The following is a 113,154-nucleotide window of genomic DNA, read 5'->3' on the forward strand; positions in this document are numbered from 1 at the left end:
GAGTGCGGTCACGAGGGTGGTCAAGTTCGTCGTCACAAACGGATCTTGAGCACCCTCGCCTCATGCCCGCAGGCATTCGGAAAGACTCGTCTAGGCACAATGCCGTTGCGATACGGGTCGGCTGGTGGTGGCCGGCCGGTAGAGCCGGCGTTTATGCCGTGTTGATCGGCCCTCGCCACAGTGCACGCAGTCAACCGGCCGACAAGCGGCCGGCCTTGCGGACCAAGGAGCTTGTTATGCGTGCACGGACGATCAGGCGCGGCGCCGGTATGGCCCTCGCCGCGGCGGCGCTGACCACCACGATGGCCGTGGCGGGCACCGGTACCGCCTCCGCTTCCACCGGAGGTGGCTGCGCCGGCCCCACCTACAAGAACGTGTGCATCTCCGACCACAACAACGGCCGCATCGGCGCCGACGCCTACCTCAACTTCGGCAACATCGACTCCCGTTGCTATATGGACTTCGGGGTCTTCGACAAGACCAGCTGGTCCTTCGCCACGTCCCAGGCGGTTTCCTGCCAGAACGGCTACCAGCACCTCGGCATCGAGCTGACCAATCCCGCCCAGGGCCACGACTATGTGGGCTTCGTTCATGTGCACTGGACGGGCGACTCCAACTCGGACGGCACGGACAGCGCCGTCCTGCACTACTGAGGGAAGCCTGGGCGTGCCCATTGAGGGCGCGCCCGCGTGGTGGCGGAGTCGTCCGCTGAGCTGAACGTAGCTCGGACCGGTGCCGCTGCTACACGGCCCAGCAGGCGGGCGCCGGTTGAGTGGGCGAGGTTGTCGACCCGGCGCCCGGGCAGCTCACCGCGCGTCCAGGTGGGGCAGGCCGGCCAGGACCCCGGCGGCGGCGACCGGCGGTCAGCCGGAGTGGGCCACGGACGGCGCCTGCCTGTCCACCAAGGTGCACATCACCGCGCTCTGCAGCGCCTTGGCGGCTTGTCTCCGTCAACTCTCCGGCCCGCCGTGGGGGTTGACCGCCGCCCCGGCGGTCAACTGCCGCAGGCCCGCCCGCACTGCCCAGAAGAAGATGCCCAGCGCCACACAGGCGACCAAGAGGGAGTCATAGGGGGCGGGCAGCCGGCCCGAGCCCTTGAAGGAGCCGAGCCAGGAGAGGGCCGTCAGAGCCGCGAGATAGACGATCAGCCAGGCGCCGGTGCGGAGTTCGGCGGCGAGCGGGGAGCCGTCCGGGTAGGAGCGCCGCATCACCAGGAAGATCAGCAGGCCGGCCAGCACCAGCGGCAGGGCCAGCCGCAGATCGTGCCAGCCCGACCAGTACACAAACTCGCTTGCCACCACAAAGCTGACCGGCGCGATCCAGCGCAGGCCGGGTACCCAGCCGGCCATGCGTGCGCCGGGTTCCCGCCGGAAGACGGCCACCGCCACCGCCGAGGCGGCGTAGATCAGCAGGTACATATCGCCCATGATGCTGACGATGCGCTGCCAGCCGCCGACCGGCAGCAGAAAGACGATGATCACGGCGAGGTTCAGCACAAGCGCCGGGTGCGGGATGCCATTGCGCTGGCTGACATGCATAAAGATGCGGGGCAGGGTGCGGTTCTTGGCAAGGGCATAGGTGTGCCGGGCGTCGATCGCCACGCCGACATACGCCGATCCGCCCGGCGAGACAACGGCGTCCGCATAGAGCAGGGTGGACAGCCAGTGCAGATTGAAGATCAGCGCCAGCTCACCGAAGGGCGACTCGAAGTTGACGCCCTGCCAGCCATGGCCGAGCAGGCTCTCCGGGACGGCGAACAGAAAGGCCAGTTGCAGGGCCAGATACATCAGCAGGGCCAGCCCGATGCCGGTGAGCACCGAGGCGGGGATGGTTCTACGGGGATGGCGGGCCTCGCCGGAGAAGTCCAGCGGGGCCTGGAAGCCGTTGACCGAGTAGACGACCCCGCCGCCGGCGAGTGCGGACAGACAGGCCGCATAACCGTAAGGCGCAAATCCGCCGTGGTCGGTCAGGCGTCCGGAGTGCCATCCGGAGGCGAGCAGCGCGGCCACCGTGACGATCGGCATGATGATTTTAAAGGCGGACACCAGGTTGTTCAGCCGTGCGAACGTCCGTACCGCGAACCAGTTCAGCGCCGTCAGTACCGTACTCAGCGCGACCGCGACGCCCAGGCCCTTGGCGCTGAGCGTATGGCCGTTGTACAGGCCGGGCAGATAGTGGTTGGCGTACTGCATGATCGCGCTGATCTCGGCCGCCGTGCCGCCCACGGACAGCAGGACCGACCAGCCGACGAGGGTGCCGACCACCCGGCCGGAGGCGTACAGCGGCCAGCGGACCGTCCCGCCGCCCTCCGGCCGTGAGGCACCCAGTTCGATCATGACCAAGGCCACCAGCCCGCACAGCACCCCCGCGCCCACCCAGGTCAGCAGGGAGGCGGGTCCGGCCGCCTGAGCCGCGTACATGGCGGCGAACAGCCAACCGGAGCCGACGATATTGGAGAAGCCGATCGCCGTCAGCGCCCAGAAGCCGAGGTCCCGGCGCAACCGCCGCTCCTGTACGGCCTCCTGGGGCAGGCCGTCCTGCGTCGGCGTCGGATGATCCGGCATGTCACCGTCCTCCTGGCTCGGCGGTCGCCCGGGGCTGCCCCGGGTTGAGCGCCACCCTAAGGGCGGGGAGCGCGCGGCGGCCGTATCCGGAGTCGGCTCAATTTTGACCTGTGCATGTCTTTGGGTTGGCGGTGGCATGGACCGCGCGGAATCCACCCGCGAAGCGGTAGGAGGAATCCCCATGTTGAGATCAATGGTGATCGGCAGTGCGGCCGTGGCGCTTATGACCGCCATGGCCTCGCCCTCATCGGCCACCGCCAAGGCCGGTCCGCCGCCGCCGGACCGGGTCGTGATCGATGTGGTGTCCGTCAATGGCTCGGGCTGCCCCGCCGGAACGGCCGCGGTGGCGGTCGCGCCGGACAACACCGGCTTCACCATCTCGTACAGCAACTACCTGGCCCAGGTGGGGTTCGGTGCCAAGCCGACCGACTTCCGCAAGAACTGCCAGCTCGGCCTGAACATCCATGTCCCGCAGGGCTTCACCTATGCCATCGCCGAGGCCGACTACCGGGGCTTCGGCTCCCTGGCGAGCGGGGCCACCGGCCTGGAGAAGGCCAGCTACTACTTCCAGGGCATGTCGCGGACGACCTCCGTGACCCACAACTTCGCCGGCCCGCTCTCCGAGGACTGGCAGACCACCGATGTCACGGACTCCGCCTCCCTGGTCTACGCCCCGTGCGGCGCGGAGCGGATCCTCAATGTCAACACCGAGCTGCGAGTGAACGCGGGCACCTCGGATCCGTCGACGACCAACAGCTTTATGACGATGGACTCCACGGACGGCAGCATCAACACCCTCTACCACTTCTCCTGGAAGGAATGCCCCTGAGGTGGTGAACAGGGCGTCGCTGACGACGCCTTGGTGATGGCCGACGGGGGCCTGGCCGAGGGAAAGGGATCTCCATGCTCAGACCGGTGATGGTCGCCAGCGCGGGAGCGGCGCTGCTGGCGGCTTCGATTTCGCCGACCATGGCCGCTCCTGTGACCGGGGCGCCGCCGCCGGACAAAATCGTGATCGATGTGGTGTCCGTCAATGGTTCGGGCTGCCCCGCGGGGACGGCGAATGTGCTGGTCTCCCCGGACAACACCGCCTTCACCGTGTCCTACAGCGAATACACCGCTCAAGTGGGCGTCGGCACCAAGCCGACGGACTTCCGCAAGAACTGCCAGCTCAGCTTGAATATGCATGTTCCGCAGGGCTTCACCTACGCGGTGGCCGGCGCCGACTACCGGGGCTTCGCCCATCTGGAAAAGGGAGCCAAGGGCCTGGAAAGGGCCAACTACTACTTCCAGGGCATGCCGCAGACCACTTACACCGAGCACCACTTCACCGGTCCGGCGAGCGACGACTGGCAGGCGTCCGACACCACGGATATCAATTCCCTGGTCTACGCGCCCTGCGGAGCCATGCGCTACTTCAACATCAACACCGAGTTACGGGTGGACGCCGGAACGTCGGATCCGACCACGACGACCAGCCTGCTGTCGATGGACTCCACGGACGGCAGCGTCAACACCCTTTACCACTTCTCCTGGAAGCAGTGCCCCGGGGAATAGCCGCCCAGGCCTCAGCCGGCCGGTGGGCCGTCCAGGCCGCCGACCAGCAGGCCGCCCAAGGCGGTTATCCGGTGCCGCACCCCCCGCCCGGCACGGACCGTGGTGATCAGTCCCGCGCCACGCAGGGCCGCGGTGTGGGCCGAGGCCGTGGCATCGCTGACGCCCAGGCGACGGGCCAGCTCGCCGGTGGAGTGTTCCTCGGTGAGCAGGAGCAGCAGCCGCAGGCGGGTCCGGCCCAGGACGGCGGCCAGGGCGCCCTCGGGGTTCCCGCCGCCGTCCGGAGTGAGCGGCAGTCCGGGGCCCGCGGGATAGGTCAGCGCCAGGGGCCGGCCGGGCAGGTCGGCGAGCAGCGGATGGCCGGTCCAGTGAAAGGTGGGCTGAGGCAGCAGGCCCCGGCCGTGGAGGTGGATATCACGGTCGAAGGGGGCCGCCAGCTCCCAGCGGCCGTCGTGGAGTCGGGAGCCGGGTAGCAGGGTGCCGAGCGCCGTGCCGATGCCATGTTCGGCGACGGTCATGGCGTGCCGAGTGAACTCCGCCCGGTGCAGGTCCTGGACAAGGGGCCAGACGGGGCCGAGCACCGTGTCGAAGGCGGCGCGCTGGGCATGGCCCACGGTGCGCCAGGCGGTGGCCTCGCCTTGGTGCAGGCCGCGGATCCAGGGCGGGGCCGGGGAGTTGGCGTAGACCCGCTCGAGCTCGGCGCGGACGAACTCCGGGCTGAGGGACCGCAGGGCGTCCAGCCCCTGTGGCAGGGTGGGGGCGAGGACATCGAGGAAGGCGGGCGCCCGGCCGCCGGGCACCAGGTCGGCCAGTGGTTCGGCGGCCGGCGGCAGGGTGCGCAGCAGGCGTTGCCGCCAGCGGCCGTAGAGCAGTTGGTGTTCCCGGCCGGACAGCATCAGCAGGGCGCTGTGCAGTTCGTGGAGTTGAGCGGGGCGGGGTGCGAACCGTACGGCGGCGAAGTCGGCGGCCGTGAGGTGGATCCGGATCACTACGCTCCTTGGCGGCGCCGCACCATCGTTTAGGGCAGGGTCCAAAGCATCGCCCGGCCGGCCCGCCGGGCGGCAGCCTTTGGGCCATGGCCCTTTCCTCACGCACTGTAGACCGACGGACCCTCCTCCGTTCCACCGCCCTGGCCGCCGCCGGCCCGCTGCTGCCGGGCACCGCGCGGGCCCGGACCGCGGAGGGCCGCACCCTGCGGCTGCCGCCGCCCACCGGCCCCTGCCCGCTGGGAGTCACCACCCTGTATCTGGTGGACCGGCGCCGGCGGGATCCCTGGGACGGCAGTCCGATGCGGGAGGTGATGGTCAGCGTTTTCTATCCCGCGCTGAGCACCCATGGCCATCCGGTCACCCGGCAGTTGACGCCACAGGCCGTGCCGCACTTTCAGGACATCGATGTACCGGTACACGGCCTGCCCGTGTCGGGGGTGGACTGGGCGGCCACCCGGACCCACGCCCACCTCGGCGCGCCCGCGCGGCCGGAGCGCCGGCCGGTGCTGCTCTACAGCCCGGGCGGCGGTGACCCGCGCACTCTGGGCACCTCGCTGGCCGAGGAACTGGCCGGCCATGGACGGGTGGTGGTGACCGTGGATCACCCCGGGGACGGCAGCGAGGTCGAGTTCCCGGTGCCCCGGAAGGGCCGGAAGCTGGTCCGGGACACCATTCTCCGGGCCGACCCACGCGATGACCCCAGGCTGTTCCGCGCTCTGATCGACATCCGGATCGCCGATCTGCGCTTTGTGCTGGACCAGTTGGCCGAGCTGGCGGCCGGACGGAACCCGGATGCCGCCGGGCGGCCCCTGCCCAAGCACCTCGGCCGGGCATTGGACTTGCGCCGGGTGGGGGTCTACGGCCACTCCGCGGGCGGTACCGCGGTGGCGGAGGTGATGCACCGGGACCGCCGCGTCGCGGCCGCGGTCAACCTGGAGGGCTATCTGGACCAGCCGTCGGGGGAACTGTTCCCGGTGGCCCGGGACGGGGCCGACCGCCCGCTGCTTCTGCTGGGCACCGACGGCTTCCAGGGCCGGCCCTATGAATCCTCCTGGGCGGCCACGCTGGCGCACTCCCATGGTCACGCCGGCCGGGACCGGCTCGGCCATGCCCGGCACTGGGTGTTCACCGACTACGCGGCCCTGGCACCGCAGTTGCAGGCGGCCGGACTGATGAGCCCGGAGAGCCGGGACCGGCTGGTGGGCACCGTCGACCCGGCCCGCTCGGTGCCCGCGGTGCGCGACCGGCTGGGGGCGTTCTTCGCCCGGCACCTGGGCTGATCTCATCGTGCCCGGTCGCGGCCGAGGCACAGATGGCTCCAGCGGATGCCGTCCCGGCCCAGGCTGTCCCCGTCCTCGGCATGGTGCAGGACGGCCAGGCCGTGCTCCCGGGCCGACTCCATGACCTCCTGGGCCGGCACCTCGAACATCCGCCGCCCGGCGGGCACCGGGCCATGACGCAGGGAGAGCACCAACCGGCCGCCGGGCGCCAGCAGTCCGGTGACCCGGGCCATGGCCGTGCGGCGCCGGGCCGGGTCCAGGTGCATCCATACCGCGCTGGCCAGGATGAGGTCGAAGCGCTCGTCCCGGGCGGTGAGCAGCGGCAGTTCGGGCAGCGCGTCGTCCAGCCACTCGATGTCCTGGTCGGCGTGCAGGCGTTGGCCGTGTGCCCGCAGCTCGGCGGTGGGCTCGGCGGCCACCACCCGGTGGCCCCGTGCGGCGAGGGCGGCCGCGTCCCGGCCGGTGCCCGCCCCGATGTCCAGGACGCGGCCGGGCGGGTCGGGGAACAGATGCAGGGTGTGCCGGTGGACGTGGGCGAAGCTCACGCTCTCGTACTGAACGGCGAGCCGGTCGGCCTCGGCCGCGTAGCCCGCGTTGCTTGCCATGGTCATCCGAACTCGGCCAGCAGGGCGGGCAGTTTGCGCATATCGTCGAAGACCACGGTGTCCGGACCGGCCAGCCAGTCGGCGGGGGTGAGTCCGCCCGCGTAGCCGAAGGAGCGCATTCCGGCGGCGCGGGCCGCCTGGACTCCGTACTTGCTGTCCTCGACCACCGCACAGGCGGCCGGCGCCACACCCATGGTGGCGGCGGCGTGCAGGAACAGATCGGGGGCCGGCTTGCCATGGGCCACCTCGGTGGCGCTGAAGATACGGCCCTCGAAGTGCGGGTAGAGGCCGGTGACGCCCAGGGTGTGGCGCATCTTGTGGTGGGTGCCGCTGGAGGCGACACAGGTGGGGAGGGTGATGGCGGCCAGCGCCTCGCTGATGCCCGCCACCTCGGTCAACTCGGCGTCCACCGCGGTGCGGTGCAGTTCCTCGAACCGGGCGGCCCAGACGGCGGCCGCCTCCTCGTCCAGCCGGGAGGCGATCTCGGCTTCCACGGAGACGGCGGACCGGCCGACGAACAGGTTCAGCACATCCTGTTCGGTCAGCGGCCAGCCCAGTTCGGCGCCGATGCGCACATTGGCCCGGACCGCCAGGGGTTCGCTGTCCACCAGCACCCCGTCGCAGTCGAAGATGACCAGTTCAATGGGGTGGATCACGCGGAACCTGCCGGGGTGAGGAGCGAGTTGCGGAGCTGCTCGGCCAACTGCTCGTCCACGCCGAGGACTTCGGTGGTGTAGCCGCGTACCGATCCATGGGCGGCGGCGAGGTCGGCCAGGAAGAGCCGTATCACCTGTTCCGGGGCCCGGCCATAGCCGGGCCAGCGCATGGTCCGGTCCGGGTGGGCGGCCTGCCAGTCGGCCAGCAGCCGGGCGGTGGCCAGTTCGGTGACGGCGAAGTCGGCGGCGATGTCGTCCTCGGAGACGCCCAGCAGGGACAGCACCAGCGCGGCGATCAGGCCGGTGCGGTCCTTGCCGGAGGCGCAGTGGAAGACCAGCGGTCCGCCGTCCCCGTCGGCGATGACCTCCAGCGCAGTCCGGATCTCCTTGGCGCCGTCCATGGCCACCTCGGCATAGCGGTCGGCGAGGTAGCGCCAGGGGTCCAGGGCCGGGTCGATCTCGGCCTGGTCATAAGGGCGGTGTTCGATGCTGAGGTTGTGGTAACTCAGCCCGTCGCGGCCGGGGACCGCTCCCCTGGCCTCGATCTCCCAGGGGTAGCGCAGGTCGATCACGGTGCGGATGCCAAGTGCGCGGAAGCGGTCGAGGTCCTGGCCCTGGAGCTTGCCCAGCGAGTCCGAGCGGTAGAGGCGCCGCCAGCGCAGGGAGCGGCCCTCGTCGGTGCGATAGCCGCCCAGGTCACGGAAGTTGTGAAGGCGATCGAACGCGATGTGTCTCGTCACCCGGAAAATTTAACCCGGTTGGGCCCGCATCGAAAGGATCAAGCGGGTTCGGGATCCGATTCCGGGCAGGGGCTGCGGGGTTCGGGCCGTGCGCCTTGAGGTGCGGGCCGTCCGTGGCTGGTCGCGCCGACGCGGCGGAGCCGCATGAGGTATCCGCCCCGCGCCCCTGACGGGGCGCCCCCCTCAGTCCGTGAAGACCTCGCCCTTCTCCGCCTTGGCCAGCAACAGCCCCGGCGGGGTGAAGCGTTCGCCATAGGTGGCCGCCAACTCCTGTGCCCGGCCGATGAATCCGGGCAGGCCGCCCGGGTAGCCGTTGATGTACTGCAGCGCGCCGCCCGTCCAGCCGGGGAAGCCGATGCCCAGGATGGAGCCGATGTTGGCGTCCGCGACCGAGGTGAGGACGTTCTCCTCCAGGCAGCGCACGGTGTCCAGCGCCTCGGCGAAGAGCATCCGCTCCTTGATGTCCTCGAAGGGGACGGCCGCCTGCTCCTTGCCGAAGTGTTCGGCCAGTCCGGGCCACAGGCCGCCGCGCTTGCCCTCCGCGTCATAGTCGTAGAAGCCCGCGCCGCCGCTGCGGCCGGTGCGGCCGAACTCCTCCACCATGCGGGAGATGACGGTGTCGGCGGGGTGCGGGGTCCAGGTGCCGCCCGCCGCCTCCACCGCCCGCCGGGTCTCCTCACGGATCCTGCGCGGCAGGGTGAGGGTCAGCTCGTCCATCAGGGAGAGCACCTTGGCCGGGTAGCCGGCCTGGGCGGCGGCCTGTTCCACGGAGGCGGCGGGCACGCCCTCGCCCACCATGGCCACGCCCTCGTTGATGAACTGGCCGATGACCCGGGAGGTGAAGAAGCCCCGCGAGTCATTGACCACGATGGGGGTCTTGCGGATCAGGCGCACCAGGTCGAAGGCGCGGGCCAGTGCCTCCTCGCCGGTCCGCTCCCCCTTGATGATCTCCACCAGCGGCATCTTGTCGACGGGCGAGAAGAAGTGCAGGCCGATGAAGTCGGCGGGGCGCTCCACCCCTTCGGCGAGCACGGTGATGGGCAGGGTGGAGGTGTTGGAGCACAGCAGGGCGTCGGGGGCCACAATGTGCTGGATCTCCTGGAAGACCCGGTGTTTGAGGGCCGGATCCTCGAAGACCGCCTCGATCACCGTGTCACAGCCGGCCAGGTCGGCCGGGTCGGCGGTGGGGGTGATCCGGCTCAGCAGTTCATCACGCCTGGCCTCGGTGGTACGGCCCTTGGCCAGTGCCTTGGCGAGCAGGCCTTCCGCATACGCCTTGCCCTTGCGGGCGTTGTCCAGGGACACATCCTTGAGGATGACCTCAAGGCCGGCCTTGGCGCAGGAGTAGGCGATGCCGGCGCCCATCATCCCGGCGCCCAGCACCGCCACCTTGCGCACCGGGCGCTGCTCGATGCCGGCCGGGCGGCTGCGGCCGGCGTTGACGGCCTGGAGGTCGAAGAAGAAGGCCTGGATCATGTTCTTGGCGGTCTGGCCGGTGGCCAGGTCCACAAAGTAGCGGGACTCGATCAGCTGGGCGGTCTCGAAGTCGACCAGTGAGCCCTCCACGGCGGCGGCCAGGATGTTGCGCGGGGCCGGGTAGGGCGCGCCGCCCGTCTGCTTCCGCAAGTTGGCCGGGAAGGCCGGGAGGTTGGCGGCGAACTTGGGGTGCGCGGGCGTACCGCCGGGGATCTTGTAGCCCTTGGCGTCCCAGGGCTGGCGGGACTTGGGGTGGGCGGTGATGAAGGCCCGGGCCTGGGCCAGCATCTCGTCCACGCTGCCGGCGACTTCATGGACCAGTCCGGCTTCCAGGGCGCGCCGGGGGTCGTACTGGGTGCCCTGGAGCAGCACCTTGAGCAGGGCGTCGGTGATGCCCAGCAGGCGTACGGTGCGGGTGACGCCACCGCCGCCGGGCAGCAGGCCCAGGGTGACCTCGGGCAGGCCGATCTTCGATCCGGGGGCGTCCAGGGCGATCCGGTGGTGACAGGCCAGCGCGATCTCGTAACCGCCGCCCAGCGCGGCGCCGTTGAGGGCGGCGACCACCGGCACGCCCAGGGTCTCGATACGGCGCAGGTCGCGCTTGACCTGCTGGCAGGCGTCCAGGGCCTGCTGGGCCCGGTCGGGGGTGATGGCGATCAGTTCGCGCAGGTCGCCGCCGGCGAAGAAGGTCTTCTTGGCGGAGGTGACGATGATGCCGCGGACCGAGTCCCGTTCGGCTTCCAGGCGGTCGGCGACCTCGGTCAGCGATGCCTGGAAGTCGCGGTTCATGGTGTTTGCGGACTGGTTGGGGTCGTCCAGGACGAGGGTGACGACGCCTTCGCCGTCCCGCTCCCAGCGGATGGTCTTGCTGTTCTGACTGCTCTGGCTCATGTCGGGGATCTCCGTGAGGGGGTGGTGGCCGGGACCTGTCTGACGGCTCGGACTCTTCGCTAGAGGCGTTCGACGACGGTGGCGATGCCCATGCCGCCGCCCACACACAGGGTGATCAGGCCATAGCGCTTGTCCTGCCGCTCCAGTTCGTCCACCACGGTGCCCAGCAGCATGGCCCCGGTGGCGCCCAGCGGGTGGCCCAGGGCGATGGCGCCGCCATTGACGTTGATCTTCTCCAGGCCGATGCCCATGTCCTGGGCGAACCTCAGCACCACCGCGGCGAAGGCCTCATTGATCTCGATCAGATCGATGTCCTCGATGGTGAGCCCGGCCTTGGCCAGTGCCTTGCGGGTGGCGGGGGCGGGGCCGGTGAGCATGATGGTGGGCTCGGAGCCGGAGACCGCGGCGGAGACGATCCGGGCCCGGGGGGTGAGGCCATAACGTTCGCCCACCGCGCGGCTGCCGATGGCCACCAGGGCGGCGCCGTCCACGATGCCGGAGGAGTTGCCGGCGTGGTGGACATGGTCGATCTTCTCGATCCAGTGGTACTTCTGCAGTGCCACCGCGTCAAAGCCGCCGGCCTCGCCGATGCCGGCGAAGGACGGCTTGAGGGCGGCCAGGCTCTCGGCGGTGGTGCCGGGGCGCGGGTGCTCGTCCCGGTCCAGCACGACCAGGCCGGCGCGGTCGCGTACCGGCACCACGGAGCGGTCGAAGCGGCCGTCCTTCCAGGCGGCCGCGGCCAGTTCCTGGGAGCGGGCCGCGAAGGAGTCCACATCGTGCCGGGTGAAGCCGCCGATGGTGGCGATCAGGTCGGCGCCCACGCCCTGCGGGATGAAGCCGGTGTCCAGGTTGGTCATCGGGTCGCCGAACCAGGCGCCGCCGTCGGAGGCCATCGGCACCCGGGACATCGACTCCACGCCGCCCGCCAGCACCAGGTCCTCCCAGCCGGAACGGACCTTGGCCGCGGCCAGGTTGACGGCCTCCAGGCCGGAGGCACAGAAGCGGTTCTCCTGGACGCCGGCCACGGTGTCCGGCAGCCCGGCGGCGATGGCGGCGATCCGGGCGATATCGGAGCCCTGTTCGCCGACCGGGCTGACCACGCCCAGCACAATGTCGTCGATGGCGGCCGGGTCCAGGCCCGGGAAGCGGTCGCGGAGTTCCCGGATCAGTCCGGTCACCAGGTCGATGGGCTTGGTGGCATGCAGGGCGCCATTGGCCTTGCCGCGCCCGCGCGGGGTGCGGATGGCCTCGTAGACATAGGCTTCGGTACTCAACTGGGGTGCCTTTCCGGGTGGTTGGGGGTGATCAGCGGAGCAGGGAACGGCCGATGATCTCCTTCATGATCTCGGTGGTGCCGCCGTAAATCGTCTGGACACGGCCGTCGGTGAAGGCCCTGGCGACCCGGTACTCGGTCATATAGCCATAGCCGCCGTGCAGTTGCAGACAGCGGTCGGCCACCCGCTTCTGCAGCTCGGTCGCCCACCACTTGGCCATCGAGGCATGCACCGTGTCCAGCTCGCCCCGGCTGTGGTCGGCGATGCAACGGTCCAGGAAGGTACGGGTGACGGCGCACTCGGTGGCCATCTCCGCGATCTCGAAGCGGATGTGCTGGAGCTTGGCCAGCGGACGGCCGAAGGCCTCGCGCTGTTTGACATAGCCGGTGGTGATCTCCAGCAGGTGCTCGGCGGCCGCGATGGCGGCCACCGCGATGGACAGCCGCTCCTGGGGCAGGTGGTGCATCAGGTGCACGAAGGCGCCATTGCGCTCGCCGAGCAGGTTCTCCTTGGGCACCCGGACATCGGTGAAGAACAACTCGGCGGTGTCCTGGGACTTCTGGCCGATCTTGTCCAGATTTCGGCCGCGTTCAAAGCCGGGCATGCCCCGCTCCACCACCAGCAGGCTCAGGCCCTTGGCGCCGCCCTCGGGGGTGGTTCTGGCCACCACGATCACCAGGTCGGCCAGGATTCCATTGGAGATAAAGGTCTTGGCACCGTTGAGCACCCAGTGGTCGCCGTCCTCGGTGGCGGTGGTGCGGATGCCCTGGATGTCGGAGCCGGCGCCCGGTTCGCTCATGGCGATGGCGGTGATGAGCTCCCCGGAGCAGAAGCCGGGCAGCCAGCGCTGCTTCTGCTCCTCGGTGGCCAGCGAGGTGAGGTACGGGCCGATGATGTCGTTGTGCAGGCCGATGGCGAAGCCGGGCGCCCCGGCCCGGGTGAACTCCTCGGTGAGCACGGCGCTGTAGCGGAAGTCGGCGGTGCCTCCGCCGCCGTACTCCTCGGGCACGGCCAAGCCCAGCAGCCCCTGCCGGCCGGCCGCGCGCCAGGCGTCGCGGGAGACGATGCCGTCCCGCTCCCACTGCTCGTAGTGCGGGGTGACCTCCTTGGCCAGGAAGGTCCGGACGGTCTCCCGGAAGGCATGGTGCTCGGCCTCGAAGAGCTGGCGCTTCATGGCTGTTGTCCCTTCTGGCCGGGGAGGGCGACACCCCAGTCCCGTGCGACTTCGGTGGTGTGGGCGCCCGGTTGAGCGGGGGGACGGCGCAGCGCGCCGGGGGTGGCGGAGAAGCGCGGGGCGGGTGCGGGCTGGGTGATGCCCTGGTGCTCGGTGAAGGTGCCGCGCTCGGCGAGGTGCGGATGGTGCGGGGCCTCGCGCAGCGAGAGGACGGGGGCCACACAGGCGTCGGAGCCGGCGAAGACCTCGCTCCAGTGGGCGCGGGTGTGCTGCCGGAAGCGCTCGGCGATGGCGGTGCGCAGCTCCGGCCAGCGGGCCGGGTCGGTGCGGGCGCCGGTGAGGTGCCCGATGCCCAGCCGCCGGGTGAACTCGGCCCAGAACCGCTCTTCCAGCGCGCCCACCGCCATGTACTGGTCGTCGGCGGTGCGATAGGTGCCGTAGAAGGGGGCGCCGCCGTCCAGCAGATTGGCCCGGCGGCGGTCCTGCCAGCCGCCGGCCGCCAGCATGCCGTGCAGCATGGCGGTCAGATGGGCGGTGCCGTCCACGATGGCGGCGTCCACCACCTGGCCGGTGCCGGTGGTACGGGCGTGCTGGAGGGCGGCCAGCACCCCGATGACCAGGTAGAGGGAGCCTCCGGCGTAGTCGCCCAGCAGATTGGCCGGGGCGCAGGGGGGTTCACCGGGCTCGCCGGTGAGGGCGAGGGCGCCGGTGACGGCGATATAGCCGAGGTCATGGCCGGCGGTATGGGCGAGCGGGCCGTGCTGGCCCCAGCCGGTCATCCTTCCGTACACCAGGCGGGGGTTGCGTTCCAGGCACTGCTCGGGGCCGACGCCCAGCCGTTCGGCGACCCCGGGGCGGTAGCCCTCCAGCAGGATGTCGGCCCGTTCCGCCAGGGCCAGCACGGTGGGCGGCCCCTGCTCGCTCTTGAGGTCGAGCAGCACCGAACGCTTGTTGCGGTTGGTGATGTCGAAGCGGGGGTCGATGTGCAGGCCGGGGCCGCCGGGGCGGTCCACCCGCACCACATCGGCGCCGAGGTCGGCCAGCAGCATGGCGGCGAAGGGGCCGGGGCCGATGCCGGCCAGTTCCAGCACCCGCACTCCGGCGAGCGGGCCGTCTTCCGTTCCGGCCGGTGGGCCGCTTTCCGTCGCCGCCATACAGCCCCCAGGTGGTGATGACCCCGCTATGACACAACTGCTGTAACACTCGTGATGCTACGGATGCTAGGAACGTGTTCCAGTTTTCACAAGCCCCCGCGTGGCGGCGCAAGTCGGCGCCGGGCGGGCCCTTTTGACGGTCAGCCGTCGAGCCGGGCGATCAGCCGCTTGGGGGCGACCACCCGGTAGCTCTCCTCGACCCAGTCGCACAGCAGCTCCGCCGGGGCGCTCTCGCCGGTCAGCGGGACGGTCACCCAGCCGGCCCGGCCCAGGCCGTACGCGGTGGGGGTGGCACCCGGGACGGCGAGGGCATGGCCGTGCGCCTCCTCGTTCTTGAGCTTGACGCTGATGCGGGCGGTCCCGGTGTCCCCGTCCGCGCCCAGGAAGACAAAGATCTTCTTGTTGACCTTGGCCACGGCATGGTCCGACCAGGGGAACTCCTCCACGGCCCCGGGCAGGGACAGGGCGAACTCACGGACTCGGGCGCGGGTCTTCAGGGGGTCGGCCATGGCGGCGGTGCCTCCGGGGGTCTGGTGCTGGGTACCGCTCACGCTAGCCCCCACCACTGTCAGCGCAGTCCGGCCCCGGCCAGCAGGGCGCGGACGGTGCGCACGGCGGGCTCCGGCAGCAGATACCCGGCGGCGGTGGCCGGGTGGCCGATGACGCCCAGCAGGTGCAGGGCGGTCTTGAAGCCGGCCAGGGCGGAGGCCGAGCCGCTCATTCCGGGCGGTGTTCCGGCGCCCGCGTCCACCAGCGCGAACAGGGCGGCCAGCCGGTCCTGTTCGGCGGCGGCCGCCGGCCAGCGGCCGGCCCGGGCATGCTCGTACAGGCGCACATAGCCGGCCGGATCGACGTTGCCGAGCCCCGGGACCACCCCCTGGGCACCGCCCAACAGGGCTCCGTCCACGGTGAGTTCCGACCCGGTGAGTACCGAGAAGACATCCTCCAGGCCACGTTCGCGCAGGGCCACCAGCAGGCGGCGCAGGCTGCCCAGGTCGCCGCTGCTGTCCTTGAGCCCGGCCAGGGTGCGGTCCTCGGCGAGGGCCAGCAGGGTCGCCGCCGGGAGCTTGCCGTGTACGGCGGGCGGGATGTCATAGGCGATCAGCGGCAGGTCCACGGCGGCGCGGATGCGGCGGTAGTGGTCGGCGGTCTCGGCGGGATGGGTGCCGGTGTAGTACGGGGCGGTGGCCACCAGCGCGGTGGCCCCGGCCGCGGCGGCGGTACGGGCGTGGGCCAGCACCCGGGGGGTCGTCATATCGATGACGCCCGCCAGCACCGGGACCCGGCCCGCGGCCGCCTCGGCCACCGTCTCCAGGACGGTGCGGCGCTGGGGGTCGGTGAGGAAGGCCGCCTCGCCGCTGGTGCCGAGGGCGAAGAGGGCGCTTGCCCCGGCGTCCAGAGTGCGGTTGACGAGGCTGGTGAGGGATGCGGTGTCCACCTCGCCCCGTGGGGTGAACGGGGTGCACAACGGGGGTACGACACCGGTCAGTTGGGATCTCATTTTCGGCCGCCTCCGGGGGTGGGATGCACGCGCCTTCGGCGCGTAGGCTGCCCAGCCGCCCACCCGTTACTCGGCGCCGGTCTCCGCCGCCAGCGCCCGGCGGCACAGGGAGTCGGCGGCGCGGGTGGTCTCCGGGAGGCGGAAGCCACGGGTCAGGGCCAGCACCTGGGCACAGGCGGCGTCCAGGCTCACCCGGTGGCCCACCGAGACAAACACCGGCTTGACGCCGGTCCGGGTGCGCAGCGCCCGGCCCACCTCCTCGCCGCCGTCCAGCAGGGGCGAGCTGTCCCCGCGCCGGGGGCCGGGATCCTGGTACCGGAAGGTGAAGGGGTTCTTGGCCACGCCCACGGCCGGCAGCCCGGTCAGCACCCCCAGATGGCTGGCCAGCCCGAAGCGGCGCGGGTGGGCCAGACCGTAGCCATCGCAGACCAGCAGGCCGGGGGTGACCGTCAGCCGCTCCAGCGCGGCCAGCACGGTGGGAATCTCCCGGAAGGCCAGCAGGCCGGGAACATAGGGGAAGGCGACCCGGCCGACGGCGGTGGCCTCCTCGACCACCTCCAGGGTGTGCGCGTCCAGCGCCACGGCCGCCGCCGCGACCACATCCCGCTCGTCGTCGTAGGCGACGTCCAGCCCGACGGCCAGCAGCGGCGCGCCCGGTGCCGGACCGGGCTCGTCCAGGATGACGCGGCCGCGCAGTTCGTCCTGGACGGCGCGGGCCCCGGCCTCGGTGGTGGGCCAGTCGGGCGGCAGATGGTCGGACTTGTCGTTCATAACGCGGCACGTTACGGGACCCGCCCCTGCGCGTCGTAGCCTGTCGATCATGTTCGTGATGGAGCTGACGTATATCGCGCCCCTGGACCGGGTGGAAGCCGCACACCCCGAGCATCTGGCCTGGCTGGACGCGCACTACGCATCCGGAGTCTTTATCGCCTCCGGCCGCAAGGAGCCCCGGGACGGCGGGGTGATCCTGGCGGTGGGCGAGGACCGGGCCAAGATCGAGGAGATCGCCAGGAGCGATCCCTTCTCGGTGGCGGGGGTGTGCGAGTACGAGATCACCGAGTTCTATGCCACCAAGACCGCGCCGGCCCTGGAACAGTACCGGCAGCCCAAACCGAATCGTCAGTAACTCGACCCCGCGCTTCCGGCCGGGGACCGGTGGCCGGTCCCCGGTCCGCGCGTGTCCGCAGGGCCATGACCGGTCCCAACGGGTTTGCCACGCTTGTGAGTTTGCTTGGGAATCCTCATAGAAAACCACAATTGCCTTGGTTTCCAAGGGCAGTGACGTATATCACTCTTGAATCAAGCACTACGGATGTCGTTCCGCCGTCTCACCCTGCGAAGGCCCAAGGACACCACCACCCGGACGTCACCCGCAAGCCAACCATCCGCAAGGGAGCAGGCGTTGTCCACTGTCATCGACCAGGCCGTTCAGGCTCGGCTCATCGCTTCGGCCGCCCGGCCCCGCGCGGTTCCCGCCCATCTGCGCTATGCGCGTACCGATCCTTATGCGGTGCACATCTCCTTTCCCCCGGCCGTCTCGCTGGACGGCGCGGAGGTCCAGTGGGCCTTTGCCCGCGAGCTGTTGGCCAGTGGTCTGCTGACCCCGGCGGGCCGGGGTGATGTCCGGGTGTGGCCGTGCGGGCCGCGCCGCACGGTGCTGGAGTTCCATGCGCGGGAGGGGGTGGCCATGGTGCAGATCGACACCGAGGAGCTGCGCGGCTTTCTGACCGCCTCCTACGCCCTGGTGCCGGCGGGCGGTGAGGCCGGGCTGCTGGATGTGGACTCCGGGGTGGCCGCGCTGCTGCGGCAGGCCTGAGCACGGTCAGCGGAGGTACACGCTCCAGTTGGTGCCCGGCAGCGGGTGCCGGTGCCAGTGGCGGGCGTACGGCGGCAGATAGCCGTCGGCCGGGTCGAAAAGCACGGCCAGGGGTTCGGCGGCCGCGGCGCGCAGCAGGCCGGCGGTGGTGGTCGAGCGGTTGTTGCCCATGGTCTGGGCCGAGGCACAGCCCGCCTCATAGCCGATGGGCTGGGCGCGTGGCCCGGTGACCAGGCAGGGCGCCCGCACGCCCAGCCGGCCCAGCTCCTGGGCGGCGCGCCGGTAACGCACCGCGGTGTCCCGGGCGTCGGCGGTGTTGTACCGCAACTCCCCCAGCTGGACGGCGAGATGGCCGGCGAGCACCACGCACAGCAGGGCGGTGGCCGGGGCCCGGACGGCCGGGGCGGGCAGTGCCCGTACCGTGCGGACCGCGAGGTCGGCGACGGGCAACGCCAGCAGGGCGTAGACCGGCAGCAGAAAGCGCGGGGCGGCGTAGTCGAGCAGCAGCAGATAGGGCACGGCCAGGGAGAGCGCACCGGCGACCGGGAGCAGGGTGACGGCGGGCTGTGGCCGGCGGACGGCCAGCGCACAGGCGGCCAGGGCGAGCGCGGGCAGCAGCAGCCACCACAGGGTGTGGGTCAGCGGCGGGGCGGCTATATGGCAGGGGCGGCACAGCTGGGGCCCGTCCAGGCTGCGGAAGGCGGCGCCCACCCCGGCGCCCGGCTTCTGGCCCATGCCGCCCTCGGTGTCGCTGGAGTCGGACAGCCGTTGCAGGATGCCGCCGAAGCGGATATATGCCTCGATGGCCCACTGCAGGCCGCCCAGCGCCAGTCCGCCCAGGACGGCGCCGGCCACCGCCGGGCGGCGCCAGGGCCGGGCCAGCGCACCGGCGGCGAGCAGGGGAAAGGCCAGCCAGACGCCGTCCGGGGCGCGCAGCAGGGTGGCGGCGGCCAGGGTGGCGGTGAGCCAGATCAGCGCCTTGCGGCGCTGTGGCGCGCCGTCGCGGGCCCGCAGGAACCAGCCGGTGGCGGCCACCGCGGCCAGCGCCAGCCAGAGGTTGGGCATCACCTCGGGGCCGCTGAGCACGGTGATCCACAAGGTGGCGAACAGCAGCGCCGCCAGGGCGGTCCGGCCCCTGGTGAGCAGGGGTTCCCACACCTTGAACGCGGCATAGAGCGCGGCCGCGGACAGCAGGGCCAGGGCGATGCGCAGGGTGAGTACGGAGGAGGTGACGGCGATCAGCGGAGCGGCGAGCAGGCTGATGCCGCGGGAGCGCGGGGCGCTGAAGTAGGCGGCGGGGGTACGGGGATCCAGCTGGGAGAGGTAGACGGTCTCGTCCCAGCCCAGGTCCATGTGTACGACGGCATAGCAGAGTTGCAGTACCGCGAAGCCGGCGGCTACTGCGAGAAGGGGGACGGCGGCGCGGTACTTGGCCATGGCTCGTTGTACCGCATCAAGCTGTGTGCCGGCCGGGCGGTCACCCTTCCGCGCGGGCCCGGGACGCGGTGATCTCCCGTTCCGCCGCCGCCCGGTCGCCCCAACAGGCCCCGTCCACCGACTTGCCCGGCTCCAGTTCCTTGTAGACCTCGAAGAAGTGCTGGATCTCCAGCCGGTCGAACTGCGGCAAGTGCCGCAGGTCACGCAGGTGTTCCTGGCGGGGGTCGGCGGCCGGGACGCACAACACCTTGATGTCCTCGCCCTGTTCGTCGCGCATCCGGAACATCCCGATCGCCCGGCAGCGGATCACCACGCCCGGGAAGGTGGGCTCGCCGCCCGCCAGCACCAGGGCGTCCAGCGGTTCACCGTCGGCGCCCAGGGTGCCCTCGACATAGCCGTAGTCGGCCGGGTAGCGGGTGGAGGTGAACAGCAGCCGGTCCAGCCGGATGCGGCCGCGCTGGTGGTCCATCTCATACTTGTTGCGGCTGCCTTGCGGGATCTCCACCACGACGTCGAAGTCCACGGGCTCTCCTCTTCCAGGGGGCGACGGCCCCATGGTGGCGCGGGGAGCCCGTCCGCACCACGGCCCGAACGGACTGGCCCTCAGGCCGACTTGGAACCACAGCGGGCCATGGTCCGCCGGCCGCGGGAACGGGCTCTGGGCACCAGGGTCTCCGGGGGCCGGCCGGGCAGCGCCGGCATCGGCGCCGGTGCCTCCAGGGCCGGGGACGGTGCGGTCGCGGGGGCGGTGAGGTCCGCCTCCCGGAAGGTCAGCACCACCACTCCGGCGGCGGTGACCGCGCCGGCCGCCACGGCCAGCAGGGCGCCGGCCGGTCCGTACCGGAAGGCCTCGCCCAGCACCACGATGCCCACGGCCGCGGCCACCACCGGGTTGACCACGGTCAGGGTGGCCAGCGGCGCCGCCAGCCCGGCGCCCCGGTAGGCGGACTGGGAGATCAGCATGCCCGCGGGGGCCAGCAGCGCTATGGCGCCCAGGCTCACCCCCAGGGCGGCCAGGTGGTGCGCGGTGAGATCCTCGGCGACGGCCTTGGTGAACACCGAGGCCATCCCGAAGGCGGCGCCGGCCGCGGTGGCCAGCACCACCCCGCGCACCACCGGGCGTCTGCTCCAGTGCGCGGCGAGCATCAGCCCGGCCATCGCACCGAGCACCCCCAGCGCGAGCGCGGGGCGCTCGGAGCCGGCGAGGTGCTCGGTGCGCGGCGGGCCGGTCAGGGTGAGCAGCCCGGCCAGCCCGGCGGTGGCCAGTAACGCCCCCCGCCAGCCGGCCGCCCCGACCGGGCGGCGGACGAACCAGGCGGCCATGGGCAGCGCGAAGACTATGGTCAGCGCCCCCAGTGGCTGCACCAGACTCAGCGGACCGTAGGCCAGGGCCAGCACATGCAGGCCCGCGCCGAGGCCGGTGAGTGCCACCGCGCCCCACCAGGCAGGGCGGGTGAGCACCTGCCGGGCGCCGCCGGGGAGGGCGGCGATGCGTTCCTGCACGATGGCGGCGGCCGCATAGGCGACGGCGGACACCAGGCAGAGCAGCACCGAGATCGTCAGTGCGCTCACGACTCGCCTCTGCGGTCCGTACCGTGGTCGTCCATACCTCCCACCATGCCTGGCCCCGCCCGTTCCGTCGTCGTCCCTGGGTACGGGGTTGTTCCTACTCCTGGGGGAGTACGGGTACCGGATTCCCTAGGGGACAGCATTCCGCGTATTTCGCCTACGCAGGGAGATATGTCCGGAAAGTAGGTTGCGTTCCACCAACCCGCCATGAAATCTCTTGAAGGTCCAAATCGGGCCATAGGCACGCATTTACGGGGGGACGCTTCGATGTCCGGCACATCCGGTCTCTACCCTGCACACACCCTTGAAGGAATCGAACAGAAGGGTCCTCGCGCACTCGTCCTGGGTGCGGGGATATCCGGTCTGGTCACCGCCTATGAGCTGGAACAACGCGGATACCGGGTGGAAGTCATCGAAGGCAACTCCCGTATCGGCGGCCGCATTCACACCCACCGATTCGGCAGCACCCCGGGCGCACCCTCGGTGGAACTGGGCGCCATGCGTATACCCACGCACCATCTGCACACCTTGGAATACATCGAGCGTTTGGGGCTGACCGGCACCTTGCGTCCCTTCACCACTCTGCTTTCCGATGAGAACGCCTTTTTGCAGAGCGCCGACGGTGCCTTCGTCCGGGTCCGGGACGCCTCCCGGCCGCTGCGCGAGAGCCTGTGCCGCGACCTGGACCGGCATTGCCCCGGGGTCCGGCACAACGACGCCACCATGTCCTTCGCCGCCTGGCTGACCGCCATAGTGGACGCCATCGCCCCGCCCGACCTGCGCGAGGCGCTCCGCGCGGACCTGCGGCGCCAGTTGCTGGGGATGGTGGCGCGCCTGGATCTCACCCCGCATCTGCGGGGCGAAGGGCTGGACCGGATCGACCTGCACGCGCTGTTCGCCGCGCACCCGGGCATCCGGGCCGGCTGCAGCGGCCGGCTCAACGGCTTCCTGGACGACATCCTCACCGAGACCAGCCCCGCGTTGCTGCGCCTGGAAGGCGGCATGGACCAGCTGCCCCGGCGGCTGGCCGCACGGCTGCGCGCCCCGGTCAGCTGCGGACGCCGGGTGACCGGCATCGAGGTACGCCACAACGAGGTGCTGGTCCGGGTGCGCGGCGGGGCCCGCAGCACCGTCCGGCGGGCCGAGGTGGTGGTGTGCACCCTGCCCTTCCCGGCGCTGCGCCGGCTGCGCAGGCTGACCGGGCTGGACGCCGACAAACGGGAGGTGCTCCGGGAGGTCGTCTACTGCCCGGCCACCAAGGTGGCCCTGCACTGCCGGGAGCCCTTCTGGCGGCGGGAGGGCATCCAGGGCGGGGCCTCCTGCACCGGCGGGCTGATCCGCCAGACCTACTACCCGCCGGTGGACAGCGCACCGGGCCGGGGCGCCGCGCTGCTGGCCAGCTACACCATCGGCGAGGAGGCCGAGTTGCTGGGCCGGCTGTCCCCGCGCCGGCGCAACCGCCTGGTCATCAGCCAGCTGGCCCGGATCCACCCGCGCCTGGCCGAGCCGGGCATGGTGCTGGACACGGCCGGCACCGCCTGGGGCCAGTCCCCGTTCCAGGCGGGCTGCACCACCCGCTGGGGCAAGTCCGCCGACGAGTGCGAGGAGGAACGGCGGCGCGCGGCCCGTCCGGTGGGGCGGCTGTTCTTCGCCGGCGAGCACTGCTCCACCACACCCGCCTGGATCGAGGGGGCCATTGAGTCGGCGCTCAACGCCGTGGCGGAAGTGGTGCGTTACCAGCCGGGCGGTCGGCGCACCGGCCGCCCGGGCGCGGCGGAGGTGCTGCGGTGAGCGTCTTCGACCTGCCCAGGCTGCACTTCACCGGAGTGGCGGTCAGCAAGCTGCCCACCGGGCCGCGCGGCGGCTTCACCGATCTGGCCGGGCAGCGGGCGCTGACCGACGACGGCCCCTTCCCGGTGGACCGCCCGGCCACCGAGTACCACGCCTGGCTGCGGCGGCGCGGCCCCCGCTTCGACGCCGCCGGACGCCCCTGCGCCGAGGGCGGGTTCAGCCTGGCCGAGGGCTGGAACTTCGAGGGCAATGGGCACTTCTGGCTGGACGCGGCCATCACCGCGGTGGAGGGGGCGGGCGGCCCCGAGGACCCGGTGATCGGCCGCAGCGTGGATGTCTGGGGCCACTACAACCCCTATCTGCGCACCACCGTCAACCGGGCCCGGATCTTCGACCTGGATCCCGCCTCCCGCTGGACCACCGCCCTGATGGTGGGCCGGTTCGGCTTCGGCCGGCTGGGCCGCTCCCATGACGAGGGCTATCTGTTCACCGGTGAGGTGGCCGGTCTCCAGCCGCCGCGCTGGACCCAGTTCGCCCGGATCGCCGAGGTCGGTGAACACCCGCTGGCCGGCCAACTGCGCTATGCCGCCCTGCACCAGTTCGTGGTCACCGCGGACGCGGCCGGCTGGCTGCCCGGCGCCGGACGCTCCCCCGCCGCCACCGCCCTGCGCCGGGCCGCCACCGACGGACTGGTGGTCCAGCTGGCCCTGGACGCCATGGCCTCCCCGGTGGCGCCCGGCGCCCCCAACCACTGGCGGGTGCGCGGCACCATCGCCCCCTGGCACCCGTCGGAATTGCGCAGTTACCCGGCGGGGCGGCTGCTGGTGCCCTGCCCCGGCTCGCCCCTGCGCCCGCTGACCGTCCAACTGGGGCGCGGCCGCGCCCACTTCAACCTGATCACCGCCGTGCCGCACACCCACCGCGCCCGGCACCCCGGCCCCGGCCCGCTGCACCGGCTGGGCCCACCGCTCGACCTGGGCGAACTCCAGCTGCGTACCGCCGGCTCGGACACCCTGGTGGCCCGGCTGCCCGCCACCGTCTACCGGTCCGAGGACACCTGCGGGATCGTCACCGTCCCCGCCGAACCCGGCTGGCACACCGCCGCCGGGGAGGCGCTCCGGCTGACCGATGGCCGGCGCGGGCTGCTGGCCGAGCGCGAGACCGTCATCCAGTCCGACGAGGCCCTGCTCACCCTCCACCACCGCGAGCCCTCCGACGACCACGCGGTCCGGGTGCCGCTGCGCTCCTTCGTCCGCGGCCGCCCGGCCCGGGCCCGGGTGCGGGTGCGCCAGTTCTTCAACCCCCGGGCGCTGCCCGCCGATCCGGTGGCGGGCGCGCCCACCGCCCCGGCCGGCGCCCGCACCCTGCTCGGCCTGCGGGCGGCCGACGGCCGCTATGCCGATGTCTGCACGGTGGACACCGATGAGCATGGCGCCGGCCTGCTCACCCTGCGCGGTGAACGGGCCGGCACCTGCCGGGTGTTGCTGACCGCCGAGGACGGCGACACACCGTGCGCCGACCCCGGACTGCCGGGTTCGGCCTGGACCGCCTATGACGACCCGGACGCGCTGGACTACTGGGCCGGCGCGGGCTGGCTGGCGGCACGGGTGCTGCCCGACGACTGGCATCTGGACCAAGTGCCCCGCGAGGAGGTGGACTTCGCGCTGCTGCACCGCGAGGTCTTCGCCTACTACGAGCACATCTCCTCCTTTATGCGGGCGGAGGTCTTCAGCCTGGCCGACCGGTGCAAGGTGGAGACCTATGCCGAGCTGATCTGGCAGATGTGCGACCCGGCCAACCGGGACCGGACCTACTACATGCCGCCCACCAGGGACCTGACCGGCCCCAAGGCCCGGCTGCTGCTGGCCTATCTGCGCAACCGGCGGCAGCGTCCCCTCCCGCCGCCGGCCGAGCCCGCCGCCACTGCGGCCGGGCCCGCCATCACCACCCGGGGGCGGCTGTGGGAGGTGCTCAAACAGGCGGCCGCCCTGGAGCTCGCGGTGATGCTCCAGTACCTCTACGCCGCCTTCTCGGTGCCCGCCCATGGCGCGGGGCTGGAGTATGTACGGCGCGGGCTGTGGACCCCCCGCCAGCTCCGACTGGCCTGCGGGCAGGGCGGCGAGACGGCGGACGACGGCATCCGCGGCGCACTGCTGAACGTGGCCCGCGAGGAGATGATCCACTTCCTGCTGGTGAACAACATCATCATGGCCATGGGCGAGCCCTTCCACATCCCCGACATCGACTTCGCCACCCTGGGTGCCCACCTGCCGGTGCCCCTGGACTTCGCCCTGGAGGGACTGAGCATCGGCAGCGTCCAGCGCTATACCGCCCTCGAACAGCCCGCCCCGCCGCCCGGGGACGGCCAGGCCCCGGGCTCCGGCTGGGGCTCGATCAGCGAGCTCTACGCGGCCGTCCGGCAGGGGCTGTGCCGAGTGCCCGGCCTGTTCCTGGTGGAGAAGGGGCGCGGCGGCGGCGAACACCACCTGTTCCTTCGCGAGTCGGTCAACGCCCGCCATCCTGACTACCAGTTGGAGGTGGACGACCTGTCCAGCGCCCTGTTCGCGGTGGACCTCATCACCGAGCAGGGCGAGGGCGGCGTACTGGACCGCTCCCCGGCCGCCGAACCCTCGCACCACCAGACCTTTCTGCGCATCGGCGAACTGCTGGCCGCCGAGCGGGTGCCCGGCCCGCACGGGCGGCTGCTGCCCTGGAGCCCGGCCTATCCGGTGCTGCGCAACCCCACCCTGGGCGCGGGGGACGCCGCCAAGGACCCGCTCACCGCGCCCCAGGCCCGCGCCGTGGCCCGGCTGTTCAACCGCTCTTACCAGCTGATGCTCCAGCTGATGGCGCAGCACTTCGGCGAGAGCCCGGACGCCAGCCTGCGCCGCTCCCGGCTGATGAACGCGGCCATCGATGTGATGACGGGAGTGATGCGGCCGCTGGCCGAGGTCCTGGTGACCATGGACTCCGGGCGGCGCGGACGCACCGCCGGCCCCACCTTCGAACTGGAGACGGTGCCCGCCCCCGTGCCACGCCCCGATGTGGCCCGCCGGGCACTGGCGCTGCGCTTCGCACACCTGGCGGCCGCGGCCCGCGACTGCCCGCCGGTGCCCGAGCAGGCCGCCGGCATGCTCGCCTTCTACGCCGACTACTTCCACGGGACGGGCTGCCAACGGACAGCGATCCAGCGGACGGAGGGACGCCCATGACCGAAGCCGAGACGGACGTACTGATCGTGGGCGCCGGGCCGGTCGGCCTGACGCTGGCCCTGGACCTGGCCCGGCGCCGGGTGCCCTGCATCGTGCTGGAGCAGTCGGACGGCCGGGTCACCCACCCCAAGGTCGGTACGGTGGGCCCCCGTTCGATGGAGTTCTTCCGCCGCTGGGGGCTGGCCCAGGCCATCCGCACCGCGGGCTGGCCCGGCGACCATCCGCTGGACGTGGTGTGGACCACCGCCCTGGGCGGCCATGAGATCCACCGGCTGCGCCTGGGCAGTTGTGACACCCGCCCGCCGCTGCCCTACACCCCCGAACCCGAACAGGTCTGCCCCCAGCACTGGTTGTCCCCGCTGCTGTCCCGCGCGGTGGGGCTGCACCCCGAGGGCCCGCTGCGCCGGCGCTGCCGGCTGGACTCCTTCACCCAGCACCCGGACGCGGTCACCGCCTCGGCCACCGACCTCACCGACGGCTCCCAGCTGAAGTTCCGCGCCCGCTACCTGGTGGGCTGCGACGGCGCCTCCTCGGCCGTGCGCAAGTCCTGCGGCATAGCGGCACCGGCCTTCCATCCCACCCGGGTGTTCCGCAACATCCTCTTCCGGGCGCCGCTGCTGCGGGCCCGGATGGGCGAGCGCGGCGCCCTGGTGTACTTCCTGACCCACCCGCCGGACCTGCGCTATCCGCTGCGCGCCATGGACGGCGTGGAGCTGTACCGGCTCACCGTGTCGGCGGCGGCCAGCCCGGACGAGGAGCCCCTGGCGCTGATCCGCCGGGCGGTCGGGCTGGACACCCCGCTGGAGTTCCTGGCCGAGCACCGCTGGCACCTCACCCACCGGGTGGCCGAGCGCTTCCGCGACGACCGGGTGCTGCTGGCCGGCGACGCGGCCCACACCCTCTCCCCCTCCGGGGGCTTCGGCATGAACACCGGCATCTGCGACGCCGCCGACCTCGGCTGGAAGCTCGCCGCCCAACTCGCCGGCTGGGCCGGTCCGGCGCTGCTGGACTCCTATGACACCGAGCGCCGCCCGGTCGCCGAACTCAGCCTGCTGGAGGCCAACACCCATCTGCGCCGCACCCTGCGCCGCGAGCTGCCCCCGGAGATCCTGCTGGACTCCCCCGAGGGGGCCGGGGCCCGGGCCCAGCTGGCCGAACGGCTGCAAGCCAGTGGCGTACGGCGCGAGTTCGAGGCGCCCGATGTGCACTTCGGCTTCCGCTACACCTCTCCGGTGGTCATCGGTGACGCTCAGGACAGCGAGGGCGACTGGCGCACCGCCGCGCTGCCGGGCGGCCGGGCCCCGCACGCCTGGCTGGGCGGTGGCACCTCGGTACTGGATCTGTTCGGCCCGGCCTTCCGGCTGCTGTGCTTCGCCGACTCGGGGCTGCTGGGCGGCCTGGAGTCGGCCTTCGCCCACCGTGGGGTGCCACTGCTGACCGCCAGATGCCATGACCCGATGGTGGCCGGGCTCTACGGCCGGCCCTTCGTCCTGGTAAGGCCGGACGGGCATGTGGCCTGGCGCGGCCGCCGGCTCCCGCCGGACCCGACCGTGCTGGCCGACACCGTAAGGGGTGCGCTGTGAACTCCCCCGCCCGCCCTGGTCCGTTCCGGACCTCCGAAGTCCCGCTCGCCGACCCCTATCCCCACTACCAGCGCTACCGGGAAGCCGATCCGGTGCACCGGGCGGAGGACGCCTGGTACCTGTTCCGGCACCGGGATGTGGCCCGGGTGCTCACCGGCCGCGACTTCGGCCGGGGCACGCTCCCGGCCCCCATCCCCCGCCAGTGCCCCCACCTCCTGAGGACCGTGCGCAACTGGATGGTCTTTATGGACCCCCCACGGCACACCGCGGTGCGCGCGCTGGCGGCCAGGGCGTTCACCCCGCGCACGGTGGAGACCCTGCGCCCGCGCATCCACCGGATCGTCACCGCCCTGGCCGACGAACTGGCCACCCGCCAACGCGCCGATCTGGTCGCCGACTTCGCCGCCCCGCTGCCCATCCTGGTCATCAGCGAACTGCTGGGGGTGCCGGCCTCCGACCGCCCCTGGTTCCGGGCCCGTGCGGTGGACCTCCAGCAGGCCACCAGCAGCCGGGCGGGCCGCCGGCCGGACGCCCTCGCGGTGGCCGAGGCCGCCGCCCGCGAGCTGGACGGCTACTTCCGCGCCCAACTCGCCCGGCGCGGCCCGGGCGAGGAGGACCTGATCGCCGCCATGCTGGCCGCCGCGGCCGGCGGACCGCTGGACGAGGACGTGCTGACCGGCACCTGTATCCATCTGCTCACCGCCGGCCATGAGACCACCACCAACCTGCTCTGCAAGGGCATGCTCGCGCTGCTCGCCCATCCCTTCCAGCTCCGGCTGCTGCGGGACCGTCCGGAGCTGTTGCCGGACGCGGTGGAAGAGCTGATCCGCTATGACTCACCGGTCCAGATGATCAGCCGGTGGGCGCACACCGACGCGGACCTCGGCGGACGGACCGTGGCGCGCGGCGAGAAGGTGGTCCTGGTGCTCGGCTCCGCCAACCGCGACCCCGCCCGCTTCCCGGACCCCGAGCGCCTGGACATCCGCCGGGACGCGCGCCGGCACTGCGGATTCGGCCTGGGCGCGCACTACTGCCTGGGCGCGCCACTGGCCCGGGTGGAGGCCGAGGCCGGGCTGCGGTCGCTGCTGCACGGGCTGCCGGGGCTGGCGCTGTGCCCGGACGATCCGGTGCGCTACGCCCAGGACCTGGTCTTCCACGGCCCGGAACGGATGCCGGTCCGGACCGGCGCCCACCCGGCCACCGGCACTCACCCGGCCATCACCCACCACCTGCGCAGGTAGCCCTCCAGGGCCCGGTGGTCCCCGGCCGCCGCCCGCAGCCCTATATGGCCGTCCGGCCGGACCAGGTACAGCGTGCCGCGGGGCAGCGCGTCGGCCCGTACCGCGTGCACCGCCACCGGTGCGCCGCACCGGCCGACGATCCGCCGCAGGGCCGCCTCCCGCGCCCCGGGGTCCACCAGCAGGGTCCACCCCCGGTAGGACAGCAACTCATGCAACCGGACCGGCCGTTGGCCTTGCTCTACCCGCAGGTCGGGCATGCGGTCCCCGGCCCGCAGCGCGCCCCGGCCGCCGGCGTCCACGGACAGCGCGCTGCCCCGGTGGTTCTTGGTGAAGTCGCTGAGCAGGGCGCGCCCTCGCGCACTGCGCGCGGCCAGTGGCACCAGCACCCGCAGCGCGGCCAGCATGGCCCGGCCGGGCGGCAGTTCCAGCACATTGCGCCGCATCTCGCGGATCATCTGCCGGGCGGTGCGGCGCTGTTCGGTGGAGTAGGTGTCCAACAGTGCTTCCGGGGCCCAGCCGTGGTGCACCGCGGCCAGCTTCCAGCCCAGGTTGTGGGCGCCGCGCAGGCCGGTGTTCAGCCCATGGCCGCCGATGGGCGCCCAGGCGTGCGCGCTGTCCCCGGCGAGCAGCGCGCTGCCCTGGCGCAGCCCGGCGGCCACCCGGTCCTGGAATCGCGCCCGGTTGGCCCAGAACGGCACGGTCGGCACCAGCCGGATCCCGTCCTCGCCCACCGCCTCGGCCACCAGCGCCCGCATCTCCGCCACGCTCGGCGGCGCGTCCAGCCGGGGCTCGGGATCGGGCAGGAACCCGAAGAAGCGGTAGCCACCGCCGGGCACCGGGCTGACGATCAGCGAGACCCGGTGGTTGACGAAGATCCGGGTGAGATCCGGGGCATAGGGGTAGCGCCACCCGGGCTCGGCGTTCATCTGCAGACACTGCAGATCCGTCCGGCGCCGCCCCTCGAAGGGGATGCCCAGCGACCTGCGGACGATGCTCCGGGTCCCGTCGCAGCCCACCACCCACCGGCAGCCCACCGCCCGGATCCGCCCGTCCGCCCCGCGCAGCCGCACCTCGGCCCCGTCCCGCCCGGCCCGTACCGCCACCACCTCGGTGGACCACCGGACATCCGGGCCGAGTTGGCGTATCCGCTCGCCCAACAGCCGCTCTATGGCGTCCTGTTCAATGGACAGCGGCCCGGGGAAGGCGGTGTCCGCCATCCCCATCCGCTGCCCGGCGACCAGCCGCCCCCGCAGATGGAACTCCGCCCGCGCCAGCGGCAGCCCCTCCGCCAGAAAGCTCTCCGCACACCCCAGGTCGCGCAGCCCCTCCAGGGCCCGCTGCCAGACCACACAGGCCCGGGCCTCCCGCTTGCCGCCCGGCTCACGGTCCACGACCAGGGTGTCCAGCCCATAGCCACGCAAGGCGATCCCCAGCAACAGCCCGGTGGGCCCACCGCCGACAATCACCACATCCCGCTCTTCCCCCGAGGCCGTCACGGTGTGCTCCCCCCTGTGGCACGGTTGCCGCCTTTCGCCCTGATTGTGGGGGCAGGGAGAGCCGTCCTCAATGGGGCCCGGGCGGTCAGGCGCGCGGCGAGAGCTCCGCCATCGCCGACCAACCCTGCTGCTCCAGCTCGACGTTGATGATCTCCGGCGTCTCGGCGATCACCTCCGGCATCCAGGCCATGGCCGTCCTGAAGTGTTCGGAGTTCACATGCTCGGCCCCCGCCTCGGCCGAGGCGAAGGCCTCCAGCAGGACGAACTGATGGGGGTTGTCCACGCTGCGGGACCAGTCGTAGAAGAGGTTGCCCGGCTCTTCGCGGGTGGCCCGGGTGAAGTCCTGGACCCGGTCCAGCCACTGGGCACTGTGCTCGGGCCGGATGGTGAACCGCACGGCGATGAAGATCATGAGTGCTGCTCCTGGATGAGTGGTGACCGCGGCTCGCCGGTCGAGCCGCGGCTCATCGTCGCCCGCACCGCGCGGCCGCGCGAACGCGGCCGCCGTCGATTCCGGGAGCGCCGGAAAGAACGCCGGTCCAGGGGCGGAAACAGCGGAACCCCGGCCCATCGGGCCGGGGTTCCGTCACGCTCTCGGGGCGGGCTCGCCTCAGTCCTGCGCCTCCGCCGACAGCGGCTTGGGGATCAGGAACGAGGCCGCGATGGCCAGCGCCAGGATGACCACACCGGCGATCATGCTGGCCGTGTACCCGGCCGAGGAGCTGGAATCGGCGGGCACCACCGCGGTGTTGACCGCGTAGAGCACCGCGAAGCTCAGCCCCGCGCCGAGGTTGAACGCACCGGCGTTGAGGCCGGGCAGGAAGCCCGGGTTCTCCTGGGGCGAGAGCACCACGCCCAGGCCGTTGAGCACGATGTTGGCCACACCGGCGTAGGTGATGCCCACCAGGATGGAGCCGGCCAGCAGCAGCAGCTCCGAGTGCGCGGGCAGCGTGACGACCATCAGCAGCACCGAGCCCACGGCGCCGACCAGGCCCACCCGCAGCACCCGGCCGTACCCGAAGGTGGCGGCCAGGCGGCCGGCCACCGGGCCCATGGCCAGTCCGGCCAGCGCGTAGGGGGTGAGCGTCCACCAGGCGGACTGCTCCGCGCTCATGCCCAGGCCCACCTTGGCGTCCTGTGCGAAGGCCGGGATCAGCCCGTTCATCACCGCGAACACACCGGTCATGGTGAGCACGGTGGTCAGCAGGATGGACCAGGTGGAGCGCTGCTTGAGGTGGTGGGTGGCGACCAGCGGGTGGCCGCTGCGGCCCTCGTTCCGCCAGAACAGGGCGAAGGCGAGCGCGGCGAGGACGGTCAGCCCGGCGACCAGACCCCAGTTGGCCGCCGCCAGCTTCCCGGCCTCGTTCAACGCGATCAGCAGCGAACCGACGGAGATCACCAGCAGGACCACGCCCGGCCAGTCCATCCGCCCGGCCCCGGTCACCTTGCTCTCCGGGGTCATGGTGGCGGCCATCACGGTGGCGGCGGCCGCCACGACGGCCATGGCCCAGAACACGGCCTGGAAGCCGTGCTTGTCGGCGAGGAAACCGCCGGCCAGGGAGTCCACACCGGCCACGCCGCCGTTGACGGCGGTGATCACGCCGAGCAGGGTGCCATACCGCTTGGGCTCGGTGACCTCGACCCGCAGCATGATCAGGCAGAGCGGAACGGTGGGCCCGGAGGCGCCCTGCAGCACCCGCCCGATGAACAGCACCGGCAGGCTGGTGGCCAGCGCGGCGACCGCACAGCCGACGGCCATCAGCACCAGCATTCCCACCAGCACCTTGCGGCGCCCGATGACATCACCGAGGCGCGGCAGGAACAGGGAGAACAGCGCCGCGGAAGTGAAGAACGCGGTCTGGGTGAGCCCCACCTCGGCGGCGCTCGCCCCCAGCTGGTCCTGGATGCTCTTCAGCGCCGGGCTGAGCATGCTCGCATTGAGCTGGAAGGCGATGCAGGCCGTGAGCAGTGCGGTGACCAGGACGCCGATGCGGGTGGTACGGCCGGCCCCGGACACACCGGTGGCGCGGTCAGTGATCATTTGGTTCAACAGAAGCCCTTGCGCAGCTGAACAGAGGTAACGCGGGTCGCCCCAGAGGGACGGACCTGGAGGGCTGGAAAGGACCGGACAAAACCGGCCACACCATCAGCCCTCACACAAAGGTACCGTTCTCGGGTCATACCCCTAGGGCCACTGGTCCCGCCACGACTGAGCGCTTGGTCACACCGGCCCCCAAAAACAAAAGGCCCCCAGCTGAGCTGGGGACCTCTTCAGTGTCCGAGGGGGGACTTGAACCCCCACGCCCGATAAAGGGCACTAGCACCTCAAGCTAGCGCGTCTGCCATTCCGCCACCCGGACCAGGTGTCTTTCCCCGCAGGGCGTTCCCCGCGGCGACATGGATAACTCTATCAAGGTTTCGGAGCGCCTTTCACCAGGGCTTTCGTCCCGCACATAGGGCCCGTTCACGGGCAATTCACGCCGCGGGCCGCGGCCCTTCCGCGCTGCTGCCGGACCGGCGGGGAATCGGCTCCGCAAACCATCCCCTCCGGTGGATCACGGCATCCGGTGCGGATCCGGCAGCAGGCGTAGGGGTCAGGGCATCAGGTGGTAGTCGGGGAAGTTCCCCGGCAGCCGTTCGTCCGCCGGCCCCCGGGTCACCGCCCGTACCAGCAGCTCACCGCCCACAAAAGCGCCACGCCAGGACGCCCCGAACCCGCCGAACAGCTCCTCCCGGTCGCCCCGGGAGCGCGGCGCGCCATGCCCCACCTTGAAGGCGCGGATCTGGGGCGCCAGCCGCCGGTAGGTCTCCGGGTCGTCACAGGAGAGGGTGGCCACCAGGGCCCCGTTGCTGGCGTTCATCGCGGCCAGCAGCTCCGCCTCGGTGTCCACCAGCACCATGGTGTCCACCGGGCCGAAGGGCTCGGCGTGGTGCAGCGGCGAGCTGGACGGCGGGTTCAGCAGGGTCACCGGCGCCATATAGGCCCCGGTGTCCTGGCCGGGCAGGAAGCGGCCCCCGTCCAGGGAACCCTGGTGCAGCGGAATGGCACCCCGGTCGATGGCCTCGGCCACCTGGTCGGTCAGCTCCTTGGCCTTGGCGGCGTTGATCAGCGGACCGAAGTCCAGGTCCGGGAGGTCGTCGGCGGGCCACTCGACGGCCAGCGGGTGACCGAAGCGCACCGCGCGCACGGCGGGCAGGTAGTGCGCCAGGAAGTCGGCGAAGGCGGCACGCTGCACCACAAAGCGGGGATAGGCGGTGCACCGCTGCTTGGCGTAGTCGAAGGTCTTGCGCAGGCGGGGGCCCAGCGTCTCCCAGTCGGTGAAGTTCCAGATGCCCCAGGTGTTGAGCCCCTCCTGTTCGAGGATGTGCCGCTTGCCCAGGTCGGCGACGGCGGTGGCCACCCGGGCGCCGGTGTCCCGGCCGCCGACAAAGGAGACACAGCCGATCTCCGGCGCCCGCACCAGCGCCTCGGACAGCTCCCCGCCACTGCCGCTGACCAGGGTGACCGGCAGGCCCTCCCGGGCCATCAGGGCACTGGCCAGGGTCAGGCAGGCCAGGCCGCCGTCGGTCGGGGTCTTGGCGATCACCGCATTGCCGGCCAGCGCCTGGACCAGCATGGCGTGCGCCAGCACACTCATCGGGTAGTTCCAGCTGGCGATGTTGGACACCGGCCCGGACAGCGGGGCCCGCCCGGCGATCATGCTCTCGATGCCGTCCACATACCAGCGCACCCCGTCGATGGCCCGGTCCACATCGGCCCGGGCCAGCTTCCAGGGCTTGCCTATCTCCCAGACCAGCAGCAGGGCCAGCAGCTCGCGGTGTTCGTCCAGCGCGTCCAGCGCGGCGCTCACCCGCGCCCTGCGGTCCGCGAGCGGCACCTCGCGCCAGGCCCGGTGCCGGTCCAGCGCGGCCCGTACCGCCTGCCGTGCGACACCCCGGTCCAGGCGCGGCGGACCGGGGATCGGGGTGCCGTCGACGGGGGTGACGGCGGGCAGCGGACGGCCGTCCGCCCGCCAGGCGCCGTTCCAGAGGTTGAGCACGCGGTCCTCGCGGAAGGCCTCCGGAGCGGCCTCCAGACAGCGCTGCCAGGCCGTGGCCCATTCGCCGCCGGGCCGCAGGACAAGGGTGGTGAGTGTGGGTGCCATGGTGTCTCCGCTCTCGGTGCACGATCGGGGCGGGGCAACAGCACGTACATACCGAACGGTAGCCACCGGGCGGCCCGCCGGAAGACCGCCTGCCCCGGATGAGGCCCACGTCACGCGGGAGCGGCGGCGGCGACCATGCCCGGCCCGGGAGAATGGGGCGTCCGCCGACCACACACCAGCGACCGGGACTGATCACCAATGGGACGGGTCACCGCACGACGCCGCGTCATCCGCGTCCGCGACGGGGAGGTGAACACCCGTCCGGACACCCTGGTGGCCGAGGAACCGCTGGAGATCCGGCTGAACGGCAAACCGCTGGCCATCACCATGCGCACCCCGGGCGACGACTTCGCGCTCGCGGCCGGCTTCCTGGTGAGCGAGGGCGTACTGGGCCGCGCCGAGGAACTGTCCAATATCGTCTACTGCGCGGGCGCCACCGAGGACGGCTCCAATACCTACAACGTGGTGGATGTACGCCTCGCCCCCGGCGTGCCGGTCCCCGAGGTCAGCCTGGAACGCAACGTCTACACCACCTCCTCCTGCGGGCTGTGCGGCAAGGCCAGCCTGGACGCGGTACGCACCACCGCCCGCTGGCCGCTGCGGGACGGCCCGGAGCCGCTGCGCCTGACGCCGTCCCTGCTGGCCGGCCTGCCGGACCAACTCCGCGCCGCCCAGCGGGTGTTCGACCGCACCGGTGGACTCCACGCGGCCGCGCTGTTCACCCGGGACGGCCAACTCCTGGACATTCGGGAGGACGTGGGCCGGCACAACGCGGTCGACAAGCTCATCGGCCGGGCCCTGCGGTCCGGTTCGCTGCCGCTGTCCGGCACGGTGCTGCTGGTGTCCGGGCGCGCCTCCTTCGAACTGGCGCAGAAGGCCGTGATGGCGGGCATCCCGGTGCTTGCGGCGGTATCGGCCCCGTCCTCGCTCGCCGTCGACCTGGCGGCGGAGACGGGGCTGACGCTGGTGGGGTTCCTGCGCGGGGCGTCGATGAATGTGTACGCGGGTGAGGAGCGCATTCTGCTGGGGTGAGGCTCCGTTCCGGGCCGGGGGGAGCGGCCGCCCGCCGGCTCCTGGGACGCGGCCGCGTACGGCCCGATCAGCCGTCACGGCCGGAGCTCCCGGCGACGGGCCCCCCGCCGAAGCCCCCGCCAACACCTCCGCCGGCACCCTCGCCAACGCCCCCGCCGGGGCCGCCGCCGGGCCAGGCGCGCCACCGCACCCGCCAACGGTCCAGCAGCCGCGGGCCGGTCCGGCTCCAGTCCCGATAGCGCACCGGCCAGGACCCGCCCCACTCACCCAGGCAGCGCTCCAGTTCCGCCAGGTCCTCCCGGGGCAGCCGGCGCACCGCCGGACGCAGCACGCCGTCGAGCAGTCCCTGGCGGATGCCGTCCCAGAGCGGATCGGCGCCGGGCAGGCTCTGCCAGGCGATGAAGCAGCGGGCGGCCAGGGCGGGTTCGCGGCGCAGCCTGAGCCCCATGGCGTCCGAACGCGCCCGCCGGTCGTAACCGGCCAGCAGGTCCGGGTCGCCGGAGCGCACCAGGGCCGGCAGTTCGTCCAGGGCGTCCTCGCCGAGCAGCAGCCGGCCGGCGAGGGTGGTGGCCAGCCGCCGGGCGATGCCCGCCTCCAGCGGCCGGGCCCGCACGGCCAGCCCGGTCAGCCGGCCGGCGAACCCCGGTTCCGCCCGGCCGGATTCCAGCCGGCCGGCCTCTGCCAGCAGCCGAAGCGCGGCTCCCTGGCGGGTGTCGGTCCACTCGGGGTGGTGCCGCAGCAGGGCGGCGGCCAGGCGGGGGGCCTTGTGGTCGTCGGGGGCACTGTCCAGGGCCGCCCGGAGGAACGTCTCGTCAAGGCCCGCGGCACCCTGGTCACGGCCCGGCAGTCGTTCCAGCAGCCGGAGCGCCTCCCCGGGCGTGACCGGAGTGCCGCCCCAGACCAGGCGGAACGCGGTACGCAGCACCTCGGGTTCGGCCGGCTGCTGCGAACCCACCGCTTCCAGCAGCGAGTTGAAGAGACCGGCCCGGTCGTCGGCGTGCCGCGCCCGGCCCGCCAGGACGGCGGCAGCCAGCCGCAGATGCGGATAGCCGCCCAGACCGGCCACGGACACGGAGGCGGGCAGTGCGCGGACCACGGCCGTGACATCCCCGGTGGCGGCTCGGCGATCCAGGGCCGTCAACAAGGCGGCCCGAAGCGCCGGATGGGCGTCGGTCGCGGCCCAGGCCACCGCACGGTCGGCCGTCGTGCCGCCGAGCACGGCCTCGGTCAGCCGGGTGGCGAGGGCGGGCGGGGCGAACCGCTCGTCCATGCCCAGCGCCCGGGCCAGCCGCAGCAGCCCGGACAGCCGGTCCACTGGAGTGCCGGGTTCGGTGCGGGCCAGTTCCTCGCGCAGGTCCCGGGCCAGCCGGATGCCCGGGGACCTGGTGCGCAACGGGCCGAAATGGCCGGCCAGTTGGCAGAGGGCGGTCCACTCCTGCGGCGTCCGGGCGGCGCCGGCAGCCGCCAGGGCGGCGGGGACGCGGGGCAGCGGGGAGCCGTCTCCCGGACGCTCACCCAGCCAACGGGCCGCCGCCGTACGCCCGGTGGAGTCCAGGGTGACGCCGTCCCGCAGCGCCAGGGCGGCCAGCCGCCCGGCGTCATGGCGGGCCTCCCGGTCGGCGGCGGTGCACAGCCGGGCCGCCTCGGTGAACAGGGCGGGCCGGCCGGCCAGCAGTACCCGGGCGGCGACCGCCGCCCAGGGGTCCCCGTCCCCACGGGCGGGACTGGACGGCCCGCCGGTGCAGTCATGGACGCGATAGCGGTGATCGGCGGCGACCTGGGCGTAGGTGAAGTCGGCGGCGGGGACGGTGCCCACGATCTGCTGCCGGGCCAGCAACGGGCGGCGGGTGCGGGTGGTGAAGGTCAGCCGGTGGGCCAGCTCACGCGGCAGTACGGCGCTGGCCACCGCGATCCAGTGCGCGATCTGCGCGCTGTCCTCCTCGATGACCAGCAGCTGGGGCGCGTCCGGGCTGCGGAAGAGGGTGCGTACGTCCGCCAGGAAGCCCTCCAGGCGTTCCGCGCGCTCCCCCACAAAGGCCACCAGCCCCGCCCTGTCGATGCGCCGGGCCGGGACCAGGGCGGACAGCGGCGCGGGAGCCGGGCCGGCCGGCGGGCGGTCGGCCCAGGAGGGCGACTCCCAGGCCTCGATGGGCAGCAGACCACCGGGCAGCGGGCCGTCCTCCGGCAGGTGCAGGGCGTGGGCGTGGAAGGTGGCCTGCCGGGCCTCGATGTCGGCGCCGGTGCCGGTCCCTGTGCCTGTGCCGGTTCCTGTGCAGACGGTCCGGCACAGCAGCCGGCTGCCGTCGGAGAGCCGGTTATGACTGAACGCGCCCGGAAATCCGGCGAGTTCGCTTCGCGGCATCTCATGGGCGATGAGCCGCTCCGCCTCCTTTCTCACCCCGAGGGGCAGTTCAGGACTCGCCACGGTGCGGCGGAAGGCGGGGCCGCCGCCGGCTTGGGGTCCCGCTGGGGCGGAGGTGCAGTGCAGTTGCCGGAGGTTCACACGATCCCCTTCCGCGGCTTGGGTACGGGCACCGGACGAGACGAGTCCGGGTAACGGACGGGCGCGTCAGCCCAAGCGCTGCACAGGCACCGCCGCCGGGGCGCACCACAAGGCGTAACTCCCGCTCCGCCGCGGGCAGTTGCCCCGCCCGGCAACGCGGCCCTTCCGGAACCGCTTCCCGCGAACAGCACCGCACCGCCGGATACAACCGCGCCCCACCCCGCGCTCACCGATGCCCGAAACACCTGACACGTCCGAGACAGGCATGTCACCCCTGACATGCCTGACATACGCCAAAGGACATGTCACCAGACCGGACCGCACGCCGCCGCGGTTTCGGCAAAGATCAGCTCCCCTTGCCCCCCTCGCCCTGGCCGCCCGCCTCGACAACCCGGGCCAGCAACTCCAGGAAGAGCTCGCGCTCGACCGGGGTGAGGGCGGACAGCAGGGACTCGTTGGCCTCGTCACCGAGCCGGGTGAGCCGGGCCAGCCGACGGCGACCCTCCTCGGTCAGGGTGATGGCGTTCTTGCGCCGGTCGGCCGGATCCGGCGCGCGGGTGACCAGTTGCTGCGCCTGGAGGTCATTGAGGATGCCCACCATGTCCTTGGGGTCGAAGCCCGTAGTGCGGCCCAACTCGGCCTGGGCGACCGGCCCCAGATCGGCGACCGCGGAGAGCACCGCGTGGTGGGACATCCGCATGCCGTCCTGTGCCAGCGCCTCGGTCACCAGGCGCCGCCCGCGCGCCGAGGCGCGGTTGAGCAACCAGCTCGGGAGCGCCTGGATACGGGAGAGGGCGGGCGCGCCCTCCGCTCCCTCACCCGGCGCGGGCGCGCCTTCCGCACCCTCACCCGGCACGGGCGCGCCTTCCGCTCCTTCACCGGGCGCGGGCGCGTCAGCCTGCGCACCCCTCCCGGCCGCCTTCACTGCCTTCGCCTTCACCTTCGCCGCCTCCGCCGCTTCTGCCATGGCCAAAGCCTAGCCCCAGATTCATTGGGATTCCCCATGGAAAACCATTGGACTTCCCAATGGACTCGGGTATGGTCGTAACCGTTGGGAGCCCCAATGAACGCCAGGCGGCAGGCGCCGGCGTGAAGCGATGGAGGTGTGCCATGCGTCGTGTCCGCTATCACCAGAACGGCGGCCCCGAGGTCCTCCGGATCGAGGAGACGGAGATCCCCCAGCCCGGCCCGGGCGAACTGCTGGTGCGCAACGAGGCCATCGGCGTCACCCTGCCCGTGGTCCGCAAAGTCCGGGAGGGCGGGCTTGAGCTGCCCGCCGGCATCGGCGGCGAAGTGGCCGGTGAAGTCGTCGCCATCGGACCGGAGGTGACGGGCTTCCGGCTCGGCGACCGGGTCACCGGCCTCTGCTTCGGCGACGGATACGCCGACTACTCCCTGCTGCACACCGCCATGGCCTCCCCCATCCCCGAGACGGCAAGCTCCGTCGACGCCGTGGCACTGGTGCGCTCGGGCCTGGTCGCCCTCGGCGCCTATCGGGCGGCCAGACCCGCCGAGGGCGAGTCGGTCCTGGTGACGGGCGCGGCCAGCGGTGTGGGACACCTCGCGGTGCAGTTCGCCAGGGCATATGGCGCCCGCCGCGTGGTGGCGGCCGTGGGCGACGCCGAGAAGGCGGAGTTCGTCAAGGCAGTGGGCGCCGACGAGGTGGTCAGCTACGCGGAGCCCTCCTGGGGCGAGCCGGTGGATATCGTGCTCGACGCGGTCGGCGGCAAGCTACTCTCCCCCGCCCTGGCCGCTCTGGCGCCCGGCGGACGGCTGGTCGCCTACAGCTCCGATGGCGGCACCATCGAAGCCTATGACCTGCTGGTAGGCGCCAAATCAGCCATTGGCTTCCAGATCGCGCTGATAGCGCGCAACCAGCCCGCAGTGCTGGAGCAGTGGCGGCAGGAGCTGTGGCAGCTCTTCACCGAGGGCCGGCTACGCCCCTGCGTCCATGCCGAGTTGCCGCTGGAGGACGCCGCAACAGCGCACCGGATCATCGAGTCGCGCGCCAACCGGGGCAAGGTGGTGCTGCGCCCCGTGTGATGCGCTTAACCCCCTTGGAGTGCTTTGGCCTTGTGGTCCTTGTGAGCGGAGAGGCCGCCCCGTACGTTGGCCCACCGGGCGCCGAACCTACGGTGCCCGACTCCACTCCCGTGTCACAACGTGTCACCCACGTGCCTAGACGCGCAAAGGACGGGCCATGGCGCCGCCCCCTCGCTCCGGCCACCGTCATGGTGCGCCCACCTCCCTCACCGCCACTCGCCGCACCACCCCCCTTATCGCCACCTCCCTCATCGCCACCGCACTCGCCGGCCTGCTGCTCGCCCTGACTCCCCAGCCAATGAGAGCCATGGCCGCCGGCACCGGGCAACCACCCGCCCCCCGCCCCGAGTTCGAGCAGCGTGTGCTGTTCAAGGCCGGGCAGGAACCGGGCTTCGACTACGCCTGCTACCGCATTCCGGCCATCGTCACCACCGGTAAAGGCACCCTGCTCGCCTTCGCCGAAGGCAGAAAGGACAACTGCGGTGATGCCACCGACATCGACCTGGTCGTCAAACGCTCCACCGACGGCGGACACACCTGGGGCCCCCTGCGGGTGGTCAACGCCGGGCATGGTGACACCCATGGCAATCCGGCACCCGTGGTGGACCGGCGCACCGGACGGATCATCCTGGCCAGCACCTATAACCAGGGCAGGGACGACGACCAGAGCTGCCCGGTGCCCTGCGACCGCACCCCGCATATCCAGTTCAGCGAGAACGACGGCATCAGCTGGTCCCGGCCGCATGAGGTGACCGCCCAACTGCGGCCCGCCGCCTGGAACTCCTGGTATGCCACGGGGCCCGGGCACGGTATCCAGCTCACCCGGGGTGCCCACCGGGGCAGGCTGGTGATCGGGGTCAACGCCGAGAGTCACGACGGCCGGCACACCTCCGCCAACCATGCCGCGCTGGCCCTCAGCGATGACGGTGGAGCGCACTGGCGGCTGGGCGCGGTGGACAGCTATCCGGTGGCGCCGGACGGCACCTACCGGCAGGCGCCCTCCGAACTCACCCTGGCCGAGCGGGACAACGGCACGGTCCTGGTCAGCGGCCGTGAACAGGGCGGCACCGACCTGGGCAACCGGGACCAGGCGGTGGCGCTCGACGGCGGAGGGCGGTTCGCGGCACCGTTCCTTGCCCTGCCCGACCTCTACGCCCCCATGGTGCAGGGCGCGGTGCTGCCGCTGCGCCCGGGCCGCTGGCTGCTGTCCCTGCCCGCCGACCCCGACCGCCGGCGCACCCTGACCATCCGCTCCTCCTATGACCAGGGGCGCGGCTGGGAGGCGGCCGAGCAGGGCAGACGGATCACCACCGACTGGTCCGGCTACTCCGATATGACGGTGGTCTCCCCCGGAACGGTGGGGCTGCTCTACGAGGGCGGGAAGGCGGATGCCCGCCAGGAGATCCGCTTCGCCCGTTTCACCGAGTCCTGGCTGGGGCCCCGGCCCGGCCCGGACCCGACCACTCCGGACCGGGCGCCGGGCGCCCCGGGGGCCCAGGTGCTCGGCGGTGTCCGCCGGGTGGACGGACGCTTCGGTTCCGCCCTGCGCTTCGACGGGGTGAGCGGCGCGGTGCGGCTGCCGTTCCGGCCCTCCTTGCCGCTGGGCGACGGGGAGTTCACCGCTTCGCTGTGGTTCCGTTACCGCGCCACGCGGGGCGAGCAGCCGCTGCTGTGGATGGGCGGGGTGGGCGGTGCCCCGCAGGTGGTGCTGCGGGCGGAGCCCGCGGCGGGGCGGGTCGGCGGGCAGCTGACCGCGGCCCTGGGCGCGTCCCCCGCCCGTACCGCCACCGTGGCCGCCGCCCCCGCGGCGGGCGCCGGAAACGACGGGCGCTGGCATCATCTGGCGCTGCGCCGCCGGGGCGGGCGGCTGGTGCTCACCCTGGACGGGGTCTCCACCTCGGTCCGCTATGTGCCCGGTTCGGTGAGCCGTACCTCGACCTTTGGAGTGCACCTGGGGCAGAAGCCGGACGGCCGTTCGTTCCTGGCCGGGGATCTGGATGATGTCCGGGTCTACCGAAGGGCCCTGAGCGATGCCGAGTTGACGGCGGTGCGGACCACCGGGGCGCCACCCTCCGGCCGGGAGACCGTGCTCTGGCTCCCGCTGGACCGGATCGACCCGCCGCGCCCCGGCATCGCCGTGCGCTGAACCGCCCTTAGGTGGCGGGCGAGTTGGCGGGCGTGGCGGCGGTGCGGACGCCCTCCCCGGGCGCGTCCTCCACCTCGCGGGCGTAGCGCTTGGCCAGCACCGCGCAGACCATCAGCTGGAGTTGGTGGAAGAGCATCAGCGGCAGCACCGCCAGGCTGGCCTCGGCCCCGAACAGCACCGTGGCCATGGGCAGTCCGGCGGCCAGGCTCTTCTTGGAGCCGGCGAAGGTGATGGCGATCCGGTCCTCCCGGCCGAAGCCCATCCGGCGCGCACCATGGCCGGTGAGTGCCAGCATCACGGCCAGCAGCACCGCCTCCACCGCCAGCAGCGCCAGCAGCCGCCAGATGTTCACCTGGTGCCAGATGCCGCGCACCATTCCGGCGCTGAAGGCCGTGTAGACCACCAGCAGCACCGAGCCCCGGTCCACCCGGCCCAGCACCTTGCGGTGGCGGGTGAGGAAGCCGCCCACCCAGGGGCGTGCCAACTGCCCGGCCAGGAAGGGCACCAGCAGCTGGAGCACGATCCCCAGCAGCGAGTCCAGCGAGAAGCCCCCGCCGCTGCCGCCCAGCAGCAGCGCGGCCAGCAGCGGGGTGACCACGATGCCCACCAGGCTGGAGAAGGAGCCCGCACAGATGGCCGCCGCCACATTGCCGCGGGCGATGGAGGTGAAGGCGATCGAGGACTGCACGGTGGAGGGCACCAGGCACAGGAAGAGCAGTCCGTGGTACAGCTGTGGGGTCAGCACCTGCGGCACCAGCCCCCGGGTGGCCAGACCCAGTACCGGGAACACCAGGAAGGTGCAGGCCAGGACGGTCAGATGCAGCCGCCAGTGCCGCATGCCCTCCAGCGCCTCCCGGGTGGACAGCCGGGCGCCGTAGAGGAAGAACAGCAGCGCGACCGCCCCCTTGGTCACCCCCTCCATGGCGTCGGCGGCCGAGCCGCGCACCGGAAGCAGTACCGCCACCAGCACGGTGCCGAGCAGGGCAGCTATGTAGGGGTCAAGGGGCAGGGCACGGAAAAGTCCTGGTCGGCGCATGCCGTCAAGCCTCCTCCGCACCAGGCTCATCGGGAACCCCGCTCAGCGAGCTGACTGTTATCACATCCAGCGATAACCTGGACGCATGTTCGATCCAGGGCAGCTGCGCACCTTTCTGACCGTCGCCCAGACATTGAGCTTCACCCAGGCCGCCCACCGCCTGGGCGTGCGCCAGTCCACGGTCAGCCAGCAGGTGCGCCGGCTGGAGGAAGCGGCCGGCCGGCCGCTGTTCTCCCGGGACACCCATAGCGTCCGGCTCACCGAGGACGGCGAGGCCATGCTGGGCTTCGCCCGCACCATCCTGGAGGCCAACGAGCGGGCGGCCCACTGGTTCACCGGCACCAGACTCCGCGGCCGGCTGCGCTTCGGCGCCTCCGAGGACTTTGTACTGACCCGGCTGCCGGAGGTGCTGGAGGACTTCCGGCGGGAGAACCCCGAGGTGGACCTGGAGCTGACCGTCGACCTCTCCGATCCCCTCCAGGAGCAGTTGGCGGCCGGCCGCTTCGACCTGGTCCTGGTCAAACGCCACCCGGGCCGGCCGCATGGCCGCCTGGTCTGGCGCGACCGCCTGGTGTGGATCGGCGCCGAACGGCTGCGCCTGGACGCCCACCGGCCACTGCCCCTGGTGGTCTTCCCACCGCCCGCGGTCACCCGGGCCCGCGCCCTGGAGGTGCTGGAACGGCACGGCCGGGACTGGCGGGTGGCCTGCACCAGCCACAGCCTCAGCGGCCTGGTGGCCGCGGCCCGCGCCGGGCTGGGCGTGATGCCCCACACCCACGGCATGATCCCGCCCGGTCTGCGGCGCGTCCCCGCCCGGGCCGGCCTGCCCGAGCTGGGGGCCATCGATGTGGTGCTGCTGCACGGCCCGGCCCGGGACGGCGCCGGGCACGGCAGCGCCGAGGCGCTCGCCCAGGCGATCCTGGCGGCCGGCGACCGCCTGCACGGCGCGGCCTGACCCGGCGCGCTCCTCCACTGGTTCACCCGGCCGCCCGGCCGGGTACGTCACGGGCGCTGTCCGGTCCGCCACGAGGAGCGAAGATTGCCGCACATCACCGTCCCGTCCCTGGCACCGTCGCCCCAACCCGGCCAGCTCGCGGACCTGGTGTTCCAGCACGCCGCCGAGCACCCGCAGCGCGTCCTCCTGGGCCGTGAGGCGGCCGGCCGGTGGCAGGAGGTGACCGCGGCCGCCTTCCGGGACCAGGTACTGGCCCTGGCCAAGGGCCTGGTGGCACAGGGCGTGGCCCCCGGCGACCGGGTGGCCCTGATGTCCCGCAACCGCTATGAGTGGACGCTCTTCGACTTCGCCCTGTGGTGCGTGGGCGCCCAGTCCGTACCGCTGTACCCCGACTGTCCCGCCGAGCAGGTCTACTGGACGCTGCACGACGCGGGCGTCACCGCCTGCCTGGTGGAGCACGAGGACCACGCCATGACCGTGGGATCCGTGATCGGCCGGCTGCCCCGCCTGACCCGGCTGTGGCAACTGGACGCGGGCGCGGTCCAGGAGCTGACCACGGCCGGCGCCGGCGTGCCGGACCAGGAGGTGCACCGCCGCCGGGCCGGGGTACGGCCCTGGACACCCGCCACCGTGGTCTACACCCCCGGCACCACCGGCCGCCCCAAGGGCTGCGTCCTCACCCACGCCAACTTCCTGGCCGCCACCGACAACCTCGTCCAGGGCTTCACCCCGGTCTTCGGCCGCCCCGGCCATCCGGCCGCCACCCTGCTCCTGCTGCCGCTCGCCCATATCCTCGGCCGGACCATGCAGATCGCCGCCATGCGCGCCGGGGTCCGGCTGGGACATCAGCAACTCCCCGCCGGCAGCGCGCTCTTCACCGAACTCCGGACCTTCGGCCCCACCTTCCTCTGCGCCACCCCCCACCTCTTCGAGCAGGTCTTCCAGACCATCCGCCGCGATTTCGAGCGCGGCGGCCGGGCAGAACTCTTCGACCGGGCCGTAGAAGTGGCGGTGCGTTGGGCCCAGGCGCGGGAGGAACGGTCCTTCGGCACCGGACCGGGCCCCGGCCCCACGCTGCGCGGCCGGCGTCGGCTGTTCGACAAGACCGTCTACAGCGCGGTCCGCCGGTCACTGGGCGGCCGGCTGCGCCATGCCATCTGCGGTGGCGCGGCCTTGGAGCGGCGCCTGGGACTGTTCTTCGCCGGAGCCGGGATCACCGTGATCGAGGGCTATGGCCTGACCGAGTCCACCGCCGCGGCGACCGCCAACCCGCCCGCCCGTCCCCGCTTCGGCACCGTGGGCCCGCCGGTGCCCGGCACCGCCGTGCGCATCGCCGCGGACGGCGAGGTCTGGCTGCGTGGCGAGCAGGTCTTCACCGGCTACCTGGACGACCCCCGGGCCACTGGCGCGGCGCTGGGCGACGGCTGGCTGGCCACCGGCGACCTGGGCGCCCTGGACGAGAACGGCTATCTGACCATCGCCGGGCGCAAGTCGGAGCTGCTGACCACCTCCGGCGGCACCCGTACCCTGCCCACCGCGCTGGAGGACCGGGTTCGGTCCCATCCGCTGGTCGACCGCTGCATGGTGGTCGGCAATGGCCGCCCTTACCTCGCCGCCCTGATCACCCTCGACCACCACGCGGTGGCGCACTGGCTGGCCATGCGCGGCAGAAGCCTGCCGCACGCGGCCGACCTGGTGCGCGACAGGGAACTGGAGGCGGAGATAGGGCAGGCGGTGGTGGCGGCCAACGCCCAGCTCCCCGGCGCCGAACCCATCCGTACCTTCCGCATCCTCACCGGCCGGTTCACCGAGCGGCACGGACTGCTGACCCCCACCATGAAACTACGGCGCAGAGCAGTGGAAAAGGCATATGCCACCGAAGTGGAGACGCTCTACCGCGGCGGCACCGGCTGAGGTCCGCGCGGACCTGCTTCAAGCCCGCGAAAATTCATCCCCGGACCCGGGAATGCCCCGGAGGCAAAGCCGGTTGACGCCTGAGCAAGCAGAGCAAACCCGCAAACCCCCGGACACAGCGAAGGATCGATTGCTTGTGAGCACGGCCCCTTCCCTCACCCTCAACAACGGCGTGCGGATGCCGCAGCTGGGCTTCGGCGTATGGCAGGTCCCGGACGAAGAGGCCCCGGCCGTCGTCACGGCCGCCCTCGAAGCCGGTTACCGCAGCATTGACACCGCCGCGGTCTACCGGAACGAGGAGGGCACCGGAAAGGCGCTGGCCGCGTCGGGTATCCCCCGTGACGAGCTGTTTGTCACCACCAAGCTGTGGAACTCCGCCTCCGAGACCTGGACGCGGGAGAACGTCCTGCGCGAGTTCGACGCCTCGCTGACCCGGCTCGGCCTGGACCACATCGACCTGTACCTGATCCACTGGCCGCGCGCCATGCGCGACGACTACCTGACCATCCTGCGCACCTTCGCGGAGATCGCCGAGAGCGGGCGGGCCAGGGCTATCGGAGTCTCCAACTTCCAGCCCGCGCACCTGGAGCGGCTGATCGCCGAGACCTCCGTGGTCCCGGCCGTCAACCAGATCGAGCTGCACCCCTACCTCCAGCAGTCCGAACTGCGCGCCCTGCACGCCCGCCACGGCATCGTCACCGAGGCCTGGTCGCCGCTCGGCCAGGGCCGGGAGCTGCTGGGCGACCCGGTGGTCAGCCGCCTGGCCGCCAAGCACGGCCGGACCCCGGCGCAGATCGTGCTGCGCTGGCACCTTCAGCTGGGCAATGCGGCCATCCCCAAGTCAGTGACCCCGTCCCGGATCCGCGAGAACCTGGATGTCTTCGGCTTCCAGCTGGACGAGGAGGACATGACGGCACTCGCCGCGCTGGACAGCGGCACCCGGCTGGGGCCCGACCCCGACGAGTTCGACCAGTCCTGATCCAAGTCCCCATCCAGGCCCCTGGAATCCAAGCCCCTGAAATCCAAGCCTCTGGACCGCCGCGCCGGCCGAACGTCATCGAACGTTCCACGGCGCCGGCCGGCCCCGTCCGTGTGCCGCGGGGGTAGCACACGGGCGGGGCCCTTGGCTCCGGTCCAGCGGGGGCTTCGCTCAGCGGGCTCCGTGGCCCGGCGCCACCGCCTCGATGCGACGGGCCAGTTCGACGTCCAGGCCGGTGACCTTGCCGCCCACACTATGCGTGTTGACCGCCAGCGCCACCGTGTTGTATCCCAGCGTCAGCTCGGCGTGGTGACCCAACTCCTCCTGGATCTGGGCGATATGAATCACCAGCGCCGCTGCGGCGAAGTGCCCGTCGAAGGAGTATTTGCGGCTGATCCGCACCCCGTCCGTACTCCAGCCGGGCAGCTCCTTCAGGCGCTCCTCCACGTCCTTCTGCGAGAGCGGTTCAACGCTCATGAGGCATCCCCTTCATCGCGGGTATCTCGCAGTATCTCGCGCTGTCCGGCGGATGTCGCGCGGACATCGGTATGGGCCATTGGCAAGGAAAGCCTGCCACGGGGCGCCTCGGTCCGCGCGCCGGAGGCAGGTTACGGTCGGCCCCATGACCACTGTTGCAGCCGCCCCAACCGTCGGTCCCATGCTGCGCGAATGGCGGGTCCGACGGCGCCTGAGCCAGCTGGACCTCGCCCTGCGCGCCGACTCCTCGGCCCGGCACATCAGTTTTATCGAGAACGGCCGCTCCCGGCCCAGCCAGGAGATGGTGCTCCGCCTGTCGGACCACCTGGACGTGCCGGTCCGGGAGCGCAACGCCCTGCTGATCGCCGCCGGTTACGCCCCGCATTACTCGGAGCGTCCCCTGAACGACCCCTCTATGCATGAACTGCGCGCGGCACTGGACCAACTGCTGCACGCCTACGAGCCGTTCCCGGCCCTGGTGGTGGACGGCACCTATCAGGTGGTGGCCGCCAACCAGGGCATCGCCATGCTGCTGGCGGGCGTCGACGAGGAACTGCTGGCCCCGCCGCTGAACGCGATGCGGGTGACCCTGCACCCCCGTGGCATGGCCCCACGCATCCGCAACTACGGCGAGTGGCGCGGCCATCTGCTGCACCAGATGGAACGCCAGCTGGCCGTGGTCCGCTCGCCCGAGCTGCGCGCCGTCTACGAAGAGGTCAGCGGCTATCCCCCGCCGGACCCCTGCGGCGAGGATCTCGCCGCCTCGGGCGGCCGTACGGCCCCCTTCGCACTGCCCCTGATGATCGAACACGACGGCCGGACCCTGTCCTTCATCTCGGCCATCGCCACCTTCAACACCCCCATGGACGTGACCGTCTCCGAACTGGCGCTGGAGACCTTCCTCCCCGCCGACCCGGAGACGGCCGCGTATCTGCATGCGGTCAGGCGCTAGGTGTTCTGTCCCGGGAGGTTGTGGACGGGTGATGCAGGTCTCGGCTGAGGGATCTTGAAACGGGTGAGGGCCTTCTGGCCTGGTGTGGATTGCGACATCTGCACCAGCGACAAGAAAGGCCCTCGTGCCTCACCGTAACGCACCCCTGACCCAGACCGGCCGTCTGCGCCTGGCCCGCTGCGTGGTCGAGGACGGATGGCCGCTGCGCAGAGCCGCCGAACGCTTCCAGGTCTCACCGACCACCGCCCAGCGGTGGGCCGACCGCTACCGCCGGCACGGCGAGGCGGGCATGGCCGACCGTTCCAGCCGCCCGCACCACAGCCCGCGCCGTACCCCGACCCGCACCGAACGACGGATCATCAAGGTCCGCGTCCTGCGCCGGTGGGGCCCGGCCCGCATCGCCCACCTGCTCGGCCTGGTCCCCTCGACCGTGCACCGCGTGCTGACCCGGTTCGGCCTGGCCCGCCTGACGCACCCGGACCGCGCCACTGGCCGCGTCATACGCCGCTACGAACGGGCACGGCCAGGGGAGTTGGTGCACGTGGACATCAAGAAACTCGGCAACATCCCCGACGGCGGCGGCCACAAGGCGCTCGGCCGGCAAGCAGGCCGCAAGACCCGCTCCGGCGCCGGGTACAGCCACATCCACACCGCCGTCGACGACCACTCCCGCCTCGCCTACAGCGAGATCCACACCGACGAGCGCAAGGAGACCGCCACCGCCTTCTGGACCCGTGCCCAGGAGTTCTTCGCCAAGGCAGGGATCACCGTCGAGCGGGTGCTGACCGACAACGGAGCCTGCTACACGTCACACCCCTGGCGCGATGTGCTGGCGGCGGCCGGGATCACACACAAGCGCACCCGGCCCTACCGGCCCCAGACCAACGGCAAGGTCGAACGCCTGAACCGCACCCTGCTCGACGAATGGGCCTACGCGAAGCCCTACCGCAACGAACAGGAACGACGCGACGCCTTCCCCCAGTGGCTGCACACCTACAATCACCACCGCGGACACACCGCGCTGGGAGGCAAACCACCCGCCAGCCGCGTCCCCAACCTCACAGGGCAATACAGCTAGGCAGCCGGTCCAGGAAGCCGAGGACGGAGCGGATGCGGCCGTCCTCGGCCAGGGTGATCACATCGGACCCGGCCACCGGCGCCGACCCGTCCACCACCGAGACCAGCTCCCAGGAGAAGCGCGCGGTGTCATGGTGGCCGTCCACGGCCCCGCTCAGCCGGAACTCAAAGCCCGGGAACTGCTGTTGGGCCCCCGCTATCACCGCCGCCAGCCCCTGGTGCCCGCTGACCTGGGCCAGCGGGTCGGTGTAGGACCCGTCCTCGGTCCAGGCCGCGGCCACCGCCTTGGCCCGGGCGGCCTCGTCACCGGCGTTCCACGCCTCGAAGTAGCGGGCGACGGCAACCTCGTACCGCGACATCTGCTGCGTCTGCGACATGGTGAACTCCCCTGTTCATAGGTCCGTTGGGGACCCCCGGGCCCGAGTGCGCGGGCCCGGCGGCCATGCCCCAACCTTGCCGCGAGCGCTCATGGTGCGCGATTACCGCCGAGGTAATGCGACGACCCGGGCGGTTGTTCACCACCCGGGTCGTCTGAGGAACCTTTTCGCTCGAGCTCAGCTGCTGACGGCCTCCGCCGCCGGCGCCGGCTCGGCGGTCTCCGCCTCGGCCTCGGCCCCCGCCTCGTCCTGCGGCTGCTGCGCCGTGCGGCGGGCAGCCATCCAGGCGTAGACGATCACGCCCACGAAGAGGAAGAGCACGCCCTGGTAGACCGCCGCGTACCCGGCGCCCGCCACCAGCCAGAAGGAGAAGGCGAACGCACCCAGGGCGAGCACCATGTCCCGGGTCAGCCGGGCCGGCTGGACCTTGTCGCGCTGGCCCTTCAGCAGGAAGTACACCTGAGCCGCGGAGGCCAGCAGATAGGGGACGGTCGCGGAGAAGGTGGTGACCAGCACCAGGATGTTGAAGACCCCGCCGGAGCCGGAGAAGTAGTTGATCACCGTCAGCCCGGTGGCCAGCACCGCCGCCGCCAGCACACCCACCGTGGGCACCCCGCGCCGCTTGCGGCCGAAGGCCGCCGGGAACAGGCCGTCCTTGGCCGCCGCGTACGGGGACTGGGCGCTCATCAGCGTCCAGCCGTTGAGCGCACCCACGATGGAGATCACCGCGGAGGCCGCGATCAGGGTGCCGCCCCAGTGGCCGCCGAACATCGCGTCCATCGAGTCCGAGAACGGCGCGGTGGACTTGGCCAGCTTGTCGTGCGGGACCGTGCCGAACACCGACACCGTGCCCAGCAGGTACACCAGCGCCGCACCGATGGTGCCCAGCACGCTGGCCCGGCCGACATTGCGCTTGGGGTCGCGGACCTCGCCGGCGCTCACCGCCGCCGACTCCACACCCACATAGCTGTAGAGCAGGATCGCGGCCGAGGCGGTCAGGCCGCTGGTCCAGCTGGTGCCGCCCTCGGTGAAGTGACCCAGGTTCTTGGGGTCGAAGTAGAAGAGTCCGACCACGGCCACAAACAGCAGCGGCAGGAACTTCAGCACCGTGGAGATCATCTGCACCGCACCCACCCAGCGGGTACCCGCCAGGTTGGCCAGCGCCGGAAGCCACAGCATGGCCAGCGCGATGACCAGGTCGGCGTTCTTGGAGGGGTTGCTGCCGACCATCACATGGAAGTAGCCCACACCGGCCACGGCCAGCGCCGCGTTGCTGACCCAGGCCATGGTCCAGTACGACCAGGCGGAGAGGAACCCGGCGAAGTCGCCGAACGCCTCACGCACATAGACATACGGTCCACCGGTCCGCGGATACCGCTCGGCGAGCTTCCCGAAGACCAGAGCCAGGGCGATCGCACCGATCGTCAGCACGCCGAAGGCGAGCAGACTGACGGTGCCGAACGGGGCGACCGAGGCAGGCAGCAGAAAGATGCCGCCGCCGATGATGTTCCCCATGACCAGCGTGATCGCTGCGGGGAGGCCGAAGCGGCGCACGGGGGTGCCGTCGGTGTCTTGCATGGGGTGATGTGCCTCTCATCCTGCGGGCAGGTCGCAGATGTATGCGACCGTCCACATAGTGAGTGTTCAAGAGCGGGGCGCAAAATCGCTTCTCTTTGTCCCGCGCAGTGCCCCTTACGGCCGCAAAAGCTGCCGCGATCCGGACCACCCACCGTCATTCGTCCACCACCCGCCGATCAAACGGAATCGGGCAGTCCGCACGTTCGCGACCCGATTGGTCGGCACGAAGTGCATCAAACGCGCGAAATCCACCATACGCAGACATTGCGGTACGCACTGTGACGGCGGTCACTCAGCGGATCGCCTAATAAGCGTTGTCGACCCACCAGGACTGGTAGCCGGAGTTCTTCGACGGGTCGTTGCACGGGTAACCACGGACGCCGTACTCGGAGTCGTCCAGACAGTTCCACGGGGCGTCGATGCCGTTGCGCAGCACCTGGATGGTGGAGCCATAACTGGTATTGAAGAGCTCCAGCGCCCACTTCTGGTAGCCGTTGGCGAAGCTGGGATAGTTGCACTCGTAGGTGCGCAGACCGTAGTCGGAGGACCAGTCGAGACAGCGGCCGGTGTTGACGTTCTGGAGCTGGCCGTAGCCGGAAGACCAGTTGATGACGCGCCAACGCTGCCAGCCACCGTCGACGCTGTTCTGGTTGCACTCATAGGTGCGCAGGTTGAAGTCGTTGGAGTCGTCGAGGCAGCCGCCCGTCCAGTGCGAGCCAATGATGTAGTCGTGCCCTACCTGCCAGCTGTAGGCGATGCCGCCGTCGGCGTGGGCGGCGGTGGCACCGGAGACACTGACGCCGACGGCGACCGCGAGTGCGCCGGCTGATCCCGCGAGGCGCTTTCCGAGCTTCTTGAGCATGGTGCCCTCCCCTGTGAAGACAGGGGCCCAGGCCGACGAGCCGGGCCCCGCATCCGATCGCGCCCGAACCTTCCCACCGCCATGGACACGCCATAAGGGCATGGACATATCAACATCTGGAACCGGAGCCTCTGCCGCCGGGGCCGGGGCGCCCCGTAAGGGGCGCGGGGAACTGCGCGACCAGCCACAGACGGCCCGCACCCAAAACGTAACGAGGGCGCCGGCCGCCCCATGGGCAACACCTGCCCCCGGGGCGACGGCGCGGTCCAAGGGCCTTCGGACACGAGGGAGCCCCCCACCCATCAATGCACCTCCCGCAGATGCCGCCCCATCACCACACACCACCTCTCCGCCGCCGCGCGCCGCCCCTCCCGTACGGCCGCGTAGTACGCCGCCTTGATCCGCGCACACGCCGCACACCGCGGCACCGGCCGCTCCTCCCCGCCCTTCACCCCAGCCCGCCCCGCCGGCTCCTGGCGTTGACCGCCGCCACCTCAGCACTCAGCCGGCGCTCCGTGGCCCGGTAGGCCAGCAACGCCTCGGCAACCAGGCGCGCCTCCGCAACCCGCAACGGCCCGAACAGGCTCACATACACCTCCCCGCCCTCCGCACACGGCTCGGCAACGACCTGCACCGCATGCCCATGCACCCGGAACGCGTCATGCAACTCCCGGGCCGTACGCGCGGCCACCTCACGTGCTGTTGTAGTCATCAAACCCATGCCCCTTACCTCTGGCGTGGGGCCTTTCCCCACTTCGCCTCGACGATCTCCCCTCCGGCGGTAGCTTCAACAGCCCCTGGCTCTTGACAACCGCGAACCATAAACCGCACATGCCGGTTGACCTGGGAGGGCCGATGCCACCCAAGACCCTGGACCCGTCAACCTCCGCTGCCGCCTTCTACGGCTGGAACCTGCGCGAGGAACGGCTCCGTATGAACCTGACCCAGCGGAGGCTGGGCGCGGCCGTCCATGTCACCAACACCCGCATCGCCCAGATCGAACGCGCCACCGGCGCGCCGCCGACGCTGGACAACTCCCGTACCTTCGACCACTTCTTCAAGAAGAACAGCTTCTTCGAATCCCTCTGGCAGATGGTGCGCAGAGAGCGCTTCCCGGACAAGTACCGCCGGTTCGTGACTCCTCCATCCCGTAATCGGGGTGGCTTCTCGCTATGCCGGTTGGGCTTCGCGACGGGCCAGCCCGGCCCGTAGAACGTTCAGGGCGCCCACCGTGTCCGCGTGCGCCTTGTGGCCGCACGCCTGACAGTGGAACTTCTCCTGTGTGGGCCGGTTTTCCTTGGCGGTGTGCCCGCATTCGGGGCACCGCCGGGAAGTGTTGCGGGGGTCCACGGCCATCACTTCCCGCCCGGCACTTGCAGCCTTTGCGTTCAGGATCGCGAGGAACACCCCCCATCCGGCATCAGCGATCGAGCGGTTCAAACCGGCCTTGGCGGCACCCCCGTTGGGCAAGAAAGCGCCCGGCTTGCCGGGATCGGGCTTCGGTGCGGGGGCCTTGCTCATGTCGCGGATCCTGAGGTCTTCATACGCGATGAAATCGTGTTCCCGCACAAGGCCAAGCGCGGTCTTGTGTGCGTGGTCGAGCCGCTGGCGGCGCACCTTACGGTGCAGCCGGGCCACCTTCTCGACCGCCTTGCGGCGGCGCTTGGAACCGCGCTTGCACCGGCTCAGGGCTTGCTGGGCCTCTCCCAGTTTCGTGGCGGCCTTCCGGCCGTGCCGCGGGTTCTCGATGAACCCTCCGTTGGAGTCGGCGAGGAAGTGGGCTATGCCCATGTCGATACCGGCCACAGAGCCCGTTGCGGGCAGCGGCCCGGGCTCGGTCTGCTCGGCGGTCAGGATCACATACCAGCGCTTTCCCTCACGCTTGACCGAGATCGTCTTGACCTTGCCGGCCACGGGCCGGTGCTGGTGCACGCGGACGTGCCCGACACCTTGCAGCCGGACACGGGTCACCGGGTCGCGCGGCGTGGAGTCCCAGCGGCAGCCATCGCCGTCCTTGGGGAAGTCCACCGTGTCAAAGCGGCCGATCCCACGGTAGCGCGGGTATCCAGGTTTCTCACCGGCCTTGATCCGGCGGAAGAACGCGGCGAACGCCTTGTCCAGCCGCCGCAAGGTCGCCTGCTGGGAAGAGAAGGACCAGCGGCCCTGAGGCTCCGGGTCCCATGCCCGGATCTCCTTGAGCTGCGCGGACTGCTGCCCGTACGTGATGCTCGTCTTCGAAGGGTGCCGCCAGGCGCCGCGGCGTTCCTGCAACGCGCCGTTGTAGAGCGAGCAGTGATCCCGCAGCATCTCAGCAAGCGCGATCGTCTGGCCCACGGTAGGCCGCATGAGGAACGTGTACGCACGGATCATCCGGCCCACCCCCCCGGTTCAAGTCGGGGCGACCACCCTACACTTGGTTCATGTCACCACGCTGGGAACCAAACCCCGAGGTGCGACGTGGCCGTCACGTCCTCCACAACCTGCACGCACACTTGGTGTTCGTCACCAAGTACCGGCGGAACGCCTTCAACGACGAAATGCTGACGCGCTGCGAAGAGATCATGCGAAACGTCTGCGCGGACTTCGACGCCGTCCTGATCGAGTTCAACGGCGAAGAGGACCATGTGCACCTTCTCGTGCACTACCCGCCGAAAGTCGCCCTGTCGAACCTGGTCAACTCCCTCAAAGGCGTCTCCTCCAGGTACCTGCGCGCCGAGTTCACCAGCCGCGCGAACCAGGCCACGATGCACGGACGATTCTGGTCAGGCTCGTACTTCGCCGGGTCCTGCGGCGGGGCACCGATCCAGGTAGTGAAGGACTACATCGAAAACCAGAAGCGCCCCGCCTGAGCGGGACAGCATTCCGGAGCGATGCTGCGGCGCTCCGCGCCGCAAGGCCCAGGATCGGATTCCCTCCCCGCCCTGAAGGCGGGGATTCCCTCCGAAGAAGAGGGATGGAGTTGGAGGCGCAGGCGTCTGCGATCGCCGCATACACCGTGGCCACGGTGCCCGGCCTGCTGCAAACCGAGGCATACGCCCGCGAGGTGCTCCGCCACGGCCTGACCTCATCGGAAGAGCAGCGCGAGAACTTCCTGGCCACCCGGCTGGACCGCCAGTCCATGCTCTCCTCCGTCAACCCCCCGCTCTACTGGGTCATCCTGGACGAGGCGGCGCTGCACAGGGCTTGTGGAGGCCCTCCCGTCATGCGCGAACAGCTCAGCCACCTCCTGGCCATGGCCGCGCGCCCGACCATCACCATCCAAATGCTCTCCTTCGCCAGCGGAGCCCACCCATCCATGGGCGGATCGCTGTTCGTTCTGGAGCTGCCAACCGGCAAGCGTGCGGCCTACACAGAGGACGCGTTCTCGGGAAGGCTGACAGAGGAGAGGCCGGAAGCCGCCGCCTACGCCCTGGCCTACGATCGACTCCGCGCCATGGCCTTGTCGCCAGACGACTCAATGGCACTCATCTCACGTGTGCTGGAGGAGAGTTACCGTGATCCCCACACCCCCACCCGACCTCAGCGGCGCCGCCTGGCGCAAGTCCAGCTACAGCAATCCGGACGGGGGCGAGTGCGTCGAAGTCGCTGACGACATACCCGGCGCCGTCCCCGTCCGCGACAGCAAACGCCTCCAAGACCCCAACGCCCAACCACTGATATTCCCCACCCCTACTTGGCGCACTTTCACCACGTCCCTGACCCAGGGCACCCTGCGCAGCAAAGCGAGGAGGTTGTGACCGCTGATTTTCCGGCTCAATCTCGAGCGTGGGCGCTCACCGCTTATGGATCGGTGCGAACCGTGTTGGGCACGAGGCCACCGATGGATCGCCCGCGTCCCCCGCCTTCTCGACCCTCCTTGGGTTGACTGCAGCCGTTGGAAGACACCCCACTGCTGGGCTACAGCAAGCCTCAAGAATCTTTTCGGCGGGGCATAATGACTCACATGAGCCCACTCGCCCCAACGGACAATCAGGGCCTGTTGCGTTTTCTACGGAGATGGTACGGCGCCCCGACGTCACCTAACACAAGATTGGAAAAATCACCCGAAATCCCCAGGGAACTCGTCGAGTGGCATGAATTCTCCAGTCAGTGGAACGGAGCTATCACGTCACACAACTACGCCATCCCCCTGTCAGAACTCACAATAGAGGACGAAAAGGTTCCATTCTGGGTCGAGAATCAAGGAACCAGGCTTTGGGCATTTGACCCGAATGGCGAAGACCACTTCGTATACGAGCGAGAACCATGCGACGAGCCCACTCCATGGAAGCGGACTGATGAACAGCTCTCAGAATTTTTGATTCACGCCACAGTCGTCGAGGCAATCCTCGGTGCTCCTGCACGGAAAGTCGCAGAAGGAGTACAAATGGATTGGCTCTTGTCTCAGGAATGGAGTCACGAGTTCCCTTTTCCTGCCTGGAACTGGCCTACTCGCGACTCGCGCATCCTCTTCGGTGAGGATTGGCTTTCTCTCGTCCATCCGAGCAGTAGCTCTCCAACAGGGTACGACGTTACTCTGGCAGCGCTTACGGTGGAGGATCTAGCATGGGCAGAGAATACCTCAGGAATCAAGTGGCGCTCCTATTCCGACATTCAGGACTACACAACGAATGACCCACCCCCCTGGTAGCTAGCCAAAACATAAATCGGCGGCCGATCCACCGGACCGGCCGCCGATTTACTTTCCCAAGTCAGTCAGGAAGTCCCACGAATTTCTCGGTCCTCTGCGGCGAGACAACCCACAACTGGGCACCCTCGGGCAACATTTCAGGCAAGGTGCTTCTGCATGTTCCACACATTCCCGTCGGATAGTCGATGTAGAGCACCGCCTTTCTGATTCCTGGATTCATGCGCAAGAAGGCTGCCGCATGCGTCTCCACATGCTCTGCATTAGCCCCCGCCCGACCCGGAAGATCCTTGAGAAGCCCCGCCTGTCCTCCTGGGCCACTGATCATCGGAAGCTGATCATTCCCGACATCAAGAATTCCCACTGTGCGCCGAGGGCAGTCCTTCTGCAAGTCCTTCAGGCTAGGCCCACAATTTACATTGTGCACCAACACCGGGGTCTTACCAGCAAGCACATAGTAGGTGTGAACCCCGCTGACCGTGAGGTCATGCGTCCGCTGCCGCTTGACGAAATGCCTGGTCGCCCTGACCCGGAGGAACTCGCCCTTCTCAGTGCGCAGACGGGAGCCCGGGCGGAGCTCGCCCGCGTTGACCCACTTCCGTTCGGTCGGCTCCCAGAACGGATGGGTGTCCGTCGCGATGACGCTCGCCGCGCCCCGCTCCGTTTCCACCGTCAGGTCGGTGAAGTCCTTGTCATGCCGGGTGTCGAAGGTCGCGACGACCTCACGTGACGTCGCTTTCCCCGTATCGGGGTCCGTTGCCAGGACCTTGTCGCCCGTCTTCACGTCCTCGATGGGCTTACTGCTGCCGTCCCCAGGGCTCCCATGGTCAGCGTCAGACCTAACCCACCTGCCACGACTCCGCCCAGCACCCGTCTTCGGGCACGACAAAACATCCCCCCAGCCCTCCCCAAAGCTGAATGTGAAGACCAGATAAAGGTCGTGAGATGGGACAGTAAAGGGATGGCCTAGGTGCGGTCCAGACCTCGGAAATGCCAACATCCCCGCACCAATTAGCGCATTCACCCCACCGACTCCGGTGTCCTGTGTCACACCGACCACCAGGAGTAACAATCCACCCGCCCAAACCCACAAGTGCCCCACCCCCCGCCCCTGGGCAGGATCCCCCCATGACGATCACTCTCAACACCCCCAGGCTGACCCTGCGCCGCTGGCGCGAGGACGACATCGAGGCGATGGCGGCGATCAACTCCGACCCGGAAGTGATGCGTTGGATCGGCGATGGATCCGTACGCGACCGGGCGCAGACGGCGGCCGGGATCGCCGCCTGGGAGGAGGAGTGGGAGGAGCGCGGGATCGGGCTGTTCGCGGCGGAGTTGCGGGAGGAGAAGCAGCTGGTGGGGTTTGTCGGGCTGATGGTGCCGGCGTATCTGCCGGAGGTCATGCCCGCGGTGGAGATCGGCTGGCGGCTGGGCCGGTCCTACTGGGGGCGGGGGCTGGCTACCGAAGGGGCCCGTGCGGTACTGGACTTCGCGCTGCGTGAGCGGGACCTGGCGCGGGTGGTGAGTGTGCACCACACCGGGAACACCGCCTCCGAACGGATCATGCTCAAGCTGGGGATGCGGCGGGAACGGGAGACCGTACACCCGGAGTTTGGCATTCCGCTGCGGGTGTATGTGCTGGAGACACAGTCATAGGAGGATCCAGGCCATAAGGATCTAGGCCAGCGCCGCCGGGTAGGTCTCCGCGTCCACCGGCGGCAGGACGCGGGAGCCCCCCACCGGCAGGTCCCACAGTTCGTCCCGGGGCCGTCCGGTCGTCTCCCAGGCCAGGCGCAGCCGGCGGAGGGGTTCCAGCGGGGGCTCGGCGGAGAGCAGGAAGGTGCCCCAGTGCATGGGGGCGAGGTAGCGGGCGCCGACGTCCTGGAAGGCGCGGACGGCCTCCTCCGGGTCGGTGTGCACGGGGGCCAGCATCCAGCGCGGGTTATAGGCGCCGATGGGCAGCAGGGCGATGTCAATGCCCGGGTAGCGGGCGCCGATGCGCTGGAACCAGTGGCCGTAGCCGGTGTCCCCGGCGAAGTAGACCCGCTGGCCGCTGGGGGCGGTGAGTACCCAGCCGCCCCACAGCGAGCGGCAGGTGTCGGTGACGGTGCGCTTGCTCCAGTGGTGAGCGGGGACGAAGTCCAGGCGCACCGGCCCGGCCGGGCCGGGCAGTTCGACCGCCTCCCACCAGTCCAGCTCGGTGACATTGCTGAAGCGGCGGCGCCGGGCCCAGCGGGCCAGTCCGGCGGGCAGCAGCAGCGGGGTGTCGCGGGGCAGCCGTTTGAGGGTGGGGGCGTCCAGGTGGTCGTAGTGGTTGTGGCTGATGACCACGGCGTCGATCCGGGGCAGGTCCGCCCAGTCGACGCCGACCGGGGTGATCCGGGCCGGGGTGCCCAGGATTCTGCGGGACCATACGGGGTCGGTGAGCACGGTGAGTCCGCCGATGCTGATCACCCAACTGGCGTGTCCGGCCCAGGTGGTGGCGATGGTGGCGGCGTTGACCACGGGCAAGGGGGCGGGTTCCACCGGGAGTTCGGCGATCTCGCGCAGGGAGGCGGCGCTGGGGCGCAGCTGCCCCTCCCGGGCCAGCCGGGCCAGGGCCCGTACGCCGGGCAGGGGTGAGGTCAGCCGGTCGGTGAACGCCCGGGGCCAGATGCGGTGTTCGCCGAGGCGGCGCGGCTGGGCCAGGGGGCGCTCGGTCTGTTCGGTCATCGACAGGCTCCATTCGGCGTGGGCCGGCCGGACCGGTGCGGCGGCGGCCCGCTCATCGACGTCGGGTCAGACGGTGAGTCAGACAGCGGGTCAGGTGGCGGCGAGTTCACCGAACACCGCTCCCAGTGTGGCCAGTGCCGTGCCAACGACCGGTGACCGCAGCGGGTCGGCCGCGTCAAGGGCCTGTAGCCGCTGGTCGTCGCCGGCCCCGAGCAGTGGCAGCACCGACAGCCGTACCCGCAGCGCGTCCGGGTCGTCGCCGAAGCGGTGGCCGCCGGGCACCGGGTGGCCCAGCACCGTGCTCAGCCGTTCCTCCAGTTCCACCGAGTCGGTGATGGCCCGGGCCGCCAGGGCCTCCCGTAGTTCACCGAGGTCGGCGTAGAGGTGCGGACCGGTCTGTGGCGGCCGGGCGAGCACCCCGGCCTCGGCGGTGCGCCGGTGGACCGCGCGGGCGACGGTTCCGTACAGCCGCGCGGCGGCCGCGGCGCGGGCCGCCACGGCGGCCGGTTCGGTCAGCGCGTACTCGGCGGCGACCGCCACCGGCGGCGGCAGCTCGGCCCGCAGCGCGGTGAGCACGGCCTGGGCCCGGGTGCGCAGGGTGAGGCCGGCCGGCGAGGAGGGGAACAAGGCGACGGCGGCGGGCCAGGCGGCGGGGAGCAGCACACCGGACAGTTCGGTGAGCACCACCACCCGCTCGTGGTCCATCTCCGCCGGTCCGACGAACACGGTGGCATGGGCGTCATGCCGTATGTCGCGCCAGGTCTCGTCGCTGATCACGGTGAGTCCCTCGGCCGCGGCCGCCTCACAGACCTCGTGCAGGATCTCCGGCGGGGCGATGGTGCCGGTGGTGTCATCGGCGACCGAGAGCACCAGGAAGCGGGGTCTGCCGCCCTCGGTGCGGATCCGGCGGACGGTCTCCAGCAGCGCGAAGGGATCGGGGACGCCGCCGCACTCGGCCGGTACCGGCACGTGGTAGGCCAGCCGCCCCGCCAGCCGGGCCAGCGGCGCGTACCAGGTGGCGCAGGGCCTGGTCAGCAGGACCTCGCCGCCGGCCGAGGCGAGCAGTGCCAGCAGCAGTGCCTGGGGGCCGGGCGCGGCCAGTACATCGGCGGGACGGGCGGACAGCCCGCGCCGCGCCCAGTAACCACAGGCGGCCTCACGCAGCGCGGCTCCGCCGCCGAGCGGCTCGGGTGTGGTGCGGGACGCGGTGCGGGTCAGCCGGTCCGCCAGTTCCGGCAGCACCGGAAGGCCGCGTTCCGGTGCGGGGAACGCGGGCAGCGCCGGAGAGCCTTTCCGCATCCCTGTGCACCTCCGCGCCGCGCCCGGTTTTCCGCCACCTTCGCAGACCACGGGGGTATGTGCCGGACGGACGCGGACGTGCGGGTGAAGCCATGTCTCGTATCGCAAGACACCCCTCTCGCATGCTGAGAGCCACGCGTACGGTGAACGGGTCGGACGCTGCCGTTGCAGGTCGAACACTGCCGTTGCAGGAGGAGGGGACCACCATGCCCGAACCGTCGACGGACCCGAAAGAGCGCCCCGGCGGGGCCGTCTATGTGCACGGCCACCATGAGTCGGTGCTGCGCTCACACAGCTGGCGCACGGCCGCCAACTCGGCCGCCTATCTGCTGCCCGAACTGCGGCCCTCGATGCGGATCCTGGACATCGGCTGCGGTCCGGGCACCATCACCGCCGATCTGGCCGCCCTGGTCCCGCAGGGCCGGGTGACCGGGCTGGACCCGGCCGGGTCCGTACTGGAGCGGGCCCGTTCAATGGCCGCCCAACGCGGCCTGGACAACCTGGAGTTCACCACCGGCGATGTGCGGGCGCTGGACTTTCCGGATGGTTCCTTCGATGCCGTCCACGCCCACCAGGTGCTTCAGCACCTCGCCGACCCGGTGGGGGCGCTGCGGGAGATGCGCCGGGTGTGCCGGCCGGGCGGGCTGATCGCGGTGCGCGATGGCGACTACGCGGCCATGCACTGGTATCCGCTGTCGCCGGGCCTGGACGAGTGGCAACGGCTGTACCCACGGGTCGCCCGTGCGAGTGGCGGCGAGCCGGACGCCGGGCGGCGGCTGCTGTCCTGGGCCCGGTGCGCGGGGCTGACGGACGTCACCGCCACGGCGAGCGCCTGGTGCTATGCCACTCCCGCGGATCGCGCCTGGTGGAGCGAGCTCTGGGCGGAGCGGACCCTGGCTTCCTCCTACGCCCGGCTCGCGGTGGAGGGCGGGCATACGGACCGCGCGGGCCTGGAGCGGATCGCCGAGGCATGGCGGGAGTGGGGACGCCACCCCGACGCCTGGTTCTCGGTGCCCTCCGGTGAACTGCTGTGCCGAGTCCCCTCGGCCAACTAGCCTGGTTTCCATGAACATTCTCGGGACTTCGCTCAGGGTGTGCGTCGGCGATCTGGAAGCGGCGATCGCCGTCTACGAACGGCTGACCGGGGCGGAGGCACTGCGCTTCCAGCGCGGCGGGGTGTCGGTCGCGGCGGTCGGCTGCTTCTTCCTGATGAGCGGGCCCGAGGCGGAGTTGTCCATCCTGCGCAAGATCACGGCGACCATAGCGGTGTCCGATGTGGACGAGGCCCTGGCCGATCTGCGGGCAGTGGGCGCGGAGATCATCGCGGGGCCGGTGCCGACGCCTATCGGACGGAACCTGGTGGCGCGGCATCCGGATGGGTCGGTGTTCGAGTACGTGGACCGCAAGGGGGATTGAGGGGCGGCACTGTTCGGGTGCGGGCCGGTGGTGGCCGGCCGCGCCCACGGGGCGGAGCCGCATAACGCAGCTGCCCCGCGCCCCTTGTGCGGCACACTGTTCGTTTCCGGTTCGGGCCGTGCGTGGCCGGTCGCGCCCATGCGGCCCAGCCGCATGAGCGCCGCAGCCCCGCGGCCCTTGCGGGGCGCCCCCCGTTCGTTTCAAGTGCGGACCATGGGTGGCTTGTGGCGCGGTTCCCCGCGCCCCTTAAGGGGCGCTCCACTCCGGCGCGTCCGTCCCCCAACGGCCCGGAATCCGCACCCAGTTGTCCGGTCCGCCATCGATGCTCACCGGCGGCAACGCATGGCGCAGCACCCCCAGTTCGCCGCGCGCCTCGGCCAGGTATGCCTCCGGCCGGTAGGGCCCGGGTGCCGCCCCCTGGTCCGGGGGCACGCTGTTGACCAGCCAGTTGGCGGTCTGGGCCAGGGCCAGTACGGCGTGGTACGTGCCACCGGCCGTGCGCTGTTCGGCCAGTGCCCGCAGGACGGCGGCGGCCATCAGATAGCCGGTGCCATGGTCCAGGGCCTGGGCGGGCAGCGCGCCCGGCCGGCCTTCGGCGTCGGCCTCGATCGCCGCGATGCCGCACGGCACCTGCACCAGGCTGTCGAAGCCGCGTCGCCCGCCCCAGGGTCCGTAATCGCCCCAGGCGCTCAACTGCCCGATGACCAGGCCGGGTCGGCGCTCGGCCAGGGCCCGGGCCGACAGCCCATGGCGGTCCAGTGCCCCGGGCCGGTAGCCGGTGATCACCACATCGGCCTTGGCCAACAGGCCCTCGAAGACGGCCCGGTCGGCCCGGCGGGCCAGGTCGAGCACGGTGGAACGCTTGCCGAACCCGGTGTCGTTATGCGCGTCCTGGCTCTCCGGCAGCCCCGGCGAGTCCACCCGCAGGACGTCCGCGCCCAGCAGCCCCAGGGTCCGGGTGGCCACCGGGCCGGCGATGACCCGGGTGAGGTCCAGCACCCGCAGCCCCTCGGCGGGCGCGCCGCCGGGGCCCAGCCGGCGCACCGGTGCGTCGCCGGTCCGCCGCAGTGACAGCAGCGGTCGCCGCGCCACTTCCGCGCCCTGCGGATGCGCCGCCCATTCCTCGGGCGTACGGGCCGCGACCGCCAGCCCACCGGCCGCGAAGACCGTTTCCTCCACCTCCGCCGCCCGTCGCCCGGCCAGTTCGGCGGCCACCCGCTCGACCAAGGCCCCTTCGTCGTCCGGGGCCATGGCGGCCAGGCCCAGCGCCTCGGTCAACCGTGCCCGGTGATGCGGGTAGTTGGCATGGGTGCGCACCCAGCCGTCCGCGGTGCGCCAGAAGCGCGACAGCGGGGCGAAGTTGACCGCCGCCCGGCCGTCCAGCCGCAGTTGCCGTTCGCTGAGGAAGGCGGTGGCCACCGCCCCGTCGTCCACCCGCACCCCGGGCGGCGTCCCGCCGTTGCGGGCCGCCGCCAGCTCCGCCGCCGCCAGGCCGCACACCGCGACCGTGGCCCGCGCCAACTCCCTTACCGGAAGCCGGGACGGCAGCACATCGCTCGGTCCCTGGTACCTGATGGACGCCACCCGTGCGGGGTCACCGCCCAGGGCCGCCCATGCCTGCTCCACCGCCTCAGTCGCTCGCTTGATCATGCGCGCAGTGTGGCACTCAGTGCCACCTGCTGGGAAGAGCGGTGCCATCCCGTTCGCGCCAGCACCGGCCCGGCCACCAGTGCCCTGGTGATGCCGGCCGGGGCGTTCCCCAGCCCATTGACCAGGCATTCATCATGGAGCAGGACGTGGACGATCTGCCGGCTGTACCGCTCCACGGATTCCGTGCGGAATCCCAGCGCCGGCCAGTCCCACACCGAGGCCAGATAGACGCCGTTGCGCACCGAATGGGGCTCCCCGGGATGGGTGGCGTCCACGACCGGCTGAACCGCCGTGCGCTTGGTGACGCTGCCCCCGACCAGGTCGATGATGACGGTGCCCCGGCGCAGTACGGCCAACAGGTCGCCATTGGTGATGATGTAGTCGCCGCCCTCACAACCGGTCTCGCGTTCCACGCCGTTGATAATGAGGTCGCTGTTGCGCAGATAGCGGCGGACCGCCGGCCGGCGGGTGGCCCGCCGGGTGAGGATGTCGGCTTGGGCGATGCCATGCCGCATGCATTCGTCCAGGGCACCGAAGGCCGCTCTGCCATATCCCAGAATGCTGACCCTGATGTCCCGCACGGTCCGTACGGCCGGGGATTTCCGCAGGGCCAGTTCAATGCCGAACAGGGCGCCCGCCCGGCCGGTTTCATGCAGGCAGTGGATTTTCCGGTCACCGCGCGGCCGCACCGGATATGCGGCCCGGAACTCACCCATGGCCGCGGTGGCGATGTCCGAGGAGATCTCGTCCAGGGCGTAGTGCCCGACGGTACGGCCCTGATGGGCGAACCGGACGGATACCGGATGCACATAACCCGGCAGTCCCGGCTGGGCCATATGCAGCGACCTGGGATCGCGCCGGGCGATGTACTGCAGCGCGCCGAATGCGTCCGGGGCGAATCCGGCGAAGGAGACGTCGAGTTCACCGGCGGCCTCCAGCCCGGACGGGACGCCGTCCAGCATCCGGCGCATGGCCAGCTGGCTGCGCACATAGGAGTCGGTGAGCACCTCGGGGCGCTCGTCGATCAGTTCCATGGCGAGGAGGTTGACGCCCCGGGCATCGGCCACCGCGGCCCGCATGGGCACGGAGCGCACATGGGCCATGCACAGCAGGGTCGATCCCGGGCTCATCCGCCACAACTCCTGGTGCGCGGGCCCGTTCAGCTTGATGACCAGGTCACTGCCCCGGTAGAGCTCGTCCCGGCCCTGGATCGCCACCCCGGCGGCCCGGTAGGCGGCGTCCGGAAACCCCATGGCACGGCCCGCACCGCTCTCCACGGCCACCGAGCAGCCATGCCGCACCAGTGCCGCCACGCCGTCGGGGGTGAGGGCCACCCTGGTCTCGGTACCTTCCGGGTCCTCGGGCGAGGCGTGCTCGGCGGCCAGCCCGATGTGCTGGAAAGGACTTGAGCCCACCGTCATTCTCCGACCCCCTTCCGTGACAAAACGCTGCCGAAGGTGACGGACGACTGTGGCCATGATGACAGCGGCGCGGTGGCTACGCCCGTTGGGAGCCGAACCAGGGGCCCGATTTGCCATGAACACGAGAGCGGGTAATATTCACCTCGCATGCGCCGCTAGCTCAGTTGGTTAGAGCAGCTGACTCTTAATCAGCGGGTCCGGGGTTCGAGTCCCTGGCGGCGCACATATGGGGCGGGTATTCCCATCGGGTGACCGAGGGGAATACCCGCCCTTTTTTCTGTCCGTTCCGCTGCGAGCGGTACGCACCTGCCCGGCTATCCGCGGCCGTGGAAAGGCAAGTTGGGCAGGTTGGGCAGATTCGGCAATGTCGGCAGGGTGGGCAGGGTCGGCTGGGCGGGTGTGTTGTCCGGCAGTCCCAGTGTCGGCAGCGTGGGCACCGTCGGCAGCGTGGGGTCCGCACCCGTCCCCATCGCACCACCGTGGTCGGCGGCGCAGCTGACGCCGTCCAGGGCGGCGGCCTCGCTCCGGTGGACGCCCGTGGACCGGGCCTCCATCGCCGAGGCGCTGTCGGTGACGGTCGCCGACAGAGTGGCGGCGAGCGCGGCCGCGCCGATCAGCGCGGCTATGCGGTCCTGTGCTGAGGATTCGGACATGGTGGGGCCTCCGTCCTGTTCAGGGGCTTCTGCTCTCAAGGCTTCTGCTCTCAGGACTTCTGCTTTCCCCAGGCCACGGTAGGCGGGCGGGCCGGGGCCCGCGCGGGGAGCTGGCCTGTTCGGGTGGCGGCCCGACACCGGTGGCGCACCCAAGTTTCGTATGACAAGCGGAGCGGGTAACGGTGGCCTCACCAACCAGGCGGCGGGGGCGAGCGCGGGAGGTGACGCGATGACCGAGAGCGTCGGTGTGGTGGAGACCACTCCGGACGGAACACCATCGTCCGCCGGAAACACGGTCTCGCTGGCGACCCAGTTCTGCCGGTTCGACGATGTCCTGGGCGCCACGGTGGCCGACCGGCTGCTGGAGGAGGCGTGCCTGGCACTGATGACGGAGGTCCGGGAGCAGGGCTCCGGCACGGAGATGCTGGTGCCGCCGTCCTGGCGCTGCGCCGAACAGACGGCGCGCTTCCCGGAACTGGCCCAGGCCCTGACCCGTCTGGCTCCGATGGTGATGACCATGCTGGGCGTCTCTCCGCTGCTGGGCGTCGCCCCGGGCAATGTCCGGGTGGCCTTTGGCTTCACCATGCACAACCAGCTCAGCCGGGACCCGATGCGGCAGCAGCCGCCGAGCCGGGACGCGGCCGGCGAGGGAGACGACCGCAAGATCAGCTTCCTCTACCATCTGCACCGCCGGCCGCGGGGCTTTCTGGGCGGACAGACCCGGATCTTCGACACCACCATCCGCGACGGACATCCGCAGGTGGCCGAGTCCTTCCGGGACGTTCAGCCCGACCATGACTCGCTGGTCTTCTTCCCCTCCGACGCCTGGTACCAGGTGCGGCCCGTGACCTGCCCGTCGGCCAAGCTGCTGGACAGCCGGTTCGCCTTCCACGGCTGGCTCGCCGCGTCCTAGGGACCTCTTATGACAACGCGAACCCCCCTGGCGACCACGGCGGAACCCACCGCCGCGACCCCCGGCCGCCTGACCGTCGGCATGGCCGTCCACGACGACTACGACGGCGCCTACTTCACCGTGCTGGCACTGCGGCTCTACCACCCCGAGGTCGCCGACCGGGTGGACATCCTGCTGCTGGACAACGACCCGGGCGGACCGGCCGCCGACGCCCTGCGCGCCCTGGAGGGCACCGTGCCCGGGCTGCGCTACCTGCCGGTGGACCACCTCAAGGGCACCGGGGTACGGGACATCATCTTCCGTGAGGCCCGTACCGAGTGGGTGATGTGCGTGGACTGCCATGTGCTGCTCGTCCCCGGCGCGCTGGCCCGCTTCCTCGGCTACGCGGACGCCCATCCGCGCTCGCGCGATCTGCTCCAGGGTCCGGTGCTCAATGACGACCTGTGCACGGTCCAGACCCATATGGACCCGGTGTTCAACAACCTCTTCGGGGTGTGGGGCTGCGACCCGCGCGGCATGGACCCGGACGCGCCGCCCTTCGAGATCGGCATGCAGGGGCTGGGGCTGTTCGCCTGCCGCAAGGACGCCTGGCTGGGCTTCAACCCCCGGATGCGCGGGCACGGCGGCGAGGAGGGCTATATCCACAAGAAGTACCGGGCGGCCGGTGCCCGGGTGCTGTGCCTGCCCTTCCTGCGCTGGACCCACCGGTTCGCCCGGCCGCACGGCGTCAGTTACCCGGTGGACGCGGCGGAGCGCTGCCGCAACTACCTGCTGGCCTGGGAGGAGGTGGGGATGGCCGTCGAGCCCGTGCTGGACTACTACCGGGAGACCTGTGGCGAGGTGGTGGAGCGCTGGCTGGCCGACTATGTCGCCGAGAAGAACCACCCGCTCAGCTACTTCGACGCCCTGGTCTGCGTCAACCCGGGCGGAAGCGCCACGGGTTGGGCCTCGGCCGGCCGCCGCCTGCGCCGCCTGGGCGTCGCGGACCGGGTACGCCGCCTGGTGCCGCCCGCGTCGGAGGACCCGCGCGCGGAACGAGCCCTGGCCCACCGGCTGGCCCTCGCCCAGGCCCGCCAGCAGGGCCTGGAGCATGTGCTGGTCTTCGAGGACCAGGTGGCCTTCCGCGAGGACGCCCGGACCGTCCTGGCCGCCAACCTCGCCGAACTGGCCGAGCAACGCTGGAACATCTGCCACCTCGGCGACGCCCAGCAGCGCGAGCCGGCCCCCGGCTGCCACCACCTCCAGACCACCCAGGGCCTGACCGCCACCCACGCCCTCGCCTACCACGCCCGCGTCTACGACCGCCTGCTGGCCGAACTGCCCTCCTCGGAAACGGAGATGCGGGCCTGGCTGGACACCCACACCGACCTCGACCGGTTCTACGCCCACCACCTGCCCGAAGGGGTCTTCGCGGTCTCCCCCACGGTGGCCGTTACCGACAGTCCCGGACGGGATTTGCTTCGAACGGCGTAGCGGGTAATATTCCTGCCGCGCCGCTAGCTCAGTTGGTTAGAGCGGCTGACTCTTAATCAGCAGGTCCGGGGTTCGAGTCCCTGGTGGCGCACGCGTTGTCCAGTGCCCCCGTTACCGTTACCACGGTGACGGGGGCGCTTTTTCTGCGATGCCGATGTATTGCTGACGCACAGCGTGTACGGAGGAACCATGGCCGAACCACGACTGATCCGCGTCATGGCCGACTATGACTGCCATCCGCTGTGGGTACCGGACTTCCCCGAATACAACGTGTCCCCCGACGATCCCCGGCTGTCCCTTTCGCCAGAGCTGGCGCAACGGCTGGACCGCTGGGCGCTGGAGTACGACGGCATTCTCGTCCGGGACGATCCGGCCTCCTCCGCGTTTCCGTCGGAAGAGGCGGAACGCGCCTTCATCGCCACCGGAAAGGCACTCGCCCGGCAACTGGCCCGGGAACGCGGCCCCGCCTGGCGAGTGACCTACTTCGACGAGACGCGCGCCCACCGGGACATCACCCCGGCCTGAGCCGGCAACGACGGCCCAGGGCTTCAGCGCTGGTGAACCTCCAGACACGCCCGCACCGCGCTCTCCAACGCCCCCTCGATCCACGCAGGTTTGAGGCTGGTGTGCTCCCCGGCGAAATGAACGCGCCCCTCCACGGTCCGGGTGGCCAGATGGTGCTCATGCAGCTGGCCCGGGGTGAAGATGGCGGCCTCGCCCAGCGCATAACGGGCCCTGGCCCAGGACTGGGTGGCGCCCACCCCGGTGAACTCCTCGCGGACCTGCGGCCCGAACATCCGGGCAAGGTTATCCAGGGCGAACGCATACCGTTCACCGTTGGTCAGCGAGTCCCACCGCATCGCCTCGTCGGACCAGGTGTAGGAGGCCAGGACGACGCCACCCCGGGACCCTTCCACCACGGACGGGAAATAGGTGAAGCGGTTGGGGTTGTCCGACACACAGCCACCGCCGGTGAATCCCTGCGAACCCTTTTCCCAGAAGCGGTTCTTGAACTCCAGCAGCACCTTTGTGGCCGAGTCATAGTGAAGCTCCGCGACCGCCCGCCGCTTGGCGTAGGACAGCGCGGGCTCGAATTCACAGAACCGCACCGCGGAGAACGGCACCGTGACAATCGCGTAGTCGGCCTCGAAGGTCTCCCGGGGCTTCTCGGGAGCGCCGTCGCAGGACTCCTCGCTCCCCGACTCCGCGGTGGTCTCGACGCGCACCCCGCCATCGGTCTGCACCAGCCGGGTCATCCGGCGGTTGAACCGGATATCCCCCTTGAGCCGGGCCGCCAGGGCATCGGTCAACACCGCCGTGCCGCCCTCCAGTTCCCAGAACCTGGTGGTCGGCGTGATGATGAACCGGTCCATCAGCGTGGGGACCAGCGAATAGTGCAGCCGTGAGGTCACATTCTCCAGCGTGCCCGCCGCCTGGATGTCCGCCAGGCTCCACCCGGCCCGTTCGACCAGATACCGGTGCGTGGAGTAGTCGTCGTACTCATGGATGACCTTGGCCCAGGCGTCGATCTGGCTCTGGATGGAGCCATCCGCGGCCACCGTCACCGGCGCCAGCGCCTTGTCCAGCGCGGCGGACATGGTGGTGCCGACCGAGCTGCCGAAGGACCGGTTGACCTCGGCCGGCGACTTGGCGTACACACCCCGCGCCACCCGGGCGCCATTGACCTGGATGAAGGTGCGCCCCGTCCCCTCCGGCGGGCGGAACGCCGTCTGTTCGCCATTGGTCCAGGTCTGCCCGTTGAACGACTTGTAGACCACCGGCGGCACCTTGCCGGTGGCCTGGGCACCGGGTGCCACATCGGCGTTGTAGAACAGGTGCCGCTTCAGCTTCAGTTTGTCGGCCAGCGCCAGCACCATGGGGTGGAAGTCGGGCAGTCGCATCGCCCCCGCCTCGGCGTGCAGCGCCTTGTCGGAGAACACCCCCTTGAACGTCTTGATGCGGCCGCCGGCCCGATTGGCATTGGCCTCCAGCACGGTGACCCGGTGCCCGGCCTCCTTCAGCAGCAGCGCGGCGGCCATTCCGGCGACTCCGGCACCAACCACCAGAATGTGCTTGGGCTTTGCCGTCTTCGACACCTTCGGCAGCCCGTGATCAATCAGGATGTTCAGATAACGGAGCTTGAGGTCCTCGCCGTCCTCGCCCACCAGCAGCATCTTGCGGGCCAGGTCATGGCTGAGGTCATCCGGCGTTGCGGCGTCCCGCGGCCTGGCCAGGGCGGGGGTGTGCGTCCCCACCGTCAGCGCCCCGGCGCCCAACACGGCTGCGGAGCCAAGGAATCCACGGCGCCCAATGGGGCGCGGAGAAGAAGTCACGCGGCGAAGCTAGGGGCCGATCGCAGCCCGGACCAGTACGGCCCGCATGGCATCCGGCGTGCCGGAACCCGCAGAAGCGATTCCACTTGGCCTCCTCCGGAACGCTCCGGAATGAAGTTCGACGAGTGATCGGCCAACTTGTTGGTAGGCGGCGGAGGTTGCGCGGACCGAACGACGGTCGACGGCCGGCCGGCCCGACAGCGCTCGCCACCACGGAGGGGGAACAGTGTCACCCGGTTCCAGCGACGCAACACCGGCCCGGCCGATCGCCGACCAGTGCCGGTTCTCCCCCAACGCCGCGGTGGAGTTGACCCCGGCGATCGTCCCGGAGCTCGCGTTCCGGTACGAGTCCCCGGCGATGCACGGCGGACCGGCACCGTCCAACGTATGCGGTACACCGGACGGTTCCTGGCCGCCCCCACGCCGAGTCAGCCTGGCCCACGGTGCCTGCCCCTCCCGGCCGGATACGCCGACACTCCCCCGGCCCATGCGGGCAAGGCGTTGCCCTCGGCACCACGCCACGGCTGACCCTCCACCCGCCTCCCCCTGACGCAACACCCAACCGCACATCCACTCCAGTCGAAAGGGTGTAACCAGCATGACCCTCTTGGCCAACCACTCCACCACCGACGAACGCCTCGCCGTGGTCGTCGCGATGGCAATCGCCCGCGCCTGGCAGGACGATGACTACCGCGCCGAACTCATCGCCGGCCCCAAGTCCGTTCTCGCCGAGGAAGGCTTTGACTGCCCGGCCGGCATCGACCTGGAAATCGTCCAGGACACGGCGGAGGCCAAGTACGTCAGCCTGCCCCCGAACGCCGCGGACAGCACCACCGCCATGGCCCTGGTCGAGCAGGCCCTGCCCCTCGAACCCGGCAGAGAACTGCGGCTGGTGCAGAGCACCGACACCAAGTGGTACCTGGTATTGCCGATGCCTCCCACGAGTCTCCAGGCAACGGACACCCCGGAAATACTCCTCGACCGGGCCACCGCCATCGAGAACGGCTGGATCTTCAGCCTGACCAACGTGATCATCATTACGTCGGCGGTCTCGACGACGATCTCCGTCATCACCGCGCTCTGACCCCGCAAAGGGAACTCCGGGGGGCGGCACCGGCCGCTCCCCGGTATCCAGTCGTCTGCCAGGAGAGCGAGAAACCATGTCCCCGCAAGATGACGGCTTCCTTCCACTGCTCGGAAGCCCATCCGGAGTGCCGGCCGACTACCTACACGACGTCGCCTGGACCAAACGAGTGCTGGAGCGATGGATGGTAGACCCCTCATTTCGCCGCCAATTCGAGGAGGACGCGTCCGCAGCCCTCAAGGAGATAGGAGCCCCGCTCACCCCCCAGCAGATCACTCCCCTACTCTGCGGAGACGGCCGGCAAGACGACGCGGCCCCCGAACTCCCCCTCTCCGTAAGGCGCTACCGCGCGTTCATCCAGGAAAAGCTCAACCACCGCAGCCGCCTCCGCGCCCATGGCCAGGACACCGCCGACCGGCGTATGGCCATCTGGCGCCAACGGCAGATGAAACGCTGCAACGGCGAACTCGGCACGGAACGTTCGCAGGCCATCGTGCATGCCCCGGCCACCTTTGAACTCTCCAAGGGCTGCACCGTCGGCTGCTGGTTCTGCGGCGTCGCCGCCCCCAAGTTCGACCACACCTGGCCCTATTCGGAAGAAAACGCCGCACTGTGGCGCGACACCCTTCACACCATGCGGTCGATCGTCGGAGAGCCCATGGGCGATGCCTTCCTCTACTGGGCGACCGACCCCCTCGACAACCCCGACTATGAGCACTACCTCGCCGACTTCCACCACATCCTCGGCCAGTGCCCGCAAACCACCACGGCGATCGGCCACAAGGACGTGGCGCGCACCCGACGCCTGCTGAAGCTCTCCCGTGGTTACGGCTCCCCCGTGGACCGCTTCTCCATCATCTCCATCAGCGCCCTGAACCGCGTCCATGAGGCTTTCACCGCCGAAGAGTTGCTGCATGTCGAGTGCATCCCCCAGAACAAGGGCGCGGCCAAGCCCTATGTGAAATCCAATGCGGGCCGGGCCCGCGAGTTCGCCCACAAACGCGGTGACGAACTGGCCCCGGAGGAATCGAGCTCGACCATCGCCTGCGTCTCCGGCTTCCTCTTCAACATGGTCGACCGCAGCGTCCGGCTGATCACACCCTGCAACGCCTCCGACCGCTGGCCCCTCGGCTACTGGACCCTGGCCCAAGGCACCTTTGACACCGCTCCCGAACTCCACGAACTTATCCACACCATGATTGCCCAGCACATGAGGACCCGGCTGCGCCTCCAGGACCCCGTCCGCCTGCGCTCCGATCTCAAAGTAACGGTCGAAAACGGCGAGTTGCGAGCCACCGCGCTCGGCCAGCGCATGGCGGTGGCCCAGCAGGACCTGGACGACCTGGCCGAGTGCCTGACCCAAGGAATGGCAAGCGCCGAGGACTTCGCGCTACGCCGCCAACGTCGCGCCGGCGTCCCCCTCACCCAGACCTTCGCCTGGCTCAACCGCCTCTTCGACGAGGGCCTGCTGGACGAGGAACCCCAGCCACCCGCCGAGGACTCCCGAGTAATGCTGGGCATGCCGGCCCCGGCGGGGGCCGGGCGGCGGTGATATCGGATCCGGCCTCGCCATCCCTCAACGCCGCACAGCTGACAGCCGCCGCCCTGCTCGACCACCGCTCCTTCAGGCCGGAATGGCTGGCCGAAGGCCCCAAGAAGGCCGCACCCCTCGCCTCCCCTCAACCCGGCATAAACAGACATCTCGCACAACGCCTGGCTTCCGGCGCACGGCACACAGGCCACACATATCTGCTCGCCGCACGCCTGGCAAACGAAGACGCCGAAGCATCAGTGCTCCAGATCCACCCCGACCCGGACTCTCTCCTGACCCAACTCCCCTGCCAGAAGGGCAATTTCCTGCTCACCCTCCCCGACCTCTCCGGAGCCCTGCTGGTAACCGGCCGGCCCTATGCAGTGATCGCCGGTACCCAACAATTCCTGCTCCATGCCCTCCCCGAGGGCGTGGAGCAGGCCGTGGCCAACTTCCACCGATACGCCCGGCGCATCGGCCCGAAGGACCCGGAAGTAGCCGAGGCATCAAAGCTGTTCCGGCTCCACCAGCAGGCTTGGGCGAGCGGGAGCGAGGTCACCGCCGGCTCCGCGACAGCCGAGCAGCTATCGCTCATGGAATCCTTCGCCCACGGAACCATGAACGGCCCCGACTTCGCCACAAGTTGGCTCGCCGCCCGGCGACGCGCCCTCGCCACCAAGGAACGCTTGCGCACATCCCTGGAAAGCATCCTGAACGACGTCTTCTACGCGCTCGACAACTATGCGCCCGACCCGGCCCTCAGGCAGGCCGACGACCTGACCGACGACCAGCTCAAGTCGGTGGTGCACAACGCCCTGGCCATGCTCGACACCTTGGAGCACGGCTGAGCCAAACACCGCACCCCCTCCCGAAGGAGAACCCACATGCTCAAGAAACTAGCCGGCCTCACCCTGACCATCGCCCTCACCGGCACCCTCGGCGCGGCCACAGCGGCCCACGCCGCACCCCGCCCCGCCGAAGGCAAACGCGTCTACAACGGCCTGCAGATCACCTTCAGAACGGACACACCCGAACTCTTCTGCACCCTCGGCGCCGTCGGCACGGACGACCACCAGCGCCATATCGCCATATCCGCCGGCCACTGCCTTGAGCCGGACAAGAAATACTCCGACCGCGAGCTTCCGGACAATGTGCAACCGGTGTACGACCGCAACGACATCGGATTCGGCCCGATCGGCTACGTCCGCTACTACAAGGACCCCGAGGGCTCCCAGACGGGCCATGCCACCAAGGACTACATGGTGATCGAGCTGGTCCCCCAGGTGACCCTCTCCTCCCAGGGCCCGTACCTCAAACAGACCGGCGAGGTGAAGTCCCCCCAGGGACCGGTCAGTCCCAACGCCCTCAACCCCGCCCTCGACACCGAACGGCTGCTCACCACCGGCGACAACGAAATCATCACCTCCGGCCAGAGCGGCGTCTGGTACGGCACCGTCCTCAGCAACGACAACGGCATCTACCAGACACCGGCCCCACACATCCCCCGCGACTCCGGCGGCCCGGTCATCTGGCACGTCCCCGGCACGGATCTGCCCTCCACCGACAACAACTTCCAGGCGGCAGGCCCCTGGGCCGGAATCACCAAGGCCATCACCCTCGAGTGGCCCCCCTTCAACTACACCAGCTCGGCCAACATCCTGGCCGACCTGCGCGCCCGCGAGGCGGCGGATCCGGCGCGCAACATCTTCGGGGCGGGGTTCCAGGTGACGGGCAACCCCTGACGGGCCGCGGCGCCTGAGTGTGAGCTGTCCCCCGTGAGGGAGGCTGGGCTCTGGACCCCAACCGGCCGGACCACCGGTCCCACGCCTATGTGGTGGCCTTGCCGTAGTTGGTGGTGGCGGTGAGCGTGGTGACGACGGGCTCGGGCCAGGTCTCCGACTTGGCGAAGCGGAACTCCGGGCCGTGCTTGGGCGGCCGCCCGCCTTTCGGGTCATAGACCCGGGGCGGCTTCGGCAGCCGCATGACGCGGTCGGAGCAGATCCGGCCCACCACCTCGAGCGGCAGGTCACGCAGCACCCAGGCCAGGCGGGTAACGTCATAGCCGGCATCGGTCACGACCACGATGTCCGGGCCACCAGCCCGCCACTGGCCTGCGGCGATGAGCCGTTCCACGACGGCCCGCAGCTGATCGGCGGTGACGGCGGTCGCACCGTCAGCAGGCCCCAGACGCACCGCGTCAAGGATCGCGGTCCAGGACGTGGCGCCTAACTCCAGCACGGCGACGAATGAGTACGGCCGGCCAGGGATGAACTGCGAGGCCGACTTCGCCCGGCTGTAGACATGGCAGAACAGCCGATCCGGCGAGCATGCGGCATCCGACCGCAGCCATGGCGAAACGTCCACGGCCAGCACCAGCCGGCCATCAGGGAAACGCGGCAGTGGCATCCTCGCCAGCAGCATCCGCAACCGTTCGGTGTCGATCCGGCCGCGGTTGAGCCCGCCGTACATCGCTCCGTGCCCACGACGATGCTCGGGCAGCAACGTCAGGTCCACTGCCGACCGAACCGCCCCGCTGGTGCACAGCACCGCTCCGACAGCTCGAACAGCTCATCACCCCGGGTGGTCAGACACTCGTAGAACTCGCCCTGGAAGCCTGACGCTTGGGCGAACGCTTCCGCCAGGGCGGCTTCAGGCAGCAGACTCAACCTCACGGCCTTCGTTGTGATCAGGCGTGTCCTTGGTCGGAGCACATGATCAAGCGAAGGCCACTTCCACGACCGGCGAATGCCCGTCCGGGCGATCAAGTTCGGGACGGCGTTCGAAACCGACCCTGCAAATCGAGTTCAGAACGGTACAGCCAGCCCAGCCTCGCGCAATTTGAGCAGTGCTCTACCCATGCACTCCGCGACCGAGCCCCCATCAGCCCTCATCCCTTCAGGCAGCGGTCCGCCGCTGGCGGCGAAAGTCCACGCGGGCTGGCCTTCCCGCATACGTTCCGCGTCGACGCGGAGCATTGCCCCCACGCCCTGCTCGCCGAGCCATTCCAGGATGAGTAGCGTCGCATCCTCGACGCCACCGTCCGGGTCCAGCTTGAGCCGCCACCCCTTCACCTGATTCATGGCCACAACCCTACTCAGCATCCCGTGAGGGTCGGTCACGAGTTGTCGAGACGGGCGACCTTAAAGAACAAGCTAAGAGGGTGTCTCACGTGGTGGTGGTGCTTCAGCTACTCGACCGTGCTCGTGAGGAACGTGTGGATCTCGGCGGCGAGGTTTCGCATCTCCTCGCCGGCCGCGTGCACGGTGGTGGTCTCGAAGTGCCACTCCTCGGACGGAGGCCGGTCGTGAATGCCCCATGTCAGGTGGACGTAGCCGCCCGGGCGGTGCGCCGCCGAGATTGTCAGGTCGTGTTCGAGGGAGCGCCAGGAGCGCGCTCCTTCCCAGCCACGGAAGTCCTCGGCCAGCGATGAGAGGAAGGTGTCGAGGCCATCGCCGTCCCATGTCCGCACCAGGGTTTCGATACTCACCCATCGCCCGCGAGCTTTCACGAGGAAGTCGAGTGTGGGGTCGCCCCCGAACGGTCTTGTCGGCTCGGAGAAGAACAGGTGGACCGGTCGCGGTCCGGGGTCTCCCACGCGTACCGCAGGGCCATCTTCGATCATTCGAACAGGTTAGAAGTCGCGGGACTCGATGACCAACTGCTATTCCTTGCGCTGCTCCGGGCCCAGGTTGCAGGCGCCACTTGGGGCATGATCGTCCGCTATGGCTGTGGATCTTGCGAAGGACCTGGTCCCCGATGGGCTGTGGAGGATAGCCGCGCCGTTGATACCGCCGTTCCGACCCAGGCAGTAGGGGGCGGGAAGATGCCGGTGGCGGATCGGAAGGTGTTCACGGCAGTGGTGTACGCGCTGACCAGTGGTTGCGCCTGGCGGTACCTGCCGCCGATGTTCGGCACCTCGCCTGCCACCGCGCATCGCCGTTTCATAGCGTGGACCAAGGCCGGTCTGTGGCGTCGGCTGCACCGGGCGGTCCTGGACGAACTCGGTGCCAGGGGCGAGCTGGACTGGACCTCAGTGATCATTGACGCACGTCCAGTGATCGCCGGTACCCAACAACTCCTGCTCCACACCCTCCCCGAGGGCGTGGAGCAGGCCGTGGCCAACTTCCACCGATACGCCCGGCGCATCGGCCAGGAGATCCCGGAAGTCGTCGATGCATCAAAGCTGTTCCAGCTCCACCAGCAGGCTTGGGCGAGCGGGAGCGAGGTCACTGCCGGCACACCGCGACAGCCGAGCAGCTCTCGCTCATGGAATCCTTCGCCCACGGAACCATGAACGGCCCCGACTTCGCCACGACTTGGCTCGCCGCCCGGACGAGGCATGCTCCTCACCGTGCAGCGCGAGGGCTCTGGTGCGGGTGCGCTCCAGCCGGCTCATGACCTGGCGCAGCATGGCGGAGTCGTGGTGGTGGGTGAGGTTGGCCTCTGACGGCACCACAGGCCGGGGCTGCGTCAGTTGTTGGTCACGCCGGAGGCGACTTGGCCGAGGTTGGTCCAACCGCCGTTGCCATCGCCGCCGTTCCAGAGGTAGACGCGGGAGGCGTTGGTGGTGGGGTCGGTGACGATGTAGTCGGCCTTGCCATCGCCGTTGAAGTCGGCGAACTGGACATCGTCCTGGTCGGCGGTGGCCCCGGTTCCGACCTGGCCGAGGGCCTGCCAACCGCCGTGGCCGTCACCGCCCTTATTCACCCAGACGTTGATCGCGCCGTTGCTGCCAATGGTGGCGTAGTCGGCCTTGTGGTCGCCGTTGAAGTCGGCGAGCTTGACGCGGCTCTGGTCAGTGGCAGACCCAGTGGCGACCTTGCCGAGCGCCTGCCAACCGCCGTGGCCGTCACCGCCCTTGTTCAACCACACCGACATCGAACCGTCGGAGTTGATCACCTCATAGTCGGCCTTGCCATCACCATCGAAGTCCGCGAACCGCACCCGGCTGGGATCCGTGCTGGAGCCAGTGGCAACCTTGCCGAGCGCCTGCCAGCCACCGCGACCGTCACCACCCTTGTTCAACCACACCGACATCGAACCGTCGGAGTTGATCACCTCATAGTCAGCCTTGCCATCACCATCGAAGTCCGCGAACCGCACCCGGCTGGGATCCGTGCTGGACCCGGTGGCAACCTGACCCAGCGCCTGCCAACCACCGCGACCGTCACCACCCTTGTTCAACCAGACCTTGATCGCACCGTTGCTGCCGATGGTGACGTAGTCGGCCTTGCCATCGCCATCGAAGTCCGCGAACCGAACTGTGCTGGGGTAGGGGTTCGCGTGGTCGTCGGCCAGATCCGCGGCGTCCGAGCAACCCCACGCGCCCGGGCCCTGCCCCGCGAGTATCTTCTCGGCGACGAGGATCTGCTGACGCTCCGTCGCCTGGTTGGGGTAGGCCGCATACTGCTGCCCGCCGAAGGCGTCCCAGGTTGACTTGCTGATCTGAAGGCCGCCGTAGTAGCCGTTGCCGGTGTTGATGCTCCAGTCGCCACTGCTCTCGCACTGGGCGACCTTCTCCCATGTTCTGACAGAAGCCGCTTCGGCGCTCGGCCCGCTGAGCAGTGACACCGAAAGCACGCCCAGCCCGAGGCCGCAGATGCTCTTCCAGCGATTCTTCATCGTGCCATTCCTCCGTGGCTTCCTTCAGTTGATGGTGATGTCGGAGGCCACCTGGCCGAGGGAGTTCCAGCCCCCATGGCCGTCACCGCCGTTCCACGCGTAGACGTCGGCCGCGCTCGTGGACGGGTTCGTACGGATGTAGGCCGCGTTGCCGCTTCCGGTGAAGTCGGCGAACTGGACGCTGTTCTGGTCGGTGGTCGTGCCGGTGGCGACCTTGCCGAGCGCCTGCCAACCGCCGTTGCCGTCACCGCGCCTGTTCAGCCACACGGACATCGAGCCGTCGGGGTTGATGACCTCGTAGTCGGCCTTGCCGTCACCGTCGAAATCGGCGAGCTTGACGCGGCTCTGGTCAGTGGTGGCCCCAGTGGTGACCTTGCCAAGCGCCTGCCAACCGCCGTGACCATCACCGCCCTTGTTCAGCCATACCGACATCGAACCGTCGGGGTTGATGACCTCGTAGTCGGCCTTGCCATCGCCGTCGAAATCGGCGAAGCGCACCCGGCTGGGATCGGTGGTAGTCCCGGTGGCCACCTGACCGAGCGCCTGCCAACCGCCCCGGCCGTCACCGCCCTTGTTCACCCAGACGTTGATCGCGCCGTTGCTGCCGACGGTGACGTAGTCGGCCTTGCCGTCACCGTCGAAGTCCGCGAACCGAACCCGACCCGTCCCACCCGAATCACTCGCGGGGCTCAACGGAGCGGCTCCGGTCACCGCGCCGTCGGTGTACGCCTGGTCGAGCGCCGTGAAGAATGTCCGGCCCATACGGGCGTAGCCGCTGTCGTTGGGGTGGAGGCGGTTGGCCATCTCGGCGGAGGTCAGCTCAGGCGGTTCCACGTATCGGAACTTGTTCCCCGCCTGCTCTTCGGCGGACTGCAGCTGCCTGGCTTGGTCGTTGTAGACGGATGGCGGGACCTGCAAGCCCTGGGTGGTCGGGATGACGCCTTGCCTGATCACCGTGACGCCGGGGCGGTCCGTGAAGATCTGGTCGATCAGGGTCTTGAGGCGTTCGGGTGCGTGGGTCGGGTCCGTACTGCGGTCCAGGTCGTTGACGCCAATGTGCAGCAGGACGGCATCCGGCCGGGCCGCGGCCATCCACTGGTCGATGCCTGCCCTGATGCCGTCGATCATGTATCCGGAATGGCCTTCGTGGCTGAGGTCGGGCAGCTGCCCGCTCGCCTGAGAGCCCACGTAGCGAATCGTGTAGCGCGATTGGGCACCAACCAGGTTCCACAGCGGAAGCCGGTAGGACGAGCCGGTCGCACTGCCGGAGCCCGCTGTGATCGAGTCGCCGAGTGGCATCACGCGCAGGGCGGGCTTGGCGGGGCTTACGGCGTGAGCCGACGGTGCGGTCGGCAGCAAGGTCATGGCGGTTGCACCCAGCAGGGCGCTCATGCCAAGGGACAGAATACGTTTCAAAGTTCCCTCACCCTGATGTGGAAATTCATGACGAGGCGGGGGCCTCGCACCGTGCGGACGAGGCCCCCGCGTAGCGTCAGTTGTTGGTCACGCCGGAGGCGACTTGGCCGAGGTTGGTCCATCCGCCGTTGCCGTCGCCGCCGTTCCAGAGGTAGACGCGGGAGGCGTTGGTGGTGGGGTCGGTGACGATGTAGTCGGCCTTGCCATCGCCGTTGAAGTCGGCGAACTGGACATCGTCCTGGTCGGTGGTGGCCCCGGTGCCGACCTGGCCGAGGGTCTGCCAACCGCCGTGGCCGTCGCCGCCCTTGTTCACCCAGACGTTGATCGCGCCGTTGCTGCCGATGGTGGCGTAGTCGGCCTTGTGGTCGCCGTTGAAGTCGGCGAGCTTGACGCGGCTCTGGTCAGTGGTGGAGCCAGTGGCGACCTTGCCGAGCGCCTGCCAACCGCCGTTGCCGTCACCGCCCTTGTTCAACCACACCGACATCGAGCCGTCGGAGTTGATCACCTCATAGTCGGCCTTGCCATCACCATCGAAATCGGCGAGCTTGACGCGGCTCTGGTCAGTGGCAGACCCGGTGGCAACCTTGCCGAGCGCCTGCCAACCGCCGTGGCCATCACCGCCCTTGTTCAACCACACCGACATCGAGCCGTCGGAGTTGATCACCTCATAGTCGGCCTTGCCATCACCATCGAAATCGGCGAAGCGCACCCGGCTGGGATCGGTGGTCGCCCCGGTGGCAACCTGGCCCAGCGCCTGCCAACCGCCCCGGCCGTCACCGCCCTTGTTCAACCAGACCTTGATCGCACCGTTGCTGCCGACGGTAACGTAGTCGGCCTTGCCATCGCCATCGAAGTCCGCGAACCGAACCGCGGCGCTCCCGCTGACGAGGCTGTTGTTGCGGACCGGGTTGAACGTGCCATAGCCCGAAAAGTACGGGTAGGGGATCGTCCGGTGGTGGACGCCGGTTCTGGTGAACTCGTACCCGATGTAGGAACTCTGCGAAGCGTCAGCCCAGTGGTCGAAAATGACGATGTGTCCGTCGTTGCCGGCCGCGTCGTTCAGCAGTGCGTCACCGGGGAGCAAGTCTCCCTTGTCGATCCACGAGGCGACCCCGGACGGCACGAAGCTGGTCGTGTCGAGGCTGTCCTTCTTTCCCCCGTCGCTCAGCTGCCAGGCCATCGAGGCGTATCCCGAACAATCCGTCCGGTATCCCTGGTAAAAGTCGAGCTGACTATACGTAAGGCCGGCGTTGACCCACGAGTCAGCGCGCTCCAGAACCTGTGCCCGGGTCAGTCGTGGCGCGGTCACACTCGAGATGACCGCTTGAGGCGCGACTTGCTGAGCCGTCGACCCGAACTGGGTAATGGGGCCCTGGCCGGCTCCTCCGTAATCGTTGGACGCGGTGGTGCCGGGACCGGTGTTCGTCGGGGCGGCCACAGCCTCCGCGCCCACAGCCGCAGAGCTGCCTATCAATGCGGTGGTGAGCAGCGTGGCCATCGCCGCTCGTCTCAGTGTCGAATGCAGGGCAGCGCCCACGGCTGCCGCGGCAAGCTTGGGAGCACGCTTCATTTCTCGTGGTCCTCTCTTCTGGAATTGAAAAATGTCAGGTGTATTGGTTCATTGATGCGCAACACCGCGCTCGCCCTGGCGAGTTGGCTGTTCCTTGCAAGGAAGTCCCCCGACCGTGACCAGGTGCCAAGCAGGTTCACTTACTGCTTCCAGCCGACGCCGGCGGTCGCCACCTGGCGTTCCAGCTGCATGGGCGGTGTTTCCCCAGAGGCGCCGGTCGTTGTTGGCGGCCAAGGAATCTGAATAGGGGTAGCCCTTGCATTTCACACAGCCGGATCAGGCCTTGAATGTTCCCGGAGGCGGCCGGCTCCCTATTAGCCTCGTCTTGGCAGCCGCCGGGCGGCACGACCACGCCATTAACGCGTGGCCGCCCCCTTGGGCATAGCCCGTGAGCACTTGCCGTTAATCATCCATCAGTTGGGGGGATGGCGGGGTGAGTACGTGGTTGCGGTCGCCTAGTTGGTGAGCCATACCAGCGGTCCATAAACGCGCGCGATCCGGCGGAGCTGATCGCATAGTCGAGGCTAACCGCCGCAAGCACTTTCCAAATCAACTACTGCTCATCATCGTTGGGCACGACGCGGTGCGCGGCCATCAATCCGCTCTTCAGCCGTGGAAAGACCTCCTCACAGGTTTCGTAGGTTGGGTCCATTCACTCACCCTTTCCCTGCATGGCGGCATACAAGCTCTATACGGGCTCTATATCCGGAACCTGACAAGGGGGCGGCGCTGCCGAGCCCGGCACCACCTGCGGGTCGTGGCTGCTGTCGCCCGGCGACGAAATCATGCGAGCCGACTCGCACAAGAACTGGGCATCGGCAGGGCGTTGCTGCGGATCCACCTCGTAAGCGGGAAGCAGCAGGGCTTGTCTCCGCCAGGCGCGAACTCTCCGAGGGCGGCAATGCAATGACGGTCTATGAGACGGCGCCCTTCGCCTTCCATATTGTCCGGCGCCACCTAGGCCAAGTCCGACGGCCGTTCGGTGTCGATCTCGCGGTCCGGCGCCAAGCCGGTAACCGCCATAGTGGACCGGGGGGGGCGGCGGCGCCTCCGCGTCCTTCTCCGCTGTCCCCGACCAGATGAACGTGGAGTCTGGCCGAGGCGACGAAGGCCGAAGGCGGGGAGCGCGGGGTCTCCGTGAAGACCGGCCCGGGCTCCCACGCACAAGATCAAGGCCCACGCCGAGGGCGGACAGGTCAGCGTCCTGTCCGCCGGATGACCTCCCCGTAACCCCCGGCTCAGCCGCAGGCGGAGGCGGTGAGCAGCAGGAGACCGCTGTCGGCAGGGCGCGCCAGGCCGCGCTGGCGGGGGAAGCCGGTCCCGCCGGCCGGGACGCGCGGCACGACGGTACCGTCGGCACACAGCGCCTCCATGCCTTCGGCGCGCGCCTGTTCCCAGGCCATGACCCAGGTCAGAGGGTGCATGCGGTAGCAATCCGCGGCGCCGTCGTGGACTGCGAGCAAGTGGGAGTCGACGAGTTCATCGATGAGGTTCTGCGTCTCCTCGGCTGGCCTGCCGACGGCCAGGACCGCCGAGGACAGCGGGAACGGCGAGGTGCCCAGCGTCGCGAGCGCCAGCAGCGTGGCCCGCGCATCCTCGCGGCATGCCGCGTAGGTCTCCTCGAGCCGTGCCCTGACCAGGAGATCGCCCAGCTCCAGTTCATCGAGGATGCGGTGCTGGTCGGCCAGCCGGTTGGCCAGTCTGGCCAGCGACCAGTGGGCCCGGGCCGCGAGCCGGGCACCGCTGACGCGCAGGGCGAGCGGATGGCCGGCACACAGCTCGACGATGCGGGACGCGGCCTGCGGTTCGCGGGCAACACGTTGCGGGCCGACGATCCGGGTCAGCAGCTCCAAGGACTCCTCGCGGCTCAGCTCCCCGAGAACGATGCTGCGGGCACCCTCCAAGGCGGCCAGTCGGCCGCGACTGGTGACCAGCACTCCGCAGCCGGATGTGCCGGGCAGCAGTGGACGGACCTCCTCCTCGCTCCGCGCGTTACCGATAACGATCAGCAAGCGGCGCCCGGAGACACAACTACGGTAGTAACGGGCCAGTTCGCCCAGGCCCTCCGGCATCGCGGCGGCGTCGACACCGAGCGCGCAGAGCAGATCGCGCAACGCCTCGGCGGGCCCGGCCGTCCCATTGCCCGCTTGGAGGTCGATATACACCTGCCCGTCCGGGTACTGGGCCCGCAGCCGGTGTGCGGCCTGCAGAGCCAGCGCGGTCTTGCCGATGCCGGGCATGCCCAGGACCGTGCAAACCGCCGGAGCACCCTCATGGTCGTCACGGGCCGCTAACCACGCGCAGACCTCGCTCAGTTGCGTCGCGCGACCCGTGAAGTCGGCTGGGCCCGGGGGCAGTTGCGCCGGCACGATGGTCAATGTGCCGGCGCAAGGCGGGCCGGCCTCGGGAACGGGCTTTGGGGCCGCCGCCGAAGCGGTCTGGGCGAGGGAGACGGAAGGCATACCGCGCGATCCGTGTTCCTGGGTCGACGATGGCACCGAGTCGTCGGTGAGCACCATGTGGTGCACCTCCTGGAGCAGCCTGCCGGGCTCCAGTCCCAGGTCGTTCACCAGAAATCGCCGGTAGCCGTGATACACCTCCAGGGCCTCCACGAGCCGACCACAGCGGTGCAGCGCGCGCATCAACTGAGCGCGGAGCCGCTCCCGGTGCGGGTACGCGGTCACCAGCGCCATCAACTCGGCAGTCAACTTGGCGTCTCGGCCGACTTCAAGGTCCGCGTCAATGCGGTCCTCCAGGACGACCAGGCGCGCCTCCTCCAGCTGCGGCCCCTCGGCCGAGAGCAGGAACTCGCTGACACCCGCCAGCGCAGGGCCTCGCCACAGCGCCAGCGCGGCAGTGAAGTGCACGGACGCCTCATCCGGGCAACCGGATGCCATCGCGTCGCGTCCGAGCGCGGTCAACTGCTCGAAGTCGACCAGATCGAGGCTGTGCGACCTGCTACTGATGCGGTATCCAGGCCGCTGCCGCTCGATCCGCATCTCAGGCCCCAGTAAACCGCGCAGTCGAGACACATAGGTCTGTATCTGTGCCTGAGCCGTCGCAGGCGGGGCCTCACCCCATAGCAGATCTGCGAGGAGGGTGTCGGAGACGACCCGGCCCCTCGACAGCAGCAGGGCGGCCAGAACTGTCGTGATCTTCGAGCCCGGCAGCTCCACCTCGTCGGCGTCTCTCCATGCCTCAATCGGCCCCATGACATGAAATCGCATTTCGCCCCCCACGAACGATCGTTGCCCTGCGTGACCAGCAGAACTCGAAGAGCATATACCGACCGTTTGGTACGCTCCCGAGTAATTACCCTGAGGCCAGTACTGCAGCAGCGGTCTCCATTTCTGCTGGTCAGCGCGGGTGGTTTCGAGCCATTGGGCTGACGGTCCGTTATGGGCCGGTGGAGCCGCGGCGACGGATGCAGGACTATGTGCGTGGGCTGCTCGGGTGGCGCTTCCGCCGCACTCTGCTGGGTAGCGGTCTGCTCGTGGCTGTAAGGCCGTTGGGGGCGTAGGGCCTGATCTGACTCCCCGCCACCTCCGTGTGACCGTGGCCACTTTCCCCTGATGTCACAAGTCGCGGCACGCTCGCCGTCCTCAAGGTGTGAGGTCGATCCGACCACACCCCACACCGACATCGTGGAAGCGAAAGGAGCCTCGTCATGAAGGCCGTCATCGTGTGCGCCTCCGTGTCCCATGGCAACACCAAGAGGGTCGCCGACGTCATGGGCCAGGTGCTGGAGGCCCGGGTTGTCGCCCCGGAAGAAGTTGATATGGAAGAGCTCTTCACCTGCGAGCTGGTGGGGTTCGGGTCGGGGATCTTCTCGGGGAGGTTCCATCCCCGGTTGCGGCAGTTCGTCCGGGCGCTGCCGACCGGGGAGCGGCGCAGGGCGTTTGTGTTCGCCACCAGCGGGCTGCCCGAGTTGCAGTTCCGGCCCTTCACCCGCCCGCTGGTGCGGCTTCTTGAGCAGAAGGGCTTCGAGGTGAGCCACACTTTCTCATGCCGCGGCTTCGACACCTGGCTTCCGTTCAAGCTGGTCGGCGGGCTCAACAAGGAACGGCCCAACGGCACTGATCTGGCTGCGGCGCGCGCATTCGCCGAAGGGCTGCGGGCTGGGATCAGTGCGATGCCCTGAGGGCCCGGTAGGCCCACGCCGGAACTCCCCCTTCCGGCAACGAGGTGACGAGGTAGGGTCACCCGGCACATGTTCCAAAGATCAAACGGGGGCGGGGAGTCGTGAGCGGTAACGGGACAGATGACGCGAACCTACGGATAACTGCCGCCGATATGAAGGCGTCGGCGCCGACCTTCCATGAGCAGAGCGTGGCGCTGCATGATGCGGCGGCGACTCTCAGGAAGACCCTGGACGGGCTGGGTTCGCCATGGGGTGGCGATGACCCGGGCAAGAAGTTCCATGACAGCTATGGGCCGGCCAAGAAGTCGATCGACACGGCGGTGGACGTCCTGGTCAAGGGGCTGCAGAGCATTTCCGGGGCGATGACGACGATCGCCGAGGGTCATTCCGGCAATGACCACGACATCGCCGCCATCTTCAAGAAGGCGACCCAGCAGATACAGCAGGACAGCGGGAAGAAGTAAGGCAGCACGTGTTCGGTCTCCCCAGTATCAAGGACTGCTGTCACTGGCTCGCCAACCATATGGGCATGTGGTGGCCCGATGGCGATCCCGGTAAGTGCCGTCAGGCGGCCAAGGCATGGCGGGCGTTCGGCAAGGCCGTTGATGACGTCATCAAGCCGGTCAACGACAAGTCCGCCGCGCTGATTCACAACAACAAGGGCGAAGGGATTGACGCCTACGAGAAGTTCTGGCGTCAGTACCATGCCGCCGAGGGCAAGGGCTGGCTGGACGATGTGGCCGGCGCCTCCCGGAAGATGGCCGAGGCGCTGGAGAAGTACGCCGCTGCAATCGACCACGCCATTCACCAGATCGAGAAGCGGATCGCAATCGATATCGCGGTGCTGGGCGCGGCGATCGCGCTGGCCATCGCGACCGGTGGTGCGTTGAGCGGCGCCGCGGCGGGGGTTGCCGCCGAGGTGATCTCGCTGGCCGGAGGTATGGGCCTGGTGGTGTCGGAGGCGGCTGCCGAGGTGCTGGGGACCGCGATCGCCTCGGCCGTGTTCGGCGGGGTGGAGTCGGTGGCCGTGGACGCCGCCGTGGCCCAGCCCCTGCAGATCGCCACCGGTCTCCAGGACCACTTCAGCCTCGATGAGCTGAATGCCTCCGCCAAGGACGGCATGATCAGCGGCGGGCTGTTCGGCGGTGCGGGAGCGAGTGCCAAGGTGGCGGTGGAGGCGGGCGGATTCCGTGCGCTGGCGGCCGATTTTATGCCGTCGTTGTCGCGGATCTCCGGGGACCTGGGTGACCTGGGTGACCTGGGTGCGCTGAACAAGGTCAAGCTCGCGGATGTGGAGACGCCGTCGAGCCCGGCGATCCGCCCGCAGGGCGAGGACGTGCCCGCCAGCGCCCGCGACACCAAGTCGCTCACCTGCGACCGCGACCCGATCGACGTCGCGACGGGAGCGATGTTCCTGACGCAGACGGATGTCACCCTGCCCGGGCAACTCCCCCTGGTCGTCGGGCGCACCTTTCTGTCCTCGTACCGGGCGGGCGGCTGGTTCGGTCCGGCCTGGGCGTCCACGCTGGACGAACGCCTTCAACTCGACGCCAAGGGCGTGGTGTTCGCGGTCGCGGACGGCAAGCTGCTGTGTTATCCGGTGCCTTCAGCTGATGGGCCGGTGCTGCCGGAGCAGGGGGCACGGCTGCCGCTGGCCTGGGACGGCCAGGTCGGTGGCGCGATGACCGTTACCGACCCGGCGACCGGGCTGATCCGCACCTTCGCCCAGCCGGCGCGGCCGTCGGGGCAGACGATCGTCGAGCTGTTGCTGGAGTCGGTGGAAGACCGCAACGGCCACCGCATCGAGATCGAGCGCACACCGGCCGGCGTCCCGACCGCCATCCAGCACTCCGGCGGCTACCGCATAGCCATCGATACGGATGGTCCGCGCATTACCGGGCTGCGCCTGCTGCCGGGCGAGCGAAGCGCCTACGCCCCGGCCGCCGACTCCGGCGGTACGTCCCTGGTGCGCTATGGGTATGACGAGGCCGGCCACCTCACTGAGGTCATCAACTCCAGTGGCCGGCCGCTGAAGTTCGGCTATGACGCCCAGGGGCGCATCACCTCCTGGCACGATCGCAATGGCACGTCCTATGCCTATGTCTATGACGAGCGCGGGCGGGTGGTGCGCACCGAGGGCTCGGACGGGTTTCTCTCCGGCACGCTCGTCTATGACGAGGGGGACCGGACGACCACGGTCACCGACTCGCTCGGCCGGCGGACCGTCTACCAGTACAACGCGGCCCGCCAGGTGGTGGCGGAGACCGATCCGCTGGGACACACCACCCGCACCGAATGGGACCCCACCGGCCGGCACCGGCTCGCCGTCACCGACAAGCTGGGCCGCACCACGCGCTATGCCTACGACGACTCCGGCAACCTCACCAGCGTCACCCTCCCCGACGGCACCACCAGCCACGTCACTTACAACGCGCTCAACCTGCCCATCGAGGTGGCCGAGCCGGGTGGCACGGTGTGGCGCCACGCCTACGACCCGGCCGGCAACCTGCTCTCGACCACCGATCCGTCCGGGGCCGAGACCCGCTATACCTACGACGAGCGCGGCCACCTCGCCTCGATCACCGATGCGCTGGACAACACCCAGCTGCTCAGCTGCGACGCCGCGGGCCTGCCCGTCTCCCTCACCGACGCGATGGGCCATACCTCCACCATCCGCCGCGACCTCTTCGGTCGTGTCGTGGAGGTCATCAACCCGCTGGGTCACACCACCCGCATGGGCTGGACGACCGAGGGCAAGCCCAAGTGGCGCGAACTGCCGGACGGGGCACGGGAGTCCTGGACATGGGACGGAGAGGGCAACCTGCTCTCCCACACCGACCCCGCGGGCAACACCACCACCCACACCACCACGCACTTCGACCTGCCGGCCTCGCGTACCGACCCGGACGGTACGGTCTACGACTTCGCGTATGACACGGAGCGGCGGCTGACGGCCGTCACCAATCCGCAGGGGCTGACCTGGTCCTATGAGTACGATGCCGGGGGCCGCCTGGTGTCGGAGACCGACTTCAACGGCCGTACGGTGTCCTACCGGCGTGATGCGGCAGGGCAGTTGACCTCCCGTAGCAATGGCGCGGGCGAGTCGCTCGCCCTGGTCCGTGATTCTCTCGGCCGCGTCATCGCCACCCGGGCGGACGACGGCACGGAGACCGCCTTCGAGTACGACGCCGCCGGTCATCTGGTACGTGCCGCGAACCCGGACGCCGAGCTGGTCTGGCAGCGGGACGCGCTGGGCCGGGTCCTGGCCGAGTCCGTCAATGGGCGCACCATGTTGTACGCCTATGACGCGCTGGGGCGCAGAACGCGGCGCACCACCCCGAGTGGTGCGGTCTCCCACTGGACGTACGACGCCGCGGACCGCCCGGTCCGGCTGCGGGCGGACGGTGGGTCCCTGGACTTCGGCTATGACGCGGCCGGCCGCGAGGTCGAGCGGCGCCTGGGCGGGACTGTCCGGCTCACTCAGGAGTGGGATGCCAGAAACCGTCTTACGGTGCAGAGTCTTGGCGACGGAAAGGGGCTGTTGCTCCAGCACCGCGCCTACGCCTACCGTGCCGATGATGTTTTGGCCGAGATCCGTGAACTCACCTCGGGTACGCGCCACTTCACGCTTGACGCGGTAGGCCGGGTTACCGGCGTGAACGCCCATGGCTGGACCGAGTCCTATGCCTATGACTCGGTGGGCAACCTGACCCGGGCGGAGGCGCCGGGGCATGGGGCGGGCGGGGCACGGGAGTTCACCGGCAATGTGGTCCGGCGCGCGGGCCGTACCCGTTATGAACACGATGCGCAGGGCCGGCTGATCCGCAGGGTTCGCAAGCTGCTCAATGGGCAGCGGCGCACCTGGCAGTTCTCCTGGAACGCGGAGGACCGCTTGACGGAGGCGGTCACCCCCGATGGTGAGCGCTGGCGCTACGCCTATGACCCGCTGGGCCGCCGAATGGCGAAATCGCGGCTGGCGGAGGATGGTTCGACGGCCGAGGAGATCACCTTCGCCTGGGACGACACCTGCGTCGCCGAGCAGGTGGTGGCGGGTGCCGGGACGATGACCTGGGATTACGCCCCGGGTACGCATCGGCCGGTGGCCCAGACCGAGCGAGAGGGTCTCGCGGAGCCGGAGTCGCGCATCGCCCGGCTGGGGGCGCCGCCCCCTCGCTTCCAGGGCATTTTCACCGATCTTGTGGGCTCGCCCATGGAGTTGGTGACGGCGGATGGTGAGATCACCTGGCAGCGGCGTACGAGCCACTGGGGAACGCCATTGCCGACGCCGGCTGGGGAGGGCGCGGAGGCCGGGTGTCCATTGCGTTTCCCGGGGCAGTACCACGACCCGGAGACGGGGCTCAACTACAACTATTTCCGTCACTACGATCCGGAAACGGCGCGTTATGTCACGCCGGACCCGCTGGGGCTCGCGCCTGCGCCCAATCCCTTTGCGTATGTGGTCAATGCGCTGGGGTGGATGGATCCGCTGGGTCTGGCGCCGGAGTGCCTGGATCCGGTGCCGGGCAAGGCGACGGTGCATGCGTACACCGGGCCGGACGGCCCGCACTTCAGCGTGGAAATCGCCAGCGACAGCGGGAAGTACGAGCATGCGCATGCGAACGCGGTGCTGCGTACCACCGGCGAGGGCGAGGAGCAGGTGGAATTCGAGTTGCTGAAGCCGATGCGGTTCAAGAGCATCCCGGAAGGGATGACGTATGTCGGTTCCTCGACGATTGACCTGACGCATGCGGACCATGCCATCGCCTTTGCGAAGAAGTCCTTCCGGGGAAGTTCGGGGCAAGGGGTATACGACTTCAGGAACAACAGCTGCCTGGTGTACTGTGCCCGGGTTATCGAGGCGGGTGGTGGTGATGCCATGCCGAGCCCCACTGATGTCGGTGGACTCTTCAAGTGGTCGAGGAAGGAATTCCGTGGCAGGTAACCAGTTCCGGCCGATGCCCAATACCAGCGAAATCCTTCAAGCTGTGTTCGAGACATTGACGCATATGCCCACGCTGGGCTATGCGGGGAACGATTTGCTGGTACGGCTGCTCAACGCCGACATGCGCTACACCTGGTGGTACAGCCAAGGGCAGAGGCGCAGCCGCGAGGAGTTCGAGAAGGACCCGCACGCGGCATTCCTGGCCGATATCGACCTGACGATCGAGTATGCAGAGCTGATCGAGGAGTTTATGAGCTGCTGGCGTTCCTGGCGGGCGGGAGAGGCTTCTGCCGGGCAGGTCAACGAAGTGCTGAGAGCGACCGTTCTCGACATCGAAGAGAAGCTGCGGAACGTGCCGAATCCGCCTTGGGCGTGAGTGCCTGGTGCTGACGCGGCTCAAGAGTCAGCTCGCCTCGGTGAGGAATCCGAGTACCAGCGGCGTCGCGACGTCGGCGAACTCCTCGAAGTACGCGTGCCGGGCGCCGGGGATGAGGTGCATCCGTGCGTTCGGGATCCGCTCGGCGAGAAGCGGTGCGTTGGCAGTGGGGTTGAGCGTGTCGTCGGTGCCGTGGACGATGAGCGTCGGTGCGGTGATCCGGGGCAGCGCGTCCCAGGCGTTGTGGCGAGCGCTGGCGCGCAAGTGATGTCGGCGAGCGTGGGCGGGCATCGATGCGTCGCCGAGGGTGTGGAACGGTCCGTGGTGGGTGGCCAACCACCCGGGCGTATACATCAATTCGAGCAGGGCGCGGTGTGCGGCGTCGGCGTCGGGCTGGTTCAGGGCTTGCCGGACGTCCGGCCCGCGCTCGATGCCGTGCGGCCCCCCGGGTGAGGTGCAGCCCAGGACGAGTCGGTGGACGCGTTGGGGGTGCTCGGCGGCCAGCCATTGCGCGACGCGGCCGCCCATCGAGGTGCCGTAGATATGGGCTCTGTCGATGCCGGCGTCATCGAGAACGGCCGCGACGTCTCCGGCGAAGCGTGCTGTGGTGTAGGTGTCGGTTTCAGGCCGGTCGCTGTTTCCGGTACCGCGGTAGTCCATCACGACGGTGGTGAACCGCGCCTCGAATTGGGCTCGTACGGAGTCCCACCAGTGGTGGGTGTTCGCCTGTCCGCTCAGCAGGACCAGCGGCGTTCCCCTGCCGTGGATCTCGTAGTAGAGCGCGGTGTCGTCGGCCGTCTTTGCATAGGGCATGGCTAATTTTCGCAGCACCGTCCCGAAGCGGGTCTGCGGGGGTCGGCCAAGTGCGGTGGCCGCGTTGTCCACACCGCGAATCAACTGTCAAGGGTGCGGCTGGCGTTGCGACGCTTGCGGTGACGAACCCCGCGACGCCGGGTAGGCCGCCGGCGGCAGTTCAGGCACCTCCCCGCCATGGTGGCAGCGGCGACCTATGGGCGTGCCGGCTGTGCCTGGGCATTCTCGGGTACCGGGCACAGTTGGGGGCGTTGGGTATGGATTCTCTTCCCGAGTAGTCGAGTTGGTCGCTCACCGATGGTGCGGAGGGGTGCCTGCCTGGATTGCGGTGAGGAAGTGGGTCCAGGAGGGGGTGGGGATGGTGAGGGTTGGGCCTTGGGGCCTCTTACTGTCCCGGACGGGGACCCCGTTGCCGGGTATGTTGTCGGCGGCGACTTCGAGGCAGTCCCCGCCATCAGGCTTGCTGAAGCTTGACTTGCGCCAGTTCACGAGTAGCGCTCCTTCAACACGGTTTCAATGAATCGGGCCGATTCCCTGGGCGACAGCGCTCGCGCCGTCATCACGTTGAATCGGTCACGTACTAGGGCCACTTCCTTCGGCTCAGTAACCAGGGCTCCGCTCACCGGGTAGGTGTCCAGGTGAGCGACATCCTCGCCTTCGTCGAAGGACAACAAGCCCACGGGGCAGGCAAAAGGGGAGCTTTCTCGGTCAAGCTCCCGCTGGGGGATGATCTGGACCACGTGCGGTCGCGTACCCCCCAGCTCCAGCAGCCTTTCCAGCTGCCTCCTCATCACCTCGCGCCCGCCGAAAATCTGAGTGAGAGCAGCCTCCGCCAAAATGAACCACACCTGGGCGGGGTCTTCACGCGTCAGAATGCGCTGGCGCGCCATCCGCGTTGCGACCAGCTCATCCTGATTTTTGGCCGTGCCGGTAGCCATGATGGCACGTGCATACTCCTCGGTCTGAGCCAATCCCGGCATCAAGTTCGGCTGGTACCGCCGCACAAGGGTTGCGACTCCCTCCAGCTCCAGATACTTGCGGAACCCCTGCGGGATCGTGAACTTGTGCACCATGCTGAGCAGCCGCGAGAAACGTCCATACGCGTGCGGATAAACGCGGTCACATGTCTCCGCGAACTCCGGCGAAGGAACCCGAACCCCCGCCTCAATCTTCGCCACCAGCGAGTAACTGCAGCAAGCCTCCTTGCCCAGCTCCTCCCTCGACATGCCCAACCGCTCCCGCTCCAGCCGCACCTCTTGGCCGAAGTGCTCCAACGGCGAGGACGGGACGTCCGGTTGTGTTCCCATATGCGTCTACCCCCAGCTCTCCCGCTGGACCTCCGCCAGCGTCCAGTCGATCCCCCTGTTCAAGATTAAGTGCGCAGCGCGACCCTAGAGGCACAGATCGTGAACGTCGTCACCCACAAGAGGTTGCCCAACATGCCCCCTACCCCCTACGTACCCGCCGTAGGCGAGCTCGTCTGGGACGCGTCCCGGAAGTGCGTCGGTGAGGTGATGGACCACCGGTGGTCCGGTTACCAACTTCGCCCGCCCGCGGGAGGCATCGAGTGGCATGCCGCGCCGGAGGACATCCGGCCGGTGCCGTCCAGTACCGGCCGGCGCCCCGGCTGCACGGAGTGCGTGCGCATCAAGACCGCCTACTACGCGGCCAGCCGGGCCGGGAACACCGGGGAGGCGACCATGCTCACCGATGCGATGGGACGGCATCAGCGGACCGCCCACCCCTGACCGGGAATCGCGTTTTGCGTCGAACAGGGGATCCGGTAATATTTCTGCCGCGCCGCTAGCTCAGTTGGTTAGAGCGGCTGACTCTTAATCAGCAGGTCCGGGGTTCGAGTCCCTGGTGGCGCACTGAACACTTCAGGCCCGTATCAGCTCAACTGATGCGGGCCTGAAGTGATTTCACGCCATCACGCCATGGCCACCGCGACGGCCGCGGCGTGGTCCGGGCCCAGGTCCACATCGGACAGCAGCCAGCCCTTCGGCGGAACCGGCTCCGGGCCGCACCCCACATAGGTCAGGGACAACGACTCCGCCAGGCCGGCCCCCGTCCCCTTGAGGTATGCCTCCTTACGGGTCCAGCAGCGGGCGAAGGCGGTCACGCGCCCGGCGGGGTCGGTGGTGAGGGCGTCCAGTTCGGCGATCTCCCGGGGGTGCAGGGAGGGGACGATGTCGTCGACCGCCGAAGCCTCCGGGCGTTCCTCGACGTCCACGCCCACCGGCGCGTCCGCGAAGGCGTAGAGGGCCAGGTCCCCGGCGTGCGAGAGGTTGAAGTGCAGGGGCGTGCCGGATACCGCCGGGCGGCCGTGCGGGGTGGAGCACAGGGGGCAGGGCTCGCGGATCAGCTCGATTGCGGCGGGGTCCTGGCCCAGGTACGCGCCGAGCAGGCGGCGCAGCCAGAGGTGGGTGGCCAGGTAGCGGACGCGGTGGGTGGCCTGCCGGAAGGCCATGGCGCGGCCCAGTTCCCGGGCGTCGAGGGTGTGTTCATAGATTTCCGCCGGGGTCGGATCCTGGCCGGGGACGCGCAGCAGCCAGAGCTGGGGCGGGCCGCCGGGGGTCCAGGGGGCGGTCGGCAGCGGGTCGTCGCCGACGATCAGGACATGGGGCATCAGCGGACCAGTTTCAGGGTGGGCAGCCCGGGTTCGGCGGGGAAGCCGAACACCTGGGAGTAGAGGGAGAGTTCGGCTTGCAGGGCGCGCGCCACGGTCTCGGCGCGGCGGAAGCCGTGCGCCTCGTCCTCGAAGGTGAGGTAGGCGTGCGGTACGCCGCGTCCGGCGACCTCGCGGACCAGCAACTCGCTCTGCAGCGGGGGGCAGATGCGGTCGTCCAGGCCCTGGAGGAGCAGGAAGGGTGCGCTGATGCCGCTCGCGCGGTGCAGGGGGGAGCGGTTCCGGTAGCGGTCGGGGACTTCGGCGAGCGGGCCGATCAGGGACTCCAGGTACCGCGACTCCAGGTCGTGGGTGCCGCCGCGGGCCCAGGTCAGGGCGTCCAGTACGGGATAGAGGATGGTGCCGCAGGCGTAGCGGCGGGTGGTGGCGAGGCTGGCGGCCGTGGTCCAGCCGCCGGCGCTGCCGCCGCGGATGGCCAGCCGGGCGGGGTCGGCGGTGCCCTCGGCCGCCAGGGCGTCGGCGACGGCGGCGCAGTCCTGGACGTCGACCAGGCCCCACTGTTCGCGCAGCCGCTCGCGGTAGGCGCGGCCGTATCCGGTGGAGCCGCCGTAGTCGACGTCCGCGATGCCGATGCCGCGTGAGGTGAAGTAGACGGTTTCCAGGTCGAGTACGGCCTCGCAGCGGCCGGTGGGTCCGCCATGGGCGCGGATGACATAGGGCGGCGGTTCGCCCTCGGGGGCCCGGCAGTGGGGGTTGTGCGGCGGGTAGAGGTGGGCGTGGATCTCGCGGCCGCCGGGGCCGGTGAAGGTGCGGGTGTGGGGGCGGGGGTAGTAGGCGGGGTCCACGGGGTCGGTGTGCGGGGCATCGACGGCCCGGGTGCGGCCGGTGCGGGTGTCCAGCTCCACCACCTGATGGGGACGGTCCGGTCCGGCGGCGACGCCGAAGACGCGGCTGCCGTCGGCGGCCAGGGTGGCGGTCCACTCGGTCCAGGGGCCCTCGGCGTCGGCCAGGGTGCCGGTGGCGGGGTCGAGTACGGCCAGGCGCTGGCCGCCCCGGCCGTACAACACCGCGATCAGTCCGTCGGGCAGGGCGGCCAGCCAGCGGTGGCCGGTCTTCCACAGGGGTCCCGCGAACTCCTCTTGCCGTTCACAGAGGTTGACGCTGTGGCCGGTGTCGGGGTCGATGCGGTAGGGGTTCCACCAGCCGGTACGGTCGGAGAGGGCGAGCAGGGAGCCGTCCGGTGCCCATTCGGTCTGGGCCACGGACTCGTGCGGGCCGCCCATCAGGGTGCGGATGTCCGTGAAGGCGCCCTGCCGCAGCCGGGCGGTGAGCAGTTCGGTGCCGTCCCAGGGCATCCGCGGGTGGTCCCAGGCCAGCCAGGCCGCCCGGCTGCCGTCCGGGGAGAGCCGGGGGCCGGTGAGGAAGCGGTGGCGGTCGTCGGTGAGTTCGCGGACGGCGGTGCGGTCCTCGGCGGCGCTGCCGTCCAGCGGGACGGCGGCGATCACCCGGCGTACATCGGTGGGGGCGGGGCCGGTGAACTCCTCCAGGACGCACCAGACTTCGTCGTGGCCGGGCGCCGGTACCGGGTCGGCCCAGCGCAGTCCGGCGCCGTGCGGGCCCAGGGGGGTCAGCGGCCGGGGCGCGGCGCCGTCCGGCTCCCAGGCGTACAGCCGCTGGTCGGCGTAGTGCGCGAAGACCACCAGGCTGCCGCCACCGGGGCGGGTGACCGCGGTCCAGGGGCGGCCGCCGTACTCATTGAGGCGGGTGCGGACGTTCCATGGCGCGGGGAGGGCGGGGCGGACGCTGCCGTCGGGCAGCCGCCTGATGAGGGTCTGGCGCCCCGCCTCGGTGGGGCGGGGCGCGATCCACCAGATTTCCTCGCCCACCGTGCCCACATGGTCGGGCCGTCCGTCGTGGGCCGCGGCGAGTTCGGCGGTGACGGGGGACGGCCAGCTTCCGTGGGGCATCGTGGGCAGGGTCATCATTCCTCCTGTTCCTCCTTGCCGGACATGACGAAGTGGTCCAGGACCCGTACCCCGAAATGCAGTCCGTCCACCGGGATCCGTTCGTCCACGCCATGGAAGAGGGCCTGGTAGTCGAATCCGGTGGGCAGCCGGACCGGGGAGAAGCCATAGCAGTCGATGCCCAGGCGGCTGAAGTACTTGGCGTCGGTGCCGCCGGACATACAGAACGGCACCACCCTGGCTTCGGGGTCGAAGTGTTCCAGGGCCGCGCGCATCCGGCCGAACAGCGGTGAGTCGACGGGGACTTGGAGCGGGTCGTCGTGGTTCACGAACTCCCAGTCGACATCGGGACCGGTGAGCCGGTCAAGAGTGGTGAGGAACTCCTTGTCGCCCTCGGGCACAATGCGTCCGTCCACCAGGGCGGTGGCGGTGCCGGGGATGACATTCACCTTGTAACCGGCTTGCAGGACGGTGGGGTTGGCGCTGTTGCGGACCACGGCGGCCAGCAGCTTGCCCGCTGTGCCCAGCTTGTCCAGCAGGCAGTCCATATCGAAGCCGGGGGCGTCGGGTTCGGCTTCGATGCCATGGGCGGCGGCGATCTCGCGGATCGAGGCGCGTACGGTGGGGCTGAGCCGTGGCTGCCAGTCGTGCTCGGCGATCCTGGTGACGGCGGCGGTCAGCCGGGCCACCGCGTTCTGCTTGTTGACCTTGGAGCCATGGCCGGCCACCCCGTGGGCGGTGAGCCTGACCCAGCCGGAGCCGCGCTCTCCGGCGGCCACCGGATACAGGCGCAGTCCGCCGTCGGCGTGGAAGGTGTACGCCCCGGATTCACCGATGGCCTCGGTGCAGCCCTGGAACAACTCGGCGTGGGCGGTGGCCAGATGGGCGGCGCCGGGGGCGGCGTCGTCCTCCTCGTCGGCGGTGTAGGCGAGCACCACATCGTGCGGCGGCCGGACCCCGGCGCGGGCCCAGGCCCGGACCACGGCCAGCATCATGGCGTCGGTGCCCTTCATATCGATGGCGCCGCGGCCCCACACCATGCCGTCGCGGACTTCGCCGGAGAAGGGGTGCACGCTCCAGTCGGCGGGCTCGGCGGGCACCACATCCAGGTGGCCGTGCATCAGCAGGGCGGGGGCCCGGCGGTCGCGGCCGGGGATCCGGGCGACCAGGTTGGTGCGCCCGGGGTCCCGTTCCAGCAGCAGTGGCTCCAGGCCGGCCTCGGCCAGCCGCTCGGCGATGTACTCGGCGGCCGGGCGCTCGCGGCAGTCGCCGCCGCCCCGGTTGGTGGTGTCGATGCGGATCAGGTCCGAGGTGAAGCGCACCACCTCGTCCAGCGCCCGCTGGTCGATCCGCTCCCCCGTGTCCCCCGTGTCGTCAGCCATACTCTTCCTCCGTCGCGGCCGACACGATGGTCGTCACCGCCTTGAAGCAGCGAATCGCCTCGTACATGGTCGCCATGGTGTACGCGACCCGGCGTTCGCCGGTCTGCTCGACGCCGGGGACGCAGGTCGCGGCCCCGGCCAAGTGCTCGGCGTCGAATTCCAGCTCCATGGTGAACGGCCCGCCGCGCACCGGTTCATAGGTCACCGCCAGCGCGGTCCCGGCCTTGGCCGCGGCGCGGATGTCGGCGGCGGTACGGGCAGGGGTGCGGCAGACCGCCGCATACCGCGAGACATAGTCCTTGACCGCGACCGCGGGGGCCCGTGGGGCGTAGCCCTGGGCGTCCTCGCAGGTCCGGTCGTCGCCGGTGACCAGTACCACCGGCACACCGTATTCGGCCACGACCAGGGAATTGAGCAGCCCCTCGCTGGCCCGCGTGCCGCTCACCCAGACGCCGGTGAGGGAGTTGGCCAGGTAGGTGTGGGCCAGCACCCCTTCCGCGCCGGCGGCCGCGTGGTAGCCGAGGAAGGCCACCCCGTCCACGTCACCGTGCTGGACCCCCTCCACCATGCTCAGCGTCTTGTGCTTGCCGGTCAGCAGCTGCGCCCGCTCGTCGAGCTTCTCCACCAGGAGGTTGCGCATGCTCCAGTGGGCCTCGTTGACCAGGACCTCGTCCGCGCCGCCGTCGAGGAATCCGGCGATGGCCGCGTTCACATCGGAGGTGAACAGATGGCGGCAGCGCTCCCACTGCGGTGTGCCGGGCAGTACGTCGCCGGGCCAGGTGACTCCGGTGGCGCCTTCCATATCCGCGGAGATCAGGATCTTCACCATGCAGCAGTCCTACCGCAGACGCGGGGTGGTGGCACGGGTTCCGGCGGCATTCAGCCGGTGTTCGATACCTGCGCGATCGGGCTTGTTTGGCGGGTTGTGCGCGACATCGGTTAAGGTCCGGCCGGAATGATCATTGGCAAGGACAGTTCAACGGGGGAATTCGTGTCCGAACAGGCACAGGCGCCTGCCCGCAAGGGCGGGGCGGCGGCGCTCGGCTGGGTGCTGACCATCACCTTCAACATCGTGGCGCCGATCCTGACCTACAACCAGCTCCACTCGTCCGGCATGGGCGAGTCCACCGCGCTGCTGATCTCGGCGGCCTGGCCGGTCGTCGACATGGCCATCTATCTGGCCTGGCACCGGCGGATCGATGAATTCGCCGCGATCACCCTGGTGTTCATGGCGCTGACCATAGCGGTCACCCTGATCGGCCCGCACTCGGCACGGATGCTGCTGATCAAGGACTCCTTTGTGACCGGGATCTTCGGTCTGGTCTGCCTTGCCTCGCTGGCCGCGCCGCGGCCGCTGATGTTCTACTTCGGCCGCAAGTTCGCCACCGATGGCACCCCGGAGGCCGTCGCCTGGTGGAACGGGCTGTGGCAGTACCCGGGCTTCCGCCAGGTGCAGCGCAACCTCACCATCGGCTGGGGGACGGCGTATATCGCCGAGGCGCTGGTGCGGATCGGGCTGTCCTATGCGCTGAGCACGAGCGCCATGGTCACGCTCAACTCGGTGCTCTCCTATGCCGTGACCGGATTGCTGATCTTCTGGACGATCAGCTACGCCCGCCGGGCCCGGGCCAAGGGCGAGGCGGCCGGGGTGGCCGCCACCCCGCCGCAGGCGGCCTGACGGCCCGGCGGGGCGGGGCGGGCGACATCCCGCCCCGCTAGGGCAGCAGTCCCAGGTCCGGCGGCTGGGTGCCGCGGCCCTGGTCCGCGTGGCCGAGCTGGAGGTCGCGTTCGGTGCGGCCGCCGCCGGCGATATGCAGCACGGTGGCGACCGGCGGGTAGCCGGCGGCGACCACGGTGTACTCGCCGGCCGAGAGGTCGATAAAACGGAAGGTGCCCTCGGCGCCGGTGATGGTGGAGTCGACCACATTGCCGGCGGCGTCCAGCAGGGTGACCCGGGCGTCCTCGACCGGGCGGCCACCGCCGGCCCGTACCGTGCCGCGCAGCACGGCGCCGCCGGCCAGCTCGATGTCCTGCCGGGTCTCCCGGGCGGACTGGACGGTCACCGGGAGGGCCGCGGGGCGGAAGGCGGTGGCGCTGGCGGCGAGGGTGTACTCGCCGGCCACCAACTCCTCGATGACATAGAGCCCTTCATGGCCGGTGCGGGTGGAGGCGACCACCTCGCCATGCACATTGGTGAGGGTGACCAGGGCCTCGCACACCGGGGTGCCGTCGGCGGTGTGCACAGTGCCGGCCAGCCGGCCGGCGCCGCCGAGGACGACATCGATCTCCACCGGGCGCTCGCCCACCGTGACCGTCACGGCCTGCGGCTGGTGGCCGCCGGCGGCGGCGATCAGGACATAGGAGCCGGTGCCGGGGGTGCTCAGGGCGAAGCGGCCGTTCTCGCCGCTGGCACCGCGCCCGATCTGCCGGCCATGGGCGTCGATCAGGGTGAGTGCGGCGCGCGGCACGGTGGTGCCGTCATGGTGCTGGACGGCGCCGGTGACCGGGACGCCGCTGGTCACCGGCGGTGGCTCGGTGGGGGGTTCGATGCGGGCGGGCGGAATGGCGGGCGGGATGGCGGGCGCTTCGGGGGCGGGTGCGTTGTGGGACACCAGGGGTTTCTCTTTCAGCAGGAAGGCGAGCAGAAAGCCGAGGATGAGCACCGGTACCAGGTAGAGGAAGATCCTCGGCATGGCCTCGGCATAGGCGCGGATATAGCCGTCCCGCAGCGGCGCCGGAAGCGCGCGCACCAGTTGCGGGGTGATGGAGTCGGGGGCGGGCAGGCCCGCCTGGGGCGGCAGTTCGGTGGCCAGCCGGTCGGCCAGGCGGTGGGCGAAGAGGGTGCCGAAGACGGCCGCGCCGACCGAACCCCCGATCTGCCGGAAGAAGTTGTTGGCGCTGGTGGCGCTGCCCAGGTCGGCGGGGTCGACCGAGTTCTGCACGGCGAGGATCAGCACCGGCAGACACAGGCCCAGTCCCACACCGAGGATGGCCATCCAGAGGCTGTAGACCAGCCGGCTGGTGTCGGCGTCCATATGGGAGAGCAGATACATGCCCTCGGCGGACAGGGCGCCGCCGAGGATGGGCAGCAGCTTGTAGTGGCCGGTGCGGCTGATGAGTTGGCCCGATACCAGGGAGGCGACCACGATGCCGCCCATCATGGGCAGCATCAGCAGACCGGACTCGGTGGCATCGGCGCCGTCGACCATCTGCAGGAAGGTGGGCAGATAGCTGGCGGCTCCGAAGAGCCCGACCCCGACCACCGCGCCGACCAGGGCGGCCACCGTGAAGACCGGGTCGGCGAACAGATGCGGGGGGATGATGGGTTCGGCCGCGTACTGCTCGACCACGATGAACAGCAGGGCCGTTCCCAGGGTGCCGGCGCCCAGGCCGAGGATGGTGCGCGAGCTCCAGGGGTACTCGGTGCCGCCCCAACTGGTCAGCAGCACCAGGCAGGTTGCGGAGGAGGTCAGCAGCAGGGCGCCCAGTACGTCGAAGCGGCCGCGGGCGGTGGGGCGGGGCAGCTTCAGGCCCTTGGCCACCACGGCCAGGGTGACCAGGCCGAAGGGGACATTGACATAGAAGCACCAGCGCCAGGAGGCGTGGTCGGTGAAGAAGCCGCCGAGGAGCGGTCCGGCGACCGAGGCCAGGCCGTAGGCGGCGCTGATCACACCCATATAGCGGCCGCGTTCCCGGGGCGGGACGATATCGGCGATGATGGCCTGGACGCCGATCATCAGGCCGCCGGCGCCCACGCCCTGGACGGCGCGGAAGGCGATCAGCTGGTCCATGGTGCGGGACCAGCCGGCCAGCGCGGAGCCGGCCACAAAGGCGACGATGGCGAAGACGAAGACCGCCTTGCGCCCGCAGAGATCGCCCAGCTTGCCGTAGAGCGGCAGCACCACCGTGGAGGTCAGCAGATAGGCGGTGACCACCCAGGACATCCGGTCCACACCGTGGAGTTCACCGACCACCTTGGGCAGGGCGGTGGCCACGATGGTCTGGTCGAGCGCCGCCAGCAGCAGGGTGAGCATCAGACCGGCGAAGACCAGCCGGATCCGGGCCGGGCCCGGATGCTCCCGGATGCCGGGGGATACGGAGTCCGCCGCGGGCCGGCCGAGCGTCTGACTGCTCGTCACCAAGGTGGTCTCATAGGTGGACCCGCCCACTGACTGCTCCCCTCGTCGCGCCTGTCGCCGCCCATTTCTCGCATTACGCGACAACGGCGAGCAAGCGCGACGCTTTACCGGGAAGTGCTGTTCGGGTGGATTTCCGCCGGTCGGAGGCGGTTTGCGGACTTTGCCGCCAGGAGAGGAAAACCACTCGAACCGGTGAGGGCGGGGGGTTCGGCCGGCGCTGCCGGCGCTCCCCTACTGGCCCTGCTGACCCTCCACTTCGGCCGCCAGGCGGGCCAGTACGGCGTCATAGATACGCCCCAGCCCCTTGGGTGCGAAGGTGCGCTCGAAGAAGCCGCCGATGCCGCCGGCGCCGGTCCAGGTGGTGGTGACCACGACCCTGGCGTTTCCCTCGCCGGCCGGGGTGACGGTCCAGGTGGTGACCATGGAGGAGTTGCGGTCCTTCTCCACCAGTTGCCCGGAGGTGGGCTCGGAGACCTCCAGCAGGCAGTCGCGCACCCGCTTGCTGGTGGCCTGGAGCTTCCAGTGCACCACGGTGCCCTCGCCGTCGCCGCCCTCGCGGACCTCGTACTCGCTGAAGTGCTCCGGCAGGAGCTTGGCCCGGGTACCGCTGTAGTCGGCGAGGGTGTCGAACACCTCCTCCGGGTCCGCCGCGATGATCCGCTCGGTGGTGGCCTCGACCTGGCCCATGACTTGTCCTCCGGACGCTGAAAGTGCTGCTGTGCGGTGCGCTGCCGGTTACCGGCTGGCGACGACAGCCTTCCACCATCGTTGCGGCCGCCCAAATCGGGGCGGCCGCAGCGGGTTGGCACAAGGGTTCGCGATCCGCGGATCCTTGCCCCGGGCCGCGCCGGCCGTCAGCGCGGCCGGTGCCCGGCCCGCCGCAGCCGGGTCAGCGCCTCCGCCGCGGCGATCCGCAGCCGGTCGTGTTCCCGGGCGGCGACCAGGACGGGCTCGGCGCGGCGGTCCCCCAGCGCGCCCAGACCCTCGACACAGGCGCGGGCCACCGGCCAGCAGTGGTCCCGGGCGGCCAGCAGCCGCTCCAGGGTGGCGACCAGGGCGGGTACGGACTCGGGCGCCCGCAACTCGCCGAGCAGCCGCACCGGATGAAGGGCATAGGCGGTGCGCAGCGGATTGGTGGCGAGCGCGGCGGCGGCCCGGGCGGTGCGCGGGTCGCGCAGCCGGGCCAGCGCCCGGGCGGCGGTGGCGCAGCGCACCGGTTCGCGGTAGTTGAGGAGGAGTACCAGGGTCTCAAAGGCCCGCCGGTCGCCCTGGGTGCCCAGCGCGAAGGCGGCGATCTCCCGTGCCCACAGCGGCCGTTCGCGGGCCACCAGGACTTCGGCGAGGGCGTCCCGGGCGGCGCGGCTGTCGGTGCGGACCAGGGCGAGCAGCCGCTCGTACGCCTGGAACTCGGCCGGGGAGACCAGTTCGGTCCGCACCCGCTTCAGCAGTGCGCGGAATTCCTCTTCCATTCCCGCTCTCCTCCCGGAGTGGCCTGAACCACAGGGTAAGTCGGTCGGACTCCCCCTGGCGCTTGCGGTTACCGGTGAGTTAATCTCCCGGCAAGAGCAGCGAACTCCCCCAGCCACCGCTGGGGGTGCCCCAGCTCGGGCGGTCTGGTGACGCAGCCGCTCTCGCACCGACATTGTCGATGTCGGTCCGTCGGTTCGGTACTTCCAGTACGGCATGGCCCCGGGACAGGGCCGGCCGGTCGCACAACTCCCCTTCCGTGGACGCTTTTTACCCGCCCGCGGACGGACTCAAGTCGCCGCGCCCCCCGCAGGGGCGTGATCAGCCGTCTCCCCGCCGCGTTTCGGGGAACATCCTCTGGAGTCCCGCGATGGACCGACAGTCCACCCCTGAGTCAGCCCCCGAGTCACGCGACTCGCTCGAGAACATCGCCGTGGTCGGCCTCGGCACCATGGGCACCGGCATCGCCGAAGTGCTGCTGTGCGCCGGCCGCCGGGTGACCGGCGTCGACATCAGCGACGCGGCCGCCGCCCGGGCCACCGCCGCCGTGGCGGCGGCCACCGCCCGGGCCGTGGCCCGCGGCCGGATCACCGAGGAGCAACGCCGGGCCGCACTGGCCCGCTTCACCGCCTCGGCCGACCTCACCACCGTCGCCGGGGCCGACCTGGTGATCGAGGTGGTGCCGGAGAACTACGAGCTCAAGCATGAGGTGTTCACCGCGCTGGACGCCCTGGTGCGCCCGGACGCCATCCTGGCCACCGGCACCAACGCCCTGTCGGTGACCCGGCTGGCGGCCGACTCCGCCCGTCCGGAGCGCGTGCTGGGCCTGCACTTCTTCAACCCGGCGCCGGCCATGAAGCTGGTCGAGGTGGTCTCCTCGGTGCTCACCGCGCCGGCCGCGGTCACCGCCGTCACCGAACTCGCCCGCGATCTGGGCAAGGAGCCGGTGGCCGTCGGCGACCGGCCCGGATTCGTCGCGGACGGGCTGCTGTTCGGCTATCTCAACCAGGCCGCCGCGATGTACGAGTCGCGCTATGCCTCACGCGAGGACATCGACGCCGCCATGAAGCTGGGCTGCGGGCTGCCCATGGGCCCGCTGGCGCTGCTGGACCTGATCGGTGTGGACACCGCCCGTACCGTGCTGGAGGCCATGTACGCCGCCTCGCACGACCGGATGCACGCCCCCGCGCCCATTCTCGGCCAGCTGGCCGCGGCCGGGCTGACCGGCCGCAAGGCCGGACGTGGCTTCTACACCTACCAGGAGCCGGGCTCCTCGGTGGTGGTCCCGGACGCGGCCACCCCCGCCCCGGCGGCCGGCCGGGACGCCGGGCGGCCGGTGCGCGCGGTGGGCGTGGCCGGGTCGGGCACCATGGCCAGCGGCATCGCCGAGGTCTTCGCCAAGGCCGGCTACCCGGTGGTGCTGGCGGCCCGCAGTCTGGCCAAGGCGGACGCGGCCAAGGAGCGCATCGCCAAGTCCCTGGCGCGTTCGGTGGCCAAGGGCCGGCTCACCGAGCGCGAACGGCAGGCCGCGCTGGACGCCATCGCCCCGGCCGGTTCGCTGGACGCCTTCGCCGAGGTGGACCTGGCGGTGGAGGCGGTGGCCGAAGACCTGGACGTCAAGCGGCAGTTGTTCGCCGAACTGGACAAGGTGTGCCGGCCCGGCGCGGTGCTGGCCACCACCACCTCCTCGCTGCCGGTGATCGCCTGCGCCCGGGCCACCTCCCGGCCGCAGGACGTGGTGGGCATGCACTTCTTCAACCCGGCCCCGGCGATGAAGCTGGTGGAGGTGGTGCGCACGGTGCTCACCGCCGACGACGCCCACGCCACCGTGCGTTCGGTGTGCGCCGCGGTGCACAAGCACCCGGTGGAGTGCGGTGACCGCGCCGGGTTCATCGTCAACGCGCTGCTGTTCCCGTACCTCAACAACGCGATCAAGATGGTGCAGGAGCACTACGCCTCGCTGGACGACATCGACGCCGCCATGAAGCTCGGCGGCGGCTACCCGATGGGGCCCTTCGAACTGCTCGATGTGGTCGGCCTGGATGTCTCGCTGGCCATCGAGCGGGTGCTGCACCGGGAGTTCCGCGATCCGGGGCTGGCCCCCGCCCCGCTGCTGGAGCACCTGGTGGCGGCGGGCTGCCTGGGCCGCAAGACCGGCCGTGGCTTCCGCGAGTATGCGAAGGCCTGAGCAGGACCCTGCCTGGGGCGGGCTGCTGGAGCCCTCCACCGGTCCGCCCCGGCACGTCCCCATGGGAGCGTGTTACGTTCCCCACATGTCCCAGCCCGTCAAGCCCGCCCGTCCGCCCCGTGGAGCCGCCGCCCGCGGCGCCGGTGAACCCGCCGCCGAGAGCGCCGGCTCACGGCGCGCCGCCGCCCAGCGGCTGGCCATGCGCCGCAAACTGGCCGCCGCCGCCATGGAGTTGTTCGCGACCAAGGGCTACGAGGCGACCACGGTGGACGAGATCGCCGCCACCGCCGGCGTCGCCCGCCGCACCTTCTTCCGCCACTTCCGCTCCAAGGAAGAGGCGATCTTCCCGGACCACGACGACACCCTGGTGCGGGCGTCCGGAGTGCTCCAGGCCGCGCCCGCCGGCGAGAACCCGCTGGACACGGTGTGCCGGGGCATCAAGGAGGTGATGCGGATGTACGCCGCCGCGCCCTCGGTCTCGGTGGAGCGCTACCGGCTGACCCGGGAGGTCCCGGCGCTGCGCGAGCGGGAGATCGCCTCGGTGGCCCGCTATGAGCGGCTGTTCACCCGTTATCTGCTGGGGCACTTCGAGGAGGGCGTCCACCACGACGACGACCCCCTGCTGGCCGAGGTCGCCGCCTCGGCGGTCGTCACCGCGCACAACCATGTGCTGCGGCGCTGGCTGCGCGGCGGCGGCAAGGGCGATCTGGAGGCCCAGTTGGACCATGCGTTCGCGATCGTCCGCGAGACCTTCGGCAAGGGGATCGGCGCGGGACGCGAGGTGGAGACGATGCCCGTGCGGACCGAGGGGGGTGAGGTGCTGGTGACGGTGGCGCGCACGGACGCACCGCTGGGTGAGGTGATGAAGGCGATCGAGAAGGTGCTGCGGGGCTGACGGGCCGTTGTTCACCGGTATCGCACCGGTCCGGCCATTCGTCCGCCGCCACCGCTCCCCCCGTGCTACCCACGTGAGACACACCACCACGGGGGACGCATATGACCGTGAACAACCATTTCTCCGGTGGCCGGGCCGATCAGGTCTTCCAGGGGGAGAAGTTCACCTTTCTCAGCCTGGAGGACCCGCCTCCCCGCGCGCTCGACGGGCTGCCGCTCAGGCCGCCGCTGCTGGCCCGGCGCGAGACCGAGCTGAAGCGGGTGCTGGCGGGCCTCCACGGCGGCGGAGGGATGGCGATCAGCGGGCCGCCGGGGTGCGGCAAGACCGCCCTGGTGCTGGAGGCGGCGCACCGGGCGGTGGAGCGGGGCTGGTTCCCGGGCGGGGTGCTGTACGCGGACCTGGGCGGGTACAGCGGTCAACCACCCCTGGAGCCGGCCCGGTTGGCCGACACCTTTCTGCGGCGGCTGGGCGTGCGGGGCCGGCATCTGCCCCGGGACCGCGGGCACTTGGAGGCCATGCTGCGCACCCGGCTGCGCGAGCGGGCGCAGGGCCATGGGGCGGTGCTGATGGTGCTGGACGATGCCGCGTCGGCCGAGCAGTTCGCCGCCCTGCTGCCGGAGGCGCCGCACGGGGTGCTGGTCACCTCCCGGGCCCGGCTGGCCGTCGACACCCTGGACGCGCTGCCGCTGGGCACCTTCTCCGCCGAGGACTCCCGGGCCGTGCTCAACGCCCTGCTGTCGGGGGCCCGGGTGCGTGCCGGTACGGCCGAGCTGGACGAACTGGCCGCGCTCTGCGGGCATCTGGCCCTGTCCCTGTGGGTCGCGGCCGCCCGTGTGACGGAGGACGGCACGGTGGGGCCGCTGCTGGCGGCGCTGCGGGCGGAGAGCGAGCGGCTGGCCGAGCTGGAGGTGGATGAACAGCACAGTGTGCGGGCGGCGTTCGCGGCCTCGTACCGTGCCCTGCCCGCCGCCGACGCCCGGCTGCTGCGGCTGCTGGGCCTGCACCCCGGTCGCGAGATAGCCCCGGAGGCGGCGGCGGCCCTCGCCGGGGCCGAGGTGCCGGAGACCCGGCGGGCACTGCGCCGGCTGGTCAACGCCCATCTGCTGGAGCGGGCGGACGACCAGGGCCGGGTGCGCTTCCACGATCTGTGGCGGCTGTACGCACAGGAGCGGCTGGCGGCCGAGGAGCCGCGCAAGAAGCGTGAGGCGGCCTGGAAACAGCTGGTGGAGCGGTGGATCCAGCGCGCGGGCCAGGAGGACCGCGGCTGGCTGGACCGGGAGCGGGACGCGCTGCTGGCGGCGCTGGAGCGGGACTTCACGGCCGGGGCGCACCGCAGGGTGGCCGGGCTGGGGGTGCCGCTCGCCCGTCATCTGGCGCTGCGGGCCCATCCGGCCGAGGCGCTGGCCGTGCTGAACCGGCTGGTGACAGTGGCCCAGCGGCAGGGCAACCGGCGGATCGAGGCCCTGCTGTTTCTGGAAATGGCCGGGCAATACGGCCAGTTGGGCATGGCGGACACCGAGAAGCGCTGCTTCGAGTCGGCCTTTTTGATCTGCGACCAGATCGGCGCCCTGTACGAGGTGCCGGAGCTGGCCCACTGGCTCGGCGACTGGCTCCGGGAAGACGGTCAGCCGGGCGACGCCCGCTGGTGCCGCCAACAGGCCATGGAGGCCCGGGCCGAAGGGGATCTGGCCGGCCGGATCAAGGACCTCAACCAGCTGGCCCTGGACCATCTCGCCGAGGGTGCCTTCGCGCGGGCCAAGGAGCAGCTGGAGGCGGCCCGGAAGCTGGGCAAGGACTGCTCCGACCGGGCCGCCCGGGGGCTCACCCGGGCCACCTGGGCCGAACTCTGCCTGGCCCAGGGCAAACGCGGACCGGCCCTGGACCACCTGAGACGGTCGCTGGCCCACAGCAGGGCCGCCGGAGATCTGCGGCCGCTGCTCGACCGGCTGGCGCGGACCCACCGGCTGGAGCTGGCCGGGGGCGACATGGAGCGGGCCCACGCCCGGCTGACGGAGGGCCTGGGCATCTGCCGGGCCTACCGGCTTCCCGCCAGGGAGCGGGAGTTCACCGGGCTGCTGGCCGACTGGCATGAGGCGCAGGGGGATCACCGGCGGGCCGCGGCCCTGCGCGCCGCGGCCGAGGAGCCGGCCGTCGAGTCCGCCGGTCCGCCGGTGCCGGAGCCGCCCAGTCCGTCGCCTCCCCGGCTGGACGCGATCACCGTCAGCCGGTACTTCCTGTGGCCATGGGCGCTGCTGTTGTGCTGTCTCACCGGGCTGCTGGCCACCACGGTGGCGCCCGGTCTGGTGCCGGTCTCCGGGTCGGCCGTGCTGTGGGGTGCCCTGTCCGTTCTGGGCCTGGGCAAGGTGTGGACCCAGTACTACACCTGGTCCGGCGGCTCCCGGCGGCCGCTCTGGCAGCTGAACGCGACGCTGCCGCTCCAGGTGCTGCCGGCCTTCGCCTGGGCGGCCTGGCTGCTGGACGGACAGCGTCCGGTGCCGCCGACCCTGGTGTCCGAGCTGGCCTACTTCGGGTTTATGGCCGACGGCGTGCTGTCCGTGCAGTCGTATGTGTCGCGCCGCCTGCCGCCCTTGCGGGACTGAACTCCCTTACCCCACCGGCTTCGCTCATCTGTGAACCCCCGGTGACAGATGTCTCAATTTCATGGCACGCAGTGTCTTGTCGGCTGGCACGCCGTGCCATACCTTGGTCGCGTCCGGGCGGCCGGCGCGCTGACGACAGCAGTCGCGCGTCGGCTGTCCCCACAAGCACTTTGTGCGCCCGGACCGCCTGCGTCACCAGGCACCGCACGCGCTCACCCCGCGCATCGCAAGGCCCGAACCGACGGATCGCAGCACCGACAGCAGCACCACCCCCGACGTTCCCCCAAGCCCGTTCCCAGGCGCGCTTCGCCGGAGGCACACCATGAACCAGATACTCGACGCGATCCTCGCTCCCGAGAGCACCAGCGAGGACTTCGCGGCGCTCCAACTCCCCGAGTCCTACCGGGCGGTGACCGTCCACAAGGACGAGGCCGAGATGTTCGCCGGACTGACCAGCCGGGAGAAGGACCCGCGCAAGTCACTGCATGTCGAGGAGGTCCCGCTGCCCGAACTCGGGCCCGGCGAGGCACTGGTGGCGGTGATGGCCAGCTCGGTGAACTACAACTCGGTGTGGACCTCGATCTTCGAACCGGTGTCCACCTTCGGCTTCCTGGAGCGCTATGGCAGGCTCTCCCCGCTGACCAAGCGCCATGACCTGCCGTACCACGTCATCGGATCCGACCTGGCGGGCGTGGTGCTGCGCACCGGAGCGGGGGTCAACGCCTGGAAGCCGGGCGACGAGGTGGTGGCGCACTGCCTGTCGGTGGAACTGGAGTCGGCGGACGGGCACAACGACACCATGCTCGACCCCGAGCAGCGCATCTGGGGCTTTGAGACCAACTTCGGCGGCCTGGCCGAGATCGCGCTGGTGAAGTCCAACCAGCTGATGCCCAAGCCGCGCCATCTCAGCTGGGAGGAGGCGGCCGCCCCGGGCCTGGTGAACTCCACCGCCTACCGGCAACTGGTCTCCCGCAACGGCGCCGGGATGAAGCAGGGCGACAATGTGCTGATCTGGGGCGCCAGCGGCGGACTGGGCTCCTACGCCACCCAGTTCGCGCTGGCCGGCGGCGCCAACCCGATCTGTGTGGTCTCCAGCGACCAGAAGGCCGGCATCTGCCGCGCCATGGGCGCCGAGGCGATCATCGACCGCAACGCCGAGGGCTATAAGTTCTGGAAGGACGAGCAGACCCAGGACCCCAGGGAGTGGAAGCGCCTGGGCAAGCGCATCCGTGAACTCACCGGCGGCGAGGACGTGGACATCGTCTTCGAGCACCCGGGCCGGGAGACCTTCGGCGCCAGTGTGTTTGTGACCAGGAAGGGCGGCACCATCGTCACCTGTGCCTCGACCTCCGGCTACAAGCACGAGTACGACAACCGCTATCTGTGGATGTCGCTGAAGCGCATCGTCGGCTCCCACTTCGCCAACTACCGCGAGGCCTGGGAGGCCAACCGGCTGATCGCCAAGGGGAAGATCCACCCCACGCTGTCCAAGACCTACCGCCTGGCGGACACCGGGCAGGCCGCCTACGACGTGCACCGCAACCTCCACCAGGGCAAGGTCGGCGTGCTGGCGCTGGCGCCCGAGGAGGGCATGGGGGTGCGCGACGAGGAGATGCGGGCACAGCACATCGACGCCATCAACCGCTTCAGGAATGTGTGATGACGGAACGTCAGAGGGATCGCCCCTGGCTGATGCGGACGTACGCCGGCCACTCCACCGCCGAGGCGTCCAACGAGCTCTACCGGCGCAACCTGGCCAAGGGCCAGACCGGCCTCTCGGTCGCGTTCGACCTGCCGACGCAGACCGGTTACGACCCCGACCACATCCTCGCCCGCGGCGAGGTCGGCCGGGTCGGGGTCCCGGTCTCCCAACTCGGCGACATGCGGCGGCTGTTCCAGGACATCCCGCTGGAGCAGATGAACACCTCCATGACCATCAACGCCACCGCCATGTGGCTGCTGGCCATGTACCAGGTGGTCGCCGAGGAACAGGGCGCCGATATCGCCCAGTTGCAGGGCACCACCCAGAACGACATCGTCAAGGAGTACCTCTCGCGCGGGACCCATGTCTTCCCGCCGGGGCCCTCGCTGCGGCTCACCACCGACATGATCACCTACACGGTGAACAACATCCCCAAATGGAACCCGATCAACATCTGCAGCTACCACCTGCAGGAGGCCGGGGCCACCCCGGTGCAGGAGATCGCCTATGCGATGTCCACCGCGATCGCCGTGCTGGACGCGGTGTTCGCCTCCGGCCAGGTACCCGAGGAGCGCAAGGGCGATGTGGTCGCCCGGATCTCCTTCTTCGTCAACGCGGGCGTCCGGTTCATCGAGGAGATGTGCAAGATGCGGGCCTTCGGCCGCATCTGGGACCGGATCACCCGCGAGCGCTATGGCATCGACAACCCCAAGCACCGCCGCTTCCGCTATGGCGTCCAGGTCAACTCCCTGGGGCTGACCGAGGCCCAGCCGGAGAACAACGTCCAGCGCATCGTGCTGGAGATGCTGGCGGTCACCCTCTCGAAAGACGCCCGCGCCCGGGCCGTCCAGCTGCCCGCCTGGAACGAGGCGCTGGGCCTGCCCCGCCCCTGGGACCAGCAGTGGTCGCTGCGCATCCAGCAGGTGCTGGCGCATGAGAGCGACCTGCTGGAGTACGAGGACATCTTCGCCGGCTCCACGGTGATCGAGGCCAAGGTGGACAGCCTGGTCACCGAGGCCCTCGCCGAGATCGACCGGATCCAGGAGATGGGCGGCGCCATGGCGGCCGTGGAATCCGGCTACCTCAAGGCGCAGTTGGTGTCCTCGCACGCCGAGCGGCGCGGGCGGATCGAGTCCGGCGAGGAGAAGATCGTCGGGGTCAACTGCTTCGATACCACCGAGCCCAACCCGCTCACCGCCGACCTGGACACCGCCATCATGACGGTGGACCCGGCCAATGAGGCACGGGTGGTGGCCGCCCTGCACCGCTGGCGCGACAACCGGGACGAACACCGCGCCCAGGAGGCGCTGTCGGTGCTCAAGAAGACCGCGGCCGGCAGCGAGAACCTGATGCCGGCCACCCTGGAGTGCGTCCGCGCCGGGGTGACCACCGGCGAGTGGTCCTGGGCCCTGCGCGATGTCTTCGGCGAGTTCCGCGCCCCGACCGGGGTCAGCGGCGCCCCGCTGGCCGTCACCGCCGAGGCCGGCACCCCGCTGGCCGCGGTGCGCCGCAAGGTGGCCGCCACCGCCGACGAACTGGGCACCGGCAAGCTGCGCCTGCTGGTGGGCAAGCCGGGCCTGGACGGCCATTCCAACGGCGCCGAACAGATCGCGGTACGGGCCAGGGACGCCGGCTTCGAGGTGGTCTACCAGGGCATCCGGCTCACCCCCGAACAGATCGTCTCGGCGGCCGTCGCCGAGGACGTGCACTGTGTGGGGCTGTCCATCCTCTCCGGCTCCCATGCCGAACTGGTACCGGACGTGCTGACCCGGCTGCGTGCCGCCGGGGCGGCCGAGGTGCCGGTGATCGCGGGTGGCATCATCCCGTCCGCCGACGCCGACGCCCTGCTGGCCGCCGGAGTCGCGGCCGTCTTCACCCCCAAGGACTTCGACATAACCGAGATCATCGGCCGTATCGTCGATGAGATCCGCAAAGCGAACGAGCTCGACCCCATGGAGGTCTCCGCATGACCGGGCCTGTCAACCGTCTTCGTCCCCGCCGCTCCTGCCTCGCCGTCCCCGGCAGCAACCCGCGCTTCCTGGAGAAGGCCCAGGGCCTGCCGGCCGACCAGGTCTTCCTGGACCTGGAGGACGCCTGCGCGCCGCTGGCCAAGGAAG

Annotated in this window: 98 protein-coding genes, 4 tRNA genes and 1 pseudogene (1 of these 103 only partly in view); 49 read left to right on the forward strand and 54 right to left on the reverse strand. The window is 70.3% G+C overall.

Annotation, left to right across the window (positions count from 1 at the left end; all coding sequences use genetic code 11):
• Positions 1–236: 236 nt before the first annotated feature.
• Positions 237–653 carry a hypothetical protein gene (locus ACIHFE_RS08325; protein WP_400105042.1) on the forward strand — a complete coding sequence of 139 codons (417 nt, stop codon included), beginning with the start codon at positions 237–239 and terminating at the stop codon, positions 651–653.
• A 297-nt stretch (positions 654–950) separates the two neighbouring features.
• Here the strand turns inward: ACIHFE_RS08325 and ACIHFE_RS08330 are convergent, their stop codons facing one another.
• Entirely contained in the window at positions 951–2,564 is a 1,614-nt protein-coding gene (locus tag ACIHFE_RS08330; RefSeq protein WP_400105043.1) for an APC family permease, read from the reverse strand.
• Between the two features lie 181 nt (positions 2,565–2,745).
• On the opposite strand from ACIHFE_RS08330, the gene ACIHFE_RS08335 reads away from it, so the two are divergent.
• Both ACIHFE_RS08335 and ACIHFE_RS08340 read left to right on the forward strand, forming a co-directional pair.
• Entirely contained in the window at positions 2,746–3,393 is a 648-nt protein-coding gene (locus tag ACIHFE_RS08335; RefSeq protein WP_400105044.1) for a DUF4360 domain-containing protein, read from the forward strand.
• A 74-nt stretch (positions 3,394–3,467) separates the two neighbouring features.
• Positions 3,468–4,121 (forward strand): DUF4360 domain-containing protein, encoded by a 654-nt coding sequence (locus ACIHFE_RS08340; protein WP_400105045.1) that lies wholly within the window; start codon positions 3,468–3,470, stop codon positions 4,119–4,121.
• A gap of 11 nt (positions 4,122–4,132) precedes the next feature.
• On the opposite strand, the gene ACIHFE_RS08345 is transcribed toward ACIHFE_RS08340, so the two are convergent.
• Complete coding sequence (locus ACIHFE_RS08345) at positions 4,133–5,107, reverse strand: winged helix-turn-helix domain-containing protein (protein ID WP_400105046.1); 975 nt, start codon at positions 5,105–5,107, stop codon at positions 4,133–4,135.
• A gap of 86 nt (positions 5,108–5,193) precedes the next feature.
• Between ACIHFE_RS08345 and ACIHFE_RS08350 the strand changes: the two genes are divergently transcribed.
• Positions 5,194–6,387, forward strand: coding sequence for an alpha/beta hydrolase (locus tag ACIHFE_RS08350; RefSeq protein WP_400105047.1), 1,194 nt, complete (start codon positions 5,194–5,196; stop codon positions 6,385–6,387).
• A 2-nt stretch (positions 6,388–6,389) separates the two neighbouring features.
• Here ACIHFE_RS08350 and ACIHFE_RS08355 read toward each other — a convergent pair whose 3' ends face one another.
• From ACIHFE_RS08355 to ACIHFE_RS08400, 10 genes are all read right to left on the reverse strand, one after another.
• The gene (locus ACIHFE_RS08355) at positions 6,390–6,992 is read right to left on the reverse strand and encodes a class I SAM-dependent methyltransferase (protein WP_400105048.1); all 603 of its coding nucleotides are present in this window, start codon (positions 6,990–6,992) and stop codon (positions 6,390–6,392) included.
• A 2-nt stretch (positions 6,993–6,994) separates the two neighbouring features.
• Entirely contained in the window at positions 6,995–7,648 is a 654-nt protein-coding gene (locus ACIHFE_RS08360; RefSeq protein ID WP_400105049.1) for an HAD family hydrolase, read from the reverse strand.
• Positions 7,645–8,388: a tyrosine-protein phosphatase gene (locus ACIHFE_RS08365; RefSeq protein WP_400105050.1), complete on the reverse strand. Its 744-nt coding sequence runs from the start codon at positions 8,386–8,388 to the stop codon at positions 7,645–7,647. Before ACIHFE_RS08365 ends, ACIHFE_RS08360 begins: the two co-directional genes overlap by 4 nt.
• A 183-nt stretch (positions 8,389–8,571) precedes the next feature.
• Positions 8,572–10,755: a 3-hydroxyacyl-CoA dehydrogenase NAD-binding domain-containing protein gene (locus ACIHFE_RS08370; RefSeq protein ID WP_400105051.1), complete on the reverse strand. Its 2,184-nt coding sequence runs from the start codon at positions 10,753–10,755 to the stop codon at positions 8,572–8,574.
• A 59-nt stretch (positions 10,756–10,814) separates the two neighbouring features.
• The gene (locus ACIHFE_RS08375) at positions 10,815–12,029 is read right to left on the reverse strand and encodes an acetyl-CoA C-acetyltransferase (protein ID WP_400105052.1); all 1,215 of its coding nucleotides are present in this window, start codon (positions 12,027–12,029) and stop codon (positions 10,815–10,817) included.
• Between the two features lie 31 nt (positions 12,030–12,060).
• A complete protein-coding gene (locus ACIHFE_RS08380) occupies positions 12,061–13,203 on the reverse strand; it encodes an acyl-CoA dehydrogenase family protein (protein ID WP_400105053.1) in 1,143 nt (380 codons plus the stop codon).
• Positions 13,200–14,357, reverse strand: coding sequence for a CaiB/BaiF CoA transferase family protein (locus ACIHFE_RS08385; protein WP_400105054.1), 1,158 nt, complete (start codon positions 14,355–14,357; stop codon positions 13,200–13,202). The genes ACIHFE_RS08380 and ACIHFE_RS08385 overlap by 4 nt, the downstream gene beginning before the upstream one ends.
• 140 nt (positions 14,358–14,497) lie before the next feature.
• Complete coding sequence (locus tag ACIHFE_RS08390) at positions 14,498–14,866, reverse strand: MmcQ/YjbR family DNA-binding protein (RefSeq protein WP_400105568.1); 369 nt, start codon at positions 14,864–14,866, stop codon at positions 14,498–14,500.
• Between the two features lie 59 nt (positions 14,867–14,925).
• The gene (locus tag ACIHFE_RS08395) at positions 14,926–15,858 is read right to left on the reverse strand and encodes a dihydrodipicolinate synthase family protein (RefSeq protein ID WP_400105055.1); all 933 of its coding nucleotides are present in this window, start codon (positions 15,856–15,858) and stop codon (positions 14,926–14,928) included.
• 66 nt (positions 15,859–15,924) lie between these two features.
• Positions 15,925–16,629, reverse strand: coding sequence for an endonuclease V (locus ACIHFE_RS08400; protein ID WP_400105056.1), 705 nt, complete (start codon positions 16,627–16,629; stop codon positions 15,925–15,927).
• Between the two features lie 49 nt (positions 16,630–16,678).
• Here ACIHFE_RS08400 and ACIHFE_RS08405 point away from each other — a divergent pair, with 49 nt between their 5' ends.
• Both ACIHFE_RS08405 and ACIHFE_RS08410 read left to right on the forward strand, forming a co-directional pair.
• Positions 16,679–16,984: a YciI family protein gene (locus ACIHFE_RS08405; RefSeq protein ID WP_400105057.1), complete on the forward strand. Its 306-nt coding sequence runs from the start codon at positions 16,679–16,681 to the stop codon at positions 16,982–16,984.
• Between the two features lie 276 nt (positions 16,985–17,260).
• Positions 17,261–17,674 carry an SsgA family sporulation/cell division regulator gene (locus tag ACIHFE_RS08410; protein WP_400105058.1) on the forward strand — a complete coding sequence of 138 codons (414 nt, stop codon included), beginning with the start codon at positions 17,261–17,263 and terminating at the stop codon, positions 17,672–17,674.
• Positions 17,675–17,680: 6 nt separating this feature from the next.
• Here the strand turns inward: ACIHFE_RS08410 and ACIHFE_RS08415 are convergent, their stop codons facing one another.
• From ACIHFE_RS08415 to ACIHFE_RS08425, 3 genes are all read right to left on the reverse strand, one after another.
• A complete protein-coding gene (locus ACIHFE_RS08415; protein ID WP_400105059.1) occupies positions 17,681–19,111 on the reverse strand; it encodes a hypothetical protein in 1,431 nt (476 codons plus the stop codon).
• 40 nt (positions 19,112–19,151) lie between these two features.
• Entirely contained in the window at positions 19,152–19,634 is a 483-nt protein-coding gene (locus tag ACIHFE_RS08420; protein ID WP_400105060.1) for an inorganic diphosphatase, read from the reverse strand.
• Between the two features lie 80 nt (positions 19,635–19,714).
• Entirely contained in the window at positions 19,715–20,683 is a 969-nt protein-coding gene (locus ACIHFE_RS08425; RefSeq protein ID WP_400105061.1) for a DMT family transporter, read from the reverse strand.
• A gap of 264 nt (positions 20,684–20,947) precedes the next feature.
• On the opposite strand from ACIHFE_RS08425, the gene ACIHFE_RS08430 reads away from it, so the two are divergent.
• Genes ACIHFE_RS08430 through ACIHFE_RS08445 form a run of 4 tightly spaced genes read left to right on the forward strand, consistent with a single transcriptional unit; the run spans position 20,948 to position 28,507 of the window.
• Positions 20,948–22,471, forward strand: coding sequence for a flavin monoamine oxidase family protein (locus ACIHFE_RS08430; protein ID WP_400105062.1), 1,524 nt, complete (start codon positions 20,948–20,950; stop codon positions 22,469–22,471).
• The gene (locus ACIHFE_RS08435; protein WP_400105063.1) at positions 22,468–25,683 is read left to right on the forward strand and encodes a ferritin-like domain-containing protein; all 3,216 of its coding nucleotides are present in this window, start codon (positions 22,468–22,470) and stop codon (positions 25,681–25,683) included. Before ACIHFE_RS08430 ends, ACIHFE_RS08435 begins: the two co-directional genes overlap by 4 nt.
• On the forward strand, positions 25,680–27,266 hold the full coding sequence (locus tag ACIHFE_RS08440) for an FAD-dependent monooxygenase (protein WP_400105064.1): 1,587 nt from the start codon (positions 25,680–25,682) through the stop codon (positions 27,264–27,266). The genes ACIHFE_RS08435 and ACIHFE_RS08440 overlap by 4 nt, the downstream gene beginning before the upstream one ends.
• Positions 27,263–28,507, forward strand: a complete 1,245-nt coding sequence (locus ACIHFE_RS08445; RefSeq protein WP_400105065.1) for a cytochrome P450 — start codon at positions 27,263–27,265, stop codon at positions 28,505–28,507. The genes ACIHFE_RS08440 and ACIHFE_RS08445 overlap by 4 nt, the downstream gene beginning before the upstream one ends.
• On the opposite strand, the gene ACIHFE_RS08450 is transcribed toward ACIHFE_RS08445, so the two are convergent.
• The 5 genes from ACIHFE_RS08450 to ACIHFE_RS08470 all read right to left on the reverse strand — a co-directional run bounded on the left by ACIHFE_RS08450 (position 28,474) and on the right by ACIHFE_RS08470 (position 34,148).
• Positions 28,474–30,003: an FAD-dependent monooxygenase gene (locus ACIHFE_RS08450; RefSeq protein ID WP_400105066.1), complete on the reverse strand. Its 1,530-nt coding sequence runs from the start codon at positions 30,001–30,003 to the stop codon at positions 28,474–28,476. The genes ACIHFE_RS08445 and ACIHFE_RS08450 overlap by 34 nt on opposite strands.
• Before the next feature lie 85 nt (positions 30,004–30,088).
• Entirely contained in the window at positions 30,089–30,415 is a 327-nt protein-coding gene (locus ACIHFE_RS08455; protein ID WP_400105067.1) for a putative quinol monooxygenase, read from the reverse strand.
• A gap of 198 nt (positions 30,416–30,613) precedes the next feature.
• Positions 30,614–32,044, reverse strand: a complete 1,431-nt coding sequence (locus ACIHFE_RS08460) for an MFS transporter (RefSeq protein ID WP_400105068.1) — start codon at positions 32,042–32,044, stop codon at positions 30,614–30,616.
• Positions 32,045–32,278: 234 nt separating this feature from the next.
• A tRNA-Leu gene (locus tag ACIHFE_RS08465) sits at positions 32,279–32,363 on the reverse strand.
• A gap of 234 nt (positions 32,364–32,597) precedes the next feature.
• On the reverse strand, positions 32,598–34,148 hold the full coding sequence (locus tag ACIHFE_RS08470) for an aldehyde dehydrogenase family protein (protein ID WP_400105069.1): 1,551 nt from the start codon (positions 34,146–34,148) through the stop codon (positions 32,598–32,600).
• A 198-nt stretch (positions 34,149–34,346) separates the two neighbouring features.
• Here ACIHFE_RS08470 and fdhD point away from each other — a divergent pair, with 198 nt between their 5' ends.
• The gene (fdhD, locus tag ACIHFE_RS08475) at positions 34,347–35,180 is read left to right on the forward strand and encodes a formate dehydrogenase accessory sulfurtransferase FdhD (RefSeq protein ID WP_400105070.1); all 834 of its coding nucleotides are present in this window, start codon (positions 34,347–34,349) and stop codon (positions 35,178–35,180) included.
• A 67-nt stretch (positions 35,181–35,247) separates the two neighbouring features.
• Here the strand turns inward: fdhD and ACIHFE_RS08480 are convergent, their stop codons facing one another.
• The gene (locus ACIHFE_RS08480) at positions 35,248–37,683 is read right to left on the reverse strand and encodes a GTPase-associated protein 1-related protein (protein ID WP_400105071.1); all 2,436 of its coding nucleotides are present in this window, start codon (positions 37,681–37,683) and stop codon (positions 35,248–35,250) included.
• 346 nt (positions 37,684–38,029) lie between these two features.
• On the reverse strand, positions 38,030–38,467 hold the full coding sequence (locus tag ACIHFE_RS08485; RefSeq protein WP_400105569.1) for a MarR family winged helix-turn-helix transcriptional regulator: 438 nt from the start codon (positions 38,465–38,467) through the stop codon (positions 38,030–38,032).
• 326 nt (positions 38,468–38,793) lie between these two features.
• Here ACIHFE_RS08485 and ACIHFE_RS08490 point away from each other — a divergent pair, with 326 nt between their 5' ends.
• Positions 38,794–39,726 (forward strand): zinc-binding alcohol dehydrogenase family protein, encoded by a 933-nt coding sequence (locus ACIHFE_RS08490; protein WP_400105072.1) that lies wholly within the window; start codon positions 38,794–38,796, stop codon positions 39,724–39,726.
• Positions 39,727–39,883: 157 nt separating this feature from the next.
• Positions 39,884–41,872 carry an exo-alpha-sialidase gene (locus ACIHFE_RS08495; protein WP_400105073.1) on the forward strand — a complete coding sequence of 663 codons (1,989 nt, stop codon included), beginning with the start codon at positions 39,884–39,886 and terminating at the stop codon, positions 41,870–41,872.
• A 7-nt stretch (positions 41,873–41,879) separates the two neighbouring features.
• Here the strand turns inward: ACIHFE_RS08495 and ACIHFE_RS08500 are convergent, their stop codons facing one another.
• A complete protein-coding gene (locus ACIHFE_RS08500) occupies positions 41,880–42,908 on the reverse strand; it encodes a bile acid:sodium symporter family protein (protein WP_400105074.1) in 1,029 nt (342 codons plus the stop codon).
• 85 nt (positions 42,909–42,993) lie between these two features.
• Here ACIHFE_RS08500 and ACIHFE_RS08505 point away from each other — a divergent pair, with 85 nt between their 5' ends.
• From ACIHFE_RS08505 to ACIHFE_RS08515, 3 genes are all read left to right on the forward strand, one after another.
• Positions 42,994–43,863, forward strand: a complete 870-nt coding sequence (locus ACIHFE_RS08505; RefSeq protein WP_400105075.1) for a LysR family transcriptional regulator — start codon at positions 42,994–42,996, stop codon at positions 43,861–43,863.
• A gap of 84 nt (positions 43,864–43,947) precedes the next feature.
• Complete coding sequence (locus ACIHFE_RS08510; RefSeq protein WP_400105076.1) at positions 43,948–45,777, forward strand: AMP-dependent synthetase/ligase; 1,830 nt, start codon at positions 43,948–43,950, stop codon at positions 45,775–45,777.
• A 136-nt stretch (positions 45,778–45,913) separates the two neighbouring features.
• Positions 45,914–46,756, forward strand: a complete 843-nt coding sequence (locus tag ACIHFE_RS08515) for an aldo/keto reductase (protein WP_400105077.1) — start codon at positions 45,914–45,916, stop codon at positions 46,754–46,756.
• A 171-nt stretch (positions 46,757–46,927) separates the two neighbouring features.
• Here ACIHFE_RS08515 and ACIHFE_RS08520 read toward each other — a convergent pair whose 3' ends face one another.
• Complete coding sequence (locus ACIHFE_RS08520) at positions 46,928–47,233, reverse strand: 4a-hydroxytetrahydrobiopterin dehydratase (RefSeq protein ID WP_400105078.1); 306 nt, start codon at positions 47,231–47,233, stop codon at positions 46,928–46,930.
• 145 nt (positions 47,234–47,378) lie between these two features.
• Between ACIHFE_RS08520 and ACIHFE_RS08525 the strand changes: the two genes are divergently transcribed.
• A complete protein-coding gene (locus ACIHFE_RS08525; protein ID WP_400105079.1) occupies positions 47,379–48,185 on the forward strand; it encodes a helix-turn-helix domain-containing protein in 807 nt (268 codons plus the stop codon).
• 124 nt (positions 48,186–48,309) lie between these two features.
• Positions 48,310–49,263 carry an IS481 family transposase gene (locus ACIHFE_RS08530; RefSeq protein WP_400105080.1) on the forward strand — a complete coding sequence of 318 codons (954 nt, stop codon included), beginning with the start codon at positions 48,310–48,312 and terminating at the stop codon, positions 49,261–49,263.
• Here ACIHFE_RS08530 and ACIHFE_RS08535 read toward each other — a convergent pair.
• The 5 genes from ACIHFE_RS08535 to ACIHFE_RS08555 all read right to left on the reverse strand — a co-directional run bounded on the left by ACIHFE_RS08535 (position 49,244) and on the right by ACIHFE_RS08555 (position 52,791).
• Positions 49,244–49,621: a nuclear transport factor 2 family protein gene (locus tag ACIHFE_RS08535; protein ID WP_400105570.1), complete on the reverse strand. Its 378-nt coding sequence runs from the start codon at positions 49,619–49,621 to the stop codon at positions 49,244–49,246. The two genes, ACIHFE_RS08530 and ACIHFE_RS08535, sit on opposite strands and share 20 nt — an antisense overlap.
• A gap of 195 nt (positions 49,622–49,816) precedes the next feature.
• Positions 49,817–51,217, reverse strand: coding sequence for an amino acid permease (locus ACIHFE_RS08540; RefSeq protein WP_400105081.1), 1,401 nt, complete (start codon positions 51,215–51,217; stop codon positions 49,817–49,819).
• A gap of 304 nt (positions 51,218–51,521) precedes the next feature.
• On the reverse strand, positions 51,522–52,079 hold the full coding sequence (locus tag ACIHFE_RS08545; RefSeq protein WP_400105082.1) for an RICIN domain-containing protein: 558 nt from the start codon (positions 52,077–52,079) through the stop codon (positions 51,522–51,524).
• A gap of 302 nt (positions 52,080–52,381) precedes the next feature.
• Positions 52,382–52,507 (reverse strand): hypothetical protein, encoded by a 126-nt coding sequence (locus ACIHFE_RS08550; RefSeq protein ID WP_400105083.1) that lies wholly within the window; start codon positions 52,505–52,507, stop codon positions 52,382–52,384.
• 20 nt (positions 52,508–52,527) lie between these two features.
• Positions 52,528–52,791, reverse strand: coding sequence for a hypothetical protein (locus ACIHFE_RS08555; protein ID WP_400105084.1), 264 nt, complete (start codon positions 52,789–52,791; stop codon positions 52,528–52,530).
• Between the two features lie 143 nt (positions 52,792–52,934).
• On the opposite strand from ACIHFE_RS08555, the gene ACIHFE_RS08560 reads away from it, so the two are divergent.
• Positions 52,935–53,291 carry a helix-turn-helix domain-containing protein gene (locus ACIHFE_RS08560; RefSeq protein WP_400105085.1) on the forward strand — a complete coding sequence of 119 codons (357 nt, stop codon included), beginning with the start codon at positions 52,935–52,937 and terminating at the stop codon, positions 53,289–53,291.
• On the opposite strand, the gene ACIHFE_RS08565 is transcribed toward ACIHFE_RS08560, so the two are convergent.
• On the reverse strand, positions 53,250–54,449 hold the full coding sequence (locus ACIHFE_RS08565; RefSeq protein WP_400105086.1) for an RNA-guided endonuclease InsQ/TnpB family protein: 1,200 nt from the start codon (positions 54,447–54,449) through the stop codon (positions 53,250–53,252). The two genes, ACIHFE_RS08560 and ACIHFE_RS08565, sit on opposite strands and share 42 nt — an antisense overlap.
• Positions 54,450–54,499: 50 nt before the next feature.
• On the opposite strand from ACIHFE_RS08565, the gene tnpA reads away from it, so the two are divergent.
• The 4 genes from tnpA to ACIHFE_RS08585 all read left to right on the forward strand — a co-directional run bounded on the left by tnpA (position 54,500) and on the right by ACIHFE_RS08585 (position 56,709).
• Positions 54,500–54,928 carry an IS200/IS605 family transposase gene (tnpA, locus tag ACIHFE_RS08570; protein ID WP_400105087.1) on the forward strand — a complete coding sequence of 143 codons (429 nt, stop codon included), beginning with the start codon at positions 54,500–54,502 and terminating at the stop codon, positions 54,926–54,928.
• 104 nt (positions 54,929–55,032) lie between these two features.
• Positions 55,033–55,668 carry a DUF5753 domain-containing protein gene (locus ACIHFE_RS08575; RefSeq protein ID WP_400105088.1) on the forward strand — a complete coding sequence of 212 codons (636 nt, stop codon included), beginning with the start codon at positions 55,033–55,035 and terminating at the stop codon, positions 55,666–55,668.
• The gene (locus tag ACIHFE_RS08580; protein WP_400105089.1) at positions 55,574–55,816 is read left to right on the forward strand and encodes a DUF397 domain-containing protein; all 243 of its coding nucleotides are present in this window, start codon (positions 55,574–55,576) and stop codon (positions 55,814–55,816) included. The genes ACIHFE_RS08575 and ACIHFE_RS08580 overlap by 95 nt, the downstream gene beginning before the upstream one ends.
• A 206-nt stretch (positions 55,817–56,022) precedes the next feature.
• Complete coding sequence (locus ACIHFE_RS08585; RefSeq protein WP_400105090.1) at positions 56,023–56,709, forward strand: hypothetical protein; 687 nt, start codon at positions 56,023–56,025, stop codon at positions 56,707–56,709.
• A 61-nt stretch (positions 56,710–56,770) separates the two neighbouring features.
• On the opposite strand, the gene ACIHFE_RS08590 is transcribed toward ACIHFE_RS08585, so the two are convergent.
• Positions 56,771–57,706, reverse strand: a complete 936-nt coding sequence (locus ACIHFE_RS08590; RefSeq protein WP_400105571.1) for a polymorphic toxin-type HINT domain-containing protein — start codon at positions 57,704–57,706, stop codon at positions 56,771–56,773.
• Positions 57,707–57,834: 128 nt separating this feature from the next.
• On the opposite strand from ACIHFE_RS08590, the gene ACIHFE_RS08595 reads away from it, so the two are divergent.
• On the forward strand, positions 57,835–58,362 hold the full coding sequence (locus ACIHFE_RS08595) for a GNAT family N-acetyltransferase (RefSeq protein ID WP_400105091.1): 528 nt from the start codon (positions 57,835–57,837) through the stop codon (positions 58,360–58,362).
• 21 nt (positions 58,363–58,383) lie between these two features.
• On the opposite strand, the gene ACIHFE_RS08600 is transcribed toward ACIHFE_RS08595, so the two are convergent.
• Together ACIHFE_RS08600 and ACIHFE_RS08605 are read right to left on the reverse strand one after the other, a co-directional pair.
• Positions 58,384–59,418, reverse strand: coding sequence for an MBL fold metallo-hydrolase (locus tag ACIHFE_RS08600; RefSeq protein ID WP_400105092.1), 1,035 nt, complete (start codon positions 59,416–59,418; stop codon positions 58,384–58,386).
• Between the two features lie 90 nt (positions 59,419–59,508).
• Positions 59,509–60,717 (reverse strand): aminotransferase class I/II-fold pyridoxal phosphate-dependent enzyme, encoded by a 1,209-nt coding sequence (locus ACIHFE_RS08605; RefSeq protein ID WP_400105093.1) that lies wholly within the window; start codon positions 60,715–60,717, stop codon positions 59,509–59,511.
• Positions 60,718–60,923: 206 nt separating this feature from the next.
• Between ACIHFE_RS08605 and ACIHFE_RS08610 the strand changes: the two genes are divergently transcribed.
• The gene (locus tag ACIHFE_RS08610) at positions 60,924–61,772 is read left to right on the forward strand and encodes a class I SAM-dependent methyltransferase (RefSeq protein WP_400105094.1); all 849 of its coding nucleotides are present in this window, start codon (positions 60,924–60,926) and stop codon (positions 61,770–61,772) included.
• Positions 61,773–61,782: 10 nt separating this feature from the next.
• Positions 61,783–62,133: a VOC family protein gene (locus tag ACIHFE_RS08615; RefSeq protein ID WP_400105095.1), complete on the forward strand. Its 351-nt coding sequence runs from the start codon at positions 61,783–61,785 to the stop codon at positions 62,131–62,133.
• A gap of 246 nt (positions 62,134–62,379) precedes the next feature.
• Here ACIHFE_RS08615 and ACIHFE_RS08620 read toward each other — a convergent pair whose 3' ends face one another.
• Complete coding sequence (locus ACIHFE_RS08620) at positions 62,380–63,783, reverse strand: CoA transferase (protein ID WP_400105096.1); 1,404 nt, start codon at positions 63,781–63,783, stop codon at positions 62,380–62,382.
• A complete protein-coding gene (locus ACIHFE_RS08625; protein ID WP_400105097.1) occupies positions 63,780–65,204 on the reverse strand; it encodes a hypothetical protein in 1,425 nt (474 codons plus the stop codon). Before ACIHFE_RS08625 ends, ACIHFE_RS08620 begins: the two co-directional genes overlap by 4 nt.
• 149 nt (positions 65,205–65,353) lie before the next feature.
• On the opposite strand from ACIHFE_RS08625, the gene ACIHFE_RS08630 reads away from it, so the two are divergent.
• Positions 65,354–65,427, forward strand: a tRNA-Lys gene (locus ACIHFE_RS08630).
• Positions 65,428–65,518: 91 nt separating this feature from the next.
• On the opposite strand, the gene ACIHFE_RS08635 is transcribed toward ACIHFE_RS08630, so the two are convergent.
• Positions 65,519–65,857, reverse strand: a complete 339-nt coding sequence (locus ACIHFE_RS08635; RefSeq protein ID WP_400105098.1) for a hypothetical protein — start codon at positions 65,855–65,857, stop codon at positions 65,519–65,521.
• 229 nt (positions 65,858–66,086) lie between these two features.
• Here ACIHFE_RS08635 and ACIHFE_RS08640 point away from each other — a divergent pair, with 229 nt between their 5' ends.
• The 4 genes from ACIHFE_RS08640 (at position 66,087) to ACIHFE_RS08655 (ending at position 68,768) form a co-directional block, all read left to right on the forward strand.
• Positions 66,087–66,770, forward strand: a complete 684-nt coding sequence (locus tag ACIHFE_RS08640) for a 2OG-Fe(II) oxygenase (protein WP_400105099.1) — start codon at positions 66,087–66,089, stop codon at positions 66,768–66,770.
• Between the two features lie 9 nt (positions 66,771–66,779).
• Complete coding sequence (locus ACIHFE_RS08645) at positions 66,780–68,243, forward strand: hypothetical protein (protein ID WP_400105100.1); 1,464 nt, start codon at positions 66,780–66,782, stop codon at positions 68,241–68,243.
• Positions 68,244–68,260: 17 nt separating this feature from the next.
• Positions 68,261–68,334: transfer RNA gene (locus ACIHFE_RS08650), tRNA-Lys, on the forward strand.
• Positions 68,335–68,432: 98 nt separating this feature from the next.
• Positions 68,433–68,768, forward strand: a complete 336-nt coding sequence (locus tag ACIHFE_RS08655) for a hypothetical protein (protein WP_400105101.1) — start codon at positions 68,433–68,435, stop codon at positions 68,766–68,768.
• 23 nt (positions 68,769–68,791) lie between these two features.
• Here ACIHFE_RS08655 and ACIHFE_RS08660 read toward each other — a convergent pair whose 3' ends face one another.
• Positions 68,792–70,576 (reverse strand): flavin monoamine oxidase family protein, encoded by a 1,785-nt coding sequence (locus tag ACIHFE_RS08660; protein ID WP_400105102.1) that lies wholly within the window; start codon positions 70,574–70,576, stop codon positions 68,792–68,794.
• A gap of 598 nt (positions 70,577–71,174) precedes the next feature.
• Here ACIHFE_RS08660 and ACIHFE_RS08665 point away from each other — a divergent pair.
• From ACIHFE_RS08665 to ACIHFE_RS08680, 4 genes are all read left to right on the forward strand, one after another.
• On the forward strand, positions 71,175–71,660 hold the full coding sequence (locus ACIHFE_RS08665) for a hypothetical protein (protein ID WP_400105103.1): 486 nt from the start codon (positions 71,175–71,177) through the stop codon (positions 71,658–71,660).
• Between the two features lie 76 nt (positions 71,661–71,736).
• The gene (locus tag ACIHFE_RS08670) at positions 71,737–73,212 is read left to right on the forward strand and encodes a radical SAM family RiPP maturation amino acid epimerase (protein ID WP_400105104.1); all 1,476 of its coding nucleotides are present in this window, start codon (positions 71,737–71,739) and stop codon (positions 73,210–73,212) included.
• A complete protein-coding gene (locus ACIHFE_RS08675; RefSeq protein WP_400105105.1) occupies positions 73,209–74,039 on the forward strand; it encodes a colicin immunity domain-containing protein in 831 nt (276 codons plus the stop codon). The genes ACIHFE_RS08670 and ACIHFE_RS08675 overlap by 4 nt, the downstream gene beginning before the upstream one ends.
• Before the next feature lie 36 nt (positions 74,040–74,075).
• Positions 74,076–74,933 carry a hypothetical protein gene (locus ACIHFE_RS08680; RefSeq protein WP_400105106.1) on the forward strand — a complete coding sequence of 286 codons (858 nt, stop codon included), beginning with the start codon at positions 74,076–74,078 and terminating at the stop codon, positions 74,931–74,933.
• 88 nt (positions 74,934–75,021) lie between these two features.
• Here the strand turns inward: ACIHFE_RS08680 and ACIHFE_RS08685 are convergent.
• The 3 genes and pseudogenes from ACIHFE_RS08685 to ACIHFE_RS08695 form a co-directional block, all read right to left on the reverse strand.
• A pseudogene (locus ACIHFE_RS08685) lies at positions 75,022–75,857 on the reverse strand (transposase); the annotation flags it as partial.
• A gap of 138 nt (positions 75,858–75,995) precedes the next feature.
• On the reverse strand, positions 75,996–76,271 hold the full coding sequence (locus ACIHFE_RS08690; RefSeq protein ID WP_400105107.1) for a hypothetical protein: 276 nt from the start codon (positions 76,269–76,271) through the stop codon (positions 75,996–75,998).
• 107 nt (positions 76,272–76,378) lie between these two features.
• Positions 76,379–76,813 carry a DUF6228 family protein gene (locus ACIHFE_RS08695; protein ID WP_400105108.1) on the reverse strand — a complete coding sequence of 145 codons (435 nt, stop codon included), beginning with the start codon at positions 76,811–76,813 and terminating at the stop codon, positions 76,379–76,381.
• 87 nt (positions 76,814–76,900) lie between these two features.
• Here ACIHFE_RS08695 and ACIHFE_RS08700 point away from each other — a divergent pair, with 87 nt between their 5' ends.
• Entirely contained in the window at positions 76,901–77,485 is a 585-nt protein-coding gene (locus tag ACIHFE_RS08700; RefSeq protein ID WP_400105109.1) for a transposase, read from the forward strand.
• Between the two features lie 176 nt (positions 77,486–77,661).
• On the opposite strand, the gene ACIHFE_RS08705 is transcribed toward ACIHFE_RS08700, so the two are convergent.
• From ACIHFE_RS08705 to ACIHFE_RS08720, 4 genes are all read right to left on the reverse strand, one after another.
• Positions 77,662–78,813 (reverse strand): FG-GAP-like repeat-containing protein, encoded by a 1,152-nt coding sequence (locus tag ACIHFE_RS08705; RefSeq protein WP_400105110.1) that lies wholly within the window; start codon positions 78,811–78,813, stop codon positions 77,662–77,664.
• A 24-nt stretch (positions 78,814–78,837) separates the two neighbouring features.
• On the reverse strand, positions 78,838–80,205 hold the full coding sequence (locus ACIHFE_RS08710; protein ID WP_400105111.1) for an FG-GAP-like repeat-containing protein: 1,368 nt from the start codon (positions 80,203–80,205) through the stop codon (positions 78,838–78,840).
• Between the two features lie 100 nt (positions 80,206–80,305).
• Positions 80,306–81,799 (reverse strand): FG-GAP repeat domain-containing protein, encoded by a 1,494-nt coding sequence (locus ACIHFE_RS08715; RefSeq protein WP_400105112.1) that lies wholly within the window; start codon positions 81,797–81,799, stop codon positions 80,306–80,308.
• A 1,238-nt stretch (positions 81,800–83,037) separates the two neighbouring features.
• Positions 83,038–85,026 carry a BTAD domain-containing putative transcriptional regulator gene (locus tag ACIHFE_RS08720; protein ID WP_400105113.1) on the reverse strand — a complete coding sequence of 663 codons (1,989 nt, stop codon included), beginning with the start codon at positions 85,024–85,026 and terminating at the stop codon, positions 83,038–83,040.
• Between the two features lie 440 nt (positions 85,027–85,466).
• Between ACIHFE_RS08720 and ACIHFE_RS08725 the strand changes: the two genes are divergently transcribed.
• The 4 genes from ACIHFE_RS08725 (at position 85,467) to ACIHFE_RS08740 (ending at position 91,258) form a co-directional block, all read left to right on the forward strand.
• The gene (locus tag ACIHFE_RS08725) at positions 85,467–85,940 is read left to right on the forward strand and encodes a flavodoxin family protein (RefSeq protein WP_400105114.1); all 474 of its coding nucleotides are present in this window, start codon (positions 85,467–85,469) and stop codon (positions 85,938–85,940) included.
• A 188-nt stretch (positions 85,941–86,128) separates the two neighbouring features.
• Positions 86,129–86,404 (forward strand): WXG100 family type VII secretion target, encoded by a 276-nt coding sequence (locus ACIHFE_RS08730; RefSeq protein WP_400105115.1) that lies wholly within the window; start codon positions 86,129–86,131, stop codon positions 86,402–86,404.
• 8 nt (positions 86,405–86,412) lie between these two features.
• Positions 86,413–90,882, forward strand: a complete 4,470-nt coding sequence (locus ACIHFE_RS08735; RefSeq protein ID WP_400105116.1) for a DUF6531 domain-containing protein — start codon at positions 86,413–86,415, stop codon at positions 90,880–90,882.
• A complete protein-coding gene (locus ACIHFE_RS08740) occupies positions 90,872–91,258 on the forward strand; it encodes a hypothetical protein (protein WP_400105117.1) in 387 nt (128 codons plus the stop codon). The genes ACIHFE_RS08735 and ACIHFE_RS08740 overlap by 11 nt, the downstream gene beginning before the upstream one ends.
• A gap of 27 nt (positions 91,259–91,285) precedes the next feature.
• Here the strand turns inward: ACIHFE_RS08740 and ACIHFE_RS08745 are convergent, their stop codons facing one another.
• From ACIHFE_RS08745 to ACIHFE_RS08755, 3 genes are all read right to left on the reverse strand, one after another.
• Entirely contained in the window at positions 91,286–92,071 is a 786-nt protein-coding gene (locus ACIHFE_RS08745) for an alpha/beta fold hydrolase (protein WP_400105572.1), read from the reverse strand.
• Between the two features lie 291 nt (positions 92,072–92,362).
• Complete coding sequence (locus ACIHFE_RS08750; RefSeq protein ID WP_400105118.1) at positions 92,363–92,560, reverse strand: DUF397 domain-containing protein; 198 nt, start codon at positions 92,558–92,560, stop codon at positions 92,363–92,365.
• Positions 92,557–93,345 (reverse strand): Scr1 family TA system antitoxin-like transcriptional regulator, encoded by a 789-nt coding sequence (locus ACIHFE_RS08755; protein WP_400105119.1) that lies wholly within the window; start codon positions 93,343–93,345, stop codon positions 92,557–92,559. Before ACIHFE_RS08755 ends, ACIHFE_RS08750 begins: the two co-directional genes overlap by 4 nt.
• A 165-nt stretch (positions 93,346–93,510) precedes the next feature.
• Here ACIHFE_RS08755 and ACIHFE_RS08760 point away from each other — a divergent pair, with 165 nt between their 5' ends.
• Together ACIHFE_RS08760 and ACIHFE_RS08765 are read left to right on the forward strand one after the other, a co-directional pair.
• Positions 93,511–93,819, forward strand: a complete 309-nt coding sequence (locus ACIHFE_RS08760; protein WP_400105120.1) for a hypothetical protein — start codon at positions 93,511–93,513, stop codon at positions 93,817–93,819.
• 49 nt (positions 93,820–93,868) lie between these two features.
• Positions 93,869–93,942, forward strand: a tRNA-Lys gene (locus ACIHFE_RS08765).
• Between the two features lie 59 nt (positions 93,943–94,001).
• Here the strand turns inward: ACIHFE_RS08765 and ACIHFE_RS08770 are convergent.
• The 4 genes from ACIHFE_RS08770 to ACIHFE_RS08785 are packed head-to-tail and all read right to left on the reverse strand — an operon-like array spanning position 94,002 to position 98,872.
• Positions 94,002–94,700 carry a 4'-phosphopantetheinyl transferase family protein gene (locus tag ACIHFE_RS08770; protein WP_400105121.1) on the reverse strand — a complete coding sequence of 233 codons (699 nt, stop codon included), beginning with the start codon at positions 94,698–94,700 and terminating at the stop codon, positions 94,002–94,004.
• Entirely contained in the window at positions 94,700–96,667 is a 1,968-nt protein-coding gene (locus tag ACIHFE_RS08775) for a prolyl oligopeptidase family serine peptidase (protein ID WP_400105122.1), read from the reverse strand. Before ACIHFE_RS08775 ends, ACIHFE_RS08770 begins: the two co-directional genes overlap by 1 nt.
• A 14-nt stretch (positions 96,668–96,681) precedes the next feature.
• On the reverse strand, positions 96,682–98,046 hold the full coding sequence (locus tag ACIHFE_RS08780) for a M20/M25/M40 family metallo-hydrolase (RefSeq protein WP_400105123.1): 1,365 nt from the start codon (positions 98,044–98,046) through the stop codon (positions 96,682–96,684).
• Positions 98,039–98,872, reverse strand: a complete 834-nt coding sequence (locus tag ACIHFE_RS08785; protein WP_400105573.1) for a M55 family metallopeptidase — start codon at positions 98,870–98,872, stop codon at positions 98,039–98,041. Before ACIHFE_RS08785 ends, ACIHFE_RS08780 begins: the two co-directional genes overlap by 8 nt.
• Before the next feature lie 165 nt (positions 98,873–99,037).
• On the opposite strand from ACIHFE_RS08785, the gene ACIHFE_RS08790 reads away from it, so the two are divergent.
• A complete protein-coding gene (locus tag ACIHFE_RS08790; protein ID WP_400105124.1) occupies positions 99,038–99,724 on the forward strand; it encodes a VC0807 family protein in 687 nt (228 codons plus the stop codon).
• A gap of 37 nt (positions 99,725–99,761) precedes the next feature.
• Here the strand turns inward: ACIHFE_RS08790 and ACIHFE_RS08795 are convergent, their stop codons facing one another.
• The 3 genes from ACIHFE_RS08795 to ACIHFE_RS08805 form a co-directional block, all read right to left on the reverse strand.
• A complete protein-coding gene (locus ACIHFE_RS08795; protein ID WP_400105574.1) occupies positions 99,762–102,131 on the reverse strand; it encodes an MFS transporter in 2,370 nt (789 codons plus the stop codon).
• A gap of 285 nt (positions 102,132–102,416) precedes the next feature.
• Complete coding sequence (locus tag ACIHFE_RS08800) at positions 102,417–102,872, reverse strand: SRPBCC family protein (RefSeq protein WP_400105125.1); 456 nt, start codon at positions 102,870–102,872, stop codon at positions 102,417–102,419.
• Between the two features lie 167 nt (positions 102,873–103,039).
• On the reverse strand, positions 103,040–103,654 hold the full coding sequence (locus ACIHFE_RS08805; RefSeq protein ID WP_400105126.1) for a HEAT repeat domain-containing protein: 615 nt from the start codon (positions 103,652–103,654) through the stop codon (positions 103,040–103,042).
• Between the two features lie 368 nt (positions 103,655–104,022).
• Here ACIHFE_RS08805 and ACIHFE_RS08810 point away from each other — a divergent pair, with 368 nt between their 5' ends.
• The 6 genes from ACIHFE_RS08810 to ACIHFE_RS08835 all read left to right on the forward strand — a co-directional run.
• Positions 104,023–105,840 carry a 3-hydroxyacyl-CoA dehydrogenase family protein gene (locus ACIHFE_RS08810; RefSeq protein WP_400105127.1) on the forward strand — a complete coding sequence of 606 codons (1,818 nt, stop codon included), beginning with the start codon at positions 104,023–104,025 and terminating at the stop codon, positions 105,838–105,840.
• An 85-nt stretch (positions 105,841–105,925) separates the two neighbouring features.
• Positions 105,926–106,735, forward strand: coding sequence for a TetR family transcriptional regulator (locus tag ACIHFE_RS08815; protein WP_400105128.1), 810 nt, complete (start codon positions 105,926–105,928; stop codon positions 106,733–106,735).
• 101 nt (positions 106,736–106,836) lie between these two features.
• On the forward strand, positions 106,837–109,335 hold the full coding sequence (locus ACIHFE_RS08820; RefSeq protein ID WP_400105129.1) for an AAA family ATPase: 2,499 nt from the start codon (positions 106,837–106,839) through the stop codon (positions 109,333–109,335).
• A 322-nt stretch (positions 109,336–109,657) separates the two neighbouring features.
• Positions 109,658–110,995, forward strand: a complete 1,338-nt coding sequence (gene ccrA / locus ACIHFE_RS08825; RefSeq protein WP_400105130.1) for a crotonyl-CoA carboxylase/reductase — start codon at positions 109,658–109,660, stop codon at positions 110,993–110,995.
• The gene (locus ACIHFE_RS08830) at positions 110,995–113,007 is read left to right on the forward strand and encodes a protein meaA (RefSeq protein ID WP_400105131.1); all 2,013 of its coding nucleotides are present in this window, start codon (positions 110,995–110,997) and stop codon (positions 113,005–113,007) included. The genes ccrA and ACIHFE_RS08830 overlap by 1 nt, the downstream gene beginning before the upstream one ends.
• On the forward strand, positions 113,004–113,154 hold the beginning of the coding sequence (locus tag ACIHFE_RS08835) for an HpcH/HpaI aldolase/citrate lyase family protein (protein WP_400105132.1). It continues 815 nt past the right edge of the window; 151 of the gene's 966 nt are visible here — the first part of the coding sequence; the start codon lies at positions 113,004–113,006; its stop codon lies beyond the right edge, outside the window. The genes ACIHFE_RS08830 and ACIHFE_RS08835 overlap by 4 nt, the downstream gene beginning before the upstream one ends.

The sequence above is a fragment of the Streptomyces sp. NPDC052396 genome, from assembly GCF_044593195.1.
Lineage (GTDB): Bacteria > Actinomycetota > Actinomycetes > Streptomycetales > Streptomycetaceae > Streptomyces.

Bases quoted from the DNA above. Each gene is read 5' to 3' on its own strand.
- ACIHFE_RS08590 (WP_400105571.1), bottom strand. From the start codon at position 57,706: ATGTTGGCATTTCCGAGGTCTGGACCGCACCTAGGCCATCCCTTTACT.
- ACIHFE_RS08670 (WP_400105104.1), top strand. From the start codon at position 71,737: ATGTCCCCGCAAGATGACGGCTTCCTTCCACTGCTCGGAAGCCCATCC.
- ACIHFE_RS08665 (WP_400105103.1), top strand. From the start codon at position 71,175: ATGACCCTCTTGGCCAACCACTCCACCACCGACGAACGCCTCGCCGTG.
- ACIHFE_RS08545 (WP_400105082.1), bottom strand. From the start codon at position 52,079: ATGCTCAAGAAGCTCGGAAAGCGCCTCGCGGGATCAGCCGGCGCACTC.
- ACIHFE_RS08340 (WP_400105045.1), top strand. From the start codon at position 3,468: ATGCTCAGACCGGTGATGGTCGCCAGCGCGGGAGCGGCGCTGCTGGCG.
- ACIHFE_RS08645 (WP_400105100.1), top strand. From the start codon at position 66,780: ATGACAACGCGAACCCCCCTGGCGACCACGGCGGAACCCACCGCCGCG.
- ACIHFE_RS08720 (WP_400105113.1), bottom strand. From the start codon at position 85,026: ATGCGATTTCATGTCATGGGGCCGATTGAGGCATGGAGAGACGCCGAC.
- ACIHFE_RS08370 (WP_400105051.1), bottom strand. From the start codon at position 10,755: ATGAGCCAGAGCAGTCAGAACAGCAAGACCATCCGCTGGGAGCGGGAC.
- ACIHFE_RS08585 (WP_400105090.1), top strand. From the start codon at position 56,023: ATGAGCCCACTCGCCCCAACGGACAATCAGGGCCTGTTGCGTTTTCTA.
- ACIHFE_RS08350 (WP_400105047.1), top strand. From the start codon at position 5,194: ATGGCCCTTTCCTCACGCACTGTAGACCGACGGACCCTCCTCCGTTCC.
- ACIHFE_RS08565 (WP_400105086.1), bottom strand. From the start codon at position 54,449: ATGATCCGTGCGTACACGTTCCTCATGCGGCCTACCGTGGGCCAGACG.
- ACIHFE_RS08325 (WP_400105042.1), top strand. From the start codon at position 237: ATGCGTGCACGGACGATCAGGCGCGGCGCCGGTATGGCCCTCGCCGCG.
- ACIHFE_RS08620 (WP_400105096.1), bottom strand. From the start codon at position 63,783: ATGATCAAGCGAGCGACTGAGGCGGTGGAGCAGGCATGGGCGGCCCTG.
- ACIHFE_RS08395 (WP_400105055.1), bottom strand. From the start codon at position 15,858: ATGAGATCCCAACTGACCGGTGTCGTACCCCCGTTGTGCACCCCGTTC.
- ACIHFE_RS08575 (WP_400105088.1), top strand. From the start codon at position 55,033: ATGGAGTTGGAGGCGCAGGCGTCTGCGATCGCCGCATACACCGTGGCC.
- ACIHFE_RS08695 (WP_400105108.1), bottom strand. From the start codon at position 76,813: ATGATCGAAGATGGCCCTGCGGTACGCGTGGGAGACCCCGGACCGCGA.
- ACIHFE_RS08495 (WP_400105073.1), top strand. From the start codon at position 39,884: ATGGCGCCGCCCCCTCGCTCCGGCCACCGTCATGGTGCGCCCACCTCC.
- ACIHFE_RS08535 (WP_400105570.1), bottom strand. From the start codon at position 49,621: ATGTCGCGGTACGAGGTTGCCGTCGCCCGCTACTTCGAGGCGTGGAAC.
- ACIHFE_RS08405 (WP_400105057.1), top strand. From the start codon at position 16,679: ATGTTCGTGATGGAGCTGACGTATATCGCGCCCCTGGACCGGGTGGAA.
- ACIHFE_RS08355 (WP_400105048.1), bottom strand. From the start codon at position 6,992: ATGGCAAGCAACGCGGGCTACGCGGCCGAGGCCGACCGGCTCGCCGTT.
- ACIHFE_RS08460 (WP_400105068.1), bottom strand. From the start codon at position 32,044: ATGATCACTGACCGCGCCACCGGTGTGTCCGGGGCCGGCCGTACCACC.
- ACIHFE_RS08625 (WP_400105097.1), bottom strand. From the start codon at position 65,204: ATGACGGTGGGCTCAAGTCCTTTCCAGCACATCGGGCTGGCCGCCGAG.
- ACIHFE_RS08335 (WP_400105044.1), top strand. From the start codon at position 2,746: ATGTTGAGATCAATGGTGATCGGCAGTGCGGCCGTGGCGCTTATGACC.
- ACIHFE_RS08725 (WP_400105114.1), top strand. From the start codon at position 85,467: ATGAAGGCCGTCATCGTGTGCGCCTCCGTGTCCCATGGCAACACCAAG.
- ACIHFE_RS08430 (WP_400105062.1), top strand. From the start codon at position 20,948: ATGTCCGGCACATCCGGTCTCTACCCTGCACACACCCTTGAAGGAATC.
- ACIHFE_RS08745 (WP_400105572.1), bottom strand. From the start codon at position 92,071: ATGCCCTATGCAAAGACGGCCGACGACACCGCGCTCTACTACGAGATC.
- ACIHFE_RS08610 (WP_400105094.1), top strand. From the start codon at position 60,924: ATGCCCGAACCGTCGACGGACCCGAAAGAGCGCCCCGGCGGGGCCGTC.
- ACIHFE_RS08490 (WP_400105072.1), top strand. From the start codon at position 38,794: ATGCGTCGTGTCCGCTATCACCAGAACGGCGGCCCCGAGGTCCTCCGG.
- ACIHFE_RS08455 (WP_400105067.1), bottom strand. From the start codon at position 30,415: ATGATCTTCATCGCCGTGCGGTTCACCATCCGGCCCGAGCACAGTGCC.
- ACIHFE_RS08760 (WP_400105120.1), top strand. From the start codon at position 93,511: ATGCCCCCTACCCCCTACGTACCCGCCGTAGGCGAGCTCGTCTGGGAC.
- ACIHFE_RS08705 (WP_400105110.1), bottom strand. From the start codon at position 78,813: ATGAAGAATCGCTGGAAGAGCATCTGCGGCCTCGGGCTGGGCGTGCTT.
- ACIHFE_RS08560 (WP_400105085.1), top strand. From the start codon at position 52,935: ATGCCACCCAAGACCCTGGACCCGTCAACCTCCGCTGCCGCCTTCTAC.
- ACIHFE_RS08385 (WP_400105054.1), bottom strand. From the start codon at position 14,357: ATGGCGGCGACGGAAAGCGGCCCACCGGCCGGAACGGAAGACGGCCCG.
- ACIHFE_RS08525 (WP_400105079.1), top strand. From the start codon at position 47,379: ATGACCACTGTTGCAGCCGCCCCAACCGTCGGTCCCATGCTGCGCGAA.
- ACIHFE_RS08800 (WP_400105125.1), bottom strand. From the start codon at position 102,872: ATGGGCCAGGTCGAGGCCACCACCGAGCGGATCATCGCGGCGGACCCG.
- ACIHFE_RS08400 (WP_400105056.1), bottom strand. From the start codon at position 16,629: ATGAACGACAAGTCCGACCATCTGCCGCCCGACTGGCCCACCACCGAG.
- ACIHFE_RS08710 (WP_400105111.1), bottom strand. From the start codon at position 80,205: ATGAGCGCCCTGCTGGGTGCAACCGCCATGACCTTGCTGCCGACCGCA.
- ACIHFE_RS08700 (WP_400105109.1), top strand. From the start codon at position 76,901: ATGATCGTCCGCTATGGCTGTGGATCTTGCGAAGGACCTGGTCCCCGA.
- ACIHFE_RS08640 (WP_400105099.1), top strand. From the start codon at position 66,087: ATGACCGAGAGCGTCGGTGTGGTGGAGACCACTCCGGACGGAACACCA.
- ACIHFE_RS08775 (WP_400105122.1), bottom strand. From the start codon at position 96,667: ATGCCCCACGGAAGCTGGCCGTCCCCCGTCACCGCCGAACTCGCCGCG.
- ACIHFE_RS08600 (WP_400105092.1), bottom strand. From the start codon at position 59,418: ATGACCGAACAGACCGAGCGCCCCCTGGCCCAGCCGCGCCGCCTCGGC.
- fdhD (WP_400105070.1), top strand. From the start codon at position 34,347: ATGGGACGGGTCACCGCACGACGCCGCGTCATCCGCGTCCGCGACGGG.
- ACIHFE_RS08615 (WP_400105095.1), top strand. From the start codon at position 61,783: ATGAACATTCTCGGGACTTCGCTCAGGGTGTGCGTCGGCGATCTGGAA.
- ACIHFE_RS08540 (WP_400105081.1), bottom strand. From the start codon at position 51,217: ATGCAAGACACCGACGGCACCCCCGTGCGCCGCTTCGGCCTCCCCGCA.
- ACIHFE_RS08440 (WP_400105064.1), top strand. From the start codon at position 25,680: ATGACCGAAGCCGAGACGGACGTACTGATCGTGGGCGCCGGGCCGGTC.
- ACIHFE_RS08390 (WP_400105568.1), bottom strand. From the start codon at position 14,866: ATGGCCGACCCCCTGAAGACCCGCGCCCGAGTCCGTGAGTTCGCCCTG.
- ACIHFE_RS08500 (WP_400105074.1), bottom strand. From the start codon at position 42,908: ATGCGCCGACCAGGACTTTTCCGTGCCCTGCCCCTTGACCCCTACATA.
- ACIHFE_RS08380 (WP_400105053.1), bottom strand. From the start codon at position 13,203: ATGAAGCGCCAGCTCTTCGAGGCCGAGCACCATGCCTTCCGGGAGACC.
- ACIHFE_RS08805 (WP_400105126.1), bottom strand. From the start codon at position 103,654: ATGGAAGAGGAATTCCGCGCACTGCTGAAGCGGGTGCGGACCGAACTG.
- ACIHFE_RS08815 (WP_400105128.1), top strand. From the start codon at position 105,926: ATGTCCCAGCCCGTCAAGCCCGCCCGTCCGCCCCGTGGAGCCGCCGCC.
- ACIHFE_RS08715 (WP_400105112.1), bottom strand. From the start codon at position 81,799: ATGAAGCGTGCTCCCAAGCTTGCCGCGGCAGCCGTGGGCGCTGCCCTG.
- ACIHFE_RS08780 (WP_400105123.1), bottom strand. From the start codon at position 98,046: ATGGCTGACGACACGGGGGACACGGGGGAGCGGATCGACCAGCGGGCG.
- ACIHFE_RS08690 (WP_400105107.1), bottom strand. From the start codon at position 76,271: ATGAATCAGGTGAAGGGGTGGCGGCTCAAGCTGGACCCGGACGGTGGC.
- ACIHFE_RS08810 (WP_400105127.1), top strand. From the start codon at position 104,023: ATGGACCGACAGTCCACCCCTGAGTCAGCCCCCGAGTCACGCGACTCG.
- ACIHFE_RS08415 (WP_400105059.1), bottom strand. From the start codon at position 19,111: ATGGCCAAGTACCGCGCCGCCGTCCCCCTTCTCGCAGTAGCCGCCGGC.
- ACIHFE_RS08595 (WP_400105091.1), top strand. From the start codon at position 57,835: ATGACGATCACTCTCAACACCCCCAGGCTGACCCTGCGCCGCTGGCGC.
- ACIHFE_RS08470 (WP_400105069.1), bottom strand. From the start codon at position 34,148: ATGGCACCCACACTCACCACCCTTGTCCTGCGGCCCGGCGGCGAATGG.
- ccrA (WP_400105130.1), top strand. From the start codon at position 109,658: ATGAACCAGATACTCGACGCGATCCTCGCTCCCGAGAGCACCAGCGAG.
- tnpA (WP_400105087.1), top strand. From the start codon at position 54,500: ATGTCACCACGCTGGGAACCAAACCCCGAGGTGCGACGTGGCCGTCAC.
- ACIHFE_RS08680 (WP_400105106.1), top strand. From the start codon at position 74,076: ATGCTCAAGAAACTAGCCGGCCTCACCCTGACCATCGCCCTCACCGGC.
- ACIHFE_RS08330 (WP_400105043.1), bottom strand. From the start codon at position 2,564: ATGCCGGATCATCCGACGCCGACGCAGGACGGCCTGCCCCAGGAGGCC.
- ACIHFE_RS08770 (WP_400105121.1), bottom strand. From the start codon at position 94,700: ATGCCCCATGTCCTGATCGTCGGCGACGACCCGCTGCCGACCGCCCCC.
- ACIHFE_RS08505 (WP_400105075.1), top strand. From the start codon at position 42,994: ATGTTCGATCCAGGGCAGCTGCGCACCTTTCTGACCGTCGCCCAGACA.
- ACIHFE_RS08555 (WP_400105084.1), bottom strand. From the start codon at position 52,791: ATGACTACAACAGCACGTGAGGTGGCCGCGCGTACGGCCCGGGAGTTG.
- ACIHFE_RS08635 (WP_400105098.1), bottom strand. From the start codon at position 65,857: ATGTCCGAATCCTCAGCACAGGACCGCATAGCCGCGCTGATCGGCGCG.
- ACIHFE_RS08520 (WP_400105078.1), bottom strand. From the start codon at position 47,233: ATGAGCGTTGAACCGCTCTCGCAGAAGGACGTGGAGGAGCGCCTGAAG.
- ACIHFE_RS08830 (WP_400105131.1), top strand. From the start codon at position 110,995: ATGACGGAACGTCAGAGGGATCGCCCCTGGCTGATGCGGACGTACGCC.
- ACIHFE_RS08655 (WP_400105101.1), top strand. From the start codon at position 68,433: ATGGCCGAACCACGACTGATCCGCGTCATGGCCGACTATGACTGCCAT.
- ACIHFE_RS08605 (WP_400105093.1), bottom strand. From the start codon at position 60,717: ATGCGGAAAGGCTCTCCGGCGCTGCCCGCGTTCCCCGCACCGGAACGC.
- ACIHFE_RS08820 (WP_400105129.1), top strand. From the start codon at position 106,837: ATGACCGTGAACAACCATTTCTCCGGTGGCCGGGCCGATCAGGTCTTC.